Origin of the sequence: Chitinophaga hostae, assembly GCF_018224885.1 — a bacterium.
Taxonomy (GTDB): domain Bacteria; phylum Bacteroidota; class Bacteroidia; order Chitinophagales; family Chitinophagaceae; genus Chitinophaga; species Chitinophaga hostae.
The window spans coordinates 1-94,682 of record NZ_JAGTXB010000028.1 but is presented as its reverse complement, the minus strand read 5'-3'; the positions used below and the strand labels follow the sequence as shown (position 1 = coordinate 94,682).

Below are 94,682 nucleotides of genomic sequence, written 5' to 3'. Positions count from 1 at the left end.
TTTATTTTTTTATGGAGAAAAACGAATTGATTCCACACCTGTTCAGAACCGAATACAGTAAGATCACAGCAGTATTATGTAAACTGTTTGGGTTCGAACACATAGAAATAGCGGAAGACCTGGCAAGCGATACTTTTTTGTCGGCCTCCGAAATATGGGGACTGAAAGGCCTGCCGGAAAATCCTGTGGCATGGTTGTACACGGTGGCAAAAAACAAGGCAAAGAATTACCTGAGGCATGAATCCGTCTTTCAAAAAAAAGTTGCGGCACAGCTAAAATATTCGGCAGCGGCAACGGATCATACACCGGAAATAGACCTCTCCGACCAAAATATCCAGGACAGCCAGCTCCAGATGATGTTCGCCATCTGTCACCCCGCCATCATTGCGGAAGCACAGATAGGACTGGCTCTCCGCATCCTCTGCGGCTTTGGCATAGAAGAAATCGCGGATGCCTTTTTATCCAATAAGGAAACCATCACCAAAAGATTACAGCGGGCGAAAGATAAACTGAGAGCGGAACAGATAAAGATTGAGTTCCCCGGTCCCGCCGATATTCACAAGCGCCTGGAAACTGTACTCAGAACGCTTTACCTCCTTTTTAACGAAGGCTATTATTCTGCCAGTCATAACAGCTCTATCCGAAAGGATCTGTGCCTGGAAGCCATGCGGCTCACCTCCCTGCTCATTGCCCACGAAGCCACCAACACACCGGCGGTTCATGCGCTGCTGGCACTCATGAGCTTCCAGTCGTCCCGGTTTGAGGCCAGGATAAACCCCGCGGGAGAAATGGTGTTGTACGACGACCAGGACACCAGTTTGTGGAACCGGGAATTAATATTACAGGGAGAAGCTTTCCTGCATACTGCCTCACAGGGCAACGAACTCACCAAATATCACCTGGAAGCAGGGATTGCTTACTGGCATACCATCAAAGCAGATACGCCGGAAAAATGGAATTTTATCCTGCAGTTCTATAACCACCTGCTGCAGCTGGAATATTCTCCTATGGCCGCACTGAACAGAACCTATGCTTTATCAAAAGCCAAAGGCAAACCTGCTGCTATTGCCGAAGCGCTGAAACTTAACCTGTCAGCGCTCCACCTGTATCATGTATTGCTCGGTGAACTGTATACGGGTATTGATAACGCAAAAGCAATGGCGTGTTTTGAAACCGCGCTGGAACTTGCCGTGGCGCCGGCCGATCAGAAGGTGATCCGGCAAAAGATGGAACGGTGCCGTTAAATACCTGGTGTTTGCTGCATTTTTTTGGGGGACAGCCGCTTTAGTGGTTGGCCATCACAGCAGGTTCGCTGCCGTGATGCCTTTTCCACCAGGGTCACAAAGTAGGATACAACTGTTTTATCTTTTCCTTATCAAGATTTTTGGGATACACGACTTCCGGGAATACTGAACTTTTTCTCGCACCTATTTCATCATGTACTTTCTGGTTAAAAATGCTGTGCAGCTGGTTGTACGTATAATGCACGTTGTTATTAAGTTCGTACACAGCGGTGGTAAGACCTGCATAAGCTGCATTCAGCCGTTGCTGCGGTGTACCGTGATGATCGGGGGAGTTATAGTAGTAGTCGCCCGATGCGTAAATAGCGTTGTAGTAGGTTTGTATTTGTCCCCACAACCATTGCTTGGCTAAGCCCATATAATACCCCGAAAAGAAATCCGCTTCCAGTTCCCGGTAAGATGGTTTGGTATAGTCGTTCCACCCTACCGTAAACTGTACCCGGTGGCCCCATTCATGCGCCAGCACACCGTCGACCGGCAAGGGCGACAAGTTGTTGCTGCCCGATATTTTGCTGAACGACCGCACCAGGTAATAGAACATTTCGTATCCGAAAAGAATTTTTCCATCCGGGCTGGCGTAAGCATTACGGTAGTCTTCCGCAGGTTCGTATAATACATGCACTTCGGCGGGGATGCCATTCCAGAAGCCTCTTTGTATACCTACTTCTTCCGCGAAGAACTGGTTGTTTTGTGAGATCTTAAAATCGAATGTATTGGCGGCTCCTACTATGCCGGAATTGGCGTAGCCGGATGCATAGCCCTGGCAGCCGGCCATATCTTTCGTAGGTTTTTGTGGTGCGGGGTTATCTTTTTTGCTGCAGCCGGAGAAGCCGGCTATCAGCGCCACGGCAGCAAGCAGTATCACGTTGTTTTTCATCTGAACCTCCGGTTTTTAATAAAGAATGACACAAAGGAACAGAAAACGTCAGCGCCGGACAATCGGAAAAATCCGGTATTTCGCGATCTACCTGTTTCCAGGTATATCATGGGAGATGTTATACCAAACCGTTGTCTACCGCGAGTTTGATCAGCGCGGCAACATTGCTGACCTCAAATTTCTGCATGATATTCCGGCGATGTGTTTCGGCGGTGAGAAAGCTGATAAACAGCGCCTCCCCGATCTGCTGTGTACTTTTACCGGCAGCAACCAGTGCAAGCACTTCTTTTTCCCGGCGGGTAAGATGCGGCAATGATGTGGTGGCGGCAGCCGGTGTACCCATCCCCTGTTGTATTTCCTGTCCGAGGTAAATCCCGTTTCGTTGCACTGCCCTGATGGCGTCGGCGAGTTCAACCGCACTGCTGCTTTTTGATAAAAAACCGACGGCCCCGTTCTGCAGCATGCGGGTGATCATACTCCGCTCTGTATGGGTACTGAGCGCGATGACCTTTACAGCCGGATATTTTTTTCTTAAAGATTTACAAAGCTCAAACCCATTCATACCGGGCAAATTGATGTCCAGCAACACCACATCGGCGGTATGGCTTTCCAGGAAAGCCAGGGCATCTGGTCCATTGGTGAAGGATCCCGCGATATTGATATCTTCATATAGCCGTAACAGTGACCGGAGGCCTTCCAGCACCATCGGATGATCATCCACCAATAAAAGTTGTATTGCATCAGGCATAACTGCTCACCATTAAATTGATTTGAATACTGGTACCTGTGGCCATGGCCGAATGTATTTCCATACTGCCCCGCAGATATTTTGTTCTGTTTCTTACATTCAATAATCCCACGCCCTGCTGCGCGGCGGCGGCTTCCGCATCAAATCCGGCGCCATTGTCTTCCACGGTAATACTGCATTCCTCTCCATTTTGTATGCATTGTACCATAATTTCTGTGGCGGCCGCATATTTCAAAGCATTTCCCAGCAGCTCCTGTATGATCCGGTAGATCGCCAGCTGTTCCTGCTGTGGCATATCCCCGCTGATACCGGCAGCATAAAATACAATACGGGTTTGCGGCGTTTGCAGCCGTTCACACAGATCTTTCAGCGCTTCCGTTAACCCGAACCGCAGGAGGTTCTCCGGCATCATGTTATGCGCAATTCGCCGCAGCTCTTTTACGGCATCGCCCATTTGAAAGGCCAGCGGTTGCAACGCCTGCGAAGCGCCGGGCAATATATCCGAAAGGGATTGCAATTTCAGGTTGATACCGCTCAACATCCCGCCCAGTCCGTCGTGCAGATCGGACGATAACCGGCTGCGCTCCTTCTCCTGTCCTTCCAGCATGGCATTATATACCATCAGCTGTTTTTCATTTTCCTGTTGCTGCGATTGGTGCCGGTGCATGATGGCCAACTGTTCAGCGTTCTTTTTCCTATTGCGCGCCAGCACGGCAAAGATAACCAGCAACAGGCCCGCTATCAGCAAAGCGCCGATGAGCAACACCGCAGTTAACCGCGCCCTGTCCAGCGTGATCTGCTGTTGTCTCGACCTGTTTTGTAATTTCAGGATCGTTCCTTCTTTCTTTTGGGCCTGGTATTTTTCTTCCAGGTCGTTTAGTTTTACCTGCTCCTCTCTTTTGTGAATGGTATCGGCCAAACCCGAATAACGTTCCAGCCATTGGAGTGCGGCAGTATTGTTTCCCGTGGCTTTTTCCGATTCATACAATACCTTGTAAATGCCTACCCTGTCTAATGCTACGGTGTCCTGCAATGCGAGGTTGATATGATAAATACCGTAAGCGGTAGTCCTGGCGCTGTCGTATTTTTTCAAGGCATAAAACACCTCATATTTTCCAAAGAGAATATTAACCGTGTTGTATTTATCGTGGATGCTGTCCGCCACCTGCAGCGCAGCATTGTATTGCTGCAGGGCTTTTTGTTCTATGCCCTGGCGGTGATGCCAGTTGGCGTTGGCATAATGGTATTTCATCCACGGATAGGACACCGGATATTCCTGCAGGATCATTTCGGCCGAATCGAGGAAGGGCCGGGCTTCCGCGTATCGTTTCAGTTCTGTTAAACAAAAAGCGAGGCGACTGTAATCTACTGCGAAATAGCTTTCTTTTTTGGGTCCTTTATAATCGATCAATTCTTTTTTATAATAGCTGATGGCTTTTTCGTATTGTTTGAAATTAAGAAAGGTGGTGGCCAGTGAAGCGCTGGTGAAAGCGATGTTCCGTTCATCTTTTGCGGCTTCGAAATAGGGCAGCGCTTTTTCCATCATGATATCGGTCGACAAGGCCGCGTTGCCCTGGTCATCATATACCACCGCAATCTGGTTCCAGATGGTGCCCAGCAGTTCGTTCTTTCTTTTCACGGTGTCACTGATCGGGATCTCTTTAGCGGCGGTGAGTAAGGGCAATGCGCGGTCCAGCTGCCGCATATCCATGTAGGCCGTGCCTTCCTCAAATTTTGCCCAGGCCATGCCGAAGCCATTATTGCTTTTGTTGAAAATCCTATACGCTTCCTGTGCATACAGCACTGCCAGGGTATCCCTGCCGTTGGCGGTACGCAGGGTGTTATCTGCCAGGCGCAGCAGCGTAAAGCCGCGGGCAGTGTCCTTTTGCGTTTTTAACAGCCGGAGCAAACTGTCCCGTTTGCCGGCAAGATTAGACTGGGCATAACTTTGGTGGCTGCCAATGACAACAAGGATCATCAGCAACGGTACAATAAAGAATGGTATGCGTTGGTAGCGGGTAAACATGCAGGTGAATTGATGCGCGTTTGTTTCAAAAATAATGCCCTATCCGTTTGAAAAAAAATTTGGTAAACCAAATGGTTATATATAGTTTTACTAAACCAAATGGTTATATATCATAAATAGCAAAGTGAAATGAAAGCAAGAAGAGATGTGTTTCAGGCGATTGCCGACCCTACCAGGCGGGCGATCATAGGATTACTGGCGAAGCAGACGCAAACCCTGAACACAGTGGCGGATAATTTTAACATGAGTCAACCGGCCATATCCAAGCATATGCGCATACTTACAGAATGCGGGCTGGTAGTAATGATAAAACAGGGAAGGGAGCGCCATTGCAGCGCCAATTTCAAGGCATTGGAAGAAGTAGCTCAATGGGCGGAACAATACCGCAGCTTCTGGAGCAGCAGGCTGGATGCACTCGAAAATTTGTTGAACGAATCCGACTAAACATTTACCAATCAGTAATAAATAATGTAAGATGGCAGCAAAAAAAACACCCGGGGTAGAAACACAGATGCTGATCAGAAAGCCCGTCAGCACCGTTTTTGAAGCTTTTATTGACCCGGCAGTCACCAAACATTTCTGGTTTACAAAAGGCAGCGATAAACTGGCAGCGGGCAAAACGGTGACCTGGGAATGGGAGATGTATAATGTGTCCGCGAAAGCTGTGGTAAAAGAAATTATTCCCAACAAAAAAATATCGATCGACTGGGGCGAGCCTGCCACCGCGGTAGACTTTATGTTCCAGGATATGGGAGATGGCACTACCTACGTGGTGATCCGCAACTACGGATTCACCGAACAGGGCGATGAACTGATCAGCAAGATCAATGATTCCACCGGTGGATTTACCACTGTGCTGGATGGCTTAAAAGCTTATCTCGAACACGGCATTCACCTGAACCTTATCGCCGATAAATTTCCACCCGCGGCGGGCGGTCATAAATAGCATTTATCTAACACCCAAATCACATTTCATGGAAAAATACGGAACAATCACCGCGCCGGGCACCATCCGGTTCGAACGCTCATTGCCTGGTCCCATCACCAAAGTATGGGCCTACCTCACGGAATCAGAAAAACGTGGCAAGTGGCTGGCATCGGGAGAACTGGAACCTTTCGAAGGAGGAAAAGTAGACTTATACTTTCGTCACCAGGATCTGAGTCCCCACCCCGATCCTATTCCTGAAAAGTATAAGGATATGAAAGATGGACATCACTTCACCGGTACTGTCACAAAAATCAATGCCCCTCACCTGCTGGCATTTACCTGGGAAGATCAGTCGGAGGTAACCTTTGAGCTGAAAGAGCAGGCCGACCGGGTGTTGCTGACGCTCACCCATCGCAATATGAGCCCACGCAAAGAAGTACAGGTAAGCATGGCGAGCGGCTGGCATAACCATGTGGACATACTAATTGCCAACCTGGAAGGCAGAACGCCGGAAGGTTTTTGGAAAAGCCATATGGTGCTGGAGAAAGTTTATAACGAACGGATTCAGTCAGTATAAAAATTCTAATGCAGCAATCGGGTATCAAAACCTTCACAACGGGCGTGTGGAGGTTTTGTTTCGTATCTATTCCCCGTTGGCATCCATGGTCAGCACTTCGCTCATATAATCCAAAAACGGGCGCATCTCTTTAAACGTCTGGTTAGCCATCTGCAGGAACTGCTCACTTAACACTTCTTCATCAGAAAAATGCCTGATCAGCAGGTACTGCTTAAAGCGCAACAGGTCAATGGCTTCATGATCGGCATCAAAGCCTTTGGGCGCGGTTTTCAGCTGCTCTCCCTTCAACGATTCAAAAGTGGCGATAAATGATTTGCGTCGCAGGATTTTTCTCAGTGGCGCCGGATCAAAAGCAATATCATCCCTCACCCTTTTCAGATCTTCCGGAACAGGCCCCCAGAAACCACCGGCTACAAAGCTGTTGCCCGGCTCAATATGAAAATAATATCCACCTCTGCGGCTTTTGGTGGCTCGCTTAAAGCTGCCGCTCCAATGTGTTTTGTAAGGGGTTTTATCATGGGAGAAACGGGTATCGCGGTAAATGCGGAACAGGCTTTTTTTCCCGGAAGGTGTTTCTATCAGGTCGTGCGTGCTGAGCTGTCCGAGTAACGCTTCTGCAAATTCTTCCACCAACTCCTGCTCATGCTGGAAGGCAGCTTTGTGTTCGTTAAACCAATCCCTGTTATTGTGCTGTTTCAGCGTATTTAAAAAATCAAAACCGGACGAATGTATTCCTACGGTTGTCTTTTGTTTCTTTGCCATATCGATTGGTAATTTTAGCTCCGCAAATATAAGATCTTTTGTTTTGCGCAGACTTTGTATCCCGCTCATTGGAAATGCCGGATAATATAACTACTTTCAAAAAAACTTGGTGGACAATGAAACGCAGCAGTTTCCTGAAAAATTTAGGCCTGTCCGGCGCAGGCTTGCTGATGGCCGGCCGCACATGGTCTGTTCCTATTCATCCCGCGGTGAAGGACGCAAAAAAACTACGCATCGGTATTATCTCCGACTTACATCATTTACAGTTTGGCAAACCGGAAGTAACCAGGTTAAAAACGTTTATGGATGATGTGATGAAAGTATCGCCCGACTTTATTATTCAATGCGGCGATTTCTGCCGGCCAAAGCAATCGGAAGGGATCATGGCGGAATGGAACCGGTTTCGCGGACCCAAATATCATGTGCTGGGTAATCATGATATGGATGTTTGCGACAAAGCCACCATTATGCAGTTGTGGGGAATGGAGAAACCCTATTACTCCTTTGACCAGGGCGGCTATCATTTTGTGGTGATGGACAGAAATTTCCTGCGGCAGGAAGATCATACACTGGTAGACTACAACAACAGCAACTGGGGGCCGCTGCCTGCGCCCATGCGGAGTTTTACCGATAAACCGCAGCTGGAATGGCTAACACAGGATCTCGCAGAAGCCAGGTATCCCGTTATTGTTTTTATGCATCAGCCGGTGTTCCTGAGCGATTTTTTCCAGGAAATTGGTAACGCGGATGAAATCCTGGCGATATTTGATGAAGCTAATCTTGCTGCAAAACGGGCGGGTAAAAACACGCAGGTAACCGCCGTATTCATGGGTCATGATCATGACGACCGGTATGGCGAAAGAAACGGGGTACATTATTTCCTGCTTAACAGCGCCAGTTACGTATACACCAACTCCGGTGCACATTACTATAAAGACGCGCTGTATGCCTTTGTAACATTGGATCCGTCCGGATGGCTGCATATTGAAGGTCGCACCACTACTTACCGGGATGCGGTGCCAGACAGGGTAAAAGCCCGGTTCCCCACCAGCATCAGCGATCACAAAGTAATGCTGTTAGCGAAGCCGCGGGTTTGATACATTACTGCTGTAATCAAAATGATACACTTCCAGGGTTTGTTTTCGCTTTGTTGCTTGAATACCATAAGTAAGCAGGGATGCCTGTAGTTTGGGGAAATCGGCTGTCATTAGTGTCATGTTGATATTGCGTGTAAACTGTGCCGCATCTTTGAGCATCACCTGGCAGCCAAAATGATCCTGCAACGCCCCTGCCATTGCCTGCAGGTTGTTATTAAGCAGGGAAATAATTCCGTCTTCAGTACTAAGACGGCTGATACCCGAGGAGGGGTCCGGTAAATCGCTGTACAACCGTGCCGTATCTGTTACTTCTAACGTAATCACTTCCTGTAACTGGGCACGGGCTGTCGATTGCAGGTCAAATTTCCGCATCAGGTATGCCAGCATCGAGCTGTCCTTCATTTTCCCGGCGCCCTTGTAGCAAAAGGAAATATAAGCGCCCTGCATTGCGGGGGGCAATACGATCCGGGCAGTGCTCACACCGGATAGCTCCGCAATAAAATCCGGCATGGGCTTCCCCACCACCACCTGGTGATAAAACCCGGTACCGCTCTGGTTTAGCCGGCTGCCGTATGGCTCATTCAGTAATGGGCCCAGGTTGAAGTAGTTCTTTATGCTGCTGTCTTCAAACACCTTATAATAGACTGCCCGCAATGAATCATACATGTTACGCGTTGTGGCCGACAGGGTCGTTTTTTTTTGCTGTGGCGCGGTAACCCGCTTTCGATGCACAAATTCCTGTATGGCCTCGTTGGTGAGCATTCCGCCCTCTCCCGCCCATTTTACCTCCATGTGATCATCTATCAGTAAGCAAAACGGGATCGAGTTGATCTTATAATTGATAAATGTTTGAGCGGTGGTATCAGCAACAACCGCGGCCGAGAAATGTATTTTCTGAAGCAGGCGCCGTACCTTACTTTCCCGTTCATCTGTCATAGCGAGGAATACCAGGTTGGGAACATCTTTATTGGCGGCAGCCAGTTCATTCATATGTGGTATGCCGGCCAGGCAGGGTGCGCACCAGGTGGCCCAGAAATCAACCACGAGGAACTTCCCCCGCAGGGAAGTATCTTCCGGCACCTGCGATATCCAATGCGTGATATGCAGATCCGATGCTTTTTCTCCGGTTTTGATCTGGCCAAAAACCGTTGTACTGAATAATAGGAAAAAGACGACAGCGCGAAACATAAACAACAGATTAACAGGGACCCGGTAAATTGGTAAAATTGTTTACCTGCTAATAATACAAAAGCCCTGCGGGCTTTGTAAATTTTATTTCCGGTAGATAAGATCATGCAGGGAGGCTGCCGGCTATTGGTACGTATGCCGGGAGCCCGGATAGTAGCCGGGTATATACTTCCGCGTTATTCTTCTTTCGACAACTCTTTTCTTCTTTTTAATTCCAGTTCGGATGGTTCCTCCGTTACCATGGTTCCTACACTGATATCCCCTTTCGGCTGATAGCTGGCCATGATTACACCAGTGGTGGACACCTTTGTGTCTACCAGGTTCCAGTCGGCCGGGCGGGTACCTTCTGCGAATAACCGCTTGCCTTTTCCGATTGTTACCGGGAAAGTCCACACGTGCAGGGTATCCGCAAAACCGCTTTCCAACAGGGTTTGTACCAGCCGGCTACTACCGTTTACCAGCAGGTCGGGGCCTTCCGTTTTCTTTACCTGGCGCAAACCTGCCAGGGCGTCACCGGTGATCAGCGTGGCGGGGCCCCAGCTTAACTCCACCGGTTTACCGGATACCACAAACTTGTGGATGCTGTTGAACTTTTCAGCGACCGGGTTATTTTTTACAAAGGCCCAGTAGGCGGCAAAAATTTCGTAGGTACGGCGGCCCAGCAGCAGGTCAAAAGGGCGGCTCATAGAGGCGGCCATCGTTTCTTCCATCACCTTGTCCCAATGTTTGGCTGACCAGCCGCCCCATTTGAAACCATGGGTAGGGTCCTCCTCCGGAGCCCCCGGCGCCTGCATTACTCCATCGAGGGTTACAAAAGTGGTAACGATGATCTTTCTCATAATTCTCCGTTTTTGCTTGATGTGAAATAACCGGCGGTGACGACCGGCTGCTCAAATTTACGCTCAATACACGTAAAAACACAGGGCAAACGTGACTTTTACCACCAGTGAATTTACGGATGCGCCACCACCATTCCCTGGCCGGGTACATATTTATCATATTCCATCTGCTTTGCTACCAGCGCAGCCACCTCTTCTCCCCTCAGCTTGGCCACCAGGTGCAGGGCGCCGTCAATACCTGCAGAAATACCCGCTGTGGTAATCACTCTCCCATTGTCTATATAGCGTACCTTTTCCAATACCTTCGCCTTCGGTACCGCCCGTTGCAAATCGGCAATCCGGCTATGGAAGGTGGTAACCGTCTGGTTATCCAGCAACCCTGCCCTGCCGAGAATAAACGCCCCGGTGCAAACTGAAAAATAGGTATCGGTGACCTTATCACGGGAATGTATCCACGCCATTACTTCAGGGTCATTGGCAGATGCTTCTTCATCCCCGCCAAAAAAAGCCAGGATATTTGCCGGTGGCGCATTTTTAATACTATAATCGGGAACAATGGTAAGAATACGCTGCGACACCAGCGGTGCCTTCTTCTTAGCCACCGTAAATACCTTAAACCCCGCATGGGCAAATACTTCCATTGGTCCGGCGAAATCCAGCACTTCCACGCCATCGTACAAATAAAAACAAACCGTTGTTGCAGGTTTATCCAGGGAATCCTTGTTGACAAGGAGCATTCCGCAGGCCGTGCAAACACCGGGTTGATGAAATACCAGCGTATCACAGGCGCCGCAGGGCGGACAAACATAAGTGGGCAACGACTTCTGGGCAAATGAAATGACCGGCAAATATAAGAAGAGGAACAACAACTGTTTCATAATGGAAAAGTTTATGTTGTAAAGTTAACGGCTATACGCTACACAAATCAGGACGATTGTTTCACTAACCGGGACAATTCCGATATACGGGAAAAGATTAAAAGCCATAGTATACAAACCGCTGCTTATACTCCCCTTGTTCAAACACCCATATCACTTCATATCCTCCGGCCCCATCACTGTTGGTGGCAGCAATATACCACCGTTTAGTACCCTTGTCGTATAAAACAGTTGTCATATGCAGATTCGGATTAAACACATCGTTGATGGCGCTATCCGGTACTGCGACTTCCTTTCCCTCCCAAAAACAGGTGATATGCTGATACTGTGAAGCGGGAAGGTAGCCATCGGTTCCCCAAAAGGAACGGTCATTGATTTTATCAACCATACGCCCGGCTTCTGTTTTCCGGTAACGGATGCGATTTTTCTTTGCCACAAAGGACGTTTCCCGGATGCCCACCTGTAAGTTACCGAGCCGGAAGAAAACACTATCAGCGGAATGAACAACTCTATGTGCGGAGGTAAACTTATCCACTGCTTTCAGGCGGGACGGGTGTATATACCCAGTCGTATTTTTATGGTTGATATAGCAATCAACATACTGCCACCCGTTTTTCTGGTCTGTTAAAAACACGACGTCGCCGCTTTGAATGCGGCCAATAACAGGCGCCGACGTGCCCGGGTCCCGGCGAACATTCACATAGCCGTCTTTATCTTCCACCACTGCAAATTGTGCCTGTACGCGAAAAAAAGTAAATAGCAGGAGAACCGGGAGAAATAATTTCATCAGGGGATAATTATCTAAACAGGGATATTGTTAACCAAACAAATATATACTTTTCCCGGAATCGATACTGCCACACTCTTCCGGTTACACGCTTTTGCTCCAACAGGATAATTTCGGCTGCATTTACTAAAAGCTAACACCTGGTAGCTAAAAGGTCAAAGTATTTCCTATCTTAGAGAAAGCACCTATTGGGTAATTGGTATTAATTGAAATAAGAACAAGTATTAAACGTCCACATATGAACAATGTTTCCAAGCAAAGACTATTTGATGCAGTTACCTGGCAGTTGTCACAATTCCCTAAACCGGATATGCTGGCCGCAAAGGTCAATGGCTCCTGGAAAACCTATGATACGGCCACTGTGCTCAACATCGTGAATCGTTTCAGTGCCGGCCTGTTACAGTTGGGCGTAGGAGGAAATGATTTTACCCCGGAGGGCGCCGATAAAATTGCTATTATCAGCAATAACCGCCCTGAATGGGTTTTTACTGACCTTGCCGTACAACAAACCGGCGCCATACTGGTACCTATTTACCCCACCACCAATCCGGCCGAGCTGCAGTTTATCCTGGAGAACGCCGCTGTAAAATATATGTTTGTCAGCAGCAGGGAGCTGCTCGACAAAGTACTCAGCATCAGGGACGCGGTGCCTTCCCTGAAACAGGTATACACCTTCGACGAAATTGCCGGCGCCCCGCACTGGTCCGTTATCAGCGAACAGGCCACCCCTGCTTTGCTGGAACAGGTGGAAACCATCAAAGCCGGTATTGATCCCCACCATGTAGCTACGTTTATTTATACCTCCGGTACCACCGGCACACCGAAAGGTGTGATGCTCACGCACAATAATATCGTGTCAAACGTGATGATGTCCAAAGCGAGTTTCCCTTTTGAAGATGCTCCGCAGCCCTGTAAGGTACTCAGCTTTTTACCGTTGAATCACATCTTCGAAAAATGTGTGACCTACATATACCTGTACAGTGGTATCAGTATATATTATGCAGAAAGTATCGATACCCTCAGCGCCAACCTCAAGGAGATAGGCCCCGATGGCTTTACCACGGTACCCCGACTGCTGGAAAAGGTATTTGAAAAGATCATGGCTACGGGCAGCGGGTTAACAGGCATCAAACGCTCCCTCTTTTTCTGGGCCGTATCGCTGGCAGGGAAATATGATAATAACATCAGCGGAGGCCCCTGGTACAACCTGCAGCTGGCCATTGCCAATAAGCTGATATTCAGTAAATGGCGGGAGGCCCTGGGCAATAATATCCGCTTCATCGTAACCGGTGGCGCGGCCTGCCAGGAAAAGCTGCTGCGTATTTTCAATGCAGCCAGGATCCCCGTATACGAAGGATATGGCCCCACGGAGAACAGTCCTGTGATCAGCGTTAACCGGAAATCGCCCGGTGGTATGAAGTTTGGCACCGTAGGCCCTCCTATCGACGGCATCGAGGTAAGACTGGAAGAAGACGGAGAGATCTGCGTAAAAGGACCTTCTGTGATGAAGGGTTACTACAAACGCCCCGACCTCACCGCCGAAACCGTGATAGATGGCTGGTTACACACCGGTGATGTAGGCGTTTGGGTAGATAATAAATTTTTGAAAATAACAGACCGGAAAAAAGAGCTGTTTAAAACCAGCGGCGGAAAATATGTAGCACCGCAGCCCATCGAAAATAAATTAAAGGAAAGTCCTTTTATAGAACAGATTATGGTAGTGGGCTCTGAGCAAAAGTTTACGGGCGCGTTGATCGTACCCGCGTTTACCTACCTGAAATACTGGATGAACCAACAGAATATTCCTTTCACCACCAATGAAGATGCTATTAAAAACCCTAAAGTACTGGAGATGTACGGGGAAGTGGTCAACAAATACAACCAGTTTTTTAATCACGTGGAACAGATCAAAAAATTTGAGCTGCTCACGGAAGAATGGAGTATTGCCGGCGGAGAAATGACGCCGAAGCTCAGTCTGAAAAGAAAGGTAGTCCTCGAGAAGTATAAAGCGGTAATTGACAAGATCTACGCGGTTTAGCGGCAGACCTATTTCTTATATCAACAAAAAAATAGCCGGGCTTTTTCCAAGCCCGGCTATTTTTTTGCGTACAGGTATCACGCAGCAGGAGGCGTTCCCCCCTTTCGGAATTCCCGTACAATTTTTATCACCACGGGAATGGTTACCACGGTGACGATAATGATAATAAAATATTTCAGATAAGGCCTCAGGAAGGGCATGCTGCCGATCAGGTAACCTGCTGAGGTAAAACTAACCGCATAGCCAATGGAGCCGATGGTAGTAAATAAAAGAAAGCGACGGAACTGCAGCCGGATCATGCCGGCAACAACCGGCGCGAAAGTACGGATAAGCGGAAGAAACATACCCGCCGACAATGCCACCGCACCATGCTTGTTATAAAACTGCTCCGCGGAATCCAGGTACTGGCGACGGAAGAACCGGGAATCTTTCCGGTTGTATAACAAGTGACCCGTTTTCTTCCCAAACCAGTAACCGGTGATATTACCCGCCACACCGGCAATAGCCAGCAAGGTACAAACCAGTACCAGGTTGTAATCAAAGCCACCGGTAGCAATCAATACGCCGGCAGTGAACATAAATCCGCCGCTGGGTAAAAAGAAACAGAAGAAAAGGCCTGTTTGCGCATAAACAGATAAAAACAAAAAAAGTAAGCCGCCGTAGCCGATGAACGATGCCGCATCTGACATTCTTCACATGATTTTTTACAGTTCGGGATATAGGTCCTTCCTGTAAAAATAAAACATAAAAGGGAACTGCCCTTTAAAAAACGGGATCCAGCAAACTTTTCAAATAAGCCGGGTAGTCTTTCTTCATCAGCGCTTCATCGGTCAATCGTTTTGCGCTAACCATTTCCTTCATGCCAGCCTGCGCAGCCATGGTATCCACTCTTCTTTTTAATTCCCCGATACCAAGGTCCCGGCAATAAACGGGCGAACCTGGCTGCTGCATCCATGACCGGGCGATGGTGCCCACATCAAACGGATCAAAACCTAATTCGTCGACCAGCTTAAATACCACTTCCTTTGCCGCCGGATCATCACCTGAAACAGCCAGGGCAATGCGGTCTTTGGCGCCTTTAGGCTTACCCCCTTCAATCAGGCTTTCCGCAATAATGGAGTTAAACACTTTTACTACGGGAACGCCTAGTTGTTCCTGTACCCACTTGCTGTCGATACCGCTTTGCTCCAGTGCCGGTATCACCCCGTCGCGCAGGTTAGGATAGTAATTCCCGGTTTCAATGACCACGACTTCTTCCGGAAGATGCCGGAACAGGCTTTTAGGAAGATCTGCAATACTTTTCTGCGGGATGGCCACGATGATTACCTGTTTATTTTGAGTGGCCTCTTCTGCCGTGACGGCCGTTGCCCCGGTGGTCGCCGCCAGTTGCTGTAAGGATGCCGGACCGCGGGAATTGGCAATGGAAACGGCATGGCCCAGTTTAACAAGCTTTGATGCCAGTCCGCCGCCAATGGCGCCCGCACCGATGATACCTATATTCATGATCGGGTGTTTTAATAAGGTCCGTTTTATTTATGCAGTTACGCCTTCCCTGGCATTTGGCTGCCCTTTGCCTGTGGTGACCAGGCTGCGCAAACTATTATTGATATAGTTGCTCCAGGCGTCAAAACAGATATTGTAACATTCATATGCCGGAACCAGGCCATGGTGCGTAAAGTGCAGCTGTGTTTTTTGATCTTTTTCAGTGATATTAAACTCAATCCTGGTACCCACCCATTCTGCCTGGTCGGTTATGAAACTGAAATAGTTGTCCAGCACCAGCCAAACCACCTTTTTGTCCGGCACCACGTCGATGAGCTTCATCCTGCATTTGTGCAGGTCTTTCACAGCATAAGTGAACTCGTCGTTGAGCTGGGCTGTGCCGCCTTCAATATTTTCGGACCACCATCCGCGAACGTTGGTAACCGCATTAAATACTTCATGTGCCGTCTGATCTACCAAAAAGGCAGTACTAAAATCCGGAGTTGTCATTTTGCCGCGTTTTAAGTTGAATAATAAGGTGGCGAAGCTTCGGGAGGCCATCCCCTGCGCCTGCCAATATGTAACTTTAAAGTTACTCAAATATATAAGTAACTTTTGAGTTACACAAATATTTCTTCAGGATACGGGGATTTAACCCGGTACCCCGGCAATTGTCTTCTTACAATAAATAATAAAATGGTAATATTGGAGAGAACATAAAGAGTAAGAAATTTAGTGTAGAAATTTATAAACGACCCTAAAATGGAATTAAAAGAATTTCAACAAAACTTCGGCGGCCGGTACCCCATGAGAGAGTTTGTTTTCCTCCACGCCTTCCAAAACGAAATGCCTGATTATGCAGATGGCTTCTATCTACTGGTAGATGATAAATCCGGTTTGAAATCCTGGTCGGACAACACCGCATTTTTAGACCGCCTCATGCCCTTTGCACAGGCCAACGGCACCGGTTCGTTCTATGCCCTATGGGACGAGCGGAAAGGCAAAGACCTGAACGCCATGCCCATAGTGGTATTCGGCGATGAGGGCGGTGTACATATAGTCGCTGAAAATATACTGCAGCTCATGCGCCTGCTGACCTATGACGCAGAAATATATGTTGACCATACCGAAGCTTACTTTTACAAAAGCGACGACGCCTTTGTCAGTGAAGATGCATCCGCTTACCGGGAATGGCTCAAAGAACATTTTCTGCAGGACCCGGTCGGTAACCCCGACGGGATGATCGCAGCCGCACAGAAAAAACATAAGGTATCGTTCGACAACTGGATGAAACAGTTTTACGATGCGGGTACCCCGATGGATTTATCGCCGGATGGTTATTCCAACGATTCGGATACCGATGCCACTTCGTTTAATATTATCAGTTTTACGGCTGGCAGTAAACAATATTACCCGGCATCTATGGAGCAACAAAACTGGATGGAAGACATGCATGTAAAACATACCGATATCAGCATTGCTCCCGGCCAATCCAGGTATGGTGGTCCGGTGATCGATCTGCCACCCGGTGTAACGCCTCCGGAAAATTTACGGTTTGCCGCACAGCTGGACCTGTCGCGCTTTTCTCCTTTCGACAAAACCGGGCTGCTGCCTAAAACCGGCCAGCTGCTTTTCTTTGCAGACCTCCTCCATGATAAAGGGAAAGTGATCTATGCGGACGTTCCCAATGATCAGCTGGTACGGACTATCAACGAACATACCGATCATTTTTTCCTCGGCGTGCTGATAGATGAAATCTATGCCGATACCGAATCAATGGATGAACGTTTCAGTGAGCCGGAAGATGAGGATGAGGAAGAAGAAGCAGGCGGAAAAATTTGGGATTACTTCGCCGGCTCCGACAGATCCAAGATCTTTGGTATCTATACCCATTGCCAGGCCTCGGCAGGAGAAATTGCCGCCATCACGTATTCTGATAAAATATTGTTACTCCAGGTAGGTGAAAATGGCTTTAATGATGAAGGTGTATTTAGCGTATTAATTCCCAGGGCAGATCTCGAACAGCACAATTTCGACAACTGTGAATTTGCATGGGGGCAATCATAACCACCAAATGTTATTATCTTGCAGCCCATAACTATCAGCCATGTATAACCTACCCTATCATAAAGATAAGGACGCTGCATCTGTACTTGCATTTATTAAAGCCCATCCGTTTGCTGTTCTTTGCGGCGCTGATGCAAAAGGGTTTCCTGTAGCCACACAAATTCCGGTGCTGATCACAGAGCACAACGGACAACTGTTGTTGCGCGGTCATATGATGCGTCAAACGGACCATCACAAGGCTTTTACCGATAACCCGAAGGTACTGGTGCTGTTCAACGGTCCCCATTCTTATGTCAGTGCCAGCTGGTACAGCAATCCCAGGCAGGGATCTACCTGGAACTACATGTCGGTACACGCGCACGGGGAATTAAATTTCCTGGATGAGAACCGGTTAATGGCCATCCTGGAAGAAACGACGGCTCATTTTGAACAAAATCCCGTGTCTCCGGCACTATACAAAGAACTGCCCTCCTCCTACGTGCAACCGATGCTAAAAGCCATCGTAGCTTTTGAAATAGCGGTCACCAAACTGGAGCACATTTTCAAACTAAGCCAGGATAAGGACACCGGTTCCTACGAAAATATTATTTCAAAGCTATCAGAGCAGGATGATGCGGGTAAAAAGATTGCAAAGGAAATGCGCCACCGGAAAGATATTGTCTTTCCTCCGGGTGAACACTCATAATCCATTAGCCATATCAAACCGGTTCATCGCCTCATGCAGCACAGCTCCTTCCTCCTGTGCTTTCCGATTCAAATCCAGGCTTTCACGGGTTAACTGCAACAGGCTGTCCTGTGCCAGTCTTACAATATCCGGATCCTTATCATACGAGGCTACCCGTTGTTCAATTTCTTTCCGGTCGATCAGGTGCAGCACTTTAAGCGCGCTGTAATAGTTGCTGGCAGCGGTCTTTAGCGCATCTCCCTCTTTGATTCCATCTGCCGGCAATGTGGTTATATCTTTCAAAATGCTATCGAACGCCTTCTCCTGTTTATCTACCGCGATGGCTGCACCTTTAAAGTCAAGCTTTACCAGGCAATTCAGTTTTTCTTCCTCCAGGCTCCCTTCACTGATCAAAATTTTAATAGCATTACGTTCCTGTTGCTCAATTACTTTTTTAAACTCAATGGCTTTCCTGGGTTTGCAGGACGCGAGGCCTGTCAGGAGAAGAACAGCGATAAGAATGGGTTGCTTCATGTCGGTTTCCTTTAAATATGGCATTAAACAATTGGATGATTTGCACAGTAGCTGTGTGCTAAAGATAAAGAATATCTATATGAAAATTGTATTTACATTTGATGCATCGCCACGTTAATGGCCCGTATGATGGAGCATATCCCGGTAAGACAAATTAACACTGCACAAACGGCACCCGCATGGCCGGAAAGCTTCGGCATCCGGGATATCGGTGAAGAACTTGCCACCAGGGACATGGTGCAGGAACTTCACCGGCATGATTTCTATTATATACTTGTTATAAAAAACGGGGCTGGTCATCATGATATTGACTTCAGCACCTACCCTGTTAGCGACCATGTTGTTTTCGTTATGCGGCCGGGCCAGGTACATCAACTGGTACTGAAATCGGGCACTACCGGGTTTATGATGCAATTCAGAGATGACTTTTATTTTACGCAAAGCAATACATCCAAACAACTGTTGCATAAAGCAGCCCGTGTTAACCACTACCAGCCCGGCGCACATTCGTTTCAAAAACTGCTGACTATATTGATCAGCATCTTCGAAGAATATACCGGTAAACAGGAAAAATACCAGGAGGTGATCAAAGCCAGCATGGATATTTTTTTCATAGCATTAGGGCGACTGCAAAGCGGCATCTCTTCCGGTAACGGCAACCTATATACGCAGGAACAGCTGGAAAATTTTTCAGCGCTTTTGGCAGCCCATGCCTTCAGCCATAAGCCTGTATCGGAATATGCGGAGATGCTGCACCTTTCTGCCTGGCAGCTCAATGCCATTACCAAAGCCACGTTAGGTAAAACCTGTTCTGCGGTGATTAACGAGCATATGATACTGGAGGCCAAAAGATATCTCCTGGCCACATCTGAGCAGGTAAACCAGATAGCCGACCGCCTCGGATATGAAGATGTTTCTTATTTTATCAGGTTCTTTAAAAAGCATACGGGATATTCGCCGGAAACATTCAGGCATCGCTTTTCATAAATCCTATTTAACTGCATTTTTATCCTACTGCCGCATTGACCACCGGTATTACCTTTGCAACGGGTTTACTTCAGCATTTGCCGGCTTATATCACATCCGGCGGGCCACAGGGAAAACCAAACATTCTTCACCCTTAAAAAACAGTTATGAACCAATCGTGGAACGAGCAATACAAAAACATGTGGGACGACCGCTACAAAAATGAGGAATATGCGTATGGAAAACTTCCCAACACATTCTTCCAGGAATGGCTTCCAAAATTTGAACCGGGTTCCATATTAATGCCTGCCGATGGTGAAGGGCGCAATGGCGTATTTGCAGCGCAGCTTGGGTGGAAAGTAACTTCCTCCGACCTCAGTACAGAAGGCCGGACAAAGGCCCTACAACTGGCCAGGGAGCATGATGTTACACTCGATTACATTGTTGGCGACCTGGAACAATTGGCATTTGACGATGCGTCATTCGATGCGATCGGGCTGATATATGCGCATTTTGGAGCAGAAAAAAAAGCAGCCATTCACCGGAAATTAAGCCATTATCTCAAACCCGGCGGCATCGTTATTTTTGAAGCCTTCAGCAAAAAACATCTTGCTTTCAAAGCGCAGGACCCTAAAGTGGGCGGCCCTGGTGATATTGACATGTTATTTTCAAAAGATGACATCATAGCAGACTTTGAAAATTATGATGTATTGATGCTGGAGGAAGAAGAAACCGGTTTGGCAGCGGGCGCCTATCATACAGGTAAAGGCGCTGTTATCCGTTTTGTAGGAAGAAAACAACGCTGATGACTTCCATTTCCCCGAAATTCAACACTAACATTTCTCTGTAAAAATAAAAATTCAAACAAATGAAAATTATTATCATAGGCGCATCAGGAACCATCGGAAAGCACGTTGCCGGCTCGCTGGAAAAAGAACACGAGATAATAAGGGTAGGCTCCAAAAGTGGCGATATCCAGGCCGATATTACCTCACCGGCATCTATAGAAAATTTATTCCGGCAAACAGGATCGTTCGATGCGCTTATCAGTACTGCAGGCGATGCATATTTTGGTCCTTTCAAAACCATGACGGATAAGGAATTCAGTATTGGTATCAACAGCAAATTAATGGGACAGATCAACCTGGTGCTGATCGGGCAACATCATATCAACCCCAAAGGTTCTTTCACATTGATTTCCGGCGTATTAACGGAATTCCCTGTACTGAGCGGCGCCAACGCATCTGCGGCCAACGGTGCAGTGGAAGCCTTTGTACGTGCCGCTGCCATTGAACTGGATAATGGAGTACGCATTAATGCGGTAAGTCCTACCGTGGTGGAAGAGTCGCCGGCATACTTCCCGTATTTCCCGGGACATATTCCTGCAACCATGAAACAGGTGGTGTATGCCTATCATAAAAGCGTGCTGGGCGCAGGCACCGGGCAGGTGATAAAAGTGTATTGATACATCTGTTACAGCTACAGTTGGAACTGTAGCTGTAACATTTTCTTACCTGGCAAACTTCTTTGACCCCGCAACACAAAGAATAACACCCACAGTTACCGCTACCATCGCCATGCTCACCTGTTCGTGCAATAAAGTGGCAGCCAGTGCTAATCCAAAAAATGGTTGCAGCAGCTGTATCTGTCCAACAGCGGCGATGCCTCCCTGCGCTAATCCCCGGTACCAGAATACAAAACCGATCAGCATGCTGAATACCGAAACATAGGCCAGGCCCATCCAGGCCGGCATACCAATTTTGGTGAGCTCCGATGGGAACAGGTACCATACAAGTGGCGCCATCAGCGGGAGCGACAGCACCAGGGCCCAGCATATTACCTGCCATCCTCCCAGTGTTTTCGAAAGCTTTGCTCCTTCTGCATACCCCAGTCCGCATAAAATAACCGCCAGCAACATCAGTGTATCACCAACCGGCGATGAGGCCGAAAGCCCGCCGGCAACTGCAAATCCTATCACCAACAGGCTTCCTGAAACAGCGCATATCCAGAAGACCGGCCGCGGATGCTCCCCTCCACGTATCACCCCGAATATAGCGGTGGTAAGCGGCAGCATGCCCAGGAATACGATGGAATGGGCGGAGGTTACATACTGCAGCGCCAAAGCCGACAGTAACGGGAATCCAATCACCACACCGATGGCTACCACCACCAGGGAAGAAAGATGCTCCCTGCCGGGACGCTTCTCTTTATAGATCAACAGGCAGCATAACGCCAGCAGTCCCGCTATGCCGGCACGGGCAACCGTTAAAAAAAACGGGCTGAAATCCAGGACCGCCGCCTTTGTTGCCGGCATCGAGCCACTGAAAATGAGCACACCGATAAATCCATTTATCCATCCCCTGTTGCTATTGGCTGTGAACCTGCCGGGCAAGGTGCTGCTGTTGTCCATTGTACTGATTACTTTTTTGTAAAGGTATACCCCGTATTACAATAAACACAGTCCCAGTTTTGTATATTTTAATGGACACAGTTACATTTGTGACATGGGCAAAGATTTTCTGTATAATAAAATTGCAAACGGAATAGCCAGCCAGATCCGGACAGGTGTTTTAAAACCGGGCGACAAACTACCTTCCGTAAGAAGATTATGCGAGGAACATGCGATTGGTATGAACACCGCCAAAAGGGTATTCCTGGAGCTGGAGAGCCGGTCGATGATCGATGCAAGGCCTCAGTCGGGCTATTTTGTGAGCAGTACTCCCTACTTACAACTCCCGCTGCCGGCAGTGAGCAAGCCATCCTCCATGGCTAAAAACAATGAGCCGGATGAGCTGATCAGTAAAGTATATGCCAACATGGGAGATGATCACCTTACATTGTTTTCCATCAGTGCCCCATCGGGCGACTTGCTGCCGCTGGCGAAACTAAAAAAGGATATTGTACATGCCACGCGGGAACTCAAAGAAGGCGGTACCGCCTATGAACCTTTGCAAGGCAATGTAAACCTGCGACAGGTGGTTGCCATGCGCTCCCTGGCCTGGGGAGGCCATCTGCATGAAGACGATCTGATCACCACCAACGGCGCCATCAATGCCGTATCACTTTGCCTGATGGCCCTGGGCAAGCCCGGCGATACCATTGCCATGGAAAGCCCCTGCTTCCCCGGTTTGCTGCAACTGGCCATCAGTCTCGGATTTAAAGTGCTGGAACTGCCCACACATCCCACTACAGGTTTGGATATAGCAGCCCTGAGAAAAGCCGTTCCCAAAATCAACCTTTGCCTGCTGGTACCTAATTTCAACACGCCGCTGGGCAGCCGCATGTCTGACGAACATAAAAAAGAAATCGTGACCCTTTTATCCCAACATGGCATTCCGCTGATCGAAGACGATATATACGGCGATTTGTATTTCGGTAACCAACGTCCGAAATGTTGCAAATCTTTTGACACGGAAGGGAATGTATTATGGTGCAGTTCTGTTTCAAAAACACTCGCACCCGGATATCGCGTAGGCTGGGTGGCACCGGGCAAATACAAGGAAAAACTCCTGAAATTAAAACTAATCCATTCCATATCCTCCGCCGCTATCATCCAGGAAGCCGTTGCAGGTTTTCTCAGGTCGGGCAGGTACGAAAATCATTTACGCCAGCTTCGCAGAACGTTACAACATAACTACCAGCAGTATGTGCAGGCAATCGCAGATTATTTTCCGAAGAACACAAAAACCAGCAGACCCCAGGGAGGACTGGCCATCTGGGTGGAGTTTAGCAAGGATACAGACACCCGGGAACTTTATGACCTGGCCATTAAACACCATATCAGCATCGCACCCGGCCGCATGTTTACGCTCCAAAATCAGTTTCGGAACTGCATGAGACTTTGCTATGGCCTGCCCTGGTCTGAAGAAATAAAATCGAAACTAAAACAGCTTGGAACGCTTGCAAAGCGGATCTGATCGGGGAAAAGGATTCACCATTTAGCTGTTTAAACTCATAAAAAAGGAGTACATTTAAGTGAACTAATGTCACAAAAAAACCAGGTTCACAGGTACTGAAATCATATCTGCTTACAACCGCCTCACACAACTGCGCCGATAATGAAAAATGAAGGGATGAAAGAAAATAGCCGGGACTCAAAATCCGGAAAAAAGGCAGCTGCGCCATCAGACAATGTGCTGTTGCAAACAGTGGAACAATATAAAAGAGAGCGTGAAATTCTGCTGGCCCTAAGTAGTGATCTTACCAAGGTGCGCGATAAAAATGACCTAATCCTTCTTTTCAAAAAAAGAATCAAGGGACTTTTCTATATCAGTCATACCATTGTGACCCTCATCGACTATAAAGATGCCACCTATACGCCTTTTCTACTCGACAATGATGGCTCTCCTATCCGCTCGCACCAACGGTACCAGGAAATGGTGCATTCCAGGTTCCCGCTGAATGAACCGTTTATTCAGTCTGTGCTGCACGCGGCAGCGCCCATCTCTTTTTTACTGGAAGATATCATGAACGAGCCGCAAAGCCCTCCTTTCCTGCGGGTGAACTATGAAAAAGGTGTAAAAGAAATCCTCATGGCCACGCTGATGAAGGAAGAAAAAGCAATGGGGTTTCTCCATGTTTATACCGACAAGCCCGGGGGCTTTAGTACGGAATTCAGAAGTATTATCAACGGCATTATACCGCAAATATCAAGTGCTGTTTCCAACATTATCAAGAATGAAGAGTTGCTGAAGGAGGAAGAAGAAAAATCATTCTTACTGGATTTCTCGAGCGAAATAGCCACCGTACGAACAAAGGAAGGGCTTGCCCGGGCCGTTCAGGGCGCGTTGCATAAGCTGAATCCATCCGGCGGTTTCGTTATTCGCCGGATCAATGAAGATAAAAAAGCCCTGAGTCCTTATGTGCACGACCTTTCCAAAACACACGATAAAAAGATACTAACGGCATTGGAAAACTCGGTTTTCCCGATCAACGACGGGATCCAGAACCGTATATTAAACAGTGCTATCCCGATGTTGTTCAATACGGAAAGGGAAATACAACGCAGCCCCGACTCTGCCTATCTGCAATACTGGAAACAAATGGGAATGGAGAATTTTGCCGGCATCCGTTTACGGAACGGCGAAACGAACCTGGGTATCCTACTACTTGATCTTGACGACATCAACGTGAAGTTATTAAAAGGTATCTGCGCGCAGGTATCCATCGCAATGGCCAATATTATGGCCAACGAACAAATTACCAAAACCCAGGAGGAACAATCCTTTCTCCTGGATTTCAGCAAAGACATTACCCGGGTAAGAACGCGGCTGGACCTGCAGAAAGCCATTTTCACGGTCCTCGACAAAACGATGCACACCCAGCTGGCCATGATCCGGGTAATAGATGATGATGGGATCCACCTGTCGTCGTTTATGTATGACCGTTCCCTGTTTCCCAACACGAAAGGCACGTTCGACGATATGGTTGCCATCCGTATTACCGTTGAAGAAACCTATACGGCGCAGGTGCTGGCCAGTGAGGAAGGCCTTATGTTCAACGTGGAAGAAGAGCTAAAGAATGGCAATGCATATGCCACCCTATGGAAAACAACCGGACTGAAAAACATGTATGCGTTACCGTTACGGGTAGGCGACAAAAATATTGGTACGATCTGGATGCTTGCCAACCGGCTAAGCCCTTTATTGGTAAAAGGCATCTGTGCGCAAATATCTATCGCTATTGCCAACATCCAGGCAAACGAGCAACTGGATGGTTATAAAAAGAAACTGGAAGTAGAAAATGATTACCTGAAAGAACAGATCAAGACTATCTACAACTTTTCAGAGATCATTGGCAGCGGTGAGGCCATGCAAAAAGTATATCGCCTGATATCGCTGGTAGCGGATTCCAACACCAGCGTTTTAGTAACGGGTGAAACAGGTACCGGTAAGGAATTGATTGCAAGAGCCATCCACAATGCTTCCCCGCGAAAGGAGAAGTTGATGGTAAAAGTGAATTGCGCCGCGTTGCCCGCCAGCCTGATCGAAAGTGAATTATTCGGACATGAACGGGGAGCATTCACCGGCGCTGTTGACCGTCGTATTGGAAAATTTGAGCTCGCCAACAACAGCACCCTTTTCCTGGATGAAATAGGAGAACTCCCGCTCGACGCACAGGCTAAGCTGCTACGCGTTATCCAGGAACGTGAACTGGAACGCATAGGCGGCAAACAAACCATAAAGCTCGACGTTCGCCTGATAGCAGCCACCAACCGCAACCTGGAGGAAGAAATAAAGGCGGGACGCTTCAGGGCCGATCTCTATTTTCGTCTCAACGTATTTCCCATTCACTTACCACCGTTAAGACAACGTTTGGAAGATATTGAGCCGCTGACGAATTTCTTTATACAGAAATATGCCAGGAGTACCGGGCGCAAAATCCGAAGCATATCCCCCAGGGTGATGCATAAGCTGCGCAGCTATACCTGGCCCGGCAATGTACGGGAGCTGGAACACCTGGTAGAACGCAGTATATTATTATCTGAAGATGGCAAAATTGAAGATATCTATATCCCGGAAAATGCAGCAGAAGATCAGCAAAACCCGGCGCTGCTATTAAACCGTTCCTTAGACGAAGTGGAACGCAGCTACATTATTGAAACACTAAAACGTTGCGCAGGCAAAATTTCCGGTGCAGGCAGCGCTGCGGAAGTATTGAAAATTCCCGGTAATACCCTTCATTCTAAAATGAAAAAACTAGGTATTTATAAGAGCGACTACTTCTCCTGACAACACTTTAATTTTTCACTGTATTCAGTGAATCAGATCGTGATTTCACTAAATACAGTGAAAAATGATATAGTTTGTTTTATCTATAAAATCTGATTTTCAATCACTTATGTAATTGGTATCCAGTTTGGCTTTAAGGGTCAAACATTCACAATTAAAAAAAGAGTTATGAAAATCGTAGTTATCGGCGGTTCCGGCCTCATCGGAACAAAAGTAGTAGCACAACTTCGTGAGAAAGGACACCAGGTAATTGCGGGGTCTCCCTCTACCGGTATTAATACTATCACAGGCGAAGGCTTGGCAGCAGCTATGAAAGACACCGACATCGTTATTGACCTTGCCAATTCTCCTTCTTTTGAAGACAATGCCGTGATGGAGTTTTTCCAGACCGCGGGCCGCAATTTGCTGGGGGCAGAAATCAGCGCCGGCGTAAAACATCATGTGGCGTTGTCAATAGTAGGTGTGGACATTATGCAGAACATCGGCTATATGCGCGCTAAAATGGCACAGGAAGACCTGATCAGGCAATCCGGTATCCCATATACGATTATCCGCAGCACCCAATTCTTCGAATTTATAGGAGGCATTGCCAACCAGGCTACCCAGGGCAACGAAGTGCATCTTTCTGATGTGAAGTTTCAACCTATTGCTTCCGATGATGTGGCTGCCTTTGTAGTTAAATATGCACTGGGCGCCCCGCTTAACAACAAAATTGAGATCGCAGGCCCAGATCGCTTTGACATGTACCAGGTGGCTGACCGTTACCTGCAGTATATGAAAGATCCGCGCAAAGTAATCGCGAATGGTAAGCCGGAATATTTTGGCGGAGCCGTTACGCATGCAGCGCTTGTTCCCGCAGGACTGGCCGATTTAGGAGCTGTCAGCTTTGAGAACTGGTTAACTACTCAATTACAAAATGCCTAGCAACTGAAAACTGCTACCTGCTCAAAAAAGCGACATAGCGCGCTACCGTCAGCCGCGCAGGCACGGAGCTGGTAGCAGTTTTCATCCGTTCTTCTTCTCCCGGAAAAAATTATTCACACTTCAATAACCATATTATGCAACTATTTTCTTTTCATCAACACACAGGCCCCAAACCCGGCGTTAACGACGATGGCCTGATCCCCGCTATGCACGAACGGGAACACAATACAAACGAGGGCGGCGAATTTCTCGACGATGCTATTCGCATGGATGACGAGCCCGCAACAGAGCAGGAAAACAGCAGCAATGCCGGCAGCCGGCAGGACTAACTATCATGCCCCCTGATGCAATTTTCTGCATGTTACATCTATTCTTCAATGCCTAAAAAACTTCGTATGGAAAAATACTCATCGTTCGCAGCTGCATTGTCAGATCTGAAGCGCAGAGGTTACGAGGCAGATTTCACCGCCGAAACAGAAACCGTTTGCCTCTATTATGGCGAACTTGATATGCGAATGGATCCGCAGGAGTTTCATGTTGACGAATGCTACCGCTTCGATTGCGACAGCAGCTATGACAGTAATGCCGTACTCTACGCGATATCTGTACCTGTTTCCGGTATCAGGGGCACACTGGTTGATGAAACCGGCATACTATCCTGCCACCTGAGGTTAAAAATATAGGCTACAAACAATACTTAATGTACACTGGAAGATCATACAAAATATCCGAGTTTCTTTTCTGGACACGCAGAACTATCCTGCGGCTGCTGTTGATAGGCGCGACTCCCACGGTGTTATACCAGCTATTCGATCTTAAATGGTTATCTATTCCCTGGCCCATTGTTGCCTTCATGGGAACAGCCGCCGCTTTCGTGGTGGGGTTTAAAAATCAGCAGACCTATAATCGCACATGGGAAGCCAGGGACATATGGGGCGCCATCATCAGCTCTAGCAGGGCATGGGCCATGATGTGCCGGGATTTTATGGATGACAGGGAAATCACTCAAAAGATCATTTACCGCCACCTGGCCTGGCTTACCGCGTTACGCTACCAGCTCAGGACAAGCCAAAACTGGGAAACCACCGGCAAAGCATACAATAAGGAGTATACGCAATTTTATACCATTCCTGAAAAGGAGATACCGGTTAAAGACGCATTGTCAAAATACATTACCGGAGAGGAGCTGGAAAAAGTCCTGCTTCAAAACAGTCCGGCAACCCAGCTATTGAGCAATCAAAGTCTCCTCCTCACAAAGTTGGCGGCCGAAGGCAAGCTCGACAATCCCCGTTTCTTTGAGATGCAAAAAACGCTGCGGGAATTTTTAAGTTACCAGGGAAGATGTGAAAAAATCAAAAACTTCCCCTACCCCAGGCAATACGCCACTGTTAACAGGATTTTTGTGTGGCTGTTTTGCATACTGCTGCCATTTGCTATGCTCAAAGAATTCAATAATCTCAACGATTACGTTTCCGGCGCCTTCAAGGGGCATATGGTATGGCTGGTGATTCCATTCAGTGTTTTAATATCATGGGTGTACACCTCGCTGGAGCAGGTAGGAGAAAGTACGGAGAATCCATTTGAAGGCAATGCCAACGATGTTCCTATTTCTGAAATGAGTAGCAGCGTGGAGATTGACATGCGGGAGATATTGGGAGAAGGGGATTTAGCGCCGGCCTTTGCGTTCCGGAATAATATTGTGTTGTAGCGAAGTTTGTTTGCGGGCAAAAAGCCTTGAAAAAAAAGATCTGTGCAGTGCACAGATCTTTTTTTTCAAGGTGGCATCCGGTTAGAATTCCCCCTTTATTGCTGTCCCCATTTATAAGCCAGCAAGCGCAGTGCATTGAATACAACAACCAGTGTAGATCCTTCATGCGCAATAACAGCCGGACCAATGGATGCAATATCCAGCACGGTGAGTGGTATGAGCACTGCCACTACACCCAGACTAATCACCAGGTTCTGACGAATGATCTTTCGTGCTTTCCGGCTCAGTCCTATGGCAAAGGGCAGCAACGAAAGTTTGTCGCCCATCAGTGCGATGTCCGCCGTTTCCAGCGCCACATCGCTGCCGGCAGCCCCCATGGCTATACCTACCGTGCTCTTTGCCATTGCAGGCGCATCGTTCACGCCATCGCCCACCATGGCGATCTTACTTTCATCTTTTGTCAGCCGCTGAATTACTGCTACTTTCTGTTCAGGAAGCAGGCCTGCATAGATATCTGTTACGCCTACTTCGGCGGCTACCGCTTTGGCCACTTCTTCATTATCGCCGGTGAGCATCGCCATTCTGCGAATGCCTGCCGCCTTCAGTTCGGCCAGGGCCTGTTTGGCTTCCTCCCGCGGCGTGTCCATTACAGCAACGATACCAATGTATTCCTCGTTTCTGCGAACAAGCATCGTAGTATGGCCCTCTTTTTCAGACGCCGTCACCTCTGTCACGATCTGCTCATCCAGTTGTAAATTATCCAGCGATTTGAAAAGGGCCATATTCCCCATATAGATCGTATCTGAGCCCAACGCTGCTTTAATGCCTTTTCCCAACACGGCTTCCATATCGTGCGCCTGCGGGATGGCCGCATCTTTCAGCCGCTCACGACCACCTTTTGAAATGGCTTTGGCAAGCGGGTGATCGCTCAGGGTTTCTACAGCTACCACTATTTTCAGCAGTTCCTCCTCTGCCATACCGGTGAGCGGAATTATTTTGGTGAGTTTAGGTTTACCTTCTGTCAATGTACCGGTTTTGTCAAACGCCAGCACTTCCAGTTCTCCCAGGTCTTCCAGCGGTCCGCCTCCTTTGATCAGGACTCCTGCTCTTGCCGCTCTCGCAACACCACTCAGTACCGCGCTGGGTGTAGAAATAGCGAGTGCACAGGGGCTGGCTGCCACCAGTACCGACATAGCGCGGTAGAAACTTTTGCTGAATGGCTCATCTGTCACCAGGAAGGCAAAACACAGCAGCGTTACAATAATCAGTACTGCCGGAACAAAATATTTCTCAAACTTGTCTGTAAAAAGCTGCGTTGGCGATTTCTGCGACTGCGTTTCATTCACCAGTTTGATCAACCTCGACAATGTGGAGTCGTTAGCCGCCTTCGTAACTTTTACTTCAAGTAACTCGTTGCCGTTGATGGTGCCTGCAAACACTTTATATTCAGCTTCCAGCGACGCCGCTTTATCTACCGGTATTCCGGGGTCATCAACCGCTTTCTTGTCTACCGGGATACTTTCGCCGGTAATAGGCGCCTGGTTTACACTACTGCTGCCTTTTACGATGATTCCGTCTGCAGAGATTTTAGTATTAGGCTTTATGACGATCACATCTCCCGGGGTAAGATCCGCAATGGGTACCTCGCGGGTGCCGCCGTTTTCTTTTCTGAATGCCGTGCGTGGCGCCAGCTCTGATAAGGCGGCGATGGATTTCCTTGCGCGTTCCATCGCAAAATGCTCCAGCGCATGGCCGAGGCTGAACAGGAATAACAGCAACGCGCCTTCCGCCCAGCTGCCCAGGATACCGGCGCCGGCAGCAGCCACCAGCATCAGGAAATCAATTTCAAATTTTCCCTTTGCAATCGTTTCTATCGCTTCCTTTGCCGTATAAAATCCGCCAAAGAAATAGGCCGCTATATAAAGTACCGTTGAAACAACGGGTGGAACTGCTTTCACATACGATAAACCATAGCCAATCCCTAACAAAGCACCACAGAGCAAACTGAAAACCAGTTCTGTGTTTTTGCCAAACAATCCTCCATGGGAATGCGATTCCCCATTATCGGCATGTTCGGCATGACCATCCTGGTGATCATGTGGCTGGTTGGTTTCTTCTTCCGGCTGCTGAACTGGTTCATTGGCAGAACTCATTGTTTTCATGGATGTTCATTTTGTGGTTAAAGGTCCGAAACGGCATGAAACTAGTGTTCATGGCTCTCTCCGGCATTCGTCATTTTGGCCAGCACAAAGAAGGCGCCTTTAGCGACAATCTTGGCACCTGCAGGTATTTCCTTTAGTAAGGTAATTTCAGTGTATCCGATATCGGTAGTGCCTTTTACTACCGGAACTTTTTCAAATGTAATACCTGTTCCGTGACCTGCTGCAGCCTGTTCTTTATGATCATGGGGTTCTTCTGCGTGGTCGTGACCGGCTTCAGCGCCCTGATGATGCTCGTCTTCCGCATGTTCATCAGTCACAATAAAAATATAATCCTGTCCCTGGTAGCTCACGATGGCGTCTGTTGGGATGGCCTGCACCGTGGCTTTCTGAAGACTGATGATAGCCGTAATATTCATACCATCGATTAACCCTGTTTTATCGCCTTTTACCTTTGCGTGAACGGTTACCGCCTTTGACTCTCCTTCAAAGGTAGAACCCAGCGAGTAAATTTCGGCATCATATTCTTTTCCGGGATTATTGGTCAGCGTAAAATGGATCGTTTGCCCTTCTTTCAGTTTGGAAAGATCCTTTTCATAGACGAACAGGTCGAGATGGAGCTGGCTGTTGTCTACCATATCCGCAATGGGTGAGGTAAGATCAACATAGCTGCCTATTTGAACGGCTACGTTGCTGACTACGCCGTTAATGGGGCTGCGAACAGCAAGATCGGAGATCAGTTTGCCGTTGGACAATTGTTCAGGATTAATTCCCATCATCCTGATTTGCTGGCCCAGGGTAGACTTTTGCGTTTGCAGTGTTTTGAATTCGGATTCTGCCGCCTGGAGGTTCTTCAGGGCGCCGGCATTTCCGGCGGTCAGTTCCCGCTGACGGGTCACTTCCTGCTCTGCCAGTTTCAGCCTGGTTATAACGGCCAGGTATTCGCTCTGCGACTGCACAAATGAAGGGTTGCTGATGGTGGCAATTACCTGGCCTTTTTTCACGGTATTGCCGGGCTGGATCAGCAGCGTCTTCACAACCCCGCTGTAGAGCGAATTAACCGTTGCCTTGTTCTGATTGGGCACACGGAGCGTACCATTGGTTTTAAGAGAAGAAGTAAGCTGTTTTGTTTCTATGGCACCAATGTTGATCCCGATGCTTTTTATTTGTTCCGGGGAGAAGGTAACCGTATTGGGATTTTCATGTTCCTCTTTGTGTCCTTCTTCCCCATTGGCCTGCGCATCTTTTCCCGCTTCTCCCTTGCCAGGACCCGATCCGGAACAGGCGGTTAACCAGAGGGCTCCTGCACATAAAGTAGTGATGATTATTTTCCTGCTCATTTTATACAAAGCTTAAGTAATTTATAGATTGTTGAAATAGTTGTATTGAATAACGGCCTGGTTGTAAGCATTCAGCACGTCCAGGTAATTTTGCCGGATAGTGATCGCTTGTGTCAGGAACTGCGACAGCTCTGCGAAGCTGATCTCTCCTGAACGGTAAGCCAGGGCAGCTGCTTTGATGATTTCCTGCGCCTGTTTAAGGCCGGAGCTTTCATAAAATACCAGCATCCGGTTGTTCTTCTCTACCTCCTTCCCCATCTTCGACTGTTGCGTATTAAACACCTGCCGGTTGTATTCCAGCTGCTTCTGCTGTACATCAGCTTCCGCGCGGGCTGCTTTTACCTTATTGCGGGAAGCGCCGAGGCCAAACAATGGCACCGATGCTGTTACAGAAAATCCGCTGTAGGGATCTTTCATACCATATAATCGCTGGCTGAAAAATCTCCCGGAAAATTCCGGACGATTTTCATTTTTAGCAACCGCCACACCCGCTGCAGCAATATCAACGTTCTGTTGCTGCAGGGCCAGTGTAGGATGCATGCTGTCTGCCGCCGCTCCTGCAAAGGTGAACGGGAGTTTCTCCAGTGATTCATTCAATGGCAGGATGGCATCTTCCGTATTCAGTAATTGTTTGATGGATTGCTGCTGGATGCCGATATCGTCTTTCAGCTGCTCCAGTTGCGCCCGCAGTTCTTTTTGTCTTACCTGGGCGGAAATGCTGTCGAGCCCGGGGTTTTCACCTGTTCTCACCCGCAACACCGCTGCCTGGGATAAGGAATTATATATACTGTCGAGTTGCAGGTAAAGATTTGCTTTATCGCCCAGGTACCACAGCTGGTAATAAACCTGCCGGATATCTCTTTTCACTGATACATTCAGTACCGCGCTATTCACCTGGTAGTATTTGGCCTGTTCCGTATATAGTTTTTTCTGCGCTTTGTATAATCCGGGCCATGCAATAGCCTGTGACAGGCCTACTTTCAGTATCCCGGTATGATCAGTGGGCCGCAGGTCTTCATTTTCAGCAAAAACACCGGTTTTAGGCAGCATGCCCGCGGAGTTAACCTGCGCGCGGGTTCTGTTTACCTGTGCAGCGTTGATGCTGTATTGAAGGTTCTGCTGTGCCATAGACAATACTTCATTCACGCCCAGCCGTTTCGCCGGCGCCTCCTGTGCTGATACGGCCCCCGGAACCAGCATACATCCAAGGAGTACTGCGACTGCGACTGCCGGCGGGAATTTCCGTTTAAACCCGGCATTGAATAAAATATACAACAGTGGCAGCACCACTAATGTTAGAAATGTGGCAGTCACCAGTCCGCCGATTACAACCGTTGCCAGCGGCCGTTGCACTTCCGCTCCTGCGCCCCTGGACAAAGCCATTGGCAGGAAGCCGAAAGAAGCCACGGTAGCCGTCATCAGTACAGGCCGCAACCTGATCCTGGTTCCTTCGATCACCCGTTTTACCACGTCGGTGAAGCCTTCTTTCTCGAGGTTATTAAAAGTACTTATCAGCACGATCCCGTTCAGCACCGCCACACCAAACAATGCGATGAAGCCTACCCCGGCGGATATGCTGAAAGGCATGCCCCTCAGCAGCAATGCAAACACGCCACCGATGGCGCTCATAGGAATGGCAGTGAAGATCAGTACCGACTCTTTAATAGAGCGGAACGTGAAGTACAATAACAGGAATATTAATGCCAATGCTACCGGTACGGCTATCATTAAACGGGCCGATGCCTTCTGAAGATTTTCGAAGGTACCGCCATATGTATAATAGTAACCGGATGGCAGCAGGTTGGCGCCTGTCAGCTTCGCCTGTATGTCTTTTACAACGCTTTGCACATCCCTGTTTTTAACATTAAACCCCACCACGATCCTACGCCGGCCATTTTCCCGACTGATCTGCGCGGGGCCTTCCCGGAAAGAAATATCTGCCAGCTGCGACAGCGGAATCTGGTTGCCATCGGGCAAGGCTATAAAGAGGTCGCGCACATCATCTATCGACGACCGGCTGGCGCTATCGAGTCTTACCACCATATCAAACTTGCGTTCATTTTCAAACACAACACCTGCTGCTTCACCAGCGAAAGCCGTACGCACGGTACGGTTGATATCTTCCACATTCATACCGTAAGCGGCTATCTTGGCGCGATCGTATTTCACCGTGATTTGCGGGAGACCGGTGGTTCTTTCAATCTGTGGTTCTGTGGCGCCTTTCACCGACTGAACAACAGCCGCCACTTTGGGCGCAAGAGCTGCCAGTGTGTCTATATTTTCTCCGAAGATTTTTACCGCCACATCTTGTCTTACTCCGGTCATCAGCTCGTTGAACCGCATTTGTATAGGCTGATTCGCTTCAAAGAAAACACCGGGTATTACTTCCAGTTTCTCTATGATAGCATCTGCAAGGTCATTGTAAGAAGTAGCCGTCGTCCATTCCGACCTCGGTTTCAGCAGCACCATGAGATCTGTCGCCTCCGGAGGCATAGGATCTGTAGGCACTTCGGCGCTGCCGGTTTTTCCTACCACCATTTTTACTTCCGGGAATGTGCGTATGATCCGGCTTGCCTGCATGGAGGTTTCAACGCTCTGCGATAAGGAGGTACCCTGCGGCAGAATACAGTGGAAAGCAAAATCGCCTTCTTCCAATTGCGGAATAAACTCACCGCCCATCCGGGTAAACAGCACTACTGCTATACCAAATATAAGCACAGTAACCGCCACCACTGCCACTTTGAAGCGGATAGCCCAGTTCAGCAGCGGCGCATAACATTGATGGAAGAAATCCATGATCCTGTCAGAGAAATTCTTTTTATGCGATACCTGTTTTGGAAGAATCAGCGCGCTTACCATAGGAATGTAGGTCAGCGACAAAATAAGGGCTCCCAGTATGGCGAAAGCCACCGTTTGGGCCATTGGCTTGAACATTTTGCCTTCTATACCTACCAGTGTCAGGATCGGGATATAAACGATCATGATGATGATTTCTCCGAAAGCGGCGCTGTTACGAATCTTCGAAGCAGAAACATATACCTCTTCATCCATTTCCGCCTGGGTGAGTTTCCCGGTAGCTGTTCGCAGCGACAGGTGGTGCAGGGTAGCTTCTACAATGATCACGGCGCCATCTACGATCAGCCCGAAATCTATTGCGCCCAAGCTCATGAGGTTAGCGCTTACCCCGAAAGCATTCATCATGCCCAGTGCAAACAGCATGGCCAAAGGTATGGCTGATGCCACGATCAGGCCTGCCCGAAAATTACCCAGGAATAATACGAGCACAAAGATGACGATCAACGCCCCTTCTACCAGGTTGGTTTTTACGGTATTGATGGCCCTGTCTACCAGGTCGGTCCGGTCGAGGTACGCCTCGATCACCACATCTTCCGGAAGAGATTTCTGGATGGTATTCAATTTTTCTTTTACCCTGGTAACCACAGCGGCGCTGTTTGATCCTTTCAGCATCATAACGATGCCACCCACTACTTCTTTTTCGCCGTTGTAGGTAACAGCGCCGTAGCGGATAGCGCTGCCGAGCCTTACTTCCGCCACATCCCTTACCAGCACGGGAATACCATTCACCGATTTAATAGCAATGTTGCGGATGTCTTCCATATTACCTACCAGTCCGATTCCCCGGATAAAGTAAGCATTGGGCTTTTTATCGATATAGGCGCCACCGGTATTTTCATTATTCTTCGAAAGGGCATTGAAAATTTCCGGCATGGTAATATTCATACCCTTGAGTTTCGATGGATTTACGGCTACTTCATATTGTTTCAGCAACCCGCCGAAGCTGTTCACCTCTGCAATCCCCTTAGTGCCGTACAGTTGGCGGGCTACAATCCAGTCCTGCATAGTACGCAGGTCCATGGCCGTATACTTGTTCTCAGCGCCTTTCTTTGGGTGGAGGATGTATTGATACACCTCGCCGAGACCAGTGCTTACAGGCGCCAGTTCAGGTGTGCCGATACCCCTGGGGATTTTACTCTCCGCCTCTTTCAGCTTTTCACCGATCAGCTGACGCGCGAAATAAATATCGATATCATCTTCGAATACAACGGTAATTACCGACAACCCAAACCTGGAAATGGAGCGCATTTCCACGAGATCCGGCAGGTTGGCCAAACTCTGTTCTATCGGATAAGTGACCAGCTGTTCAGTTTCCTGTGCGGCCAGCGTGGGCGTTTGTGTAATGATCTGGACCTGGTTGTTGGTGATATCCGGCACCGCATCTACCGGTAACCGCATGGCACTCCATACGCCCCAGACTATCAGCGCCAGTGTAAACAGGCCGATGATCAGCTTGTTTTTTATACTAAAATGAATAATCCTGTTAAGCATAGTTAATAGTAAGTTGTATAAAACCTATAGACCTTTACGGTCGCCCGGGAAGGCGCACCAATGGCAGGGGCGCCGGGAAAACGATCATGACCGGCATCGCCTGCAGCTAAAGAGCCCACAGGACACGACGTTCAGCCATCACCGTTACAAGAATGACCCGGAAGTTTACGATAAGGTTGTCTGCTGTATCAGCAGGCAAAAGACAAACAAAATAAGCTATTGACTATGCGCGGGGAGGCTGCCAAACGGTTGTGGGAAGATCGGAAATAACACCGGCGGGCGTTTCGCAGAAAGTAAATGTAGTATGGGAAGCCGGAGCTGGAGTGAAATATGTGATAGAGAGAATTACAGGAGCCGCACAGCAACTGCACGCACAAAACGGTGAACAGAAATCTTTATGCTCATGCTGGTGTGTTCCTATATCACTCACCTGGTAACTGCTGTTGCCCGCCGCCGTCAACGGCAGTTTGTCGCTGCACGATATGGTGCTCAGCGCCAGAAGGACAATGCTCATTATGATAGCGAAATATCTCACGTAAACAAAAATAGGACATTTTGCATACCAGTGCGGAATTATTATAATAACATGGTTGCAATTTTGGGATCTGGTACAGGGTAGCTTAGTGCTCAAGCTATCTTGAAGGGGCAGCGGGTTCATTTTGAAGGATCAAAAAAACATCGGTAATGGGCAGATTAAAGGTAATTTAATCCATCGCCGGTCAGTATTTTCATATAGACGTTATACCCAAATCCAAACCCTATCTATATAATCTGCTCTTATGAATAAGTCTTTTAAAATATTACTGTTGTCATTGCTTTCTGCCAGCTTTTGTAATCTTACCAGTGGCATTCCCCTATCCAAGAATGATACGGCACGGCACAGTATAGACTCAGCCGTCATATTGTTTCATTTACCGCAGCGGGAATTAATACATTTTTTTTACCAGGATGACTATAATACTCCTTCCAGGGCAAGTCAATACACCGATGAATCAGGCTTTCTCAGGATTGCTTTGTATGTCTCACATAATTTAACGATCACGTTTACCAATGGTATGACGATGTACCCGGTACTGGTAATTCCGGGCGACAGTCTTACAGTACGTAAAACATACCAAAATGACCAAAGCAATTATGAATTTCGAAGCAACAAACACGTGTACGCCAATTTCCTTAATGAGGTAGAAAGAGCGTATGGCTTTTTCTGGGGCTCTCTGCAACTTTCACCGGGTATGAACACAGCATATTATCGAAAAGAGGTCAAAAAACTGAATGCACAAAGACTTGCATTGTTAAAACAATATGAGCGGGCAGATACGCTGGGATGTAATCTTGCAACGTACCTACAACGGGAATTAAAATCGAGATATATTATGGACTTATGTGCTCCTTACCATACCAGGGATTTTAATTATCAGGAGAAAGTACCCCGGGAGTATACTATTGAACTGGACACATTAATGAATGAACTGAACTGCGATACATGCGTAACCTCGATGAGGTATCGCCTGGCAATAAGAAATTACCTACTCTACCTTAGCCGGGATTCACTATATGGGAATAATGAATTTTCCACCGTATTTAGAAATGCATATTCCAGGTTTACGGGAAACAGCAGAGATGTAGCACTTTTCATCACTATGCAGAATTATATTGAAAAAGATCATTCAGCTGTACTCAGCCACCTCCCCGACTTCGATGCGAAATGTAAGAATGCCGGTTATAAGAACTTTATTGATAGCCTCGCACTCAGAGAGAGTATGCTGGTGGATAGTACCGAAGGATCTAATTCATTGTTAACCGATTCAGAGGGAATAACACACCCTTTCAAATCCATCCTGTCAGCGCATAAAGGGAAAGTAGTGCTATTGGACTTCTGGGCAAGTTGGTGCGCTCCTTGTCGCGCTGAAACGCCTCATATGAAATCGCTGGTTGAAAAATATTCAAAAGAAGAGCTGGCTGTAATATTTATTTCAATAGATGAGAAGAGCGATAAATGGGCTGCTGCCATAGAACAACTTGGTCTTAAAACAGCAGGCAACCATTATCTGCTGGATGCCAAACAGCCATTAAGCAGGCTGGTTGGTATTCCTCCTATTCCAAGATATATACTAATTGATCAAGCTGGCAGGATTGTGGCGCTGAATGCGCCAAGACCCAGCGAGCCAGTGCTAAATGTGAGAATAGAAAAGCTGTTGCGCGATAACGCGGCAAAGACGGCTAAGGTTGAGCAAGGCAGTCATTTGATAGTTAAATAGAAAGCGTCCCAAATTAAAACACGGCCTATAACCACGCTGATAAAATAAAAACGAAGACCTACGTAATGCGCAGGTCTTCGTTTTTTTTCAATATGCCTGGAAACAACAAATCCTATAAATGAAGATCCCTGGCTCCTTTTACTTCAGTAGATATTTCTCCTAACATGGCACCGCCATTGCAATTCTGACCGGTATATACCTTTACAAAATCAATAGCATTCAGGCTTACTGATGTACCGGCGGAGTTTACGGCCCAGGCGATATCAAAAGTATTGTATCCGAGTGTTGGATACTCGCTTGAATAGCTGTCGGAATATCCCCATGCAAACGCGAGGTTTGTAAGGATAGTACCCGTCTGTAAGGTATTTACCAGTTTAGTTCCTGTAAATGAAATAGAATCCTGGTTAGGCGCCATGGCAGGATAATAATTGTTGGCAGTATGATAAGCATTGGCTTGCACATAACCGGTAGCCCCCTGATTATCTTTCCACAACACACTGGTACCAGCGGCATGCGGATTGTAGTAGGTGATGCGATAGTTTTTAATGGTGCCCGCTGCTGTATACTGACTACCTGCTAACTCGTACCAGGTATCATCCGGGATGCCGTTACCATTGGTATCCTGGCTTACCATTACTACTCCCGGCTCTGACCATTGATAGGTAGGTCCCAGCGGGTTGCCATAAATACCCAGGTCATTCCCGGCGCTGTTAACCACCGAATGGTCGAAGCCGAATACAATATACCCGCCATAACCGCCCAGCGATACCAGGTGGGTAGTGTTCCCTACCAGGGCCTGGGCCGCGGTATTGGTACCATAGGCTGTTTCATTGATAAACTGTCCTGCCGCCGGCATGTAAGTAAACACCTGGCTGATAAGCGGACTGCTGGTAAGCAAGGCCTGTCTTACCGTTACATTGCTCACAATCGAAGAAGAAGGCTTCTTAACAGGTTCAAGACCACCGGAAAGATCTTCTTTCTGACAAGCAGCCAGCATTAACAGACCACCCAGGCCTAAAGATGTTAAATAGGATTTTCGCATAAAAATTATTGTTGAGGTTTAAAAAACAATTACGTCTTCCTAATAAAATACCGGAAGTGCAGAAAAATAATACCCGGGATAACGAACCGTTTGCTTTAAGGCGCCGGTGGCAGCATCATAGAATAACCACCTGTTATCATTACTGCTCCCCCACTCGTCGGTAAGGGTTAGCACTACCAGTTCTTTGGTTCTTTCATTGAATCTCACGGCAGATCCGTAAAAATATTGATCACCTGGAATAGTAATAAAGGGCGCGGCAAAGGAAGCGGCATTACCAGGAGTATATTTATAGATTTTTGTGCCGCTATACTCGATCGTTCCACCGATACCAGGTCCATCTTTACGTTCAGCGATATAAACATCATTGCCGGATGCACTGGCGGTAATGGAGCCGGAACGCCATGCCCACAAAGCCCATGGATTGGTAACTTTAAATGGCACCTTTGTTTCTGTTACAGCAAGACTAACAGGGTCGATACGCACGAGCGCCGAATCACCGGCAGCCCATACGGCGCCGTCTTTCGTGCGGGCAAATCCCATGGTACCTTTGGGATATTTCTTTACAATACTGTAATCGGATGTTTTCAGTACAACAATGCCATCGCCCTCTGTAAGCACAAAAACATATTCGCCCGCTACCATCATATCGCCGGCAGCCGAATTAATTCCATCGATTTTAGCACCTATGGCCGGACCTGCAAGATTCACCCGGTACACTCCATCCACTGCACTCAACAGTCCTCTCGTATTATCTATCCCGGTAAAGGCATGTCCTTCGTCCTGCGGAAGATGATCGATCCTGCCTGTTTCCTTCATGCTATACGCATCGGCTACCACCAACGGGCCACCCACTTTCACAGACATATATATCTTGCCGTTATAGATTGTCGCAAACTGCAGTGTTGATGTAGGCGGGCCAAAATCCTTCCCCGGATTCTCGGTTTTAAATACATCGTAGGCTATTTTATTACTATCATAGCTATAGTAAAACAGGTCGCCGCCGGTTGCGCCATACTGTCCTTCCTGCACTACAAAAAAGCCATTTTCATACTTGCCCCAAACCTTTACCTGGTATATCACAGAGTCCACCGTGGCGGCGTTACCTGCCGTAAACACAATATGGTAATCACCGCGGGCACTCGCAGTGAAAGTATACGCGGACTCATTTCCTACCACGGCGCCATTTACTTTCCAGGTAAATGTAGCCCCCGCAGGATTCGCTATTTTGGGATGATAGGAAACCGCAGCTCCAATACGTAATGTGTCTGTACCTCCGGTTTTGTCTACACCGGGGCCTGGAATAACATCGTCATTTTTCTTACATGACATCGCCATTGTTAAAACAGCAGCTATAAAAAGCATACTTCCTGATAAGCGCATGGGGGTATATTTTGATTAATAATTAAACTATTTATATGATGCACGTAATGTGCCGGGGTGGCCATACTTCGACGCGGATCATTCTTGTTATCAGTCATTATCAATAGATATTAAAACGGGACATAAGTATTGCGCATGAAGCAACACCTCACGCAACAAAACATACACAGCGTATATGACGACACATGCTACGGGGCATTGCCAATCACCATACATCCATTCATTCAAAAAATAAAAAACCGGAATACCGGGAAAAACATATTCATGCTCTTCGCCCGAAAACATGAGATATAGTTGCAAAAGGCAGGTCTTCTGGCTTTCCTGCTTTTTCGGTCGCCTTCCCGTTCCGGATAGCCGGAACAGTGGCAAGGAGGAATTAATTCCGAAAAAACGATACCTGTAAAACAGGCAGCAGGATTTACAGCTACGGGGATAGCTCCGGTTTCACACCGGATTCCCTTTTAATATTCTTGTGTTTATGCAAGAATAACCAGTTGCGGCTGCAAATTAGTGAAAGGAGATAAGATCACCAAATGTTGCGAGGAAATGGGTTACAAAGGGCATTCGTTACTTTCAAAAGTACCAGATGAAAGTAAATAAGCATAATTTGCATACCATATCCTTACGTGCTGTAAGGGCATTGTGGCAAAAATATTCAACTGACGCAACAACATCCGGCTATGAGAACTATCCTGTTATCGTTAACGCTATTAATTCATATCATACCATTATATGCACAGCGCATGACGAGGGCTGACTTACGTAAGGATATAGAAACGATCATTCAAACAATAGAATCTGTTCATTATAATCCTTACCTATATACTAACAAACAAACGTTCCTGCAATACAGAGATAGCCTATTAAGCATCCTCCCTCCAGACATCAGCGCTGAAGATGCTTATATAACACTAAACCTGCTGACAGCCCGGCTGGACGACGGGCATACCCAGGTACGGCTGCCCGCCGGCGTAAAGGACAGCTTACATAACAGCGCCGTTTTTCCATTCCGGACTACACGGCTATACATTGCTGAGAACCTCTCCCGTAATCACCGCCTGCAAAAGGGCGATAGTCTTATCAGTATTAATGACCGTAATGCAGACAGTCTATACCGGCTGGCGCTATCCTGCAATGGAGGTTTACCTTCATCAAGACAGAGTGAAGCAGATGATCATTTCTATCAATACTTATATGCATTGGGTATCCAAAGTCCATTCCGGATCCGGTATTACTCCATGGAGCAACACATCACTGATACCATTACTGTTGCCGGGATACCTTTCAGCGATCTGAGGTCGCAGGCGGCAAACGCATGGGCCGGCAAAGATTACTACTTCCAGCGCCTGGATAAAAACATTGCCTATATCAATTTCAGGAACATGCAAAATATCAAGGCATTCAGGCAATTACTTGACAGCAGCTTCTCAGACATCCGGAAACGCCCGGTGACAGGCCTTATCGTTGATCTAAGGGAAAACGGCGGAGGAGATAGTGATTTGGGCGAATTGTTGCTATCGTACATCACGGATAAATCCTTTCGCCTTTCTGCCGGCAAATACTGGAAGGTAAGCGCTGACTATAAAATATTTATGAGATCGAACAGAAAAGACTGGAGCAAAAAAGAATACAGGACCTATCAATCAGCCCGTGATGGCAGTGTACTGGAGGAAAAATATGCAGCACACCTTCCCGCTCCCAACCCACTCAGGTATCGTGGCCCCGTGTTTGTACTAACAGGCGCCGGTACATTTTCCAGCGCGAATATGCTGGCAGACGCAATAAAGACCTATCATCTCGCCACATTGATCGGACAACCTACCGGCGAGGCAACGAATGATTTTGGAGAAGTTTATACCTTCACTCCACGTATAGGCCTCACCGTTACAACCACAACAACGTTCGACCTGGGCGCCAACGGTAATAGCCAGGCACTCATGCCTGTGAACCCGGATATCTTAATTAAAGAAGAGGCAGGAAAAGACAATGCCCTGGAGTATGCCATCCATGCGATATTACAGCACCAATGATGATCAATTGCCTTTGGGCTGAAGCGCCAGGTAAAATTCAACAATTATTTTCCCAACAAGATAAGCAAGTTCAATTTTCTTCTTTTAATATTTTAAAAAACGGTTATTTTCACGAAAACGAAAAGAAAAAAGATTTGTTATACCTGTAATTGTAGCGAGAGATTTAGTTCCACCAAATCAATAACTGTTAACTATACATTAAAACCAGCACTAAAACCCGAAGTAATTAGTTGTGATAAACTAATGCCATCAGGCAATACCAGGAACCCTGTTTTAATTCAACAGCAATATTAATCGAAAGCCCATATTGCAATACAGGATTTTATTGTTGTAGCCGAACATTTCTGCGATGACTTCTCATGGATCATTGCAGGTAAAATATTGTGCCCATGCAAAAAATAACCAACTGGAAATCCCTCATTTTTCCGGCTGTCCTCCTATTGTCTTCCCAGTTTGGGCTTGCTCAGCAGCATGCTAAGCTAAAAGCCAATGCAGACAGGATGATTAAAATAACAGGAACCTGCTTCAATAAAAAGCATATTCCGCTTCCATCTGCTGTTATTAAACTAATAACAAGCAAAGATACAACCTATATAAAGCAGGACGATAAAGGCCACTTTTCCATCAGCATTGCTGCAACACCAGGTAACTATCAGCTCATTATTTCGGATACATGTTGCCAGACACTTCACCTGCCCATCGTTATAAATGCAGCCAGTGACAACATAGACCTGGGAACAATTGTACTACCCGACAAAATAAGACAGTTGCGGGAGATAGAGATTAACCAGAAAGATCCGGTTATTAAACGGGAAATAGATAGAATAGTAATTAAGACGGATCAATTAGCCACTGCCGGCAATACCTTTCTTGACATTTTAAAAGCCAGTCCGGGTATCGTTATAGATGCCCAAAATAACATTAAAATAAATGGAAAATCAGGTGTAAGGATAATGCTGAACGGCCGATCCATACAAATGTCGGGAGCACAGGCCAAAACATTTATGGAAACATTACCGGCTGACCAGGTAAGCAGTATTGAAATCATTACCAATCCTCCCGCCAGATACGATGCAGAAGGTACAGCAGCCATCATCAATATTGTTATGAAGCGAAAGGAAAAAGGAGCCGCGGGAGGACGGATGAGCACTACCTACTCGCAGGGTGAATATGCCTCCTTTTCGGAAGGAGTTGGTGTCTTCTATAACAAAGGTAAGTTGAGTACGAGCGCCAGCGTTGACCTTCAACAACAGCATATCTTTTCCTACAGCACAGAGCTGAGAAGATACCACGAAAATGGAAATGATATTTACTTCGATCAGTATCATTCCACCCTTAAAGACAGGAAAAATGCGCGGTATAATGCCAGTGCCGAATTTAATTTCAATAAAAAACACCATGCAGGCATCGACTTCAATGCCTATAACGGAAACGACCAAACACCTTATATTGCTGAAACGAATGCGTACACACGTTACGGGAAAACTGATTCCAGCTTTAACAACGAAAACTACAAGTCATACCGGTATAACACAATAGGCACTAACCTGTACTACGATTTCCACCCGGATTCCAGTAAACAACTGCTTTCAGTAAACCTAGGGTTCACCGCCTTCGACGATAGACAGTCCGTAAATAACAATACTCATTTCTTTGATCAATCACATCATACTTCAAGAGCACCAGACAGGAATGACGTAAACAATCCAACACGTATTAACATCTATACTATCGGGATCGATTACACGAAACCGCTGAAAGCATCGAACACAATTGATGCCGGCGCCAAACTAAGCTTCATTTCAACGGATAACAGCATTACCCGGTATAACCAGGTAAAAGACACCTTCATTATTGATGATAAAAATTCAGACAAGTTCAGATACCGTGAAACCGTTGCTGCTGCATATATTAATTGGAAAAAAGAATGGGAGAAGTGGACACTTCAGCTTGGCAACAGAACAGAATGGACAGCTGTCAGAAGCCGGTCATATACACTCGGGAGCGCATTTAACCGGGACTATTATCGCTTCTTCCCTTCCGCATTCATACAATATACCGCTAATGAAGATAATATATTCGGCATCTCCTACTCCCGGAGGATCGGAAGGCCCACCTATCAGAGCCTGAACCCCTTTAAATTCTATTACGATCCTTACCAGTACTACGAAGGAAACCCCTACCTGCAACCTGAATATACCAACTCCTTTGAGGCGAATTACCTGTTTAAGGACAAATACTCACTGACAGCCGGATACTCCGTAACAACCGATGTAATGGAGGATGAGTACTCCCGCCAGATCGATTCTACCAGGGAGTTTTCATACAGCATTATAAATATAGGTAAGCAATATAATTACAGCATTGCCATCGCGGCGCCATTTAAGGTGACCAAGTGGTGGGATATACAATGTAATGCCAGCTGGTTTTACAACCGGTACACGGGGACGGCCCGGCAGCAACTGTCCGCTAAAGGAAACCTGGAACTATATGTATCCAGTGTTTTCAAACTGCCACATAAATTCAGCCTGCAATTGAGTGGCGACTACAGCAGCTCTTCCGTTGATGCCCAAACCATTTACAAAGCCAACGGCAACCTGAATGCGGTGCTGAGAAAAAAGATACTCAAAGACAAGGGAACCATACGGATAGCACTGCTGGATATTTTCAAGACCAATTTTTCCAAAGGTATAAAGGATTTTGAGAACCAGTATGTACTGTCCAACAATGCCTCTGATTCAAGAAGATGCCTGGTTGCCTTCCAGTACAGTTTCAGTAAGAAGAATGCAGGAGCTAAATCAGCTAAAGAAGCAGTAAATAAAGAGGAGGTTAATCGTATTAAAGGAATGAACCAGTAAATACCGTTTGTTTAACGCATACCTATCAATTCATATGACCCTGGCTATCTTCAGTTGCTTATTATGTTGCAGCAAATTTTATGTAACAAGGTTACAGGAATTATTAAAAAATGATTTTGAATTATTCATTCATCCGGATAGCAGCATTCGGACCATGAAGGTAAATCCGTTATCATTATCCTGTATCATATTTGATTTGCTGGTGGAAAACGCCCCGTCCAGGCTCGATCAGATCCTCCTGTATAATAATCGCTACCCGGATCTCCCTGTACTGGTGATCATCGACAAGGACAATATTGAACTGGCCAGGCTTTGTGGCGCACATGGAATAAAAAATGTAATTGGCAGCTCAACATTAGACGAGATACCCCGGGAACTTGCCAGAATAATCAACGACAACCAGGTAAAAGCCAGTCTGCGGGAACTGAATGTAGAGCTGTCCGCCTGCTCCTTTGCCTTGACAGAAATCCTCCTGTACATTGAATCATACTATCAGAAAATAATGACCGTGCAGGAAATAGCCCAGCGGTTTAACTATAGCGAATTTAACCTGATTAAAGACTTCAAGAAATCAGGACTCATATCGCCGAAAAAAATGCTCTTGTGTCTTAAGATAATACATGCCATCAAGCTGATGGATAAAACCAGTTATAAAATGAAGGAGATAGCAACACTTTCGGGGTTCAGCAATGAAAAAAGATTCAATGAATGCTTCAATCGCGTTTTAGGTTGTTCGCCCAAAGTTTATCATCTGAATATGCACGCTACAAATGTGAATCATGGTTAACATTCGTATTATTTCCGGGTTCTTCCCGTTTCTGCGTCCTTACTGGAAAGGAGAGATAGTGCTTATATTGCTTATGCTGCTTAGTAATCTAAGCATGCTCGCCTCACCCTATCTGCTGAAAATCATCATAGATGTTGCCTTACCCCAACATAGCTACGAAATGCTGGCAAAGATACTGATCACACTGGTGGGCATATACGTATTGAGAATAGGCAGTTCTTTCCTGGCTGACTATTACTACGCAAACATCAGTAACAAAGTTGTCAGCGACATTCGACTAAAAGTATTCTCACATCTGCTACATATGCCTTTATCCTATTTCACCTCAAACAAAACAGGTGATATTATTCAAAAAATGGATGATGAAGTAGAGCACATTGAAACCGCGCTCACAAAAACAATCGTCAGGATCATCAATAATGGTATTACGCTGGGGGGTATTATAACAATGCTATGTATACTGGACACCAGGTTATTTCTTGTATCGGCAGTGATTTTTCCTTTGATTATCCTAAACGTCAAATACTTCTCGCCCAAAATAAAACTGTATTTCAAATGGATAAGCGCCAAACAGGCTGATCTGCAAGGATACTTCATAGAACGGTTTGAAAACATCAGGTTGATAAGAGCGAGCAATACTTACCGGTTTGAGCAGGAAAACATGAAAAAAATCTCCCGGGAGCTACGTTTACTGAATGTTAAACAGGCCATCAAATCATCCCTGAACAACAATATAGCCGTATTTATGATGGCTCTTGGACCCATTATAGTATGGAGTTATGGAGGCAGAAATGTGCTGGCAGGCGGCATGACACTCGGATCACTGGTTGCCTTCCTGCAATATCTCAATCGCATATACAGCCCTTCAACCGAAATATTAAATCTATACACCGATCTGCTGCGTGCAACGGTATCCATGCAGCAAATACGGGAAATACTTGAAACCCCTGTTGAAAATATATATGAAGGCAGAAAGAAACTGCCAGATCCCATAACAGATATTACTACCAGGGAATTGTCCTTTGCTTATGGAAACACACCTGTATTAAACCGGGTCAGTCTTCATTTGAAACAAGGACAGATCTATGCACTCGTTGGAAAAAGCGGTGATGGCAAAAGCACGCTGGTGAACCTTCTCTGCAAATTTATCCCTGTAACAGGGTCGATATATATAAATAATACCCCGCTTGAAGATATAGGAACTTACGACTGGATGAACAAGGTCGCAGTTGTTTCCCAGGGCGCTGCTTTGCTGAAGGGAAAGATCTCTGAGAATATTTCTTACGGAAACCCCGGGGCCACCTGTGAAGATATTGAAGCCGCAGCGGGCATGACAGGGATCTACCAGCAGTTGAAAAACGGCGGACAGGATCTGGACACAGCTACCGATAGCCTGTCTGGCGGACAAATGCAAAGGGTAGCCATTGCAAGGGCGCTATTAAGAGAAGCAGCCTTTATTATACTGGATGAAGCAACCGCTGCGCTTGACACCGCAAGTGAACTTGCTATCATAAACCTGCTGCAGACGCAATACCGTAATAGCATTATACTGGTAGTAACCCATCGTCTCAGCATGGCAAGACAATGTGATGAAATTATCTGCCTGGAAAATGGCAGCATTGCTGAAACCGGTACCCATGAAGCGCTATGGCAAGGAAACGGCGCTTACCGGCAGCTATTCTTCCTGCAAGATAAATATGAAGACAGTCAAATACCATTTCATAAATAACTAAATACTGAATTATGCAACACGTCACGGCGTCCATGCCCTCACAGCTCAAAATCAGCTTCTATACTGTATTGATACCCATCAAAGAAGAAGAGGAATATCTCATTTATAATACGCTGAATGGAGGTCTGATGGTGATTCCCACCGCAGCAGGGGATCTATTGCAACTTTCACAAAATGCCGGCACTCCTGTTGATGTAACCGACCCTGGTATCTCCGTTATGGTGCCTGATCTGTATGAAAAGGGGTTTCTTATAGACGACAGTATCCAGGAAAGGGAAGAGCTGCACAGGAAATACAAGGAACAAAGGGCTTCTATGAAAACAGCAAAAGAAGCCGCTATTCGTTTGACCATTGGTACTACCATGGTATGTAATATGGGTTGTCCCTATTGCTTTGAATTTGTCAAACCGAATAAATCGCTGAAAAACGAAAACCACATCCAGTCCATCATATCATACCTGGAAGATATGATTCAACAATCCCAGGTAGATAAATGGAAAGGTCTTCACATCACCTGGTATGGCGGCGAGCCCCTTATCAACAGAGAGGCAATTATCAAGCTGACACCACGTCTGAAAGAACTGTGCGCGGCCAATAATATGCCTTATGGCGCTAATATTATTACCAATGGCATCTATCTTACCAAAGAGAACTGGTTTCTCCTGAAAGAACATGATGTTAACAGTGTGCAGGTTACCATAGATGGCGCACAGGAAGTACATGATAGTTATCGCCCGTTGAAGGGGAAAGAAGGCAAAAAAAATTATGTACAGATCCTGGAAAATCTGTCCATGATGCCTGCCGGCATGCAGGCTAACATCCGGATTAACCTGGATAAAAAAGTAGCCGCTTCGGTACCCCGGTTATTCGCCGACCTGGAAAAGTATGGCATCTGGCCCCAACGGTATAAACAGGTGAGTGTAGAAGTAGCCTGGTTACGCACCTACGAAGAAGCGGGTGAAGACGATACCAGCAGCCGCCTGGATGCCCATGAATACTTCGATGCATTGCTTGAATTCAGAAAATTACAGCTTTCTATTTTCAATACCTGGGCTGCCGGCAACAATATTAAAAGCGGCCGGCTGAAGTGGCTGTTGCCTGAACTACAGGAGGAGTGTGGCACCTGGGTATCTCCATACGGCATAGTACTCGACCCTGAGGGATACATCCATAAATGCTGGGAAACTATTCATGATGAGAAAAGAAGCATTAATCATATTTCCGAAGGATATAAACTGCCCGACTTTACTGATTATTTAAACTACGACAGGTTTGAGGTGCATGAAAGTTGTTACAATTGTCAGTACTTACCTGTTTGTGATCAACTTTCCTGTTCGGTACAGGCTATTAACAAAAAACCGCCCTGCACCCACTGGAAAACGCAAACCATACCAGCATTAAAAAGCCAGTACCTGTTAATGAAAGAAAACCCGGAAATGATTGCCCTCCCATTCCACCAGGAGAAAGAAAATACAGGGCATTCCAATAAATAGACGGGCAGTATTTTTCAACGTATGTAAACCACGGTCAGCTATGATGCTATTCAACGAACCATTCACCAATAACTTCAGCCATGTTTACTTAAACAGGAGAATTGACCCGGCACAGGCTGAAAACGAAAAAAAGATTGCGCTCGACAAGCTAAACAACGCCTCCTATCTATTGCAGGAGTATTGTACTGCTATTGTAGATCAGCTGTGGCGGGGAAATGAGATCACAGCAGAAGTGCTGCAACAGATAAAGGGCGTAAATAGCATCTGGCTGCAGCATATTCAAAAAGACAATTCATTTTTGACCTATGACTGCGCAGCCTATGTTGTCCGGGAACTTCAGGCATATAATTACAGTCTAAGGGAAATTGCAGGCACAGATGAAAAATTACAGCAACTTGAGAAGGCCTTTGCTGCGCTGTCTTATAAGACGAAAGCATTCTTTCAAGTCAGCCTGTTTCTCCCATTCGATCAGCTAAGCAGCAGTTTCGATACAATAAAAGAACTGTTTGAACAACAGGCTGACCTGTTTTATTACGTAGACACCATCGAAATATCCAGGCAGGATTTTTTTGCTGACCGGCAGCAGGAAAACGATGGGCTTCATTTTCCGCTGATCAAGATATTACTCGATGCAGAGATCGTACTTTCCAGGCATCACCCGGTATTGCGGGAAGTGGTTACGTTGATGGACCAGGTTACGAAAGATATGCCGGTATACCAGATAGATGACTCGTACATGTTCCTGGCCGGAAAAAACCTGGCAGTTTCACAGGGATTCAAGAACTACAAGCGCTTCCTGAAACTGGTTAATACGTTGGATAATATTTATGACAACGAGTCTAACTACGCCTATCTAAAGTAATTGAAACTGCATGAAAAAAATAGCTATTATAGATAGTGGCATTTCAATGACGCATGCTATTTTCAACAACAAGCGTATTTCAGGTGTCACTATAAAAGAGCAGAATGGCAGCATTTCCTACGAAAGCGATTACAATGATGATGATGGGCATGGTACTGCCATTGCAGGCATCATATGCAGCTGGCAGTCTGACGTAGAACTGGTTATCGTTAAGTTATCGTCTGACTCGGCTATTAGCGAACAGCTATTATGTGAGGGTATCCGTTGGTGCCTGACAGCAACATCCGCAGAAATTATCAATATCAGTATGGGAATTGTGGCGCGGGTACCATCCACCACCTTATATGATCTCTGTCTCTCTGCTTACCTGAAAGGTATCCTGATAGTTGCCGCAGCATTCCATGATCCTGCTGTATCTTGCTATCCTGCTTACTTTCCGTTTGTTACAGGGGTATATACCGCTGTTAATGGAAGATGCCGGGAGTACAAATACCTGGGGACAGGCGCTATTAACGTACTTGCATATGGCTTACCGCAATCCGTACATTGGACCAACGGGACCACACAAACGGTAAGCGGAACAAGCTATGCCGCTGCTTTTTTCACAGCAGCATTAGCTGAAATGAAGGAAATCAGCGAAAGAGAGAACAGCAGTCTTCTTTCTAAAATCCTTTCCTACAGTACTTCTACACTGATTCCTATCAAACCTTTTCCTGCTGTTGAGGAAAAGGATATAGTGCATTATCTGCAAAGCCCGCTCATCAGGTACAGGCACAGCGTAGCAGATTCGCTGGGGATAACAGGAACCACCGCTCCTTTCCTTGCCGGCGGACCTGCAGATACCAGGCTGCTGACTGCCGCTAACCTGGTTGCAACACTACCCGAAATAGACACGTTGATCGTATTACCTCATGCAGCTGATGTACCGGACAATATACTTGTCAATGAATATAAGGCGATAAAAGAAGCAGCCATTAAAGGGAAAAATATAGCTGTTTCCCATGACGAACTATTACCCTATGTTACTGCATTGACATCGATAGTACCTCACTATCCAAAATTATTGCTGCATCCCGGCAATACGCCTGTAACGCCCTATCTGGGCCATGAAACCGGTTTACCGCGAAACCAAACGCCCGTACTGGCTTCATACGGCGCCACGGCAGACTGGCAATACCTGTTTTTCAAGCGTATATTGAAGGGGGTGTTGGAAGAAAATGGCTACAGCAGCTTTTATATTACCGAAAGCCTTCTCAGCAATCATCTTCCGGGGGAAATATGTTTCTCCCGCCATTTAAATGCAGGCCAGGATCAGGTGGCGCTAAACAATTTATACCGGCATGTACAAGCGCAGTTTACACCGGATCTGATCGTGTATATGGTTGCCAGTTCTTCTGTATATGAATACTCCCATAAGGCTATTGCGCACCTGGCAGATGCCCGGCCGGACGGCGTAATACTTCACCTTACCGGTAAAGAGCCTCAGGAATGGATTGCAGCCACTTTCAGGCAATTAACAAGCACTTTTCGGGAAACTTTTTTTCTATGCCTGTTGGCTGACGATATATGCCAGGAATCATATACCCGCATACAACAACTGTTTCGAAATACAGCAACAAATGGCTGCTGCTTATTGATGCTTTCGGACCCAGTGCCATTACTCGATGCAATCCGACATTTTTTCTCATAAAAAAAACACTATGGATATTAATCTTATTTCAGCACGTTATCCTCATGTACAGGCCATACAGGGAAGAACACCACCGCTGGCAGAATTTAATGAAGCGTTTGGATTCAGCGGACAGCCCGTAATATTCAAAGACAACTTTGACAGCTGGGGACCAGCCGCAAAATTATGGACAGAAGACTATTTAAGAAAACACTATGGTCATGTTTCGGAAAATGCTGATCGCCGGATGGGAAAGATAAAAGAGAAACAGGCGTTTCTGCTAAGCGATTATTTTGATTATATAAAAGAAGAAAAAAGTACCTCCTCCCCTCCTTTTTACTTCAAAACGCAGTTTCATATCCAGGCGGCACTCAGCCAGCATTACAAAACGCCCGACTGCTTTCATTGCTGGTATCGCCTGATGCCGGCGGAAAAAAGACGATATGCTTTGTCGTGGATTTACATTGGCGCCGCCAATACCGGCTCCGACCTGCACCTGGATCTCTGGAACACCAGTGCCTGGAATGCTGTTATTTCAGGGAAAAAACTCTGGTTCTTCTTCCCTCCGGGGCAGGAATCCAGCCTTTATCAGGGTGATGTAAATGTATTCAGCCCTGATTATGAAACATTCCCTGATTATGAAAATGCGAGCCCTTTGATCTGCATCCAGGAACCAGGTGATGTAGTATACACGCCCAGCGGATGGTGGCATGCCGTATTAAACGTAGAAGCCGGCATTTCCCTGACGGAGAATTTCATCAATGAAACGAATTACCAACAAGTCTACAAATACTTCAGACAAACGAATAACCTACGTGCCCTTGAATCATTTGAACAGATCGTTGCAGAAGGACTAAAGCATCAATAACCTATAAAACAACAAGCAATGTTAGTAAAAACAGAAACAATTGCAGGAAAGAACATTTACATCATAGATAATATGCTGCCCCAGGAGGAAGTACTGGACTTTTACAATATCACCTGTGATCTTCCTTTTTCAAGGAAGGAAAAAGACAGCCATGCAGATGAATATCCCATCTTCAGCATTGATTTCAACATCGAAAAGTTTGAAACCGAATTACTGATCGGGAAAACAGCCAGGGATTTGCTTAACCAGTTTATTGCTATCGAAGAAATGAGTCTGTACAGGGCCTACATCAATATGTGTCACTACGGGGATATGGCTTACCCGCACCGGGATTGCAGTGTCAACAAAAATGATATCACGGTACTGTATTACGTCAATAAAGAATGGGATTACAGCTGGGGAGGCGAGACTTTATTCTACGAAAACAAAGAAACAAAACTTGGTATACTCCCCAGGCCCGGTCGTTTTGTAATTTTTCCGGGGGCCATAGAACACAATGGTTCCATACCAAGCCGGATCTGCAAATCATCACGTTTTACGATGGCGATAAAATACCAGGTTCGTTAATGTTTACAAGCAAGAAAGAGGAATATAAATCAATAAATAGGAATTGTCATATAGATAGTCGCTGTTTATTTTTGTAATGATAACTGATAAAGAAAACCCGCTGCCATGTCAAAAAGAAAAATACCGGTATTCATTGTAGAAGAACACCATGAAGCCTTTTATGTTTGGCACTATAGTGTTATAAACGGATGGATGCCTGAATCGGCCAATACCCTCTATCATTTTGATGAACACTCTGATATGGGGAGCTTACAATCCAATACCAGCATTCATCAGTTAGGCAAAGACCTTGATGCTATCCATCAATTTATGCAAGACGAGCTTTCCATTGCATCATTTATCATACCGGCTGCTTACCAGGGTTTGTTCAACAAAATATACTGGATTAAGCAACAACACAGAACTCAAAAAAGCAACACGCATCACCAGATGTTTGTCAGGAGCTATAACAATGATGGGAAGAAAATTATTTACGGCCCTGTTGCTGACCTGATAAATCTGAATGACAAATTCGCTTCCGAAAACATGCACAAGGAATTTTTGTATGCTTTATGCGAAGAAAAGCACCTGGCAGGCCAGGCCACCAATGTTACGCTGGATATAGACCTGGATTACTTTTCCTGTTCCGGAGATCCTAATGCCCAGGAAGAAATATATATAGAGATCACCAGGGAGGAATATGAATCTTTTGTAAATGATAAATATCACCGGTTACGTTACCTGGGTCCCAGAATTGATGTGTGCACGCTGAACGATAGTTATTTCTACGTATTTAATAATTATACCGACACCTATCCCAGCATTCTTAAAGTGTCTGAAACTACTATTGACCACCGGATCGACAACTTCATCAACACCCTTACCCAAAACAATATTACCCCTGATATCATTACGATATGCCGCTCCGCCTTTAGTGGTTATACAGCAAGTGACCAATGGGAGTATATCGAAAAAAAGCTGCTTAACGGACTTGGTGAAGTATTGCAGCTGGAAGAAGCATGCCATATCAGCAATATACTTCCGGCTGCCGTGATCCGGTAATTCTTTTTTCATCTATAAACAGTACCAACATGCAAGAAAAAAAAGATGCGCTCAAAGCGCAAAAAGTAAGGGATCTGATTAAGCCCCGTAACACAGAAGACATTTATGCAACTGCCAATGTTGTTGAATCTCTTTGCCGTACAAAATGCAGGAGAAATGAAGCTGATCAGCGCAATGCTGAAGAAGAAGAAGTGGATTCACTGCTTTTCTAATTGAAAATATGGCCTCCGGTTTCTATGCGGAGGCTATATTCCTTCCCGCCAGATGTAAATCTTTACATAAGCCTATCAGCCCCTTTTTAGGAAAGGCATTGATATATAATAATAAAATACACTATATCGAAGCGGATCCTGCATACAGCAAAGCGCTCCATTTACCATTCATGTAAAGTTTTTTCGCTTTTCTGAGTTTTTTCATTCGATTGCAAAACCATTTTTATACATTTGGAACCAGCAATCAACAAACCACGGGATGAATTACAATAACTCAAGAAGGACTTTCCTGAAGCAGGCGGCGCTGGCCTCCCTGGCCACTGCTACTCCAGGCCTGCTGATGGCGGCAGCGAAGCCATATACCCGCAAGATCGGGCCTAACGAAAAAGTAAACCTCGCCTTTATTGGTATAGGCAACAGAGGGGGAGAAATTGCCCAGGCGCTCTACAAGACAGGATTGGCAAACATTGTAGCACTCTGCGATGTAGACATGGGCGCCCCGCATACCCTGGAGGTAATGAAAATGTTCCCTGAGGTACCGCGTTTCCAGGATTTTCGCCAGATGTTCGACAAAATGGGCAACCAGATTGACGCTGTATCTATCGGAGTGCCTGACTTCTCCCATTTCCCGATCACGATGATGGCTATAGGCCTGGGCAAACATGTATATGTAGAAAAGCCCATGGCACGCACATTCAACGAGGTGGAACTGATGATGAAGGCTGCCGCGAAGCATCCGAAAGTGGTGACCCAAATGGGCAACCAGGGGCATTCTGAAGCTAATTACTTCCAGTTTAAAGCCTGGACAGAAGCCGGTATCATTAAAGATGTAACCGCCATTACCGCGCATATGAACTCTCCGCGGCGTTGGCATGGCTGGAACCCCAATATAAGCTCGTTCCCGGCTGCAGAACAAACACCTGCTACCCTCGACTGGAATATCTGGCAGATGGCAACACAGGGGCATTCTTATAACAAAGATTTCGTAAACGGCCAATGGCGCTGCTGGTTCGACTTCGGTATGGGTGCACTGGGTGACTGGGGCGCACATCTCATCGATACCGCCCACCAGTTCCTCCAACTTGGCTTACCATATGAAGTTAATCCTGTCAAACTAACGGGGCACAATAACTTCTTCTACCCGATGTCGTCCACACTGGCATTCAAATTCCCCAGAAGAGGAAATATGCCCGCACTGGATATCACCTGGTACGATGGCGTAGATAACCTGCCGCCCATTCCTGCAGGATACGGTGTATCGGGACTGGATCCTAATATTCCGCCTCCAAGCAATGGTCCTATCGCACCTTCTAAACTGAATCCTGGTAAGATTATCTACAGTAAGGACCTTACATTTAAAGGAGGCTCGCATGGCAGTACCCTCTCCATTATTCCGGAGGCAAAAGCAAAAGAAATGGCGGGTAAACTACCAGTAGTACCGGAAAGTCCGTCTAACCACTTTAAGAACTTCCTGCTGGCTTGTAAGGGCCAGGAGCAAACAAGATCTCCATTCGCCATAGCAGGTCCGCTCAGCCAGGTGTTCTGTCTTGGTGTGCTGGCGCAGTGGACAGGAGAAAAATTACAGTTTGACCGGGAAAAGAAGATCATTACTAATAATAAACATGCCAATGAATTACTGATAGGTCCTCCCCCACGGAAGGGCTGGGAGCAATATTATAAAGTTTGATGCAAGGGGACTACGGTCCCCTTTTTTTGCTTTTTAGGTAGCACAAACTTCACTTATTCCCGGAGAACTTCCTGGTAAAGTCCCAATACCCCAACATGGTAAACACAAAAAAGTACCCAAGACTGTACCATTCATGTTGCGGCAATGGCCCCCATTTTGATTCATGAAAAAAAGGAGGCCTCGAAATTGACAAATAGTGATAAGCATACGGGAAATATTTAACTTCCTCTGCACCACCTTGAAAAAGGGCGACCATCACGATTGAACAAAAGACAGCAAACCCGATGGGAATGATCATATTTTTAAATCTTATACTTAACCAAATATGAATGGCTATAATACTCAGAGAAGAAATAACAGAATGAAAACAATTCAAGAACAACAACTCCAGATCAGGCGTATGTGTGATAAGTTGCAGCTGAGGCCTGATGGCACCAAGTAAATATCCGAGGATTATCCAAAAAGGAACAAACAAAATATAATAACAAACCACGAACACAACCACAGCCAATAGCTTGTTTACATATACTTGTCCCTTTTTAATGGGCAAAGTAAATACATGTTTCCAGGTGTTATTTTTATATTCAATATTAAAGTACAAACAAACCAGCAGCACGATAAAAAACACGGAGTAAAAAAAAGCCATCCCTTTCCATGACATTTCTGAAAAAAGCGGCCAGGGATTATCATGAATCTCCTTTACAAGCTGCTTCCATTTATTCAGCGCAACGAAAGCAACAAATGCCGGCATTAAAGATGCTCCCAACAAAATCAGCCATTTGGCAAAGGAATTTTTGATCTTTATGATCTCCACTAAAAATGAGGGCCAGAATCCAGTCATTAGTTACTTGTTAATTTCATAAATACATCTTCCAGATCATGATGTACTACCTTAACCTCATATATATTCAAACCGGCCAGCATGATCTTTTTGCATAATTCACCGACTTCCATTTTATCCCGGTAGGGCACAATCAACCTGTCGGCTTTTAAGGAGATCACCGGTTGATCATTTTTCAGCAATAAAAAACACTCCTGGTTATTACTGGTATCAACAACTACAACAGATTGTTGTCGTTGTACAGCTTCCAGCTCCACAGCGCTACCCTGGAACACCAGTTCTCCCTTTCGCAATATGCCGATATGGGTAACAAGCTTTTCAAGTTCAGACAACAGGTGGCTCGAAAGGAATATAGTTGTTCCATATTCTTTGTTTAGGTGGATCAATAATTCCCTGATCTCAATAATTCCGGTAGGATCGAGGCCATTCACTGGCTCATCGAGCACCAACAGCTCTGGTTCCGGAAGCAATGCAATTGCAAGACCGAGCCGCTGCTTCATTCCAAGAGAATAGGTATCAACCCGTTTGTCGGCGGCATCAGTAAGACCTACCATTTTAAGCACGGTATGGAGCTTATTTTTGGGAAGTCCCCTTACCATGCAGTTAATACGGATATTATCCCTCCCTGTCAGGTTCTCATATAAGGAGGGCTGCTCTACCAAACAACCCAGCCTTGACAAAATATCAATCCTGTTACCAGCCAAATGCTTCCCAAATAGGGTGATCTGCCCTGTTTCATGTGGCAACAATCCAAGCAAGAGCCTGATCAGAGTAGTTTTCCCGGCACCATTAGGCCCCATAAAGCCGTAAATAGCCGAAGCTTCAACTTGCAGGTTGATCTTATCAAACACGGGGACCTTCTTATCATAGCCAAAACTTAAATCATTAGTCTCTATAATAAATCTTCCCATCAATATTCTAATTTCAATCAAAGAAATGCAAAACTCAATTTCCAGGAAATAATTGTGTCCAACTCAGCCAAATTTGTGACGAACTTACTTTTTACAGGGCCAAATTTCTATCGGGACCATGTTGTTTTTTTAACGGCGTAATTCCATAGTTGAGTATTATTAATATTGGCCACATAGCGAAAAACAATCTGGAAGAACGTGCCATAAAAATTCCATTTATGAATTTCATCTCTGAGGAAGACTAAATTTCAATTAACTGGCTGGACGTTACGCGCGTTTCGAATTTGCATAACGATAAACGAAGTACCAGGTAATAAGTATCTGAAATAATATGACTGATGGCAAAAGAAATGGATACCGCATAAAAGGCGTCAGCGAATCACCATGTGCTAACATGATCGGCAGATCAATTACATTGAACACAATGATTACCCAAAGCAACGCTTTACTACCCTTAAAATACCACCAGCAAAATATACCATACGCAAATTCAATAATGAAATTCAGAATAGGGTAATCGATAATTCCAAATCCCCAAACCGGCGTGGCAGAGAAAGGCGATAGCTGAATATCCTTATCATGGAAGATCAGATCAATGATAACATGCGACAAAACACCAATAGCAAAAGCCACAGCGAGTTTCCTATTGTGATAGCCCCAGTTGATCATACAAAATGAAAGCAGTGCCGCAACAACTCCTGAAAAAATTGAATGGGAATAAGGCAGAAAGTCGAGATGAATGCTGCCATTGGAAACGGAAAAATGTTCCCAACCAAGATAATTGAAAAGCACCCATAATATTTCCACCAATTGCACAGATATCAATAGTGGAAGCAACGGCAGTGTTGATTCCTTTTTTCTTAACAACAAAGCGGTTGCAGCATGATTAATTGCGTACATAAAATAAGTTTGATTTACTTCATGCAAAGATCTCACGGTTACTTCACATAGGCTTGTACGATTTGGCTATTCTTCAATAAAAACGAAGGAGCCAGCCCGAACATCCGTTTGAACGTCCGGTTGAAGTGTGGGGCGTCGGCAAAACCAGCTTCGAGGGCGGCATCTGTGATAGCCCTGGCGTTAATGATGTATTGCAGCGCCGTTAAAAGCCTGACCCATAGGATATATTTCCTGATCGGAATACCTACCTGCGTCGTAAATAAGTGAATAAGCCGACTGGGAGAAAGATAGACGATGGTCGATAAATCCTTAATCTTTAAGGGCATATGTCCGGGCTGTTGAAGCACTTCCAGGACCTTGGCGATCCTGTCATCCATATCCTCATTCCCCTCCGTATTTGAAAGTTTCCTGAGAAATTGGAGGGTCATGTTAAAAATACTGTCGACGTTTGTGTTATCTGACAGCAACGGCTTTATTTCTTCCAATAACTCTTCTACGATTGCTTCCGGTAACGCCGCCAGTTTTTTGTCAGACAGATAAGTCTTCTTAAGGCCCGTTCCTATTTTAGATTCCGGATCAATATTGATTAGTAGAAATGTATTGTTGTGAGTTCTGCATTCATGTGGTTCATCGGAGTCGATGATAACCGCCTTCTGTTTAATAACTGAACCCGATGAGATGATCTCTATTTTATCCTCAAAAGTGATGGCAATCTGTAAAGCATGATGCTCGTGAACAACGGTATCGACAGCACGACCTATATATACAAAGTAACCGGTCGAAAAAAATAATAGTGGTTGTTCCATGCCGTATAAGTTTGTGTTTGAAGGATACCGTAATAAAGGTACATGAATCAGGGAGATTAGGCAAATAGCTATTGAACCAGAGGGAGCTGCGTAAATCGTAGGATTTAAGCGACTTTAATTTCCTTTGATAAATCCCCTTGGGACTATTTCAGATTATCCGTGGCCGTTACTAAACTATCTTTCAGACTAGGCGCCTTAAAATCTGTAAGCACAGTCATCCAATATGTTCTCCTGTATGAAAAGTCATTGTTACTTACACCACCTTGATCTTTTTACTTTTAGTCTCCCAAGCCTGGCTAAAATTTATTTTAACTTTGCAACGCAAATCCGAAGCACTACTATGGGAAAGATACTGATCGGAAAAGTGATCATAAACAAATAGCATCGGGAAGCCAGGGTCGATCTTCCTTAATAGTATAGTCAAAACGCGTAAATTATTATGAGGCCTCTACATAAATGGTGTAGTGGCTTTATAATCATTCAATAGAATACCCAAATGCTGCATATAAGGATAGGTAAGCACACATTCTTTTCTCAGAGGTACCCAATAATAATCGGGATGCTTTCAGTTCCATGGTTCAGATCTAAACAGTACAAAGTACATGTCAAAAACACCAATACTACTGTATATGTTACACGCAACTATTTTCTGCATAATTATTACTGCATCATCTCCGAAAATCATTATCCCGACTATAAAAAAACCTGATACTCCATAATAATAGTTAGCATACCTTCCTATTAAAAAGACAAAAAAAAAATTTGAGGATTAATTATTTTTTAATAGCTTCGGCTATCACCGATCGTCAAAAAGCTAACAGCATTATTTGAATGATTCAACGTAAGTATTTAATCATAGCATTTTTGTATGACATTTTAAACCTCATATAACCAAAACCCACAGCCCTTTTCATTATAAATACCCGCGTATTGATGCCAGTGTTTTGCATTGTTGCAATTACCTGAATTTATTTTCCTGACTGAACCGGCATGCATAGCGTGTTTCTGGCGAAGCCATGCTGCTGCCTTTCCCGTTCCCTGATTTCTCACCGTGCATGAGTATACTAATTGTACTATCCATAAATGTTGTCTTATGAAAAATGGTGTCCCCTATTTCTTTCATAGTAACTATTGCAGAGATGGCCCCTGCTGCGTCTTTGAAATCCCTGTCTGTGGCTGGATTACGTAGGAATATCTTTCGGCCTTTCCTTTTACAATATTAATACAGGATATGGAAAATTTAAATGAATGCAACACTTGTAATTGCCATGCCAGGCATTCCGATGAGCAGCAATCATCGGGGACGATGTCATCGAAAACAGCCAGGAGTGTACCTTCGGTCATATTGAGCATCCTGATTGCTTTTTTTCCAAAATGTCCTATGTGCTGGGCTGTTTATATGAGTATGTTCGGTAGCCTGGGATTGGCGAAGCTACCTTATATGAAATGGCTGCTGCCTGTAATGATGATCTTCCTGGCGATACATCTTTTCTTTTTGTATAAACGGATAAGAGTGGCAGGATACCTGCCTTTCATTATCAGCACGCTGGGTGCGGTTTTTATCATGAGCAGCCGCGCATTCTTCCCTGGCACGCAATGGTCGCTGGTTGCGGGCGTTGGCATGATCCTGACAGGATCTTTACTGAATAATTTCCCCCATGTATCCTTGAAACTTATTCATAAGAAACATAAAATTGCTTAACTATGACAAGAAATGGCACAGGCGTTCGCCGCTCTATAATTGAAATTCAGAATGACTATGATGCAGGCATCAATAATGATCTGGAAAAACTGATGACAGCATGGGCTTATATTAAAGCATTACCACCTACTGATCCTAACTCCTATTTTATGATAGGTGGGTATCACGGAGAACCATTTGCCGGAGAAGGCGCTACAAACCCGGAATGGTGGGGGGGCTACTGTAATCACCAGAATGTGCTTTTCCCCACCTGGCATAGGGTATATGTATACATGCTGGAAAAAGCCCTGCAGACCGCTCCTGGTTGTGAAGATGTGATGCAACCCTATTGGGACGAGACAGATTCCTATTCAACTACATATGGCATACCGCGTGCACTTACCGCTCCGAAGTTTACATTCAAGGGAGAGTTCCCACAGTGTTTGCGTGATAAGGGAATTGTACCTGATGATAATAATGCCATCGACAATCCGCTGGCCTCATTTATTCTCCCTACAAAAATAACTGACCAGGTAAACAATGACGACTCAGTTTATAGCAAACCACAAGGTTACCAAACAGTAAGATACCCACTGTCTGGCCTTGTGGGCACGCCGCAGGCCCAGGCCAATACTTACGCGTATAATGCCAATTTCTTTGATCCTAACGCCAATATTGCCTTGCTGAATGCGAATGTATTACAATGGCTTAATAATGTGACTTACTATATACCCGGATGTGGCGCAGGAGACGGCGGGACACCACGACCGGCAGGTATAGCAAAGGCATTCAGTGATTGTCTTGACGCGCCTATTTATACGATATTTTCCAATACGCAATCTGCTGCTTATTATGGTAAAGGGTACACTGCACTGGAGCATCCGCACAACGATATTCATTTGGCAGTTGGTGGTTTTAATCTTCCTAAGGGCATAAATAACGGAGGCTATGATTTATCTCAGCTACCGGATGCAAATGGTGATATGGGTGAGAATGATACGGCAGGACTGGATCCTATCTTCTTTTTTCACCACTGTAATATAGATCGTGTGTTTTGGTTATGGCAGCAAAAGCAGGGTTTTACAGAACGTTTTGACATCATCGAAGACTCCGCAGATCCGGGTACCTCAAATGGTTTCAATGGCGGCAACGGACAAGGCCCTGCCAACGGGCAAACGGAGAATGAAACACTGACTATGACAACTGCGCTGAAACCGTTTATAAAAACAGGTACTACCTATTTCACATCAGAAGATTGCATAAATATTGAATCACAGCTGAATTACACCTATAGCGATGGCTCATTGTCGCAAAACGATGTGGTTGCAGCTGCAAGAGCTGCCAGGGCTGTTGATTCAAAGCGAAGCGATCTGCATCTCTATATATCAGGGCTTAGCAGAGGAGGTATTAAAGGCTCATTTATTGTTGGTGTATATGCCACCAAAGGGGATGATAAAAGATATCTTGTCGGTTATCAGTCTGTGCTGAGCCGCTGGGATGTTGGTGGTTGTGCTAATTGCCAGGCACACCTGGGAATATCCGGAGTCGTTAGTCTGAACCAGTACACGGAGGAAGAGGTCAGCGGAATGAAATTTCACCTGGAAATTTTTGGCCGTGAGAAACAGAATACAGAACGCTTTAAACAGTTCAGGACATTGGTTGCAGCGGATACGCCTCCTTATAAATTGGAGGTAAGATAATATTCCTGTTGATGAAAATAAAGAGGGTGTCTGCTATGTTTGCAAAAGCACAGGAGATGCCCTCTTTTTTATGGAGCACCAAATTATTAGTAGTGCGCTGATGGGTATCCCTGCGATCCCCGTTATCATCATAAAAATTGCTGGATATATAGCATTAAACGCTCGATTAAAAACAAAAAACCTGCGACCATTGTGCAGGTTTTAAAAGTTGCTTGTGATCCCGCTGGGACTATATCAAAGGCTTAATTGCCGCCGCTTCTAAAGGATTTACAAGCTACTGTAGACGATTTTGTAGACTCGCGAAATAGCTTACTTTGTGGGAGTTTGAAAGAACTTGTAAACAGTACAAAGGTACGAAAAGCCGTGCTAAATCTGATCAATTTAGAGTAAAATAAACATTCAACTAGAAAATAATACTATATATATGCTTTTAACAGGGATCGGATTTCACTTAACCATGCGATCTAATAAATTCAGCGGTCAAAAAGATTATTAATTTCATCATCAGGATTCTCTATTCTTTCGCTTCTAAAAGTTCTTGAACGATCATAATCATCATCATCTCTTCCCCATTCCTCGACAAGCTTGTCTATTATTCGATACGCATCAAATTCTATACTCTCCCATAAATGATCTCTGTACTCCGACAAAGAACATGCTTCCAAAAATTCACTAAATGTATCGTTTATTTCATCCTCAACTATACCTGTATTATACTCAAAATAGCCAGAATCTCTTGACACCAAATCTTTATGTCGGCCAAAATCAATATCATCTATCCATACTTGAAACTTAAGATTAGCCTCACTTGCAAGTATTTCCATAAATTCTTTCTCTCCCTCGAACATGTCTTTTGTAATCCCATATTTCTCAAATACTTTCAAACATGCTGCTACTTCATCAACATCCCCCGCGATTTGAATGCCTAAGGCTAAAAATTGACGCCATTCAGAATTAATTAGTTTTTCAATTGTGGGGAATCCAACTACAAAATTCAGCACTGTTGAAAACATTGTAAAATCTATATCAGTGTTTGAAGTATCTACCTCTGCGATAAGATCAAACATCTCCTTTTCACTACAATATTTTTGGAACTGTGTGGCAAAAACAAATAGAATTGTAAGCTGCTTGCTTCCCTTGGAACCCCCAAGTAGCAACATTTGTTGAGATCTTTCCCGAAATACTTTGTAATAATCTTCACAACGATCATCCGGAATATTAAAATAATCCCCTCCTCTCTTAAAATATCCTGTTATCTGCTCAAAAAATCTTGCCGAAAAGAAAATTCTGTCCATTTCGTCAGGCCGATTCTTAATATAATTGAGTAGAAAATCGGCGATAGACGGATTAAATAAATTAACAGTGCGAATATTTTCCCCAGGATGCCATATCATTATTATAAAGCCTCCAGACAATTTCTTCAACCCTCCCTCAAAAGCATCAACCTTTCGTTTGTGTCCGTTCCTCAGAATCTCATAGTCATACCGGCTATTGAAGGCATCTCGCAATTCCACTTCCGTAAACTTACTACCGGCAAAACTAAAGATTGTACAAAGCATAAATTGGTCCACTTCATCTAACTGCTCCCTGTAAGCATACTCCCATATCTCGCTCGGATTATCCAAACTTCGTTGAATGAAGGACTTTGCCTCTTCCGCTGTTTTATTCTTAAACTGGCTTTCCGTTGTTATAAACTCAATAAGACGTGGAAAAAAATTCTGATGACCAATAATCTGATGATAAAATCTCTCTGTGAAGAAAACGTCGTGATAATTGGTAGATAAAGCGTGATAAATGTGATTATAAAGGATATGTGCTTTACTTACTTTCGAATAATTTCTAATCCTCACTTCATACTTAAGAGACTCCTCTGTTCCAATCTTCTTAAACTTCTCATAATGTCGGATTGCCTGATTAAGAATAGTTGTCCTGGTTGTCATTATCAAAAGCTTATTGGGACTATGCTGAATTCGCTCAATGAAATTAACAATCTTAGTTTGTGTATTTCTTGGATTGAGTACCTCATAAATGTTAGCACCCAAAAAGTCATCAAAGAATACCACTTGTTTTTTTTCAGGATCTGGAGATAATAAATTTTCGGCATCTTCAAGTTTATTATCAGCAACGATTAATTCAAATCCTTTCGCTAAATTATCATAAATGAGCTGATGTGCTATTGTCGTCTTACCAACGCCTGGTTCGCCAGTAATAATCAAAACCCGATTTTCTACTAATGTCTTGAGTGCAAGAGAAAAGTCTTCTGTAGGTACAAATAGCCTAGATCTCCGAATTATTTTTGCTTCCACATACTCAGATCGTCCTTTTACTCCATTATGCAATATTCGTTGAAGTATGTTTGTGCTAGTAAGCCACAACTTATAGTGTTTTTCTTCAATAGAACTGTTGTTCGCGATCATTTCCTGGATCCTAGACATCCCAAAGACGTCCTGAGAATTCTTTAGTAAAGGATGAAACATCTTGACTATCTCATCTGTCTGCCCGGTATTTAAATCAAATGAAGTAAACAAAATATATCTGTTAGGCTTGGGGGAAAGCTTCTCTAATTTATCCCTCTCTGCCCTCAAAGCGGTCCTAAGGTCGGAGAATGTTGATTTTATGTAATGCTTTGCCTGTACTATTATTTCATTCTCATGATTACCAGCATATCGTAAATCAACACCTTTATCTTTACCACTACGAAAATTCTGGAGCTTTATTTTTAATTCGGATTCTAGCAAATCCTTTGCAAGGATCTCAAATTCTTTGTCGTTAATTGTATCAAGTCTATATTTCATGCTTTATGGTTATACTTTTGGTGTGTACCAACTGCAAAACAGAATTTATTTTCTTGCATTAGGGATATCTATAGCAATATATTGAAAATCAACGGCAAAATCCATTGTTTTCATTCAATACGAAACATATTAAATTTAAAATAAAAGTTAAACCATAATGGTTTAAAGCAAACTCACAATAGGAAATCTTTAATAAGCCGTTGCTCGATCCCTGTAAACCTACAAAACTCATGGACTGTCACAAGTTCTCCTTTGTTCTTTCTATAAACCGTTCGTATCTGTTGCAGGATCTTCCTAGCTGTACGCTCACTCCTACCAGTGATATTCATCACATCTTTTGCATAGATCACTATGCGGTTAGGTATTATTTTCTGCGAAAATGGCATAATCGGAATGGAAATTTTTATGGGTTAAAATACCGGCTTAGGTTTGGGGTGGTTACCGCAAAAGTACAGCATCCTGCGCAGATGTGAGCCTAACGGGCTTGGCTAAGCAAACAGCCCATTCTATCATTCAATTGTTTCTATATGGCAAGACAAAGTGGAATCATCCCCCTGAAAGGAACAATCGGCAATATCACCTTTTACAAAACGAAAGCCGGACACCTGGCACGTGAGAAAGGCGGCGTAGATGCCAGCCGGATCGCAACAGATCCGGCGTTTATCCGGACCCGTGAAAACGGTGCGGAATTCGGTCGTGCCGGCAAAGCCGGTAAGCTGTTACGTACAGCCTTCCGGGCGCTGCTCCTGAACATCGGGGATAGCTATATATCATCCCGCCTGACCCGTGAAATGGTGAAGGTGATCCAGGCAGATGCAACCAATGTACGCGGCCAACGCAACGTCATTGATGGTGAGGCGGAGCTACTCAAAGGTTTTGAGTTCAACAGTAACGCCCGATTGGGCGGTACGTTGTACGCCCCGTTCTCCACGGCCATTGATCGCGCTGCCGGTACCCTGATCGTCGATATTCCGCCGTTCGTTCCTGTCAACATGGTGGCCGCTCCTGCAGGTGCTACCCATTTCAAAGTTTTGGCAGCTGGTGCGGAAATCGACTTCGAGGCGGAAACGTTCATCAATGGCAGTGCGGCCAGCGCTGAATTGCCCATCGATGCCACCGCAACTGCCGTCATGGCTTTGACAGTAAACGTGACAGACAACACTACTAAGCCGTTGTTCCTGGCTTTGGGTGTTGAGTTTTACCAGCAAGTTAACGGGGCGTTGTATAGCCTTAAAAACGGCGCTTATAACGCGCTGGCACTGGTTGATATCTCCGGTATACCGGCAGCACCAAACCCATAATAACCGGCCTGTATGGGCCGGCTTTTCTTCACCTCTAAAATTGTGCGTATGAAACTTGCACAACGACTCACTGCATCAACACCACCTTTTTTCAGTAAGGTGCGCAATATAGGTTTGATCTTGACAGCGATTAGCGGCGCCCTGATGGGCATTCCTGCTATCCCTGCGATCATCGTCAAAATTGCCGGTTATATCGCTGTTGCCGGTACTGTCATGAGTGGGGTCAGCCAGACAGCAGTGTCAAAAGAAGGCGGTTAGACCGCTCTTAAATCGTTTCCCGGCTAAGGTGTGGTTACCCTTGGGATTTGTTTGGTTGTAAAGGCTTCCGCGCAAGCGGGAGCCTTTATCTTTTGCCCTGTAATTTCTCTTTAGCTTCAAATGCTTCAATTACAGCCATAACATATTCTTTATTGATCGGCGAAAGTTGTTTGATTTTCTCCGCCAGTGCGTCTTCTCGGTTAATATCTCTTATCAAAAAATCCAGTGAACTCTCCAGGACTTCCGCAATTCTGGCAGCTATTTCAATTGAGGGTTTTGATTCATCGCGTTCATACTTCCCTATAATATCCCGCGATGTACCAGTCGCATCGGCCAGCTCCGTCTGTGTTAACTTTTTTTGTTTTCTGGCTATGGTAACTTTTTCACCAAACGTCATAATGGATGATTTTCGCGCTAAACTACTGATTTAAAATTTAATATGAAGTAGAAGCAGCATGATGAACTAACAAAGCCGGAAAAGTAGATTACTATCAACTTTTTATGACAATAAAATGGCATAAAAATCTACAAAACACGACATTTAAAGACTATAATTATCTACATTTTAGTTATATTTGTAGAAAATAATCAACTTTATGAAAAGCCAGCCAAATGAACGAAAAGCCAAACTACATTATAAAAGTTCGGAACGCCTCTGTCATTGGATAAAAGTGCCGTGGTTAAACCTATCCGGCATATGGCTGCAAAGAGCCGGCTTTGACATTGGAGATAGCATCTCTATTGCTATTGAAAACCGAAAACTGATCATTACAATTACCCGCAAAGCGCCTCCCGAAAAACCATTTTGGCAGAAATAGGACAACTCCACCTGAACACCAGGTGACTGAGGGCGGACTGTATCATGAACCGCCGCCCGCAGGACACCCGGCAATTAACTGTTAACCCAAAACCATATTTGATGAAACACCGTAGAGCGCCGACTTAGTCCGGCAGCGAAAACCGTATTCTAATAGTTACCCCAACAGAATACAAACCGGGAATGCAACATTGTTTTTAACCTCTCCAACCATTTTTATGATTCATGTTTATACTGACACCTCAGTTATTGGAGGTTGTTTTGATAAGGAATTTAAAGAACACAGCAACGCGCTGCTCAATGAGTTCAGATTAGGTATAAAAAAGCTGCTTTTGTCTGATATAGTGATGATGGAGCTGGACCCCGCGAAAGATGAAGTAAAGGCCAAATTAACAGAAATTCCGAACCGCTATAAGATTGAGATCAAAGGCCATCCCAAAGCGATTAAACTGGCGGAAACCTATATTGCGGAAGGAGCTTTGAGCAATAAATGTTATAATGATGCACTGCACATCGCGCTGGCTACGCTGCACGGTGCCGATATCCTCGCCAGCTGGAACTTTAAACATATTGTAAACCTTGACCGGATTAAACTGTATAATTCTATAAATTTGCGTATGGGGTACCGCATAATTGAAATCAGGACCCCACGTGAAATCCTAAAGCCAAATGACCATGAAAAAAAGTAAAAAGTATGACGCAGTGGCTGAAGTAAGAAAAATCAGGGAAGAGTTAAGCCTGAAGTACTGGGGCCATCCTGATTTATTGTTGAAAGACCTGAAAGAAGCCAGGGAAAAATTTCACCTGGAACAAAAAGCCCTAAAAAGGCGCTAACCCTCCCCACCTCTTTTTCCCAAATTCACAACAGCATTAGTAAAGGCTTGCCAGTATGGCAGATCAGCAATATTTTGCTGTGCCGGTAGGCTTCTGTTTCATGATGATTCACCTGTTTAACCAGGTGCGGGGGCTGCGTGCCGGGGAAGGTCGGGGCCGATCCATTGAGAGAACCGCCGCGGTCCAGAGGCGGCGAAGCGTGAAAGAACCGCTTTTTTAAAGAAAGTAAACAGATAGGCCCGGGGTGATCCCGGGCCTATCTGTTTACGGCATTAGTTTTATGCTGTTTACGGTTGCAAAGTACACCATGACGACCTGCCGGCAGGCCAACTCCGGAAACTCCCGGGCAACGGCTTCCTGCTCGCGTGTGGTGAGCAAACGGCTGGCGCCATTAGCACAATTGTAGATGGCCCAGTAGGTAACAAACTTTTTGATGTAAAACATAATGGTTGCGTTTAGGGGGTTAAAAGGTTGGTGTTCAAACGCCCCCGGGGGCAGCTTTTAAAAGAAAAAAGGAAAAAAAAGAAAGCCATCTTCGCACCCAGCGCAGGTGGATCTACCAAAAGGAAACGGAATAAATGCGTGGGTGATGTCGTCCGATGGCTTGATGTCGCTGGTGCAGGATAAAATGTTGAAAATATATTCTAAAGCTTTATGCCGTAGTCTTTTGGTAGATCCACCTGGTGCTGGGTAATTTTGCTTTCTTCTTTTTCGCTTTTTTCATTTAAATGCTGTCCCATTATGATCTCCGCTTTATTCTCCCCGTTCATCTCCCAGCTGTTGATCAGGGTACAAACGTTGGGCAGCTATAATCTCCCGCTAAATAGGATTACTGTCGCCCCGCCCCCGCCGCCCTTCCACCCCCGGCCGCTGCGGCGGCAGCCAGAGCGCAGGCCCTGGAGCGCAGCGGAAGGGCCAAGCGAGGGCGAGCCGCAGCAGGCCGCGCCTTCGACCTATGTCTGGCCGGGAGCGCCAGCGGACGGCAAAATCAAAAATGAAAGGCCGGGGGTGGCGGGCGGGGGTGGACAAAATGGGCAGCGGAGGGATGGCGGGCATAAAGGCCACCAATTGTAAAAACAGCCCTTAGCCAGACCGGGAGCTGCCCGAACGAAGGCGGAGGGAGCGCAAAAAGGGTGACAGGACGGAGCGCAGCCCCTGTAGCGAAGCGGAAGGGGCAAGCGAGGGCCTGGCGCCCTTTTTGCCGACTGACGCCGGAGTGAGACCTTTTAACCCCTTTCTATATTTTTCGTCTAGTAGCGCTTAAATAAGCAAAAAATTAAGATTTTCTAGGTATATTGTTTATCCAATTAAAAGGCCCCTCCATTAAAGGTTACTATACATGGTTATACCAATACATAAAGAACTAACATTTGAAGAAATTGATAAACTATATCTCCGTTTTAACCGGCTTAAAGAAGAGGATATTACAATTGATCTTGCGATCTCTTCCGAACTAACACATCCTCATGTCGGATTGATTCCAATGCTATACCAGTTCGTGATCACCTGGAGCAAATACAATAATGCAGGTAAGTTATTGGTTGATGTTTCGGTTGAGGATGATTTAAATTTTCTTTTGGAAAATGAGTTTTACTTCCCGATATTCTCATTATTGTGGAATAAAAACAAAATTTACGATAGAACTGGTAATAACTCCCTGAGAGAAGACTTAGCTAAACCAATGGGAAACTTTAGAGATAAGATGGAAAAGGTCTTACCACTAAAAGGCTGGAAGTTATTACTAATTGGTGTTGACCACTTCCCAATTTCACGCGGCTACCTACCATGTTTTGAAAACCAAAATGGCTTTATAGATAATGAAAGTAGTAGCTTAGCTAATTTAAGATTATCCATCGAGCAAATGCTCAATTACTCCAAGGATGCAGCTCGGTTATTCGCACACTATCAGGCTGATTTCACTTCAATTATTCACGAGTTAGTAAAAAACACTATACAATGGGGACGTACGGATGCCGATAACGTTGGCATTAATCCAAGTATAAGAGGAGTTCTAATAAAGTTTTCAAAACTCAAACGCTCATATTTCATCGACCAATACTCAAAACAACCAGCACTCAAAAGCTATTTTTCTCATCCCACACTACGAGAAAATACAAATAAAGAACTGTATTTCCTTGAAATTTCCGTTTTTGATAGTGGCCTTGGTTTTATTGACAAATTCAAATCTCAAAATCCAAACGGCACTTCATTAACAGATATTCAGATCGTGAGAAGTTGTCTAATCAAAAACATGACAATTGCTAAAGGTATTTACAAAGAAGAAAAAGGATTAGGACTAGATAGAATTCTGAATTTATTAGACTATAAAGGCTTCTTGAAGATCAAAACTGGAACCATTAGCGTCTATCGGAATTTGATAACTCACCCATATAAGAAAGTAAATAATGAACGAGATATGGAATTGTTTGATTGGCTAACAAACACAAAAGATCAAATATCTAACAACTTAAAGGCCGAAGGCAGCCTTATCACTATTCTATATCCCTTAAATTAAAAATACTTAATGAATACTTTCTACATATTCAAAGTTGACTACACAGAAGTAGAAAATAAAATAGCTAAAAACAAAAACGCCACATTAGTTTTCTGCAGTAGTGATCAAATTGATGAAAATAGCTTACAAGCTGAAATAAAGTCCTTTTATGAACGAAACTACCAAACAGACACAGTATTGGTAATAGGAAGTAAACATATTAAAGATCGGCTACTTGAAGTCTTTGACAACAGGAAGGATGTAACATTTAAATGGATTCCCAAAAAACAAGAAACACACTTTAACGACAATTTATTCATCGCGACATTCGATGAAGACGCGACGTTATCTTGCATTAACAACAAGAAGATACCAACAAATCTGGTCGGCAGCTATATACATGCGGGACTCCAGCAAATATTTATTAACAGAGGAGGGCTAATTGTGTCTGAATCTTCACATCACTACGTTTTTCCCTCGGGAAAGCACTGCGATAGATTCTTAAGGACGGGGAATATTTTACTTTACAGCTCGGAAATTTACTTTATAGCCTATTCACTTCTAAAGCATTTTGATGAAAACATATATGGAGAGATATATTGTGATACAAGTTCCATTAATAGTATAGCAATAGCACTATCAGAACTGAAAAGCAGATTAACAAAAAGTGGAAGGCAGACCCCGATTGAAAGCTTCAGTAGTTATGCTGGTCTATACAAATCAAAAAACTCGTACAACAGAGGATCTCTTCTACTTGTATCAGCATCAACCTCTGCCAATATAATTAAATATATACTTGACAAACATTCCATACTGAACCGCAACAACATTGTTATATTATATTTTCTCGGTGAGTCCATTGACTACTCAAACATTAAAGATCAAGTATTATGTAACCTAACAAAATCTGAAATTAACCCAAACGGCATTCCATTTTATGAAACATTTAGCGAAAAAGACTGCCAACTTTGTAAAAAGGGAAATTACGCCGTCCCAGTTTCCGGAGATGTATTTCTACTTGAAAAGCCCAAAATAAATAGAATAATACTTGCGAAAGATGACAGGGAAAAGAATTTATCAACTTTTGTACAACAGTTTAAATCTTCAAAACTATTAAATACGGTATTAAAAGCACATTATAAAGAGGAATCGCCCGACAGAAAATACGAAGTATACATTGATTACAATCAAATTCTTGATGGAATTAAACAAGGTCGTTATCCAGAATATAAAAATAAATTGGATCACTATATCGACCAACATGTGCCAAGCAACACTAAATTCCTGTTACCTCTCGATGATTCTGGCTCGGCAAACCTCACTGCATATATTCTTGACAGAATCGGTCAAAATTATACCTCAGCAGCAATCCCCAAGGTTATTCGGATAACAGATATCCCCTCAATTGGAGATGGAGCTGTAGGGAGTATAGTGGTAATTGGATCATGCATTTCAAACGGAAAAAATCTACTATATGTAAGCAGAGCGCTAAGGAGATGTGCCGACCTTAGGATTCTCTATTTTATAGGGATTGCAAGAAATTCTAGCAAAAATCAATTAGATCTATTAAGAACAAACCTTAAAATGGGTAAGTATGGTATTGAAAACAGTAGCTACGTAAATATTGAAACTTTATATTGTAATAATAACTCCAACGACTCACCTTGGATTGTTGAGATCGAATTCATTAAGGAAATTCAACTATTTTTAAGTAACACTTCGTCTTTTCCTAGTTCAGTTATTGACTTTTTCAATCAGCGAGAAAATTATATTTCCCGCCAGTCAGGAGATGCCGAACGGGGATTATCGCAACAGCTCTTTTATCCAAGGATTACAACACATTCGCCTCAAAATCTGGAATTGAGGAAAAATTTCGCTTTTTTTGATTTTGATGATTATGCTAACGACGTAACACAAAGCGATGTTTATTTTACTATCTCTAACATTTTAAATTCTCTCAGAAACAGTGATAAGTCCGGCAAGCAATTAAAACAAACCGTCTACGTAAGGAATTTACTCGATCCCGGCAACTTTGATAGGTTTAATGATGGTATCATACAAGCGTCAATTTTAAGGACAACCTCTGCTGAAGAATTATCATATGATATAGATGAAAGCCTATCTGAGCAAATGTATAATCTTCTTGATACCATCATTGAGTATTACGAGCAAGATCAAGGCGAAGCTCTTTTAGAGTTTTTATATGCAATAGCTATAAAAAAATTGACATTAAAGCCAATACACCTCGATCAACTTTTGAAAAAGGTAAACAATACTTGTACTCATCCTATATTCGGAGCATTTTCTGCTTTTATTCAACACAAAATTATTGATGAACCCAGGCGGATTAAGGAAAAGACTCTCGCTACTCAGGACCAAGATAATAAAACAAGTGCTGAAATAGAGAAGTTAGAACCTAATCTAAATAACCCCAATTAACGCCCATATGCAGATTGATATTTCCATAACGATCTAATGACCTTAAGTCTGGCTGCCAGGCATAAATTAAAATCAGACATCCATTTTTTTAAAGAACTCTTTTAACCTGTCCGTTAAAAATTCTCTAATAAGTGTGTATGTAGGAGACGGTTCAAACAGGAAGTCCAAATCGACCATCTGTTTCTTTACAGGACGATAAATATTACCATTTATGGTCACCTGCCCTGGGTTAAATAATGGATTTTCAAGATCATTCGTGGGACAGGCAGGATCTTGACTATCGAAAAAATATAACCTTTGATATGGATTACACATACCTTCTAATATATATACTAGTAAGTAAGGCTCTTCTTCAGTACTTTCATTAAACATGAGTACCCATAAACTAGTCTGATAGGGCTGCATATACATTGTTGCACCACCTTTAACGGGAAAGAATGTGCTTGTTGTATTTTCATAGATCCGTAGAAATTCCTTTGAAATTATTTCTAAGTTATGTACGATTTCATTTTTCTTCCATTCTCTCCAATCATGCTTTAAACTATCAAGATGGGAATAAGGTACAAGATGGCGGTAACACTTCCCTATATCTGTATTGTGCCTGATTAGAAAATCTAAGTAATACTTCACAAGCTTTAAATCGAAGGCTTTTGAATAGATTGGTATTGCATTTAGATAAGAGTTGCCCTGGTCAAAAATATTTTGAGCGGCAGTTAGCATTTGCCTTATAGACTCCAGTTTTTCAAAAAAAAGAAAATCCATACAACCTTCATCAGAAAAATCATCCTTCTTTTCAGGATTCATTTTTACGATAATAGGGATTAAATCATTGAGAATATGTGCGATATGTCCAAATGACAAGTCATCTATATTCCTATCAAATCCGAAAACTTGATAAAATTCCAATACGAATCCACCCAAGTACTCCCGGGCAAGATTGAAATTTTCAACGGGTTCTGCAAACGTTTCAGCAGAACTAATTACATCCTTTTTTAATATTTTATATACATATGATTCCTTTGTAAAGGAATCATAGCTACACGACATCAAAAAAAGTGCTTTATTGATCCTGAAACTATCATCACTCCAAAATCCAGATTCATCTTCGTCAATTTCTTTTATGGCAACTTCATTATCAATCGCGTACAAAGGATACATAAGATATCTAACCTCCCGATCGGTAAACATTGATACAGCAATACCGATCTTAAAAAAGTTATAAATACTATGAGATTTTGTATACGGAAACTCAGTTCGCAAAACTAAATTGAAATGTTCGACGAAGCGGTTAAGTTGCGTAATTTGATTTGATGAAAATCGTATCGCCGGCTTCATCTTTTTTCTCCATACCATTACCTCTTGTTCATATTGCATCCTAAGTGCCCTTTCAGATGGATACCTAGAAAATGAACGATATTCATCGATGATAGCGCGCCAATCATAGATATAGGAATGGCTATTGTAACATATGATATTCTGCGAGGGAAAAGATAGCATAACAGTCTTCTGACCATCCTTTAACTTATTTTCGACCTCCAACAAGAACGTTTGGCTGATATGCAGCCAGTATGCAATCTCTTTTTCCACATCTACAGCGATCAACAAAACAGGCAAAATAGCTTGTTGACAGTAAGCTAAAAATGGCAGATCACATTGATACCTCGGAGGGGATGTCTTTTTAAGTGTTTTTACCTGTACCTCTAGTTTACCGTTCGGATACTGAGCTTCGTCTGTCATTTCCAGGTAACCGTCAATTCCTGGGAGTTTATCCTGTTCTTTTAAATCGGGCTTGACGAAATGCTTGTTGAGCATGTCTTTTAGCTTCGACATAGAATTCATTTCGGATGCTGTCGTAGGAGAATATGGAGCAGGTAAACCTAGTGAACCTTTTGCCTTTGGCAACTTGTGCATATTAATCATTTTATCAAACAAGCAATTTTCATAAAATCAATTGAAAATCCATTTTTCAAAAAATAATGCAACCGCCAACCTCAACATTAAGGGCGAGAGGTTATATAGAAAAGCAAGTGATCACAATTGCATTTACCATACACCACGATCAATTAGATATCATGAAAGAACGCCATTGATTAGGAAAGATATCATTATGAAAAAAAATGACAGATAATGATCGTAAAAATGAAAGCCCTACCATATCAGTCCGGAATAAAACTTCGGCTTGGGGCTTAGAACCCACTTGTTTAACGAAATCAGCTAGGCTTTCGGGGAGGACGACACCAGATTCTACAATCATCTCATTATTCATATTTCTCTGAAAGTAGGAAACTTCCAGTTTGAGATGATCCTCCTGCCAGTTGGGATAGGAAGTTTGCAAATCAACTTGCTGACTGAATCTTTCCCTAAATTGTGAATACATTCCCTCATTACCTAGAATCGATAGTAATTCAATAACTATTAACAATAGCATAGAACCGCTATCTTGATACTCATATGATCGTTTGCCGGTTGCCGCCGTTTCGATAAGCGCCTCTTCATTATCGTGCAATTCAGGAAGTCTCTTGCGCATAAGTTCAATCAATGCCACACCGTCTAAAACACCACACAGATAATTATTGAGAAGAATGCGATCTATCTCAGTACACTCATGGCTCTGCAAAACAAAAAGGCTTACCAGCAAGATTGGGCGGGAATGTCTATCTAACAATGGTCGTTTAGTACCATCATTATTATCTATTATTTCAAAAAGAAGCTTCTTCTGTTTTACCTGCATCTCTGCCAACGCCTCCTGATCTATTTTGAAGTCAAAACTCGAACCTGCTTGTTGCAGTTGAAAATAATAAACAAGTAGAGAAATATAGTCCATACACCGAAGCGAATACCCCACATTCTCGAAAAAACCACCAGGCTCTGAGAACAACCCATTCTGAATTATCGCAACCTGTAACGTTTTTTCAAAATATTCATCGAGAATACCCTTATGAGTTGTCAAAAGTTTTTTGAAAACTTTAATTACGCTAGGCTTACTGGATAGATTATTTCTTAATATCCACGCCCAAGTCTGTAACACTAAATAAGAGGTGCCCTTTATTGAAGGCAAAAGATTGTTATTTTCTTTAGCATAATGCCAAATCATATAACTCAACAAATTAAGACTAGAAAAAAGTTTAGTAAACGCGCGGCTAGTTGTAGCAAGGGGTTTTGTCAATAAGTTGTCTATCAATCTAAAAAAATCTTCAAGCCCATAGTCCGGTACGTCCATTAAAACTAAGGTTCGTTTAAATAGCCTGATGTTCTCTTCTTCTGTCAGAAGGTATTCGCTAAATAAATACGTTCCAAATTCATCGGTAAGTGTATGAATATCCCATCGTTCGAATTGTTGCGCCCCATCTCCAAATAATTTATCAATAACCCCGTTATATACATCCTTAGCTGCTGGCTTTAGAACACCATTGTGAACTAGTATAACCTTAACTGGAGAATTATTAAAACCAGGAATACCGGGATCTTCATATTTCGCAAACCGAGCAGATGTGAGAGAGTCAAGTATGCCATCTGTTTTAGAAATTGACGCTTCATCAATATTCTTATCACTATGCCCTTTTACTTCAAAATAGAATCTCTTACGAATGCCATCATTATCCCGGCCAAAAGCGATAATATCTTTCCCCTGTTGATTCTGTCCCTTTGCGTCCTTAGCCGTACGAATAATCCTCAACCCTTTTAAGGTCAACAATAGAGGTAAAAGTCTATCCAATTCTTCGTCCTCTTTAAGACTATTCAGATATTCCCTGACAATAATATTATTTGTTCCCATTGTTTAAAATCTTCTTGCCAATTAGACTTGAAAAAAAGATACATATCAAGTTCCCCTTTCTCAGGCAACATAAATAAAGTACGAGGAATTGTAAAAGAAGTACTTACTTTACCAAAAGTAACAATTGTCCCATCTGGATGTAATGCTCCTCCACCTCTGGCAACTCCAACAGATTTTATAAAATTAAAAATACCGTTTGATTTTCTGTCCTTTGCTCTAGGCTCCTTTTGATAACCTTTTATTGTGGCTCGATTATAAGAACGTAGAAGATGCGGATATTGCACTGTAGGATCCAGTTCCTTAATGCCACTTTTAATGCGTAATTGAACATATATTTCTTCAAGCGTAATATTTAATCGTTCTAAGATTCTCTGGTTATCGGGTAGAAGGGTTATAAGAGGGGTCAAATACTCCAAAACCTGATGCTTATATCCCAAAATTAACTCATCCAATTTACACAAAACTAGCTCCTTTACGACTTCTGATTTCGCAGACAACATCGGTGCCAAGTAAGTAATTTGTTCTTTGATATGCAATTTATCATAAGATAGAGTTATAACAAATTTGTATTGTTGCAAGGCGTCCAATGCTAATAAATTAGCGGAAAGTGCCGCGACACCGCAATAAGTGTGAAGGCTATACAAAATTTGGTTTCCGACAAATCGAACTTGACCCTGATCATGTATCATCATCTCAATCACATATTGTTCAAATTCCGCCTTATTAATTTCGTGCATGACAGATATAGACTCTTCAAACTCCTGTATTTTAAAAGCCAGTCCAATTTGCAGAGCGTAAACAGTTAAAAATTCAAAATAGCACTTTAAGTTTCCATGAACGATATGAAAATAATTTATAACCTTAATATAAGAGAGATAATCCTGATTCTCGTTCATTAGCTCAATCAAATAAGCGGAAAATTCGGATGTTAATTTCCTACTGTATCCCATTGCTGAAATCGTATTAGTCACAACTTCTTCATTATCGCATTTTAAGCCTTTAACAACAATCCCATCAAAAAATTGCTTTTGTGATAAATTCAACGGTGTTGGACCTGAAAGTATATTGATAGATAGCTTTAAAGCATCATGATATTGTTTAGATATTACAGATACATTTTGTAGATGCGATTGAATAGTTGCTACATAACTCTCTTCTAAATACTGCACCTGTGAAAGAAGCACCAAAGCTATATGATTTGTTGAAGGCTTATCTAGCCACTCCATTATTTCAGAAGTTAGAATTGGATACTGAGCATGTATCACCTGCAAACTGACACCGGCGAGATAATCTTCCAACCTCCCTTCACCAAGTTTCGCTATCAGATAAGCACGATATACCGGCAACTGTCCTTCATACAAATGAAAAAAACGTCTAAGAACATCTGTAATCTTAACCCATAAAGCATCATGCACGGTAGATTCAGGTTTCCCAATTTGATATCCAAATGCAGTAAGCATATTCCATAAATCCGTGAAGTCTGGTTCCCAATGCTCAAAATTATCGAAATAGACCTTGAAAAAAGTTCGAAAATGCAAGTGGCCCTTCATTAATAACCTACCCTGTTCCTGGATAGTTTTCAAAGCGCTTTTGGAACCCATCATCATTAAAAAAGCAGGCATTCCTTTCTGGAGGAAGACAGAGAGCTCATTGGTATCAGTTTGGAAATAATCTTTAACTAACTGGTGAAATGCAAGTAGCTTATCAATATCGGGGGTATAGCTAAACTCAAATTTCTCACAAAAAACACGGTAAAAAAAATAGTATATCATTGGATTATTACCAATGCTATAGGTGGCACCATTGGTCGTTAAACCATCAGGCCCTACTATACCTGCTGCTACTAATAAGGGGAACCGTGCTGTTGCATCCTGTTTAAATAGTCTAAGCGCTTTCTGGCCAACAGCAGTACTGACAAATTCTTTTAACTCGAGAACAATTAGGTCGTCGCTATCAAATGCTCTTTCTAGATCGAAAGTAGTAAAAGAGGGTACCTTTATCATAAAAAAAATTAATAGGCGGGGATATACAAATATAAGTAGTTGCTACCTAATAAATTGTACTATTTTATATAGGCACCCAAACCTGCAACACAGCCATTTATAAAGCCCTTATCTGTCCTCCAATTATAAGCACATGTCATGTCTGCGGCGGCATTCTTGGGGTAATCGTATATAATCTTGTATGTTCGGGTATTTTAAACAATTCAGGGCTCAAAAAGATTTAATTGCAAATTTACTACAGCTGTGATTGCAAACCAAGTTTCCGACGTGGGTGATCTTATCCCGTAAGTGTCCATTGTTTGTATAGTCATTACTTATGAAAAAATGCCTTTGTTTTCTGATAGTCTTTGCTGGTAATCGGTTTTAAATTCGCCCGGTGCATGGCGATACTCCGCATGAATAACCACTTTGACCCATTTTCGGCAACCCGCGAGGGAACACAGGCGCTGATAGGAGATGTTGTGATCATGCTGGTAATTCTCCCTAATCCAATTGCGCAGATGCAGGATACGCTCGTAGGTGATCTGATCGGGCTTCCAGCGGGCAGCCAGGAAAATAGCATCGTCTATATACCAGTCGTAGCTGTAAGCGGTGTAGTCGTGCCCACAAATCTTTAAATGTCTGACACCAGCAACAGCAGTGCTGACGATCTCAATGAAAGATAGATACATGATTTAGGGGGATTTAGTGTTATCGTCTTTTATCGGTAGTCGCCGGATCAAAGGCGATCAAGTTGAACATGGCCCGCATCCTGCTGCGTAACCGGTTGCCATAGGTATCCTCCAGCTCCTGGCTATTGAGGTTCGTGGTAAGGTGGGTCAACATTTTGTGCGTGATCAGCAGATCATACCGTGAAAGCAGTATCTCCCCCATCACATTACAGTTGTTCCCCCAATAGTTCACCGTCTGCTCCACGCCCAGGTCGTCAAAGCAATGTACCCGCGGCACATTGGTATACGGAAAAAAAGCGTTGGTGCTATACCGGCTAATAACATCATACCCTATTTTGCTGAATTCAAAGCTGATCTGCCGGCAGGATACCATATGCGGCCGGTATGACTCCGATGCCAGGACTCTCATAAGTGTCATGAGGCAGGTTTTGCCGCATCCAATCTTGCCGGTAAGGAGTATCCCTTTATGAAGGTCGATCCCTTCCGCAGCAGCTATTGCTTCGTCCTGCAGGAAGTAAGCCAGTAGTTTGACGACCACCGGCCGGTCCACATAATCGAGCCAGAACCGGGGACCATAGATATTCTTTCCATGTTCTTCCAGCTGTTGGAAGAGCTGATAGTAATCATAGGGGCTCTGAGTAGCTTTTGTTTTCATTGGTGTGGAGCCTTCCTGCCCCGGTTGATGGTCTGGTATGTTTGTCATGATGATCGGGTTTGGGTGGGTGAATGTTGAGTATCCATTTGTGGGCGGCGGCCTGCCAGTCGGTGATCAGCGTTTTGCCGCCCTGCCGCCAACCGTTGGCCTGGTAGTGGTGGAAGAATTTGCCGGCTTCCACCTCCGGGTACTGGCTGGCGGCAAAGAATTCCTGCACCTCGGACTGCGAGGGAAGAATCCGCGCGGCGCCGGGTGGATTTTCCGCGCCGGGTGCATCCGGATCATGCGGGAGGTTTTCAGTTCCATTTTTATTTTTTTTAGTTGGGGGCGGGAGCCTGTTTTCTCCCCCACGTTTATTATTGTTTATATGTTTATTAAAGTGGCCCAGTTTTGGGCCTGTATGTGGCCCGGAATTGGGCCATGTGTCGGGCTCAATATTGGGCCTCGTGTGTGGCCCAGTTTTGAGCAGGTTATGTGGCTCATTTTGGGGCCTCATAGCGATGGCTTTCCCATCCTTGAACAGAAACAGCTGTTCAGGGTGAGGATCGGCGATAAAATGAGCCAGGGGAATGATGGACACGTAGCTGGCTGAATAAGCCTGCCGGGCCTGTGCGTAGATGATGTAACGGCAATGGTCCAGGTGCTTCAGGCAACGTACATAGGTGCTCCGGGAGCCGATGCAGGAAAGGCTCATGACTTCTTCGCGCAGGATGGGAAAGGGATTCTGGAAACGGTGATAGTTCCAGACCTGAAACAATGCCAGGTAAAGGCTTACATGATTGGCCTGTAAGCGGGTTTCTTTCCGCACCTGTGCGAAGAAAGCATTGAGGTGTCTGATGTAGTTGGTATGAGCTGCTGGCGCCGGCATCAGGAACGCTTAACGGTTTTCCGGGTGCCTTCCATCAGCTGGAGAATGTCGTCGTAGTCGTAGAAAATTAAGCCGCCGATTTTGGTGAAGGACAGCGTACCGTTGATGCGCATGTTTTGAAGGGTGCCGGGAGAGATACCCAGCATGTCGCGGACTTCGTAGGTTTTAAGCCATTTCTTGGGTTGGAGAGCCGGGGCGTGGACGAGCTCCCGTAATTCCCGGAACAATTCCGTTTTGAAGATCGCCAGATCTTCGCGGGTGAGAATTTCTGCTGCCATATGGTTTGGGTTTGTTTGTTATGGCAGCAAAAGAAAAATTATTACACACGCAAGAATAGTTACAGGGGTTTTACAACCCCTTGTAACTATTTGATTTTCAAAAGCAAGAATTTGATATAATTATTTTTATAATGTTAGAATCGGTGCGTGATATACAAAATCAGAATTGTTGCAGGAAACAATTGAACATCAGGCAGGCTACGACGCTTAGCCCTTTATGTGACTGGTTGACCAGCTGCATCAGGATATCGCGTACAGATTTTGACACGGCGGCATTGTCGTTGTAAAAGTTGTTCCGGAGGCTACTGGGAGAAATACTGTCTTGCTTTACGGAGGTGAAGAAATAGGAAAAGAAGTCCAGGACTTCCGCCCTGTTTTTGTTTACATAGATACCGCTATCCAGCAGCAGCTTTAGAATGTGGCCAATCTGCGAAACAGAAAAAATGGTCTGCACCTTAAAGTCTTTCCAGCGGCTTAATTCCTCCGGCAGGTGCGCTGCGCCAGATGTGGCGTTGATTTCCTTGTGGTAGGCAATTTCTTCTGCCAGCCACGATTGCATTTTATATTGAAGCGGAGAACGCCGGGAGTTGAATACAAACGCGGTTTTTTGGGAGGCCTGGCTAATTTTCTTCTGAAGAAACATGAGCCGTTCCAGCTTTTCCCGGAAGGTAGGATAGGTTTTCAGTTCTTCGGTGATCATGCCGCACCAGTATTCAAAATAGTGGACGCTGTTGAAGTTGATAAACAGTAACAGGTCGTGCAGCTTTTGCGGAAATACGGATTGCTCTTCACTGGCATCGAGCAACTGAAATAACCGTTTATTCATTTCTGTTAGATAATGCAGCTGCCGGTAGGTGATCGGGAAACTGGTATAGTTATTCTTTGTGAGTTCCAGGAAGGGCATGAATACCACGTTTTGCAGTTGCTCATCTACGTCGGAAGATAGAAAGCCTGTTTTCAGCAGTGCTACATCTTCCCGGAATTTCGCCTGGGCTTTTAAATGGTAGGATGGCGGAACTTTGCAATCGATGTCGAGATACCGTTCAAATTTTTGCTCAAGATGTGCCAGTAGTTCGGCCAGATGGAGATACAGGATTTTGTAGAGGTTTGACCAGGTATTCTTTCCTGTGGGCATTGCATCATCGACAAGACTCTCTGCCGGCAGGCTTTTGGCTACGCTATTCATCAGCGCGACCAGCTGTCGCTGGCTTTGTTGTATGAACCTTCCAATCTGCTTTTCCTTTCGGAGGTCGTACAGGTACTTGCCGGTACATTCCAGGATCTTGTTTTTTTCGTTGATAATGTCTTTAACGGCTTGCGTGTAGAATTGTTCGTCGGGGTGTTTCTGTTCGGTTGATGCTTGTTGCAAATCAACATGAATAAATTTTTCAAAAAAGGATAATGGATAATACTGCTGCATATTATAGGTTTTAGAATGTGCGCGAGTATGGTTTTGGTTGTGTAATGGTCATTCAAATATCACATGATCGGGGTTGTGATACACTGAGTATCAACAGGGGCTGCAATAAATAATTTTAGCAGGATAGAGACCGTTAACCAATTGTTAATGTCGAATTTGTAATAGTCGGGAACCTGCGCTGGCCGCCGACCATGATAAGTTAGATTAGGATACAGCCTTGTTCAGCCTGGAATATGGCAGGGAACCATAACTAATGAAGCTATATGCTGTAGTTCTACAAACGTTGTGCAATGAGGCAAAATCTTTACAAGTCAAAGGAGATCACAGGCTGGTCCGAATAATAGACTTCAAAATTATATTTCTCATATACCATTGTGCCATCAATTTCAAAAATGCTCCTCAGGGTACTGTTATCATAGGTAAAATACAGGTGGTATTTACTGGTATCACGTTGCGGACTAGTAAGGATACTCGCAAGACTAGCTTTTGTGGGCAGTTTTGCATTGTTATTTCCGTCTGCACTTATAAGATAATTTTTGCAGCTAATACGCGCGTACAATTCAGCAATATTATTGCCACTGCTCCCGTGATGCGCAACATTTACCCAATCGCATTCCAATGGTTTGCTGGTTGAATACCCCAGTCGTTCAAGAGATCGAATGATAATACTGGGAAAAGAATCCGCGAGCCATAATATCCGTTTACCGTTATATTCAGCTATAAACGAAATACTGCTACCATTTTCGATGGAATTATCTTTTTTGGGGGCAAAAGATCTAAACGCATCTAATGGCAGTTTATAATCATAAGAAGTTGCAGCTTTTGTTTGGCTAATACTGACATCTTCATTCCTTTCAAAAGAGTTTCTTTTACCTGCAGGATACTTTTTCCTCAAGTTTACTAGAGCTGGACCATCCGGAGAGAGGATAGTCAATCGCAAGCCGAACACATCAATCGTCTCTAACTCAACGCAAATATCATCTTTAGGCAGTTTATTAACAGAAGCTAAATAAGAAGCCAATTTATCACCCTGTGCGATGCTTTTAGCTTCGCTGATGAATTCTTGTGACAGTGCACTTTCTAGACGATATGCCCCTCTGGGTAGATTGTAGTACCATCTATCCACCTTGTCCAAAATTTGACCTGACTGTATAGCTTTAAGGTATGCCAACGCACCTCCAATATGATCATCATGTATGTGTGAAATTATCCAGGCATCAATGACCTGATTGCGCCTATCTATTTCTTGTATTTCGCTGGCAAGCACGTGATGAAAAGTCCGCTCGAAGCCAGCATCCACGAAGATGTTATGAACAACTCCGTCATCCCCTGTAAATTTCATGCTAGCAGCATTACCACATTCCGCCTGATAAAACGAAAGTCTCATTTATTAATTTTATATTTCATCTTCGGAAAGCCGAAATCCCCCCTTCACTTCTCCAGCTTCCAAATAGTAAACGCCGGTAATTGTTTTATAGTTATTATATTTCAGTACCTCATCGTCTTTTCCTATTGCCTGCTTTTCTCCTAATTGCGCCCATACTATGTCGAGATCTGATTCATCAAGGAACTTTTGTAGATGCTCCTTGCTGATCAATACACCTTCTTCTGGAGTATTAATCGCAATCAGCACTCCAGTGCTATCTGTAAAGTCCCCATCGTTTGATGAATACTGAAGTTTCATTCCTTCAAAAAATAGTTGACAAGGCATTCCGTAACGCCTATGTGCCCCTGATTTATCACCTCCTAATTCACCCACCGCCTCGGCGGTAGCAACCATTACCCTATGCTTAGAATCAGGCAGGCTTTCCCACTTTTGAGGATGCTCGGCGGCAGCCGGTGCCCAATAATTCTCCCGGTTAATCAGGCCAAGATTAGCAGAATGGCTTTCCGGCATCCACCGACCTTTGAAATCCTGTTCTTGCATCCAGGCAATGATTTTGGTTCTATCCTTTTTTTTAACCAAATACGCTTGAAATAAATACCACAGCTCCTTTCGACTGATCCTATACTTGTCCTTGCCAATTGGCTTGGGCTCTTCCCAAGTAATCGTTGTGTGTAGGTATATCCATTCTTTACCTTCATTATCAATCCGCTGAATAATTTGTCTAGCATCTGGCAGATCCTTAGTTATTTCTAACCAAACTTTATCGTGACCGTCCCAGTAGTGATATGATTGATCAAGCCACCATGCTCCATGTGATTGCCCCGCCTCCTGATCTTCTGATTCCTCAAGGTTCTTAGTTGTATAAGACGGATTAATATCCCTTAGATAACGCTGCCAAGGGCCTTTATAATAGACATATTTTCTTTTATCATTATCATCCTCCAAAATTTTATAGTTGTCTGCCACCATCGCCATAGCCTCGTGGAAGGCAATCCATTGATATTTTTTCCCTATCCTCTCAATCTTACTCCCAGACCTATTGTTGTAATTATCAACAGAATAATCATAGGAACCATGCAAGTCTACATCGTAGCCCAAGCCATAGGCGCGTTTTACCATCCACCGCTTTATAGGATCCTTATCAAAAGAATCTCGTGGATAATCTACCCCTTTTTGTTTGTTTTTCAGATATGGGACAATAATTCTTGAAAAATAATTATACTGTTCCGGTGAAAAGCTTTCTTTGAGATCTTCAAGCAAGTCCTGCAGATATTTCCTTACGTCGGTCCGAATTGATTTATATGATTCAGTTTCATAACTTGCTGAGTATTGTCTTTCACGTCTATCCATTTCAACTTCCAAGCCTATGAACTTTTCGTAAATTTTTAGTACGTCCTTTTGCTTTTTTTTCAATTGTCTGAGAAATAACTTATATCCTGCTTCTGTTCTGAAACTAACAGGGCAGAATTCCCGGAGTCCGCTGTTCACTGTTTTATTCCCAAAATCCCAGTCCATGATTGAAAACTTGATAAAATTATGTAATCGACCATTCCGTTGGTTAAAATCCGGAGCCTCCCTATCCATGTCATATTCTTCCAGTTCCTCCAAAGTGGGGATATTTTCAGGCGTGGGAGTATTGTAAGGTGGCCGAATTAATTCTATATCTCCTATAATTGACAGCTTTGTATAGATGGCATATTCTACCACATTTCGAGCATAATCCCTTAACAGGATATGAACAGGTGGATCTCCGTCCTTAAAGATAGTATCGTAAGTGAATTGAGCTATCATGAGTAGCGAGCCAGCCCGTGAAGTCCGTAAGGCGCATCCATACGCAATAGCATATAGTCTCTCTAAGATATAAAGATCATCAATGTCTTTAAAAACTTTTAAGATATCTATTAAGGCGCTAGGTTGGTCTTCCAACAGATTAACCATTGCTTTTGTAGTCTGATCCCTTAATTTCCGGTTAGTCGAAGATAGAACCCAAGTAAGTGTCTGACCTGTGAGACGAGCCGTTTCGCTACTTACTTTCTGTGATATGCCTGGCATCCACGCCCAGTCGAGTAATCTCTTCACGGGAAAAGCGGAGCCATCGTCAGCATAGTCGGCATAGTACCGAAGGTAATTCTGTAGATACCCATCCCGTTCACTCATGGTATCTCTCATGAGGATCCGATGAAATCTATCTCCATTAAAGGGATGATTATTGATAGTAGTCAATCCTACTATAACATTATAAAATGAGAAGTCATTTAGATTGAAATGTTCACTGTTGATCCAATCTGTAATTTTTTCGTCATCAATACTCTCCGGGATCCGCCATTTTAAACTATCAAGAAGGAAATGATTGATGTACTCATCGATATTGCCAAGCAGATTGGTGTGTTTTCCTATGAATGCCCATCTAAAAACTTCAAAAATTTCAAGCTTGAATTTTTCTGGTAACAAAATTGCCATTATCTCGAGAATCCCTCTGTTATACCAGTACCCTTCCTCTAAAAGTTTTCCCAAAGGCTTATCTTCCTGGAAAACTTCCATTATTTTTTCACGATTATCAAATGGTTTTAGTAATTCCTCAGCCAGGATAAAATCGCCAAATCGTTCGTAAGAAAAGAGAATAACCTCATTTTCTTGCTGAGATTTGGGCTCACTTCGAATATTCTGAATGAATATATTTTCATGAATTAAATCGCTCAACAAATACCGATGTGCAGGAAATTTCGTTTCGAATAGCTCGACCATCTCTTGCAGCGGCAACTCCCGAACCTCATTTTCTCCCATGAGTGCTTTAGCTACTTCCTCTACAGCTTGGTTGACTATCTTAGGCTTCAATTCATACTCTTCTCTCTTTTTGATCAGCTTAGAAGATACAGCTTTAAGGTAATAATTAAAGATCTTTGAAATACCCTGAAATCCTTGAGGAAAAACCTTTTCTTGCGCGTTTCTTACTCCTTCGCATATCAACTGTAGGAATAAAGGACTAGTAAATTCTGGAAACAGGAGTGGAAAATTAGGCTGCTGCAATTCATAGTACTCGCAAAAAAGCCGTAACGCTTCATATTCATTACCTTTAAATCCTTCATGGATCTTAAAGGTAACGAGCGGATCATTTTTTACATTCTCAGGAACAATTAAAGTAAAATAGGTACTTCGAACCGTCATGCACAGTCCTATAAATGGGTAGCGCGCAACCTCTTTAATAAAGCCACTCATTTCATCTGGCCAGACTTCCCTGCCCGCACCTTCATTTAATGCATCAATGAGTATTAACGTACGTGCTCCTATTTGTTTGCCAATGCTGTTTAGTGTTTGTAAAAACTGGTCTTTTGAACATGACAACCCCAGTTGCAGCAAAATATTTTGCCAAACTGTCAGATTGGCCTTAAAAAGCTGCCCTAACAGCAGTACTGTTGGCTCGTCTTTACGCATTCTTTCTGTAGCAATATCCCCAAGCAAGTGAGATTTTCCGCACCCCGCATCACCTTTTATGAGCAAATACGGATGATTGGAAAGGGATATATCTATAGTTTCTAGGCTAGATAACAAAGAGTCGTTGTTTCTTTCGATTTCCCAGAGACGATTTATTTCAACTTCATATGGTGAGCGGTAATTATGATGCGCCTTCTGCTCATCCGAATGCTGGTCACGTTCTTCGTACTGCAAATCAAACAACACCCGTCTTTTTTCTGCTATCTTTTCATTCAGAGCGATAACCCGATCAACGGCGGACTGCCATTCGATGGGATGATCAGGCATCCAGTTTAATTTTGATAACCAGGGGATAAGATCCACGCGGATGGCACCATTTTCAGCTTCAATTTCTTCGAGATGCAAATTCTCGGATTCGTTGTGATTAAAATTTTTGTCGGTCAACCATCGATCTATGGCATGTGTAAAGCGTCGACGGAATACACCATCCCTTGCCAGATCGTTAAATAACCATGCCATTGACAAGCGAAAATTCAGTTTTTCATTAAACCTAGGTCCGAGATTGCTGATAGCCGTACCCACCTGCCTTTCAAAGAATGCCCTATCCAGGCCGTGCTCTCCGAGGTAAGTAAAAGTGATGGTAGGAAGAAAACTCTTCTGAAGCAATTCGTTGAAGGCCTCGAGATACTGACAGTAGATAACTCTTCCTTTTCGTTCTTCTCTATATCGTGTAAAAATGCCATACAAATAAAGCTGATGGGATGAATACAGAAAGGCTCCACTTCCTGAAAATCCATCGATGCTCCAGCCATCATAGTCTTCTTTCAGCTCCAATTGAAACTTGGGTACGCCGGTCATATTTTGTTTCCATAGAGGGTTAATGGTGACAATTTCCTGACCTCTAGTAGCGGCGGGAAACCCCTTTATAATGAATGAGGAAACCGACCGACGTTCACTTAAGCATATTACGGATGGGATATCATTGATTAAATTCTTCACTTGGTCATCCTCTACGAGTAAAATGGCCACATCCTTATCGGCGCTGGCACCGACCAGTGAAGGATCGATTTCATGGATTATTGTACTGTATGAGTTGGTTGTTACATTGTAAAAATCTAGACAAACAGTTTCCAGTGGATCACGGAATGTATCGCCATCCCCAAAAAGAACATGCGCAGCAGTCAATACATAGAATTTATCTTTCAATTCACCCACCTTGTATAAGACTCCTGTCCCTATTGTTTCTTGTGTTTCCGAATCCCTCAGCCGAATGGTAAATCTGGAGAGGAGCAAGTCATTCTCGGTTGTAACATCAGGATGCGATGCGAACATATTATCGAATACATTTTTATTAAATATAAGATATTCAATCCTGTTCTCAAACACCTCATGCTTTAAACATCTCACCGGCTCAGTTCAATAGTTTTTATCTCTCTGGCTTTTCAGACATATAAGAAATTTTATCTTTGTGAGGTTTTTAGAATTATCTAGTCATGTGGCCTGTAAGGCGCACCTGACTAGATAATTTCATTTTATGCCACCGCCTTGCTCAGCATGGATTCCGGCAATTTGAGGTTAAACCGTTGCTTCAATACCTGCATATCTTCACTTACTTTGCTAGCTACTATCTTAGCATAGATCTGCGTAGTGCGTATAGATTTATGCCCCAGCATGGCGCTCACGGTTTCCAGTGGTACACCGTTGGCCAGTGTAACGGTGGTGGCGAAGGTGTGCCGCGCGGTGTGGGTGGTGAGGTTCTTATTTATACCGCAGAGATCAGATATTTCTTTGAGGTATCCATTAAAACGTTGATTGCTTTTAATGGGCAGTAATACGTTGTTGGCAACGCAGTGCGGGTGATCCTTATACTTCCGCAATATCTCTTTGGCTAACGGTAACAAGGGAACGTTTTCACGGCACCAGGTCTTTTCCCTGTTCTTCACAATCCAGTCTTCCCCATCGAAATATTTAGCGATGCTGTCGGGAGTGAGCAGCTGCGCATCTTTATAGGCGTAGCCGGTGAGCGTCATGAATACATAGGCGTCTTTGGCTTCCTGCAGGCGGGGAATGGAGAATTCTTTATGATACAGTGCGCTGAGTTCTGCTACGGTGAGTATATCCCGCTCCGGGTTGATATAGGAACATACATAATCCTGCAAGGGGTTACACTGTAACCATTTCCGCTGGACCGCCAGTTTTAACAGCTGCTTGGTATTCTTCAGGTATTTCATGGCGGTGTTATCCTGGATACCTTCTGTAAGCGTGAGATAGTCGAAGAAATCTTCCGCGAAGGAAAACTCAATTCTTTCCAGGGGGATATCTTTCATTTTCAAAACACCGGAAAGAAAGGCCGTGATCTTATCCTTTGTAGTGAGCCATTTTTTGTAGGTGCTGTTTTCCCGCTTTCCTTTGTCCACTTTTTCTTTAAACTTCCCGTTGTGAAAGTCTACGACCTGCAGCAATGTTTGTTTTTCCTGATGAACACCCAGGTAAGCGTTTTTGATCATAGTGGGGGTAACGGTTGATCCCTGCTTCTTCAACAGGTTGTAATGCCGGAGCAGTTCACCTTTAACATGCAATAGCTGGTTATTGATCTCAATTACCTCTGTTGATCTGCCCATGACGACGCCCGCCCTCTTGTCAAACTTGGTGGGATCGACCTGATAGCCGAGAGAAAAACTGTCTTTGGGAAATCCGGTGACCGTGATACGGACGCAGATAGTAGCTTTTCCGTTGATGTTATTGTTGTCGTACCGGAGATAATAAAGGATTGATAAATCCTGACTTACTTTCATAGTCTACTAAGTTTTGGTTACCGATTTTTGGTGTTGTTTGGTGTTTTTTAGATCGGTTTGCAAGTCCTAAAACCCTTTACTGGTAAGTATTCCAGAAAAAAATGTCTACACTAAATTTAAATTTTTAAGTGTAGACATTTTTGTAGACGTTTAAAATCGTTTGATATGATTTATCTTTTTATCATAAAAGCAGAAAAGCCGCTTAAATCCTACGATTCAAGCGGCTTTAATTTCCTTTGATATTCTTGTGGTGATCCCGCTGGGACCTGAACCCAAAACCCCATCTGCACCCATATAACCTGAACACCGTCAACGCGCTCCCCCTCCTATCTTCACATCCGCAAACCGCCACGCCTCCTCAAACGCCACTTTAACCTTCTGGGCCTCGCCATTCTTTTTCTGGGCAACCAAAGCGTGATACAACCCCATTAACGCCCAGCCATTCTTCCGCCATATTTGTAGATCCTTACGATAAATGCTTTCGGCTTCGCCGTATTGGGCGGCATCCAGCATCGCTGCGCCCAGGTAATGCCTCACGGAAAAGAACCAATCAGGCGGCTCGTTATAATTCAGGTTGTCTTCTAGGGCAACGGCCTCTTTAAGCAGGGAAATGGAGCTATCCAGATGATGTTGTTTCGCAGCTATTTCGGCAGATAGTACTTTCACGGCAATTTGCACAAGATCGACCATGGTGTTTATATTCCAGACGGTCAGGTGTGGAAGCGAGGTATCAGCGGCTAATGTCTGCAGACTTCCAAGCTCCTTCTGTGCGTCGGGGATAATATTCTTTCCTAAAAATGCCATGCCCCGGGCATAGTGCCAGATGGCCTTCGGATACACCAGGTCGTCTGTGGGTGCGGGGAGAGAAAGGATGGTATCCCACATGCGGAATTTCACGGCGATGTTATATGGTATGGTGTAGTAATGTTGTAAGGTACCCCATCCTGGCAGGCGCATGATATCTGTGGCAGTGTGTTCCTGCAGTTTTTTGGCGGTGCGCCATGCCAGTGCGGAATTGCCTTCCAGTGTAGTCGTTGCCGCGAGGAAATGGTAGTTATGCGGGTAATAGCCAAGTGGATACGCTCCCTGGGCATGGCAGGCAGCGGTATAACTGCTGTCAACTTCCACCGCATGTATATTGGCGATGGATCCCGGATGATAGTCGCCGGTGTTAATATAGATATGCGACGGCATGTGAACCAGGTGTCCTGCGCCGGGCACTAGGGTATCGAGTAACCGGGCGCTTGCCAGTGCTTTTTCGGGAGTGGCAGAGGCCTCTACTGCGTGGATATAGAAATGATGAGCGCCCGGATGTTTGGGGTTCAGTTTCATCAGGTGTGCTAATACGGCGAGTATTTCCGTTGTCCAGGGTCGGAGCTTTTTTGTTTTCTTTTCATATAGATCCCAGGGATGAAGGTCCATTATTGCTTCTGCGTATAATGCGCCTATGTCAGGGTCGGTGGGAAACTGATCATATACTTTCTTCATGGCTGCTGCATAGGCGATGTCCAGGCGCTTTCTGTCTGTGGGGGCGGGTATTTCGTAGCGCGATGCCAGCGCATTGATAAGCGCTTTTTCCTTTGGAGTGCAGCGGGCCAACAGTGACTTTGCCCTGGCTGTAGCCTCCCAGGCACGCTGAAAATTATCTTCTTCCATGCCCGCATTGTAGTTGGGGCCCAGCACATAGGCAAATCCCCAATAGGTCATGGCACAGGTGGAATCCTGCCGGGTGGCTTCGTAGAAAGACCTCGCCGCCTCAGCATGATTAAATCCATAAGCCAACATCATCCCCTGGTTAAAGTAATCCTGCGCTTCTTTGTTGTTGGTGGAAATCCTGAAATTGATGCCTTTCAATCCTTCCAGCTTAGGTGCCTTTTTACCGGAAGCATACCAGTCTTTGTCCGTGATCCTGGACGTATAACAGCGTATATCGGGCGATTGCCTAATGGTAGCCTGGGCTCCCCCCGTTTTAGTGTTGTTATTACACGCAAGGAGGAGTAAAACCGGGATAAATGTCAGATAGTTTGGTTTCATTTGAAGCTTATTTGATTGATTTACTATTTAATAAGCTCCGCACTACTTTGAATGTACTGGTGAATAAAGGTATAGCGTATTTTTAGCCTATACCAATTTACAAAATCGTTACAACTTTAAATGAAAAAAAAGA

At 44.5% G+C, this 94,682-nt stretch carries 77 protein-coding genes and 1 riboswitch; of the genes, 39 read left to right on the top strand and 38 right to left on the bottom strand.

Annotated features, from left to right (window positions below):
• The coding region (locus KE626_RS32690) for an RNA polymerase sigma factor (protein ID WP_249207870.1) at positions 1 to 1,244 on the top strand (1,244 nt) is incomplete at its 5' end.
• Between the two features lie 94 nt (positions 1,245 to 1,338).
• On the opposite strand, the gene KE626_RS32685 is transcribed toward KE626_RS32690, so the two are convergent.
• From KE626_RS32685 to KE626_RS32675, 3 genes are all read right to left on the bottom strand, one after another.
• Entirely contained in the window at positions 1,339 to 2,178 is an 840-nt protein-coding gene (locus KE626_RS32685) for a hypothetical protein (protein WP_211977293.1), read from the bottom strand.
• A gap of 118 nt (positions 2,179 to 2,296) precedes the next feature.
• Positions 2,297 to 2,926 (bottom strand): response regulator transcription factor, encoded by a 630-nt coding sequence (locus KE626_RS32680; RefSeq protein ID WP_211977292.1) that lies wholly within the window; start codon positions 2,924 to 2,926, stop codon positions 2,297 to 2,299.
• A complete protein-coding gene (locus tag KE626_RS32675) occupies positions 2,919 to 4,952 on the bottom strand; it encodes a tetratricopeptide repeat-containing sensor histidine kinase (RefSeq protein WP_211977291.1) in 2,034 nt (677 codons plus the stop codon). Before KE626_RS32675 ends, KE626_RS32680 begins: the two co-directional genes overlap by 8 nt.
• A 129-nt stretch (positions 4,953 to 5,081) precedes the next feature.
• Between KE626_RS32675 and KE626_RS32670 the strand changes: the two genes are divergently transcribed.
• The 3 genes from KE626_RS32670 to KE626_RS32660 are packed head-to-tail and all read left to right on the top strand — an operon-like array spanning position 5,082 to position 6,457.
• The gene (locus tag KE626_RS32670) at positions 5,082 to 5,396 is read left to right on the top strand and encodes an ArsR/SmtB family transcription factor (RefSeq protein ID WP_211977290.1); all 315 of its coding nucleotides are present in this window, start codon (positions 5,082 to 5,084) and stop codon (positions 5,394 to 5,396) included.
• 31 nt (positions 5,397 to 5,427) lie between these two features.
• Positions 5,428 to 5,898: an SRPBCC family protein gene (locus KE626_RS32665; RefSeq protein WP_211977289.1), complete on the top strand. Its 471-nt coding sequence runs from the start codon at positions 5,428 to 5,430 to the stop codon at positions 5,896 to 5,898.
• A 28-nt stretch (positions 5,899 to 5,926) separates the two neighbouring features.
• Positions 5,927 to 6,457 carry an SRPBCC family protein gene (locus tag KE626_RS32660; RefSeq protein WP_211977288.1) on the top strand — a complete coding sequence of 177 codons (531 nt, stop codon included), beginning with the start codon at positions 5,927 to 5,929 and terminating at the stop codon, positions 6,455 to 6,457.
• Positions 6,458 to 6,523: 66 nt separating this feature from the next.
• Here KE626_RS32660 and KE626_RS32655 read toward each other — a convergent pair whose 3' ends face one another.
• Complete coding sequence (locus KE626_RS32655; RefSeq protein WP_211977287.1) at positions 6,524 to 7,219, bottom strand: DUF2461 domain-containing protein; 696 nt, start codon at positions 7,217 to 7,219, stop codon at positions 6,524 to 6,526.
• 116 nt (positions 7,220 to 7,335) lie between these two features.
• Between KE626_RS32655 and KE626_RS32650 the strand changes: the two genes are divergently transcribed.
• Positions 7,336 to 8,316 carry a metallophosphoesterase family protein gene (locus tag KE626_RS32650; protein WP_211977286.1) on the top strand — a complete coding sequence of 327 codons (981 nt, stop codon included), beginning with the start codon at positions 7,336 to 7,338 and terminating at the stop codon, positions 8,314 to 8,316.
• Here KE626_RS32650 and KE626_RS32645 read toward each other — a convergent pair.
• From KE626_RS32645 to KE626_RS32630, 4 genes are all read right to left on the bottom strand, one after another.
• Complete coding sequence (locus KE626_RS32645) at positions 8,296 to 9,504, bottom strand: TlpA family protein disulfide reductase (RefSeq protein ID WP_211977285.1); 1,209 nt, start codon at positions 9,502 to 9,504, stop codon at positions 8,296 to 8,298. The genes KE626_RS32650 and KE626_RS32645 overlap by 21 nt on opposite strands.
• 176 nt (positions 9,505 to 9,680) lie before the next feature.
• A complete protein-coding gene (locus KE626_RS32640; RefSeq protein ID WP_211977284.1) occupies positions 9,681 to 10,343 on the bottom strand; it encodes a dihydrofolate reductase family protein in 663 nt (220 codons plus the stop codon).
• A gap of 113 nt (positions 10,344 to 10,456) precedes the next feature.
• Complete coding sequence (locus KE626_RS32635; RefSeq protein ID WP_211977283.1) at positions 10,457 to 11,221, bottom strand: DJ-1/PfpI family protein; 765 nt, start codon at positions 11,219 to 11,221, stop codon at positions 10,457 to 10,459.
• Between the two features lie 97 nt (positions 11,222 to 11,318).
• Positions 11,319 to 12,008, bottom strand: coding sequence for an SH3 domain-containing protein (locus KE626_RS32630; protein ID WP_211977282.1), 690 nt, complete (start codon positions 12,006 to 12,008; stop codon positions 11,319 to 11,321).
• A gap of 238 nt (positions 12,009 to 12,246) precedes the next feature.
• On the opposite strand from KE626_RS32630, the gene KE626_RS32625 reads away from it, so the two are divergent.
• Entirely contained in the window at positions 12,247 to 14,046 is a 1,800-nt protein-coding gene (locus tag KE626_RS32625; RefSeq protein WP_211977281.1) for an AMP-dependent synthetase/ligase, read from the top strand.
• A 77-nt stretch (positions 14,047 to 14,123) separates the two neighbouring features.
• Here KE626_RS32625 and KE626_RS32620 read toward each other — a convergent pair whose 3' ends face one another.
• The 3 genes from KE626_RS32620 to KE626_RS32610 form a co-directional block, all read right to left on the bottom strand.
• Complete coding sequence (locus tag KE626_RS32620) at positions 14,124 to 14,735, bottom strand: DedA family protein (RefSeq protein ID WP_211977280.1); 612 nt, start codon at positions 14,733 to 14,735, stop codon at positions 14,124 to 14,126.
• Positions 14,736 to 14,808: 73 nt separating this feature from the next.
• Positions 14,809 to 15,552 (bottom strand): NADPH-dependent F420 reductase, encoded by a 744-nt coding sequence (locus KE626_RS32615; protein WP_428845046.1) that lies wholly within the window; start codon positions 15,550 to 15,552, stop codon positions 14,809 to 14,811.
• Between the two features lie 27 nt (positions 15,553 to 15,579).
• Positions 15,580 to 16,038 (bottom strand): SRPBCC family protein, encoded by a 459-nt coding sequence (locus tag KE626_RS32610; RefSeq protein ID WP_211977278.1) that lies wholly within the window; start codon positions 16,036 to 16,038, stop codon positions 15,580 to 15,582.
• Between the two features lie 252 nt (positions 16,039 to 16,290).
• Between KE626_RS32610 and KE626_RS32605 the strand changes: the two genes are divergently transcribed.
• Both KE626_RS32605 and KE626_RS32600 read left to right on the top strand, forming a co-directional pair.
• Complete coding sequence (locus tag KE626_RS32605) at positions 16,291 to 17,595, top strand: DUF1963 domain-containing protein (RefSeq protein WP_211977277.1); 1,305 nt, start codon at positions 16,291 to 16,293, stop codon at positions 17,593 to 17,595.
• Positions 17,596 to 17,635: 40 nt separating this feature from the next.
• Entirely contained in the window at positions 17,636 to 18,280 is a 645-nt protein-coding gene (locus tag KE626_RS32600; RefSeq protein ID WP_211977276.1) for an FMN-binding negative transcriptional regulator, read from the top strand.
• Here the strand turns inward: KE626_RS32600 and KE626_RS32595 are convergent.
• Positions 18,275 to 18,793: a hypothetical protein gene (locus KE626_RS32595; protein WP_211977275.1), complete on the bottom strand. Its 519-nt coding sequence runs from the start codon at positions 18,791 to 18,793 to the stop codon at positions 18,275 to 18,277. The two genes, KE626_RS32600 and KE626_RS32595, sit on opposite strands and share 6 nt — an antisense overlap.
• 126 nt (positions 18,794 to 18,919) lie before the next feature.
• Here KE626_RS32595 and KE626_RS32590 point away from each other — a divergent pair, with 126 nt between their 5' ends.
• The 3 genes from KE626_RS32590 to KE626_RS32580 all read left to right on the top strand — a co-directional run bounded on the left by KE626_RS32590 (position 18,920) and on the right by KE626_RS32580 (position 21,224).
• Entirely contained in the window at positions 18,920 to 19,780 is an 861-nt protein-coding gene (locus KE626_RS32590) for an AraC family transcriptional regulator (protein ID WP_211977274.1), read from the top strand.
• Positions 19,781 to 19,926: 146 nt separating this feature from the next.
• Positions 19,927 to 20,565 carry a class I SAM-dependent methyltransferase gene (locus KE626_RS32585; RefSeq protein WP_211977273.1) on the top strand — a complete coding sequence of 213 codons (639 nt, stop codon included), beginning with the start codon at positions 19,927 to 19,929 and terminating at the stop codon, positions 20,563 to 20,565.
• A gap of 62 nt (positions 20,566 to 20,627) precedes the next feature.
• Positions 20,628 to 21,224, top strand: a complete 597-nt coding sequence (locus KE626_RS32580) for a short chain dehydrogenase (RefSeq protein ID WP_211977272.1) — start codon at positions 20,628 to 20,630, stop codon at positions 21,222 to 21,224.
• A 45-nt stretch (positions 21,225 to 21,269) separates the two neighbouring features.
• On the opposite strand, the gene KE626_RS32575 is transcribed toward KE626_RS32580, so the two are convergent.
• Complete coding sequence (locus tag KE626_RS32575) at positions 21,270 to 22,169, bottom strand: DMT family transporter (protein ID WP_211977271.1); 900 nt, start codon at positions 22,167 to 22,169, stop codon at positions 21,270 to 21,272.
• 94 nt (positions 22,170 to 22,263) lie between these two features.
• Between KE626_RS32575 and KE626_RS32570 the strand changes: the two genes are divergently transcribed.
• From KE626_RS32570 to KE626_RS32545, 6 genes are all read left to right on the top strand, one after another.
• On the top strand, positions 22,264 to 23,676 hold the full coding sequence (locus tag KE626_RS32570) for an aminotransferase-like domain-containing protein (RefSeq protein ID WP_211977270.1): 1,413 nt from the start codon (positions 22,264 to 22,266) through the stop codon (positions 23,674 to 23,676).
• Between the two features lie 156 nt (positions 23,677 to 23,832).
• Complete coding sequence (locus KE626_RS32565; protein ID WP_211977269.1) at positions 23,833 to 26,490, top strand: sigma 54-interacting transcriptional regulator; 2,658 nt, start codon at positions 23,833 to 23,835, stop codon at positions 26,488 to 26,490.
• A gap of 168 nt (positions 26,491 to 26,658) precedes the next feature.
• Complete coding sequence (locus tag KE626_RS32560) at positions 26,659 to 27,414, top strand: SDR family oxidoreductase (RefSeq protein ID WP_211977268.1); 756 nt, start codon at positions 26,659 to 26,661, stop codon at positions 27,412 to 27,414.
• A gap of 134 nt (positions 27,415 to 27,548) precedes the next feature.
• Positions 27,549 to 27,743, top strand: coding sequence for a hypothetical protein (locus KE626_RS32555; protein ID WP_211977267.1), 195 nt, complete (start codon positions 27,549 to 27,551; stop codon positions 27,741 to 27,743).
• Positions 27,744 to 27,809: 66 nt separating this feature from the next.
• Entirely contained in the window at positions 27,810 to 28,097 is a 288-nt protein-coding gene (locus KE626_RS32550; protein ID WP_211977266.1) for a phosphoribosylpyrophosphate synthetase, read from the top strand.
• Between the two features lie 17 nt (positions 28,098 to 28,114).
• Positions 28,115 to 29,122: a bestrophin family protein gene (locus KE626_RS32545; protein ID WP_211977265.1), complete on the top strand. Its 1,008-nt coding sequence runs from the start codon at positions 28,115 to 28,117 to the stop codon at positions 29,120 to 29,122.
• A 95-nt stretch (positions 29,123 to 29,217) separates the two neighbouring features.
• Here the strand turns inward: KE626_RS32545 and KE626_RS32540 are convergent, their stop codons facing one another.
• From KE626_RS32540 to KE626_RS32525, 4 genes are all read right to left on the bottom strand, one after another.
• Positions 29,218 to 31,284, bottom strand: a complete 2,067-nt coding sequence (locus KE626_RS32540) for a heavy metal translocating P-type ATPase (RefSeq protein ID WP_249207869.1) — start codon at positions 31,282 to 31,284, stop codon at positions 29,218 to 29,220.
• A 41-nt stretch (positions 31,285 to 31,325) separates the two neighbouring features.
• Positions 31,326 to 32,621, bottom strand: coding sequence for an efflux RND transporter periplasmic adaptor subunit (locus tag KE626_RS32535; RefSeq protein ID WP_249207868.1), 1,296 nt, complete (start codon positions 32,619 to 32,621; stop codon positions 31,326 to 31,328).
• Positions 32,622 to 32,642: 21 nt separating this feature from the next.
• Positions 32,643 to 36,968, bottom strand: coding sequence for a CusA/CzcA family heavy metal efflux RND transporter (locus KE626_RS32530; RefSeq protein WP_211977264.1), 4,326 nt, complete (start codon positions 36,966 to 36,968; stop codon positions 32,643 to 32,645).
• Positions 36,969 to 37,191: 223 nt separating this feature from the next.
• Positions 37,192 to 37,626, bottom strand: a complete 435-nt coding sequence (locus KE626_RS32525) for a DUF6660 family protein (protein WP_346344514.1) — start codon at positions 37,624 to 37,626, stop codon at positions 37,192 to 37,194.
• 121 nt (positions 37,627 to 37,747) lie between these two features.
• Between KE626_RS32525 and KE626_RS32520 the strand changes: the two genes are divergently transcribed.
• Positions 37,748 to 39,226 carry a TlpA family protein disulfide reductase gene (locus KE626_RS32520; RefSeq protein WP_211977262.1) on the top strand — a complete coding sequence of 493 codons (1,479 nt, stop codon included), beginning with the start codon at positions 37,748 to 37,750 and terminating at the stop codon, positions 39,224 to 39,226.
• Between the two features lie 112 nt (positions 39,227 to 39,338).
• Here KE626_RS32520 and KE626_RS32515 read toward each other — a convergent pair whose 3' ends face one another.
• Both KE626_RS32515 and KE626_RS32510 read right to left on the bottom strand, forming a co-directional pair.
• Positions 39,339 to 40,268: a hypothetical protein gene (locus KE626_RS32515; RefSeq protein ID WP_211977261.1), complete on the bottom strand. Its 930-nt coding sequence runs from the start codon at positions 40,266 to 40,268 to the stop codon at positions 39,339 to 39,341.
• A 39-nt stretch (positions 40,269 to 40,307) separates the two neighbouring features.
• The gene (locus KE626_RS32510; protein ID WP_211977260.1) at positions 40,308 to 41,648 is read right to left on the bottom strand and encodes a DUF5074 domain-containing protein; all 1,341 of its coding nucleotides are present in this window, start codon (positions 41,646 to 41,648) and stop codon (positions 40,308 to 40,310) included.
• Between the two features lie 285 nt (positions 41,649 to 41,933).
• Positions 41,934 to 42,158, bottom strand: a riboswitch (cobalamin riboswitch).
• Between the two features lie 170 nt (positions 42,159 to 42,328).
• Between KE626_RS32510 and KE626_RS32505 the strand changes: the two genes are divergently transcribed.
• From KE626_RS32505 to KE626_RS32450, 12 genes are all read left to right on the top strand, one after another.
• Positions 42,329 to 43,678 (top strand): S41 family peptidase, encoded by a 1,350-nt coding sequence (locus KE626_RS32505; protein ID WP_211977259.1) that lies wholly within the window; start codon positions 42,329 to 42,331, stop codon positions 43,676 to 43,678.
• 389 nt (positions 43,679 to 44,067) lie between these two features.
• Positions 44,068 to 46,536, top strand: a complete 2,469-nt coding sequence (locus KE626_RS32500; protein WP_211977258.1) for a TonB-dependent receptor domain-containing protein — start codon at positions 44,068 to 44,070, stop codon at positions 46,534 to 46,536.
• A gap of 34 nt (positions 46,537 to 46,570) precedes the next feature.
• Positions 46,571 to 47,323, top strand: coding sequence for a helix-turn-helix transcriptional regulator (locus KE626_RS32495; protein WP_211977257.1), 753 nt, complete (start codon positions 46,571 to 46,573; stop codon positions 47,321 to 47,323).
• A complete protein-coding gene (locus KE626_RS32490; protein WP_211977256.1) occupies positions 47,316 to 49,052 on the top strand; it encodes an ABC transporter ATP-binding protein in 1,737 nt (578 codons plus the stop codon). Before KE626_RS32495 ends, KE626_RS32490 begins: the two co-directional genes overlap by 8 nt.
• Before the next feature lie 14 nt (positions 49,053 to 49,066).
• On the top strand, positions 49,067 to 50,548 hold the full coding sequence (locus tag KE626_RS32485; RefSeq protein WP_211977255.1) for a FlmE/OhkG family radical SAM/SPASM peptide maturase: 1,482 nt from the start codon (positions 49,067 to 49,069) through the stop codon (positions 50,546 to 50,548).
• A 40-nt stretch (positions 50,549 to 50,588) separates the two neighbouring features.
• Positions 50,589 to 51,410 (top strand): hypothetical protein, encoded by an 822-nt coding sequence (locus tag KE626_RS32480; RefSeq protein ID WP_211977254.1) that lies wholly within the window; start codon positions 50,589 to 50,591, stop codon positions 51,408 to 51,410.
• 10 nt (positions 51,411 to 51,420) lie between these two features.
• Complete coding sequence (locus KE626_RS32475; RefSeq protein WP_211977253.1) at positions 51,421 to 53,100, top strand: S8 family serine peptidase; 1,680 nt, start codon at positions 51,421 to 51,423, stop codon at positions 53,098 to 53,100.
• Between the two features lie 10 nt (positions 53,101 to 53,110).
• Entirely contained in the window at positions 53,111 to 53,947 is an 837-nt protein-coding gene (locus KE626_RS32470; RefSeq protein WP_211977252.1) for a cupin-like domain-containing protein, read from the top strand.
• A gap of 18 nt (positions 53,948 to 53,965) precedes the next feature.
• Positions 53,966 to 54,514: a FlmC family 2OG-Fe(II) oxygenase gene (gene flmC / locus KE626_RS32465; RefSeq protein WP_211977251.1), complete on the top strand. Its 549-nt coding sequence runs from the start codon at positions 53,966 to 53,968 to the stop codon at positions 54,512 to 54,514.
• 105 nt (positions 54,515 to 54,619) lie between these two features.
• Positions 54,620 to 55,555 (top strand): peptide arginase, FlmR/OhkR family, encoded by a 936-nt coding sequence (locus KE626_RS32460; RefSeq protein WP_211977250.1) that lies wholly within the window; start codon positions 54,620 to 54,622, stop codon positions 55,553 to 55,555.
• 29 nt (positions 55,556 to 55,584) lie between these two features.
• Positions 55,585 to 55,767 carry a FlmA family RiPP peptide gene (gene flmA / locus KE626_RS32455; RefSeq protein ID WP_211977249.1) on the top strand — a complete coding sequence of 61 codons (183 nt, stop codon included), beginning with the start codon at positions 55,585 to 55,587 and terminating at the stop codon, positions 55,765 to 55,767.
• A 259-nt stretch (positions 55,768 to 56,026) separates the two neighbouring features.
• A complete protein-coding gene (locus KE626_RS32450) occupies positions 56,027 to 57,454 on the top strand; it encodes a Gfo/Idh/MocA family protein (RefSeq protein WP_211977248.1) in 1,428 nt (475 codons plus the stop codon).
• Positions 57,455 to 57,503: 49 nt separating this feature from the next.
• On the opposite strand, the gene KE626_RS32445 is transcribed toward KE626_RS32450, so the two are convergent.
• The 4 genes from KE626_RS32445 to KE626_RS32430 form a co-directional block, all read right to left on the bottom strand.
• Positions 57,504 to 58,295 carry an ABC transporter permease gene (locus KE626_RS32445; protein ID WP_211977247.1) on the bottom strand — a complete coding sequence of 264 codons (792 nt, stop codon included), beginning with the start codon at positions 58,293 to 58,295 and terminating at the stop codon, positions 57,504 to 57,506.
• Complete coding sequence (locus tag KE626_RS32440; RefSeq protein WP_211977246.1) at positions 58,295 to 59,206, bottom strand: ATP-binding cassette domain-containing protein; 912 nt, start codon at positions 59,204 to 59,206, stop codon at positions 58,295 to 58,297. Before KE626_RS32440 ends, KE626_RS32445 begins: the two co-directional genes overlap by 1 nt.
• A 267-nt stretch (positions 59,207 to 59,473) precedes the next feature.
• Positions 59,474 to 60,106, bottom strand: a complete 633-nt coding sequence (locus KE626_RS32435; protein WP_211977245.1) for a hypothetical protein — start codon at positions 60,104 to 60,106, stop codon at positions 59,474 to 59,476.
• A gap of 38 nt (positions 60,107 to 60,144) precedes the next feature.
• Positions 60,145 to 60,912, bottom strand: coding sequence for a helix-turn-helix transcriptional regulator (locus tag KE626_RS32430; protein ID WP_211977244.1), 768 nt, complete (start codon positions 60,910 to 60,912; stop codon positions 60,145 to 60,147).
• A 1,306-nt stretch (positions 60,913 to 62,218) separates the two neighbouring features.
• On the opposite strand from KE626_RS32430, the gene KE626_RS32425 reads away from it, so the two are divergent.
• Positions 62,219 to 62,614: a hypothetical protein gene (locus tag KE626_RS32425; RefSeq protein WP_211977243.1), complete on the top strand. Its 396-nt coding sequence runs from the start codon at positions 62,219 to 62,221 to the stop codon at positions 62,612 to 62,614.
• 2 nt (positions 62,615 to 62,616) lie between these two features.
• Positions 62,617 to 64,293 (top strand): tyrosinase family protein, encoded by a 1,677-nt coding sequence (locus KE626_RS32420; protein ID WP_211977242.1) that lies wholly within the window; start codon positions 62,617 to 62,619, stop codon positions 64,291 to 64,293.
• A 473-nt stretch (positions 64,294 to 64,766) separates the two neighbouring features.
• On the opposite strand, the gene KE626_RS32415 is transcribed toward KE626_RS32420, so the two are convergent.
• Positions 64,767 to 67,088, bottom strand: coding sequence for an nSTAND3 domain-containing NTPase (locus KE626_RS32415; protein WP_211977241.1), 2,322 nt, complete (start codon positions 67,086 to 67,088; stop codon positions 64,767 to 64,769).
• A gap of 527 nt (positions 67,089 to 67,615) precedes the next feature.
• Here KE626_RS32415 and KE626_RS32410 point away from each other — a divergent pair.
• Together KE626_RS32410 and KE626_RS32405 are read left to right on the top strand one after the other, a co-directional pair.
• On the top strand, positions 67,616 to 68,389 hold the full coding sequence (locus KE626_RS32410) for a hypothetical protein (protein WP_211977240.1): 774 nt from the start codon (positions 67,616 to 67,618) through the stop codon (positions 68,387 to 68,389).
• A 48-nt stretch (positions 68,390 to 68,437) separates the two neighbouring features.
• The gene (locus tag KE626_RS32405; protein ID WP_145670804.1) at positions 68,438 to 68,647 is read left to right on the top strand and encodes a hypothetical protein; all 210 of its coding nucleotides are present in this window, start codon (positions 68,438 to 68,440) and stop codon (positions 68,645 to 68,647) included.
• A gap of 85 nt (positions 68,648 to 68,732) precedes the next feature.
• Here KE626_RS32405 and KE626_RS32400 read toward each other — a convergent pair whose 3' ends face one another.
• Positions 68,733 to 69,044: a helix-turn-helix domain-containing protein gene (locus KE626_RS32400; protein WP_211977239.1), complete on the bottom strand. Its 312-nt coding sequence runs from the start codon at positions 69,042 to 69,044 to the stop codon at positions 68,733 to 68,735.
• A 199-nt stretch (positions 69,045 to 69,243) separates the two neighbouring features.
• On the opposite strand from KE626_RS32400, the gene KE626_RS32395 reads away from it, so the two are divergent.
• The 3 genes from KE626_RS32395 (at position 69,244) to KE626_RS32385 (ending at position 70,298) form a co-directional block, all read left to right on the top strand.
• Positions 69,244 to 69,465, top strand: a complete 222-nt coding sequence (locus KE626_RS32395; RefSeq protein ID WP_211977238.1) for a SymE family type I addiction module toxin — start codon at positions 69,244 to 69,246, stop codon at positions 69,463 to 69,465.
• A 217-nt stretch (positions 69,466 to 69,682) separates the two neighbouring features.
• The gene (locus tag KE626_RS32390; protein ID WP_211977237.1) at positions 69,683 to 70,153 is read left to right on the top strand and encodes a PIN domain-containing protein; all 471 of its coding nucleotides are present in this window, start codon (positions 69,683 to 69,685) and stop codon (positions 70,151 to 70,153) included.
• On the top strand, positions 70,140 to 70,298 hold the full coding sequence (locus KE626_RS32385; protein WP_168764094.1) for a hypothetical protein: 159 nt from the start codon (positions 70,140 to 70,142) through the stop codon (positions 70,296 to 70,298). Before KE626_RS32390 ends, KE626_RS32385 begins: the two co-directional genes overlap by 14 nt.
• A 264-nt stretch (positions 70,299 to 70,562) precedes the next feature.
• Here the strand turns inward: KE626_RS32385 and KE626_RS32380 are convergent, their stop codons facing one another.
• Positions 70,563 to 70,742 carry a hypothetical protein gene (locus tag KE626_RS32380; protein WP_145670808.1) on the bottom strand — a complete coding sequence of 60 codons (180 nt, stop codon included), beginning with the start codon at positions 70,740 to 70,742 and terminating at the stop codon, positions 70,563 to 70,565.
• 895 nt (positions 70,743 to 71,637) lie between these two features.
• On the opposite strand from KE626_RS32380, the gene KE626_RS32375 reads away from it, so the two are divergent.
• Together KE626_RS32375 and KE626_RS32370 are read left to right on the top strand one after the other, a co-directional pair.
• Positions 71,638 to 72,813, top strand: coding sequence for a hypothetical protein (locus tag KE626_RS32375; protein ID WP_211977236.1), 1,176 nt, complete (start codon positions 71,638 to 71,640; stop codon positions 72,811 to 72,813).
• A gap of 9 nt (positions 72,814 to 72,822) precedes the next feature.
• Positions 72,823 to 75,231: a hypothetical protein gene (locus KE626_RS32370; protein ID WP_211977235.1), complete on the top strand. Its 2,409-nt coding sequence runs from the start codon at positions 72,823 to 72,825 to the stop codon at positions 75,229 to 75,231.
• Between the two features lie 72 nt (positions 75,232 to 75,303).
• Here KE626_RS32370 and KE626_RS32365 read toward each other — a convergent pair whose 3' ends face one another.
• The 12 genes from KE626_RS32365 to KE626_RS32310 all read right to left on the bottom strand — a co-directional run bounded on the left by KE626_RS32365 (position 75,304) and on the right by KE626_RS32310 (position 94,549).
• A complete protein-coding gene (locus KE626_RS32365) occupies positions 75,304 to 77,142 on the bottom strand; it encodes a DUF4365 domain-containing protein (protein WP_211977234.1) in 1,839 nt (612 codons plus the stop codon).
• A 148-nt stretch (positions 77,143 to 77,290) separates the two neighbouring features.
• On the bottom strand, positions 77,291 to 79,006 hold the full coding sequence (locus KE626_RS32360) for a hypothetical protein (protein ID WP_211977233.1): 1,716 nt from the start codon (positions 79,004 to 79,006) through the stop codon (positions 77,291 to 77,293).
• The gene (locus KE626_RS32355; RefSeq protein WP_211977232.1) at positions 78,970 to 81,009 is read right to left on the bottom strand and encodes a hypothetical protein; all 2,040 of its coding nucleotides are present in this window, start codon (positions 81,007 to 81,009) and stop codon (positions 78,970 to 78,972) included. Before KE626_RS32355 ends, KE626_RS32360 begins: the two co-directional genes overlap by 37 nt.
• Positions 81,010 to 81,323: 314 nt before the next feature.
• Positions 81,324 to 81,680: a hypothetical protein gene (locus KE626_RS32350; RefSeq protein WP_211977231.1), complete on the bottom strand. Its 357-nt coding sequence runs from the start codon at positions 81,678 to 81,680 to the stop codon at positions 81,324 to 81,326.
• Positions 81,681 to 81,699: 19 nt separating this feature from the next.
• Positions 81,700 to 82,383: a hypothetical protein gene (locus tag KE626_RS32345; RefSeq protein WP_211977230.1), complete on the bottom strand. Its 684-nt coding sequence runs from the start codon at positions 82,381 to 82,383 to the stop codon at positions 81,700 to 81,702.
• Positions 82,304 to 83,203, bottom strand: coding sequence for a hypothetical protein (locus KE626_RS32340; RefSeq protein WP_211977229.1), 900 nt, complete (start codon positions 83,201 to 83,203; stop codon positions 82,304 to 82,306). Before KE626_RS32340 ends, KE626_RS32345 begins: the two co-directional genes overlap by 80 nt.
• The gene (locus KE626_RS32335) at positions 83,203 to 83,481 is read right to left on the bottom strand and encodes a helix-turn-helix domain-containing protein (protein WP_211977228.1); all 279 of its coding nucleotides are present in this window, start codon (positions 83,479 to 83,481) and stop codon (positions 83,203 to 83,205) included. The genes KE626_RS32340 and KE626_RS32335 overlap by 1 nt, the downstream gene beginning before the upstream one ends.
• A 160-nt stretch (positions 83,482 to 83,641) precedes the next feature.
• Entirely contained in the window at positions 83,642 to 84,901 is a 1,260-nt protein-coding gene (locus tag KE626_RS32330) for a hypothetical protein (protein ID WP_211977227.1), read from the bottom strand.
• Positions 84,902 to 85,205: 304 nt separating this feature from the next.
• Positions 85,206 to 86,288 (bottom strand): MBL fold metallo-hydrolase, encoded by a 1,083-nt coding sequence (locus tag KE626_RS32325; protein WP_211977226.1) that lies wholly within the window; start codon positions 86,286 to 86,288, stop codon positions 85,206 to 85,208.
• A gap of 9 nt (positions 86,289 to 86,297) precedes the next feature.
• On the bottom strand, positions 86,298 to 91,052 hold the full coding sequence (avs2, locus tag KE626_RS32320) for an AVAST type 2 anti-phage system protein Avs2 (RefSeq protein ID WP_211977225.1): 4,755 nt from the start codon (positions 91,050 to 91,052) through the stop codon (positions 86,298 to 86,300).
• A gap of 200 nt (positions 91,053 to 91,252) precedes the next feature.
• Complete coding sequence (locus tag KE626_RS32315; RefSeq protein WP_211977224.1) at positions 91,253 to 92,515, bottom strand: site-specific integrase; 1,263 nt, start codon at positions 92,513 to 92,515, stop codon at positions 91,253 to 91,255.
• A gap of 309 nt (positions 92,516 to 92,824) precedes the next feature.
• Positions 92,825 to 94,549, bottom strand: a complete 1,725-nt coding sequence (locus KE626_RS32310; protein WP_211977223.1) for a tetratricopeptide repeat protein — start codon at positions 94,547 to 94,549, stop codon at positions 92,825 to 92,827.
• Positions 94,550 to 94,682: the final 133 nt, after the last annotated feature.

Excerpts from the sequence above, each read along its gene's own strand:
- KE626_RS32625 (WP_211977281.1), top strand. The coding sequence starts at position 12,247 with ATGAACAATGTTTCCAAGCAAAGACTATTTGATGCAGTTACCTGGCAG.
- KE626_RS32665 (WP_211977289.1), top strand. The coding sequence starts at position 5,428 with ATGGCAGCAAAAAAAACACCCGGGGTAGAAACACAGATGCTGATCAGA.
- KE626_RS32550 (WP_211977266.1), top strand. The coding sequence starts at position 27,810 with ATGGAAAAATACTCATCGTTCGCAGCTGCATTGTCAGATCTGAAGCGC.
- KE626_RS32600 (WP_211977276.1), top strand. The coding sequence starts at position 17,636 with ATGTATAACCTACCCTATCATAAAGATAAGGACGCTGCATCTGTACTT.
- KE626_RS32500 (WP_211977258.1), top strand. The coding sequence starts at position 44,068 with ATGCAAAAAATAACCAACTGGAAATCCCTCATTTTTCCGGCTGTCCTC.
- KE626_RS32330 (WP_211977227.1), bottom strand. The coding sequence starts at position 84,901 with ATGCAGCAGTATTATCCATTATCCTTTTTTGAAAAATTTATTCATGTT.
- KE626_RS32460 (WP_211977250.1), top strand. The coding sequence starts at position 54,620 with ATGTCAAAAAGAAAAATACCGGTATTCATTGTAGAAGAACACCATGAA.
- KE626_RS32310 (WP_211977223.1), bottom strand. The coding sequence starts at position 94,549 with ATGAAACCAAACTATCTGACATTTATCCCGGTTTTACTCCTCCTTGCG.
- KE626_RS32375 (WP_211977236.1), top strand. The coding sequence starts at position 71,638 with ATGGTTATACCAATACATAAAGAACTAACATTTGAAGAAATTGATAAA.
- KE626_RS32560 (WP_211977268.1), top strand. The coding sequence starts at position 26,659 with ATGAAAATCGTAGTTATCGGCGGTTCCGGCCTCATCGGAACAAAAGTA.
- KE626_RS32395 (WP_211977238.1), top strand. The coding sequence starts at position 69,244 with ATGAAAAGCCAGCCAAATGAACGAAAAGCCAAACTACATTATAAAAGT.
- KE626_RS32325 (WP_211977226.1), bottom strand. The coding sequence starts at position 86,288 with ATGAGACTTTCGTTTTATCAGGCGGAATGTGGTAATGCTGCTAGCATG.
- KE626_RS32575 (WP_211977271.1), bottom strand. The coding sequence starts at position 22,169 with ATGGACAACAGCAGCACCTTGCCCGGCAGGTTCACAGCCAATAGCAAC.
- KE626_RS32475 (WP_211977253.1), top strand. The coding sequence starts at position 51,421 with ATGAAAAAAATAGCTATTATAGATAGTGGCATTTCAATGACGCATGCT.
- KE626_RS32470 (WP_211977252.1), top strand. The coding sequence starts at position 53,111 with ATGGATATTAATCTTATTTCAGCACGTTATCCTCATGTACAGGCCATA.
- KE626_RS32510 (WP_211977260.1), bottom strand. The coding sequence starts at position 41,648 with ATGCGCTTATCAGGAAGTATGCTTTTTATAGCTGCTGTTTTAACAATG.
- KE626_RS32380 (WP_145670808.1), bottom strand. The coding sequence starts at position 70,742 with ATGTTTTACATCAAAAAGTTTGTTACCTACTGGGCCATCTACAATTGT.
- KE626_RS32435 (WP_211977245.1), bottom strand. The coding sequence starts at position 60,106 with ATGTACGCAATTAATCATGCTGCAACCGCTTTGTTGTTAAGAAAAAAG.
- KE626_RS32495 (WP_211977257.1), top strand. The coding sequence starts at position 46,571 with ATGACCCTGGCTATCTTCAGTTGCTTATTATGTTGCAGCAAATTTTAT.
- KE626_RS32650 (WP_211977286.1), top strand. The coding sequence starts at position 7,336 with ATGAAACGCAGCAGTTTCCTGAAAAATTTAGGCCTGTCCGGCGCAGGC.
- KE626_RS32315 (WP_211977224.1), bottom strand. The coding sequence starts at position 92,515 with ATGAAAGTAAGTCAGGATTTATCAATCCTTTATTATCTCCGGTACGAC.
- KE626_RS32370 (WP_211977235.1), top strand. The coding sequence starts at position 72,823 with ATGAATACTTTCTACATATTCAAAGTTGACTACACAGAAGTAGAAAAT.
- KE626_RS32670 (WP_211977290.1), top strand. The coding sequence starts at position 5,082 with ATGAAAGCAAGAAGAGATGTGTTTCAGGCGATTGCCGACCCTACCAGG.
- KE626_RS32405 (WP_145670804.1), top strand. The coding sequence starts at position 68,438 with ATGAAACTTGCACAACGACTCACTGCATCAACACCACCTTTTTTCAGT.
- KE626_RS32675 (WP_211977291.1), bottom strand. The coding sequence starts at position 4,952 with ATGTTTACCCGCTACCAACGCATACCATTCTTTATTGTACCGTTGCTG.
- KE626_RS32340 (WP_211977229.1), bottom strand. The coding sequence starts at position 83,203 with ATGCCGGCGCCAGCAGCTCATACCAACTACATCAGACACCTCAATGCT.
- KE626_RS32480 (WP_211977254.1), top strand. The coding sequence starts at position 50,589 with ATGATGCTATTCAACGAACCATTCACCAATAACTTCAGCCATGTTTAC.
- KE626_RS32620 (WP_211977280.1), bottom strand. The coding sequence starts at position 14,735 with ATGTCAGATGCGGCATCGTTCATCGGCTACGGCGGCTTACTTTTTTTG.
- KE626_RS32385 (WP_168764094.1), top strand. The coding sequence starts at position 70,140 with ATGAAAAAAAGTAAAAAGTATGACGCAGTGGCTGAAGTAAGAAAAATC.
- avs2 (WP_211977225.1), bottom strand. The coding sequence starts at position 91,052 with ATGTTCGCATCGCATCCTGATGTTACAACCGAGAATGACTTGCTCCTC.
- KE626_RS32540 (WP_249207869.1), bottom strand. The coding sequence starts at position 31,284 with ATGAAAACAATGAGTTCTGCCAATGAACCAGTTCAGCAGCCGGAAGAA.
- KE626_RS32580 (WP_211977272.1), top strand. The coding sequence starts at position 20,628 with ATGAAAATTATTATCATAGGCGCATCAGGAACCATCGGAAAGCACGTT.
- KE626_RS32555 (WP_211977267.1), top strand. The coding sequence starts at position 27,549 with ATGCAACTATTTTCTTTTCATCAACACACAGGCCCCAAACCCGGCGTT.
- KE626_RS32420 (WP_211977242.1), top strand. The coding sequence starts at position 62,617 with ATGACAAGAAATGGCACAGGCGTTCGCCGCTCTATAATTGAAATTCAG.
- KE626_RS32565 (WP_211977269.1), top strand. The coding sequence starts at position 23,833 with ATGAAAGAAAATAGCCGGGACTCAAAATCCGGAAAAAAGGCAGCTGCG.
- KE626_RS32355 (WP_211977232.1), bottom strand. The coding sequence starts at position 81,009 with ATGATAAAGGTACCCTCTTTTACTACTTTCGATCTAGAAAGAGCATTT.
- KE626_RS32410 (WP_211977240.1), top strand. The coding sequence starts at position 67,616 with ATGGCAAGACAAAGTGGAATCATCCCCCTGAAAGGAACAATCGGCAAT.
- KE626_RS32515 (WP_211977261.1), bottom strand. The coding sequence starts at position 40,268 with ATGCGAAAATCCTATTTAACATCTTTAGGCCTGGGTGGTCTGTTAATG.
- KE626_RS32485 (WP_211977255.1), top strand. The coding sequence starts at position 49,067 with ATGCAACACGTCACGGCGTCCATGCCCTCACAGCTCAAAATCAGCTTC.
- flmA (WP_211977249.1), top strand. The coding sequence starts at position 55,585 with ATGCAAGAAAAAAAAGATGCGCTCAAAGCGCAAAAAGTAAGGGATCTG.
- flmC (WP_211977251.1), top strand. The coding sequence starts at position 53,966 with ATGTTAGTAAAAACAGAAACAATTGCAGGAAAGAACATTTACATCATA.
- KE626_RS32530 (WP_211977264.1), bottom strand. The coding sequence starts at position 36,968 with ATGCTTAACAGGATTATTCATTTTAGTATAAAAAACAAGCTGATCATC.
- KE626_RS32645 (WP_211977285.1), bottom strand. The coding sequence starts at position 9,504 with ATGTTTCGCGCTGTCGTCTTTTTCCTATTATTCAGTACAACGGTTTTT.
- KE626_RS32430 (WP_211977244.1), bottom strand. The coding sequence starts at position 60,912 with ATGGAACAACCACTATTATTTTTTTCGACCGGTTACTTTGTATATATA.
- KE626_RS32365 (WP_211977234.1), bottom strand. The coding sequence starts at position 77,142 with ATGCACAAGTTGCCAAAGGCAAAAGGTTCACTAGGTTTACCTGCTCCA.
- KE626_RS32450 (WP_211977248.1), top strand. The coding sequence starts at position 56,027 with ATGAATTACAATAACTCAAGAAGGACTTTCCTGAAGCAGGCGGCGCTG.
- KE626_RS32635 (WP_211977283.1), bottom strand. The coding sequence starts at position 11,221 with ATGAAACAGTTGTTGTTCCTCTTCTTATATTTGCCGGTCATTTCATTT.
- KE626_RS32400 (WP_211977239.1), bottom strand. The coding sequence starts at position 69,044 with ATGACGTTTGGTGAAAAAGTTACCATAGCCAGAAAACAAAAAAAGTTA.
- KE626_RS32595 (WP_211977275.1), bottom strand. The coding sequence starts at position 18,793 with ATGAAGCAACCCATTCTTATCGCTGTTCTTCTCCTGACAGGCCTCGCG.
- KE626_RS32415 (WP_211977241.1), bottom strand. The coding sequence starts at position 67,088 with ATGAAATATAGACTTGATACAATTAACGACAAAGAATTTGAGATCCTT.
- KE626_RS32490 (WP_211977256.1), top strand. The coding sequence starts at position 47,316 with ATGGTTAACATTCGTATTATTTCCGGGTTCTTCCCGTTTCTGCGTCCT.
- KE626_RS32590 (WP_211977274.1), top strand. The coding sequence starts at position 18,920 with ATGATGGAGCATATCCCGGTAAGACAAATTAACACTGCACAAACGGCA.
- KE626_RS32390 (WP_211977237.1), top strand. The coding sequence starts at position 69,683 with ATGATTCATGTTTATACTGACACCTCAGTTATTGGAGGTTGTTTTGAT.
- KE626_RS32425 (WP_211977243.1), top strand. The coding sequence starts at position 62,219 with ATGTCATCGAAAACAGCCAGGAGTGTACCTTCGGTCATATTGAGCATC.
- KE626_RS32570 (WP_211977270.1), top strand. The coding sequence starts at position 22,264 with ATGGGCAAAGATTTTCTGTATAATAAAATTGCAAACGGAATAGCCAGC.
- KE626_RS32685 (WP_211977293.1), bottom strand. The coding sequence starts at position 2,178 with ATGAAAAACAACGTGATACTGCTTGCTGCCGTGGCGCTGATAGCCGGC.
- KE626_RS32535 (WP_249207868.1), bottom strand. The coding sequence starts at position 32,621 with ATGAGCAGGAAAATAATCATCACTACTTTATGTGCAGGAGCCCTCTGG.
- KE626_RS32660 (WP_211977288.1), top strand. The coding sequence starts at position 5,927 with ATGGAAAAATACGGAACAATCACCGCGCCGGGCACCATCCGGTTCGAA.
- KE626_RS32655 (WP_211977287.1), bottom strand. The coding sequence starts at position 7,219 with ATGGCAAAGAAACAAAAGACAACCGTAGGAATACATTCGTCCGGTTTT.
- KE626_RS32525 (WP_346344514.1), bottom strand. The coding sequence starts at position 37,626 with ATGAACCCGCTGCCCCTTCAAGATAGCTTGAGCACTAAGCTACCCTGT.
- KE626_RS32440 (WP_211977246.1), bottom strand. The coding sequence starts at position 59,206 with ATGGGAAGATTTATTATAGAGACTAATGATTTAAGTTTTGGCTATGAT.
- KE626_RS32345 (WP_211977230.1), bottom strand. The coding sequence starts at position 82,383 with ATGACAAACATACCAGACCATCAACCGGGGCAGGAAGGCTCCACACCA.
- KE626_RS32445 (WP_211977247.1), bottom strand. The coding sequence starts at position 58,295 with ATGACTGGATTCTGGCCCTCATTTTTAGTGGAGATCATAAAGATCAAA.
- KE626_RS32520 (WP_211977262.1), top strand. The coding sequence starts at position 37,748 with ATGAATAAGTCTTTTAAAATATTACTGTTGTCATTGCTTTCTGCCAGC.
- KE626_RS32605 (WP_211977277.1), top strand. The coding sequence starts at position 16,291 with ATGGAATTAAAAGAATTTCAACAAAACTTCGGCGGCCGGTACCCCATG.
- KE626_RS32585 (WP_211977273.1), top strand. The coding sequence starts at position 19,927 with ATGAACCAATCGTGGAACGAGCAATACAAAAACATGTGGGACGACCGC.
- KE626_RS32630 (WP_211977282.1), bottom strand. The coding sequence starts at position 12,008 with ATGAAATTATTTCTCCCGGTTCTCCTGCTATTTACTTTTTTTCGCGTA.
- KE626_RS32360 (WP_211977233.1), bottom strand. The coding sequence starts at position 79,006 with ATGGGAACAAATAATATTATTGTCAGGGAATATCTGAATAGTCTTAAA.
- KE626_RS32335 (WP_211977228.1), bottom strand. The coding sequence starts at position 83,481 with ATGGCAGCAGAAATTCTCACCCGCGAAGATCTGGCGATCTTCAAAACG.
- KE626_RS32640 (WP_211977284.1), bottom strand. The coding sequence starts at position 10,343 with ATGAGAAAGATCATCGTTACCACTTTTGTAACCCTCGATGGAGTAATG.
- KE626_RS32545 (WP_211977265.1), top strand. The coding sequence starts at position 28,115 with ATGTACACTGGAAGATCATACAAAATATCCGAGTTTCTTTTCTGGACA.
- KE626_RS32610 (WP_211977278.1), bottom strand. The coding sequence starts at position 16,038 with ATGACAACTCCGGATTTTAGTACTGCCTTTTTGGTAGATCAGACGGCA.
- KE626_RS32505 (WP_211977259.1), top strand. The coding sequence starts at position 42,329 with ATGAGAACTATCCTGTTATCGTTAACGCTATTAATTCATATCATACCA.
- KE626_RS32680 (WP_211977292.1), bottom strand. The coding sequence starts at position 2,926 with ATGCCTGATGCAATACAACTTTTATTGGTGGATGATCATCCGATGGTG.
- KE626_RS32350 (WP_211977231.1), bottom strand. The coding sequence starts at position 81,680 with ATGTATCTATCTTTCATTGAGATCGTCAGCACTGCTGTTGCTGGTGTC.